This is a genomic window from Kaistia nematophila, from assembly GCF_026343855.1.
Taxonomy (GTDB): domain Bacteria; phylum Pseudomonadota; class Alphaproteobacteria; order Rhizobiales; family Kaistiaceae; genus Kaistia; species Kaistia nematophila.
This window is the reverse complement of the sequence record NZ_JAPKNK010000011.1, coordinates 1-115,343: the sequence shown is the minus strand read 5'-3', so window position 1 is coordinate 115,343 and position 115,343 is coordinate 1. Positions and strand designations below refer to the sequence as shown.

The 115,343-nt window shown below is 66.6% G+C and carries 96 protein-coding genes and 1 pseudogene; 47 read left to right on the top strand and 50 right to left on the bottom strand.

Translation table 11 applies throughout. The features are described from left to right. Positions 1-49 precede the first annotated feature (49 nt). Positions 50-184, top strand: a pseudogene (locus OSH07_RS21015) (IS5/IS1182 family transposase); the annotation flags it as partial. 40 nt (positions 185-224) lie between these two features. On the opposite strand, the gene OSH07_RS21010 reads toward OSH07_RS21015, so the two are convergent. The 5 genes from OSH07_RS21010 to OSH07_RS20990 form a co-directional block, all read right to left on the bottom strand. Beyond that, positions 225-776: a DUF1345 domain-containing protein gene (locus OSH07_RS21010; RefSeq protein ID WP_266340696.1), complete on the bottom strand. Its 552-nt coding sequence runs from the start codon at positions 774-776 to the stop codon at positions 225-227. Positions 777-908: 132 nt separating this feature from the next. Next, a complete protein-coding gene (gene pbpC / locus OSH07_RS21005) occupies positions 909-3,077 on the bottom strand; it encodes a penicillin-binding protein 1C (protein WP_266340657.1) in 2,169 nt (722 codons plus the stop codon). Positions 3,078-3,224: 147 nt separating this feature from the next. Beyond that, a complete protein-coding gene (locus OSH07_RS21000; protein WP_266340656.1) occupies positions 3,225-8,747 on the bottom strand; it encodes an alpha-2-macroglobulin family protein in 5,523 nt (1,840 codons plus the stop codon). Between the two features lie 177 nt (positions 8,748-8,924). Beyond that, a complete protein-coding gene (locus OSH07_RS20995) occupies positions 8,925-9,848 on the bottom strand; it encodes a response regulator transcription factor (RefSeq protein WP_266340655.1) in 924 nt (307 codons plus the stop codon). After that, positions 9,841-13,197 (bottom strand): hybrid sensor histidine kinase/response regulator, encoded by a 3,357-nt coding sequence (locus OSH07_RS20990; RefSeq protein ID WP_266340654.1) that lies wholly within the window; start codon positions 13,195-13,197, stop codon positions 9,841-9,843. Before OSH07_RS20990 ends, OSH07_RS20995 begins: the two co-directional genes overlap by 8 nt. A 514-nt stretch (positions 13,198-13,711) precedes the next feature. Here OSH07_RS20990 and urtA point away from each other — a divergent pair. The 6 genes from urtA (at position 13,712) to urtE (ending at position 19,793) form a co-directional block, all read left to right on the top strand. Then, the gene (gene urtA, locus OSH07_RS20985) at positions 13,712-15,001 is read left to right on the top strand and encodes an urea ABC transporter substrate-binding protein (protein ID WP_420909665.1); all 1,290 of its coding nucleotides are present in this window, start codon (positions 13,712-13,714) and stop codon (positions 14,999-15,001) included. Between the two features lie 185 nt (positions 15,002-15,186). Beyond that, entirely contained in the window at positions 15,187-16,812 is a 1,626-nt protein-coding gene (urtB, locus tag OSH07_RS20980; RefSeq protein ID WP_266340652.1) for an urea ABC transporter permease subunit UrtB, read from the top strand. A gap of 172 nt (positions 16,813-16,984) precedes the next feature. Further along, the gene (urtC, locus tag OSH07_RS20975) at positions 16,985-18,145 is read left to right on the top strand and encodes an urea ABC transporter permease subunit UrtC (RefSeq protein ID WP_266340651.1); all 1,161 of its coding nucleotides are present in this window, start codon (positions 16,985-16,987) and stop codon (positions 18,143-18,145) included. A 4-nt stretch (positions 18,146-18,149) separates the two neighbouring features. Then, entirely contained in the window at positions 18,150-18,932 is a 783-nt protein-coding gene (urtD, locus tag OSH07_RS20970) for an urea ABC transporter ATP-binding protein UrtD (protein ID WP_266340650.1), read from the top strand. A gap of 3 nt (positions 18,933-18,935) precedes the next feature. Then, positions 18,936-19,094, top strand: coding sequence for a hypothetical protein (locus OSH07_RS20965; RefSeq protein ID WP_266340649.1), 159 nt, complete (start codon positions 18,936-18,938; stop codon positions 19,092-19,094). Positions 19,095-19,097: 3 nt separating this feature from the next. After that, the gene (gene urtE / locus OSH07_RS20960) at positions 19,098-19,793 is read left to right on the top strand and encodes an urea ABC transporter ATP-binding subunit UrtE (RefSeq protein ID WP_266340648.1); all 696 of its coding nucleotides are present in this window, start codon (positions 19,098-19,100) and stop codon (positions 19,791-19,793) included. On the opposite strand, the gene OSH07_RS20955 is transcribed toward urtE, so the two are convergent. The 6 genes from OSH07_RS20955 to OSH07_RS20930 all read right to left on the bottom strand — a co-directional run bounded on the left by OSH07_RS20955 (position 19,783) and on the right by OSH07_RS20930 (position 25,626). Then, complete coding sequence (locus tag OSH07_RS20955; protein WP_266340647.1) at positions 19,783-19,986, bottom strand: hypothetical protein; 204 nt, start codon at positions 19,984-19,986, stop codon at positions 19,783-19,785. The genes urtE and OSH07_RS20955 overlap by 11 nt on opposite strands. A 140-nt stretch (positions 19,987-20,126) precedes the next feature. Then, positions 20,127-22,313: a right-handed parallel beta-helix repeat-containing protein gene (locus OSH07_RS20950; protein WP_266340646.1), complete on the bottom strand. Its 2,187-nt coding sequence runs from the start codon at positions 22,311-22,313 to the stop codon at positions 20,127-20,129. 140 nt (positions 22,314-22,453) lie between these two features. Next, positions 22,454-23,086, bottom strand: coding sequence for a 2-dehydro-3-deoxy-6-phosphogalactonate aldolase (locus OSH07_RS20945; protein ID WP_266340645.1), 633 nt, complete (start codon positions 23,084-23,086; stop codon positions 22,454-22,456). A 10-nt stretch (positions 23,087-23,096) separates the two neighbouring features. Continuing rightward, a complete protein-coding gene (locus tag OSH07_RS20940; RefSeq protein WP_266340644.1) occupies positions 23,097-24,032 on the bottom strand; it encodes a 2-dehydro-3-deoxygalactonokinase in 936 nt (311 codons plus the stop codon). A gap of 84 nt (positions 24,033-24,116) precedes the next feature. Then, positions 24,117-24,536, bottom strand: a complete 420-nt coding sequence (locus OSH07_RS20935; RefSeq protein WP_266340643.1) for a hypothetical protein — start codon at positions 24,534-24,536, stop codon at positions 24,117-24,119. Positions 24,537-24,600: 64 nt separating this feature from the next. Further along, positions 24,601-25,626: a substrate-binding domain-containing protein gene (locus OSH07_RS20930; protein ID WP_266340642.1), complete on the bottom strand. Its 1,026-nt coding sequence runs from the start codon at positions 25,624-25,626 to the stop codon at positions 24,601-24,603. Positions 25,627-26,047: 421 nt separating this feature from the next. Between OSH07_RS20930 and OSH07_RS20925 the strand changes: the two genes are divergently transcribed. The 6 genes from OSH07_RS20925 to OSH07_RS20900 all read left to right on the top strand — a co-directional run bounded on the left by OSH07_RS20925 (position 26,048) and on the right by OSH07_RS20900 (position 32,846). After that, a complete protein-coding gene (locus OSH07_RS20925) occupies positions 26,048-27,295 on the top strand; it encodes an ABC transporter substrate-binding protein (RefSeq protein ID WP_420909664.1) in 1,248 nt (415 codons plus the stop codon). Between the two features lie 136 nt (positions 27,296-27,431). Then, positions 27,432-28,400: a carbohydrate ABC transporter permease gene (locus tag OSH07_RS20920; RefSeq protein WP_266340640.1), complete on the top strand. Its 969-nt coding sequence runs from the start codon at positions 27,432-27,434 to the stop codon at positions 28,398-28,400. After that, positions 28,400-29,230, top strand: a complete 831-nt coding sequence (locus OSH07_RS20915) for a carbohydrate ABC transporter permease (protein ID WP_266340639.1) — start codon at positions 28,400-28,402, stop codon at positions 29,228-29,230. The genes OSH07_RS20920 and OSH07_RS20915 overlap by 1 nt, the downstream gene beginning before the upstream one ends. Positions 29,231-29,234: 4 nt before the next feature. Beyond that, on the top strand, positions 29,235-30,899 hold the full coding sequence (bglA, locus tag OSH07_RS20910) for a beta-galactosidase BglA (RefSeq protein WP_266340638.1): 1,665 nt from the start codon (positions 29,235-29,237) through the stop codon (positions 30,897-30,899). A gap of 30 nt (positions 30,900-30,929) precedes the next feature. Then, entirely contained in the window at positions 30,930-32,018 is a 1,089-nt protein-coding gene (locus OSH07_RS20905; RefSeq protein WP_266340637.1) for an ABC transporter ATP-binding protein, read from the top strand. A gap of 180 nt (positions 32,019-32,198) precedes the next feature. Beyond that, on the top strand, positions 32,199-32,846 hold the full coding sequence (locus OSH07_RS20900) for a glutathione S-transferase family protein (protein ID WP_266340636.1): 648 nt from the start codon (positions 32,199-32,201) through the stop codon (positions 32,844-32,846). Positions 32,847-32,919: 73 nt separating this feature from the next. Here the strand turns inward: OSH07_RS20900 and OSH07_RS20895 are convergent, their stop codons facing one another. After that, positions 32,920-33,474: a cysteine rich repeat-containing protein gene (locus OSH07_RS20895; RefSeq protein ID WP_266340635.1), complete on the bottom strand. Its 555-nt coding sequence runs from the start codon at positions 33,472-33,474 to the stop codon at positions 32,920-32,922. Positions 33,475-33,586: 112 nt separating this feature from the next. Then, on the bottom strand, positions 33,587-34,483 hold the full coding sequence (locus tag OSH07_RS20890; protein WP_266340634.1) for an SMP-30/gluconolactonase/LRE family protein: 897 nt from the start codon (positions 34,481-34,483) through the stop codon (positions 33,587-33,589). 205 nt (positions 34,484-34,688) lie between these two features. Here OSH07_RS20890 and zwf point away from each other — a divergent pair, with 205 nt between their 5' ends. From zwf to OSH07_RS20850, 8 genes are all read left to right on the top strand, one after another. Next, positions 34,689-36,170 carry a glucose-6-phosphate dehydrogenase gene (gene zwf, locus OSH07_RS20885; RefSeq protein ID WP_266340633.1) on the top strand — a complete coding sequence of 494 codons (1,482 nt, stop codon included), beginning with the start codon at positions 34,689-34,691 and terminating at the stop codon, positions 36,168-36,170. 161 nt (positions 36,171-36,331) lie between these two features. Next, positions 36,332-38,146: a phosphogluconate dehydratase gene (gene edd / locus OSH07_RS20880; RefSeq protein WP_266340632.1), complete on the top strand. Its 1,815-nt coding sequence runs from the start codon at positions 36,332-36,334 to the stop codon at positions 38,144-38,146. A gap of 300 nt (positions 38,147-38,446) precedes the next feature. Next, entirely contained in the window at positions 38,447-39,883 is a 1,437-nt protein-coding gene (cysG, locus tag OSH07_RS20875; RefSeq protein ID WP_266340631.1) for a siroheme synthase CysG, read from the top strand. Between the two features lie 22 nt (positions 39,884-39,905). Beyond that, positions 39,906-40,226 (top strand): DUF2849 domain-containing protein, encoded by a 321-nt coding sequence (locus OSH07_RS20870; protein ID WP_266340630.1) that lies wholly within the window; start codon positions 39,906-39,908, stop codon positions 40,224-40,226. Positions 40,227-40,229: 3 nt separating this feature from the next. Further along, positions 40,230-41,888 (top strand): nitrite/sulfite reductase, encoded by a 1,659-nt coding sequence (locus OSH07_RS20865; RefSeq protein WP_266340629.1) that lies wholly within the window; start codon positions 40,230-40,232, stop codon positions 41,886-41,888. Beyond that, positions 41,875-42,627: a phosphoadenylyl-sulfate reductase gene (locus OSH07_RS20860; protein WP_266340628.1), complete on the top strand. Its 753-nt coding sequence runs from the start codon at positions 41,875-41,877 to the stop codon at positions 42,625-42,627. The genes OSH07_RS20865 and OSH07_RS20860 overlap by 14 nt, the downstream gene beginning before the upstream one ends. A gap of 1 nt (position 42,628) precedes the next feature. Next, entirely contained in the window at positions 42,629-43,150 is a 522-nt protein-coding gene (locus tag OSH07_RS20855) for a DUF934 domain-containing protein (protein WP_266340627.1), read from the top strand. An 11-nt stretch (positions 43,151-43,161) separates the two neighbouring features. Then, positions 43,162-43,494, top strand: coding sequence for a 2Fe-2S iron-sulfur cluster-binding protein (locus OSH07_RS20850; RefSeq protein ID WP_266340626.1), 333 nt, complete (start codon positions 43,162-43,164; stop codon positions 43,492-43,494). A 19-nt stretch (positions 43,495-43,513) separates the two neighbouring features. Here the strand turns inward: OSH07_RS20850 and OSH07_RS20845 are convergent, their stop codons facing one another. The 11 genes from OSH07_RS20845 to OSH07_RS20795 all read right to left on the bottom strand — a co-directional run bounded on the left by OSH07_RS20845 (position 43,514) and on the right by OSH07_RS20795 (position 56,129). Beyond that, positions 43,514-44,650: an ABC transporter permease gene (locus tag OSH07_RS20845; protein WP_266340625.1), complete on the bottom strand. Its 1,137-nt coding sequence runs from the start codon at positions 44,648-44,650 to the stop codon at positions 43,514-43,516. Then, positions 44,647-45,612, bottom strand: a complete 966-nt coding sequence (locus OSH07_RS20840) for an ABC transporter ATP-binding protein (RefSeq protein WP_266340624.1) — start codon at positions 45,610-45,612, stop codon at positions 44,647-44,649. The genes OSH07_RS20845 and OSH07_RS20840 overlap by 4 nt, the downstream gene beginning before the upstream one ends. 2 nt (positions 45,613-45,614) lie before the next feature. Next, positions 45,615-46,574 (bottom strand): HlyD family secretion protein, encoded by a 960-nt coding sequence (locus tag OSH07_RS20835; protein WP_266340623.1) that lies wholly within the window; start codon positions 46,572-46,574, stop codon positions 45,615-45,617. Between the two features lies 1 nt (position 46,575). Then, positions 46,576-47,355 (bottom strand): CerR family C-terminal domain-containing protein, encoded by a 780-nt coding sequence (locus OSH07_RS20830; protein WP_266340622.1) that lies wholly within the window; start codon positions 47,353-47,355, stop codon positions 46,576-46,578. Positions 47,356-47,621: 266 nt separating this feature from the next. Further along, a complete protein-coding gene (locus tag OSH07_RS20825; protein ID WP_266340621.1) occupies positions 47,622-48,581 on the bottom strand; it encodes an NAD-dependent epimerase/dehydratase family protein in 960 nt (319 codons plus the stop codon). A 346-nt stretch (positions 48,582-48,927) separates the two neighbouring features. After that, positions 48,928-49,710 (bottom strand): ATP-binding cassette domain-containing protein, encoded by a 783-nt coding sequence (locus OSH07_RS20820; protein ID WP_266340620.1) that lies wholly within the window; start codon positions 49,708-49,710, stop codon positions 48,928-48,930. A 2-nt stretch (positions 49,711-49,712) separates the two neighbouring features. Next, a complete protein-coding gene (locus OSH07_RS20815) occupies positions 49,713-50,699 on the bottom strand; it encodes an ABC transporter permease (protein ID WP_266340619.1) in 987 nt (328 codons plus the stop codon). 113 nt (positions 50,700-50,812) lie between these two features. After that, entirely contained in the window at positions 50,813-51,745 is a 933-nt protein-coding gene (locus tag OSH07_RS20810; RefSeq protein WP_266340618.1) for a substrate-binding domain-containing protein, read from the bottom strand. A gap of 233 nt (positions 51,746-51,978) precedes the next feature. Continuing rightward, positions 51,979-53,253, bottom strand: a complete 1,275-nt coding sequence (locus tag OSH07_RS20805) for an NAD(P)/FAD-dependent oxidoreductase (RefSeq protein WP_266340617.1) — start codon at positions 53,251-53,253, stop codon at positions 51,979-51,981. An 8-nt stretch (positions 53,254-53,261) separates the two neighbouring features. After that, positions 53,262-54,644, bottom strand: coding sequence for an aspartate aminotransferase family protein (locus OSH07_RS20800; protein ID WP_266340616.1), 1,383 nt, complete (start codon positions 54,642-54,644; stop codon positions 53,262-53,264). 84 nt (positions 54,645-54,728) lie between these two features. Further along, entirely contained in the window at positions 54,729-56,129 is a 1,401-nt protein-coding gene (locus OSH07_RS20795) for a glutamine synthetase family protein (RefSeq protein WP_266340615.1), read from the bottom strand. Positions 56,130-56,379: 250 nt separating this feature from the next. Between OSH07_RS20795 and OSH07_RS20790 the strand changes: the two genes are divergently transcribed. The 6 genes from OSH07_RS20790 (at position 56,380) to OSH07_RS20765 (ending at position 62,531) form a co-directional block, all read left to right on the top strand. Continuing rightward, entirely contained in the window at positions 56,380-57,441 is a 1,062-nt protein-coding gene (locus tag OSH07_RS20790) for a polyamine ABC transporter substrate-binding protein (RefSeq protein ID WP_277614356.1), read from the top strand. 73 nt (positions 57,442-57,514) lie between these two features. Next, positions 57,515-58,684 carry an ABC transporter ATP-binding protein gene (locus OSH07_RS20785; protein WP_266340613.1) on the top strand — a complete coding sequence of 390 codons (1,170 nt, stop codon included), beginning with the start codon at positions 57,515-57,517 and terminating at the stop codon, positions 58,682-58,684. Positions 58,685-58,688: 4 nt separating this feature from the next. Then, complete coding sequence (locus OSH07_RS20780) at positions 58,689-59,597, top strand: ABC transporter permease subunit (RefSeq protein WP_266340612.1); 909 nt, start codon at positions 58,689-58,691, stop codon at positions 59,595-59,597. A 63-nt stretch (positions 59,598-59,660) separates the two neighbouring features. After that, the gene (locus tag OSH07_RS20775; RefSeq protein ID WP_266340611.1) at positions 59,661-60,482 is read left to right on the top strand and encodes an ABC transporter permease; all 822 of its coding nucleotides are present in this window, start codon (positions 59,661-59,663) and stop codon (positions 60,480-60,482) included. An 81-nt stretch (positions 60,483-60,563) separates the two neighbouring features. Continuing rightward, complete coding sequence (locus tag OSH07_RS20770; RefSeq protein WP_266340610.1) at positions 60,564-61,166, top strand: DUF2239 family protein; 603 nt, start codon at positions 60,564-60,566, stop codon at positions 61,164-61,166. A gap of 6 nt (positions 61,167-61,172) precedes the next feature. Then, positions 61,173-62,531 carry an MATE family efflux transporter gene (locus tag OSH07_RS20765; RefSeq protein WP_266340609.1) on the top strand — a complete coding sequence of 453 codons (1,359 nt, stop codon included), beginning with the start codon at positions 61,173-61,175 and terminating at the stop codon, positions 62,529-62,531. Positions 62,532-62,570: 39 nt separating this feature from the next. Here the strand turns inward: OSH07_RS20765 and OSH07_RS20760 are convergent, their stop codons facing one another. Then, complete coding sequence (locus tag OSH07_RS20760) at positions 62,571-64,391, bottom strand: AsmA family protein (protein ID WP_266340608.1); 1,821 nt, start codon at positions 64,389-64,391, stop codon at positions 62,571-62,573. Positions 64,392-64,596: 205 nt separating this feature from the next. Here OSH07_RS20760 and OSH07_RS20755 point away from each other — a divergent pair, with 205 nt between their 5' ends. Beyond that, positions 64,597-66,573 carry an acetoacetate--CoA ligase gene (locus tag OSH07_RS20755; RefSeq protein ID WP_266340607.1) on the top strand — a complete coding sequence of 659 codons (1,977 nt, stop codon included), beginning with the start codon at positions 64,597-64,599 and terminating at the stop codon, positions 66,571-66,573. Positions 66,574-66,796: 223 nt separating this feature from the next. Here OSH07_RS20755 and xseA read toward each other — a convergent pair whose 3' ends face one another. Further along, positions 66,797-68,347 (bottom strand): exodeoxyribonuclease VII large subunit, encoded by a 1,551-nt coding sequence (gene xseA, locus OSH07_RS20750; protein WP_266340606.1) that lies wholly within the window; start codon positions 68,345-68,347, stop codon positions 66,797-66,799. 135 nt (positions 68,348-68,482) lie between these two features. Here xseA and OSH07_RS20745 point away from each other — a divergent pair, with 135 nt between their 5' ends. The 3 genes from OSH07_RS20745 (at position 68,483) to OSH07_RS20735 (ending at position 72,287) form a co-directional block, all read left to right on the top strand. Beyond that, positions 68,483-69,256: a 16S rRNA (uracil(1498)-N(3))-methyltransferase gene (locus OSH07_RS20745; RefSeq protein ID WP_266340605.1), complete on the top strand. Its 774-nt coding sequence runs from the start codon at positions 68,483-68,485 to the stop codon at positions 69,254-69,256. A 246-nt stretch (positions 69,257-69,502) separates the two neighbouring features. Beyond that, positions 69,503-70,537: a Fe(3+) ABC transporter substrate-binding protein gene (locus OSH07_RS20740; RefSeq protein WP_266340604.1), complete on the top strand. Its 1,035-nt coding sequence runs from the start codon at positions 69,503-69,505 to the stop codon at positions 70,535-70,537. Positions 70,538-70,601: 64 nt separating this feature from the next. Beyond that, entirely contained in the window at positions 70,602-72,287 is a 1,686-nt protein-coding gene (locus OSH07_RS20735; RefSeq protein WP_266340603.1) for an ABC transporter permease, read from the top strand. A 14-nt stretch (positions 72,288-72,301) separates the two neighbouring features. Here OSH07_RS20735 and OSH07_RS20730 read toward each other — a convergent pair whose 3' ends face one another. Next, positions 72,302-73,978 (bottom strand): thiamine pyrophosphate-binding protein, encoded by a 1,677-nt coding sequence (locus OSH07_RS20730; protein ID WP_266340602.1) that lies wholly within the window; start codon positions 73,976-73,978, stop codon positions 72,302-72,304. 191 nt (positions 73,979-74,169) lie between these two features. Here OSH07_RS20730 and OSH07_RS20725 point away from each other — a divergent pair, with 191 nt between their 5' ends. Next, a complete protein-coding gene (locus OSH07_RS20725) occupies positions 74,170-75,057 on the top strand; it encodes a hypothetical protein (RefSeq protein ID WP_266340601.1) in 888 nt (295 codons plus the stop codon). A 126-nt stretch (positions 75,058-75,183) separates the two neighbouring features. Further along, positions 75,184-75,486 (top strand): hypothetical protein, encoded by a 303-nt coding sequence (locus tag OSH07_RS20720; RefSeq protein WP_266340600.1) that lies wholly within the window; start codon positions 75,184-75,186, stop codon positions 75,484-75,486. Between the two features lie 68 nt (positions 75,487-75,554). Here OSH07_RS20720 and OSH07_RS20715 read toward each other — a convergent pair whose 3' ends face one another. Next, the gene (locus OSH07_RS20715) at positions 75,555-77,993 is read right to left on the bottom strand and encodes a beta-mannosidase (RefSeq protein ID WP_266340599.1); all 2,439 of its coding nucleotides are present in this window, start codon (positions 77,991-77,993) and stop codon (positions 75,555-75,557) included. Positions 77,994-78,198: 205 nt separating this feature from the next. Here OSH07_RS20715 and tal point away from each other — a divergent pair, with 205 nt between their 5' ends. The 5 genes from tal to OSH07_RS20690 all read left to right on the top strand — a co-directional run bounded on the left by tal (position 78,199) and on the right by OSH07_RS20690 (position 84,828). Next, positions 78,199-79,170 carry a transaldolase gene (gene tal / locus OSH07_RS20710; RefSeq protein ID WP_266340598.1) on the top strand — a complete coding sequence of 324 codons (972 nt, stop codon included), beginning with the start codon at positions 78,199-78,201 and terminating at the stop codon, positions 79,168-79,170. 222 nt (positions 79,171-79,392) lie between these two features. After that, complete coding sequence (locus tag OSH07_RS20705) at positions 79,393-81,318, top strand: glycoside hydrolase family 127 protein (RefSeq protein ID WP_266340597.1); 1,926 nt, start codon at positions 79,393-79,395, stop codon at positions 81,316-81,318. 112 nt (positions 81,319-81,430) lie between these two features. Then, on the top strand, positions 81,431-82,669 hold the full coding sequence (locus OSH07_RS20700) for an NAD(P)/FAD-dependent oxidoreductase (RefSeq protein ID WP_266340596.1): 1,239 nt from the start codon (positions 81,431-81,433) through the stop codon (positions 82,667-82,669). 2 nt (positions 82,670-82,671) lie between these two features. Next, positions 82,672-83,688 carry a 4-hydroxyproline epimerase gene (locus OSH07_RS20695; RefSeq protein WP_266340595.1) on the top strand — a complete coding sequence of 339 codons (1,017 nt, stop codon included), beginning with the start codon at positions 82,672-82,674 and terminating at the stop codon, positions 83,686-83,688. A gap of 108 nt (positions 83,689-83,796) precedes the next feature. Then, positions 83,797-84,828, top strand: coding sequence for an NAD(P)-dependent alcohol dehydrogenase (locus tag OSH07_RS20690; protein WP_266340594.1), 1,032 nt, complete (start codon positions 83,797-83,799; stop codon positions 84,826-84,828). Positions 84,829-84,912: 84 nt separating this feature from the next. Here the strand turns inward: OSH07_RS20690 and OSH07_RS20685 are convergent, their stop codons facing one another. The 8 genes from OSH07_RS20685 to OSH07_RS20650 form a co-directional block, all read right to left on the bottom strand. Further along, positions 84,913-85,281 carry a PRC-barrel domain-containing protein gene (locus OSH07_RS20685; protein WP_266340593.1) on the bottom strand — a complete coding sequence of 123 codons (369 nt, stop codon included), beginning with the start codon at positions 85,279-85,281 and terminating at the stop codon, positions 84,913-84,915. An 81-nt stretch (positions 85,282-85,362) separates the two neighbouring features. Further along, the gene (locus OSH07_RS20680; RefSeq protein WP_266340592.1) at positions 85,363-85,815 is read right to left on the bottom strand and encodes a MaoC family dehydratase; all 453 of its coding nucleotides are present in this window, start codon (positions 85,813-85,815) and stop codon (positions 85,363-85,365) included. A 156-nt stretch (positions 85,816-85,971) separates the two neighbouring features. After that, positions 85,972-86,706, bottom strand: a complete 735-nt coding sequence (locus tag OSH07_RS20675) for an SDR family oxidoreductase (RefSeq protein ID WP_266340591.1) — start codon at positions 86,704-86,706, stop codon at positions 85,972-85,974. A 30-nt stretch (positions 86,707-86,736) separates the two neighbouring features. Further along, positions 86,737-87,843, bottom strand: a complete 1,107-nt coding sequence (locus OSH07_RS20670) for a mandelate racemase/muconate lactonizing enzyme family protein (protein WP_266340590.1) — start codon at positions 87,841-87,843, stop codon at positions 86,737-86,739. A gap of 22 nt (positions 87,844-87,865) precedes the next feature. Beyond that, a complete protein-coding gene (locus tag OSH07_RS20665) occupies positions 87,866-88,969 on the bottom strand; it encodes an ABC transporter ATP-binding protein (RefSeq protein ID WP_266340589.1) in 1,104 nt (367 codons plus the stop codon). A 6-nt stretch (positions 88,970-88,975) separates the two neighbouring features. Further along, positions 88,976-89,821 carry a carbohydrate ABC transporter permease gene (locus tag OSH07_RS20660; RefSeq protein WP_266340588.1) on the bottom strand — a complete coding sequence of 282 codons (846 nt, stop codon included), beginning with the start codon at positions 89,819-89,821 and terminating at the stop codon, positions 88,976-88,978. 1 nt (position 89,822) lies between these two features. Further along, positions 89,823-90,725, bottom strand: a complete 903-nt coding sequence (locus tag OSH07_RS20655; protein WP_266340587.1) for a carbohydrate ABC transporter permease — start codon at positions 90,723-90,725, stop codon at positions 89,823-89,825. 164 nt (positions 90,726-90,889) lie between these two features. After that, positions 90,890-92,218, bottom strand: coding sequence for an extracellular solute-binding protein (locus OSH07_RS20650; protein ID WP_266340695.1), 1,329 nt, complete (start codon positions 92,216-92,218; stop codon positions 90,890-90,892). Between the two features lie 168 nt (positions 92,219-92,386). Between OSH07_RS20650 and OSH07_RS20645 the strand changes: the two genes are divergently transcribed. The 8 genes from OSH07_RS20645 to OSH07_RS20610 all read left to right on the top strand — a co-directional run bounded on the left by OSH07_RS20645 (position 92,387) and on the right by OSH07_RS20610 (position 100,107). After that, the gene (locus OSH07_RS20645) at positions 92,387-93,178 is read left to right on the top strand and encodes an IclR family transcriptional regulator (protein WP_266340586.1); all 792 of its coding nucleotides are present in this window, start codon (positions 92,387-92,389) and stop codon (positions 93,176-93,178) included. Positions 93,179-93,279: 101 nt separating this feature from the next. Continuing rightward, positions 93,280-94,110: an amidohydrolase family protein gene (locus tag OSH07_RS20640; RefSeq protein WP_266340585.1), complete on the top strand. Its 831-nt coding sequence runs from the start codon at positions 93,280-93,282 to the stop codon at positions 94,108-94,110. 161 nt (positions 94,111-94,271) lie between these two features. Further along, entirely contained in the window at positions 94,272-94,601 is a 330-nt protein-coding gene (locus OSH07_RS20635; RefSeq protein ID WP_266340584.1) for an L-rhamnose mutarotase, read from the top strand. Positions 94,602-94,682: 81 nt separating this feature from the next. Continuing rightward, positions 94,683-95,762, top strand: a complete 1,080-nt coding sequence (locus OSH07_RS20630; RefSeq protein WP_266340583.1) for a Gfo/Idh/MocA family protein — start codon at positions 94,683-94,685, stop codon at positions 95,760-95,762. Between the two features lie 102 nt (positions 95,763-95,864). Further along, positions 95,865-96,425 (top strand): MaoC family dehydratase, encoded by a 561-nt coding sequence (locus tag OSH07_RS20625; RefSeq protein ID WP_266340582.1) that lies wholly within the window; start codon positions 95,865-95,867, stop codon positions 96,423-96,425. Positions 96,426-96,432: 7 nt separating this feature from the next. After that, the gene (locus tag OSH07_RS20620) at positions 96,433-97,590 is read left to right on the top strand and encodes a CaiB/BaiF CoA transferase family protein (RefSeq protein WP_266340581.1); all 1,158 of its coding nucleotides are present in this window, start codon (positions 96,433-96,435) and stop codon (positions 97,588-97,590) included. Between the two features lie 143 nt (positions 97,591-97,733). After that, on the top strand, positions 97,734-98,873 hold the full coding sequence (locus OSH07_RS20615; RefSeq protein WP_266340580.1) for an extracellular solute-binding protein: 1,140 nt from the start codon (positions 97,734-97,736) through the stop codon (positions 98,871-98,873). Between the two features lie 196 nt (positions 98,874-99,069). Continuing rightward, positions 99,070-100,107 carry a substrate-binding domain-containing protein gene (locus OSH07_RS20610; protein WP_266340579.1) on the top strand — a complete coding sequence of 346 codons (1,038 nt, stop codon included), beginning with the start codon at positions 99,070-99,072 and terminating at the stop codon, positions 100,105-100,107. Positions 100,108-100,111: 4 nt separating this feature from the next. On the opposite strand, the gene OSH07_RS20605 is transcribed toward OSH07_RS20610, so the two are convergent. The 14 genes from OSH07_RS20605 to OSH07_RS20540 form a co-directional block, all read right to left on the bottom strand. Next, positions 100,112-100,786 carry an amino acid ABC transporter permease gene (locus OSH07_RS20605; protein ID WP_266340578.1) on the bottom strand — a complete coding sequence of 225 codons (675 nt, stop codon included), beginning with the start codon at positions 100,784-100,786 and terminating at the stop codon, positions 100,112-100,114. Between the two features lie 13 nt (positions 100,787-100,799). Then, entirely contained in the window at positions 100,800-101,468 is a 669-nt protein-coding gene (locus OSH07_RS20600) for an amino acid ABC transporter permease (protein WP_266340577.1), read from the bottom strand. 67 nt (positions 101,469-101,535) lie between these two features. Further along, on the bottom strand, positions 101,536-102,354 hold the full coding sequence (locus tag OSH07_RS20595; RefSeq protein WP_266340576.1) for a transporter substrate-binding domain-containing protein: 819 nt from the start codon (positions 102,352-102,354) through the stop codon (positions 101,536-101,538). Between the two features lie 166 nt (positions 102,355-102,520). Beyond that, positions 102,521-103,693 (bottom strand): mandelate racemase/muconate lactonizing enzyme family protein, encoded by a 1,173-nt coding sequence (locus OSH07_RS20590; RefSeq protein ID WP_266340575.1) that lies wholly within the window; start codon positions 103,691-103,693, stop codon positions 102,521-102,523. Next, positions 103,690-104,670, bottom strand: coding sequence for a transketolase family protein (locus tag OSH07_RS20585; RefSeq protein ID WP_266340574.1), 981 nt, complete (start codon positions 104,668-104,670; stop codon positions 103,690-103,692). Before OSH07_RS20585 ends, OSH07_RS20590 begins: the two co-directional genes overlap by 4 nt. Continuing rightward, entirely contained in the window at positions 104,663-105,514 is an 852-nt protein-coding gene (locus OSH07_RS20580; protein WP_266340573.1) for a transketolase, read from the bottom strand. The genes OSH07_RS20585 and OSH07_RS20580 overlap by 8 nt, the downstream gene beginning before the upstream one ends. A gap of 2 nt (positions 105,515-105,516) precedes the next feature. Next, entirely contained in the window at positions 105,517-106,296 is a 780-nt protein-coding gene (locus OSH07_RS20575) for an SDR family NAD(P)-dependent oxidoreductase (RefSeq protein WP_266340572.1), read from the bottom strand. A gap of 340 nt (positions 106,297-106,636) precedes the next feature. Continuing rightward, complete coding sequence (locus OSH07_RS20570; RefSeq protein WP_266340571.1) at positions 106,637-107,431, bottom strand: HpcH/HpaI aldolase family protein; 795 nt, start codon at positions 107,429-107,431, stop codon at positions 106,637-106,639. Next, positions 107,428-108,546 (bottom strand): NAD(P)-dependent oxidoreductase, encoded by a 1,119-nt coding sequence (locus tag OSH07_RS20565; protein WP_266340570.1) that lies wholly within the window; start codon positions 108,544-108,546, stop codon positions 107,428-107,430. Before OSH07_RS20565 ends, OSH07_RS20570 begins: the two co-directional genes overlap by 4 nt. After that, entirely contained in the window at positions 108,540-109,811 is a 1,272-nt protein-coding gene (locus OSH07_RS20560) for a mandelate racemase/muconate lactonizing enzyme family protein (RefSeq protein ID WP_266340569.1), read from the bottom strand. The genes OSH07_RS20565 and OSH07_RS20560 overlap by 7 nt, the downstream gene beginning before the upstream one ends. A 29-nt stretch (positions 109,812-109,840) precedes the next feature. Continuing rightward, positions 109,841-110,680: a carbohydrate ABC transporter permease gene (locus OSH07_RS20555; protein WP_266340568.1), complete on the bottom strand. Its 840-nt coding sequence runs from the start codon at positions 110,678-110,680 to the stop codon at positions 109,841-109,843. Beyond that, on the bottom strand, positions 110,677-111,597 hold the full coding sequence (locus tag OSH07_RS20550; RefSeq protein WP_266340567.1) for a carbohydrate ABC transporter permease: 921 nt from the start codon (positions 111,595-111,597) through the stop codon (positions 110,677-110,679). Before OSH07_RS20550 ends, OSH07_RS20555 begins: the two co-directional genes overlap by 4 nt. A 319-nt stretch (positions 111,598-111,916) precedes the next feature. After that, positions 111,917-113,230: an ABC transporter substrate-binding protein gene (locus OSH07_RS20545; RefSeq protein WP_266340566.1), complete on the bottom strand. Its 1,314-nt coding sequence runs from the start codon at positions 113,228-113,230 to the stop codon at positions 111,917-111,919. Between the two features lie 133 nt (positions 113,231-113,363). Further along, a complete protein-coding gene (locus tag OSH07_RS20540) occupies positions 113,364-114,053 on the bottom strand; it encodes a GntR family transcriptional regulator (RefSeq protein WP_266340565.1) in 690 nt (229 codons plus the stop codon). Between the two features lie 84 nt (positions 114,054-114,137). Between OSH07_RS20540 and OSH07_RS20535 the strand changes: the two genes are divergently transcribed. Then, positions 114,138-115,175 carry a C-terminal binding protein gene (locus tag OSH07_RS20535; protein ID WP_266340564.1) on the top strand — a complete coding sequence of 346 codons (1,038 nt, stop codon included), beginning with the start codon at positions 114,138-114,140 and terminating at the stop codon, positions 115,173-115,175. The last annotated feature ends 168 nt before the right edge of the window (positions 115,176-115,343 follow it).

Here is a 115,343-nt window from a genome sequence, read left to right as displayed (position 1 = left end):
GCTGAGGTCTCATTGGTCCGTTCCAGCGATCGGCCTCTAGCTGCTTTGGGAACGTTATGGGCCGCGCACGACCTGTGTGAACCGCTTCAACCGGCGGCGAAAGGCCGGCTTATGGGATCGGCTTCTGACGGCGGTCTCGAAGGCCCACGGTGGCGGTATCCTGATGATCGACCGTTCCAGCGTGCTCCGCATCTGGATGCGTCTTAATGAGTCTGTGACCTAGTCTAGGTCAGCACGCTGGCGCCGAGATTGATCGCGAGCGCCAGCAGCGTCGTGTTGAACACGAACGACGCGATCGAGTGGAACATCATCACCATCCGGAAATCCGTCGTGCGGACGTTCACGTCGGAAGTCTGGAAGGTCGCGCCGAGGCAGAACGAGAAATAGAAGAAGTCCCAGATCACCGGCTCCGGCGTGTCCGGGAAGATCAGCCCGCCCTTGTCGTCTTCCTTGCCGTCGGCATTGCTGTCGGTCCCGGCCGGCGCGTAGTAGAGCCGGGCATAGTGGAACGCGAACAGGGTGTTGAAGACGATCCAGCCGAGCGGAATGCTGATGATGGCGGTGGCGAGGTGGGTGGCCGTGGTGTTGGCGCCGTTCAGGATCGAGAAGATCGAATAGAACGAGAAGGCGATGGCGCCGACCGTCAGGCACATGATGAGGACAATGCCCTCATCCGCGCTGCGTGCGCGCCGGCGCAGCGTGTCGAGATTGGCCTTTGCCGCCAGCCGGAACAAGAAGAAGAGGTAGACGACGAAGAAGATGTCGCCGGCCGCGATCAGCGCGAATTCGGCGAAGACCAGCCGGATGAGGAAATAGGCGACGACCGCGACGAGGATGGACTCGTAGAAGTGCCGGTGCTGGTTCCAGTGGCGCCCGATGAGAGAAATCGCCTTGCTCCGCCTTGCGGGCTATTCCACGAATACCGTGACCCGGTCTGACCGCCCGGCCGAATCGACGACCGATAGAGTAACAAACCCTGGTCCGTCCGGCGCCCAGCTTTCAGCGCGCGCGAACGGCGTTTGCGCGATTGGCACGCCGTTGGCGAACCAGGTGAAGGGCGGCTGGCCGTTGCGGATCTTGATCATCAGCGGCATCGGATCGCCGGCGCGGATGCCGAGATCGACCTGGACGCCATCCGGCGGGAAGGCGATCTCCGGCGTGTCGGGCGCTTTGTTGGCGAGGATGTCGCTGCCGCGAAAACGCTTCAGCGGCGCCGGCAGGTCGCCGTTCGAGGCGATCAGGGCGCCGCGCGGGGCGGGCGGCAGCGGCGCGCGGTCGCCGCCGAGCTTGTCGAAGGCCTCGAACAGCACCGGCGCCGCCGTGCCGATGCCGGAAAGGCCGGAGACCGGCGCGCCATCGGCGCGTCCCGCCCAGACGCCGATCACGGTGCGGCCGTCGAAGCCGATCGACCAGGCGTCGCGATAGCCGTAGGAGGTGCCGGTCTTGTAGGCGATGCGGCCGCGCGCGCCGATGGTGGGCGGCGGCACGTCGGCGAGGATATCCGAGACATACCAGGCGGCGAGCGGCTCGAGCACGGGCGCGGTATCGGCCGAGGCGAGGACCGGCAGGGGTTCGGGATGCAGCGCCACCGGCCGGCCGCCGCGCGCGATCGCGGCATAGACCGAGACGAGGTCCTTGAGCGAGATGCCGACGCCGCCGAGCCCGACCGCGAGGCCGGCCGCCGACATGTCCGGCAGGCGCGGGCTGGCGGCGGCGCGCTTCAGCCGCGCGATCAGCCGCGCCGGTCCGACCGCGTCCAGCACCTGCACCGCCGGCACGTTGAGCGATTGCGTCAGCGCGTCGTGGATGGTCACCGTGCCGCGATAGAAACCGTCGAAATTGACCGGCGCATAGCCGGCGAAGGCCGAGGGCTTGTCCTCGATCAGGCTCTGCGGATGGGCGAGGCCCTGTTCGAAGGCGAGGCCGTAGATCAGCGGCTTCAGCGTCGAGCCGGGCGAGCGCACCGCCTCGGTCATGTCGACATAGCCGTTGCGGCCGTCATCCATGAATCCGGCCGAACCGACCGAGGCGAGGATGTCGCCGGTGACCTGGTCGGCGACGAGGATGGCGACCGACGCCTTCGCCCCGACTTTTGCCGCGCGGATGCCGGCCAAGGCTTCCAGCTTCGCCTGCAGGCGGCCGTCGACGGTGAGGCGGATGACGGGATCGGTCGGATGCCGCTTGCGCGCCTGGTCGCCGAGATGGGCGGCGAGCATCGGGAACGGCTTCCTGGCTTCCGGAATGCGCTCGGTCTTGGCCGAGGCGGCGGTCTCCTCGTCGAGTACGCCGGCCGTCACCAGCCGGTCGAGCACGCGGTCGCGCGCCGCCTTCGCCGCCTTCGGGTCGCGGTCGGGCCGCCGCGCCTCGGGCGATTGCGGCAGCGCGACGAGCAGGGCGGCCTCGGCGATGGTCAGCCGGCGCGGCTCCTTGCCGAAATAGGCGAGCGTCGCGGCGCGGACGCCTTCGAGATTGCCGCCATACGGCGCGAGCGCGAGGTAGAGAGACAGGATCTGGTTCTTGTCGAGCTTCTGCTCCAGCGCCCGCGCGTGGACGATCTGCTTCAGCTTGCTTTCGGCCTGCCGGGTCGAGCCGCCCTGGACGAGGCGCGCCACCTGCATGGTGAGCGTCGAGCCGCCGGAAACGACATGGCCGTTGCGCAGGATCTGCCCGGCGGCGCGTCCGAGCGCCCGCCAGTCGACGCCGTGATGCTCGTCGAAACGGCGATCCTCATAGCCCTTCAGCATGGTGAGGAACATCGGATCGACGTCGGCAAGCGTCACCGGCAGCCGCCAGCGGCCCTCGGCGATGGTGTAGGGTCGCAGCAGCGTGTCGCTGCGGTCGACGACGATCTGCGAGGTCGGCACCTTGGCGGGATCGGGCACCGGCGGCAGGGACCTGTCGATCTCGGCCAGCACGCCGCCGAGCCAGGCATAGGCGAAGAAGGCGGCAAGGCCGAGCGAGAGGCCGGCAATGGTCCCCCGTCGCCGCCATCTCGAGGGCGGCCGCGGCGCGTCGTCTCCCTCGCCCGCAAGCGGGCGAGGGCTTCCATTCGAGTCCGCATCCGGCTTGCCGTTCATCGCAGCCGCCTCTCGTGGCTCCGCGCGACTCCGACCCTCTCCGTCATCCCTGCGGAAGCAGGGATCCATTCAGCCTGAGGTTTCGGCTGCATGGATCCCGGGTCTTCGCCCGGGATGACGGCGAGCTTGGTCATGCGCATCGCCCGCTCACTTCGTCGTCGTTGGGCCGACGATCTCGACCGAGCCGGTGTCGGTGTGGGCCTGGCGGTCGGGGTCGTACATGTCTTCCACCGTCGCGGCCGGATGCACGAACTGGCCCGGCGACACGGCGCGAACGCCATAGGCGACCGAGAACTCGACCGGATCGCCGGCCGAGCGGGTCACCGCCGCGACGAAGCGGTCGGTGCGGGCCTCGGTATGGACGACATTGGTCTCGACCTTCAGCCAGTCATACGAGGCGGTGTCGCCGGAGCGCGAGATGTTGGGGTTCTCGATCTCGAAGCCTGCCGGCAGCGGGTCGACCACCATCAGGCGGCCGAAGCGGGCCTGGTCCGCCGTCACCGTCAGCACCACCACCAGGCGGTCGTTCTGGCCGACCGTCGTTGGGTCCGCCTCGCTGCCGTCGGTGTTGAAGTAGCTGCGCGTGATGGTGAAGCCTTCGCCGCCGGCCGGTTCCGGCGAGGCGGGGATGCCGGTCAGCGTCAGCGCCGCGTCGAGCGGGATGTCGCTGGTGTTCTCGACCACCAGCGGCCGCGGCGACACGTCGGAGCCGAGCAGCTTGCGGTAGAGCGGCACCTCGGCCTTGTTGCCGTCGACGTCGATCGCGGCCTGCTTCAGGTCCGACATCATCGCGGCGGCCGCCATCAGCATCCAGCCCTGCTCCTGGGTGGAGAGAGTGCGGCGGGTCTCGCGCGTCGTGACGACGTCGTCGACCAGCTTCTTGACGTTGGCGTCCTTGTCGCCGCTCTCGGCGACGAGGGTTAGCACCGCCGCCTGGTCGCGCAGGGCCGAGCCATAGTCCTCGCGGCCGGCCAGTTGCGGGGCTACCGCGCTGCGGAGATTGTCGATCGCCACCTTGAGCACCGAGCCGGAACGGGCCTTGTCGCCATATAGCGCGAGCGCCGCGCCGATCTGCGCCTGCGCCAGCGGGGTTGCGAAGTTGTTCAGCTTCGATTCCGCGTAGTAGCGCAGGTCGCCGATCGCCGCCTTGCCGTTGCGCGCGAGCACGTAGAGCGAATAGGCGATCGCCTCGCCACCCCTGTCGAAGTCGGAGGCGTAGCCGACCTTGTTGGAGAGGTTGTCGAGCGCGTTGTTGAACGCCACCTCCGGCACCAGATAGCCGGCCGCCTTGGCGCGGGTCAGGAAGTCGGTGACATAGGCATCGAGCCAGAGATCCTCATAGCCCGGGCCCCAGAGGCCGAACGAGCCGGCCGAAGACTGGTTGTCGAGCACCTTGCCGATCGCATCCTGGATCCGCTTGCGCAGCTCGCTGTCCTGCGCGATGCCGATCGTCGCCGCCACCTGGTTCAGGTAGAGCAGCGGCATCGCCTTGGAGGTGATCTGCTCGGTGCAGCCATAGGGGTAGCGGTCGAGCGAGGCGAGGATCGCCGCCACGTCGAGCTTGGCCGAGCCGCCGATGGCGATCGTGGCGCTCGTCGTGCCGGGCACGAACTCCGCGAAGGCGTATTCGTCGACGGTCAGCTTGTTGCCGGGAGCCAGCGAGATCAGCGAGCGGCGCGAAACCGGCTGGCCGGCAGGGCGGATGCCCAGCATGTAGGTCCGGTCGAAGGTCTGGCCGTTCTCCGGGCTCGCCAGGCTGACGGTGATCTGGTGGTCGCCGATGTCGACCGCCTTGATCGGCAGCGCGATCGTGGTGCGGCCGGCCTTTTCCAGGCGGATCTGCTTGTCGGCATCGCCGGGATCCATCGCCACGCCGGGAGCGTCGACCGTCAGCTGGTAGTCGCCGGCAGGGCCCTCGACATTGTTGATCTCGACGAGGATGCGGCTCTGGTCGTCCGGGGTCATGAAGCGCGGCAGGCTGCCCATCACCACGACGGGATCGCGGATAATGACTTCCTTCTCGGCATGGCCGATACCTTCCTTCGACCAGGCCATGGCCATGACGCGGACCGAGCCGTTGAAGTCGGGCACGTCGAAGGTGATCGTCGCCTTGCCGTTCTCGTCGACCTTCACCACTCCCGAATAGAAGGCGATCAGCTTTTCGGTCGGCGGCACCGACTTCAGGCCGGGCGCGCCGCCATCGCCGCCGGAGCGGAGACGGCCGGGAACGCCCTGCATGCGGTCGATCAGCAGGCCGTAGAGGTCGCGGATCTCCATGCCGAGCCGGCGCTGGCTGAAATACCAGCCATCCGGATCCGGCGTCTTGAACTGGGTCAGGTTGAGGATGCCGATATCGACGGCCGCGACCGTGACATAGGCTTCCTCGCCCTTCTTCAAATTGGCGAGCGTGACGGGGATGGTGAGGGCGCCACGCGGACGAATCTGGTCCTCGGTATCGAGCTGGACGTCGATGCGACGATCGGCCGGGTCGACCGGCACCCAGGCGAGGCCGAGCGCGCGCGTCGGCATCCGCTTGGCCTCGACGTCCATCGGCCGGAACAGGGTGGCCGTCACATAGGCGCCGGGACCCCAGTTCGCCGTCACCGGCAGGTCGACCGTGGTGCCGCCTTCCGGCACCTCCACCGTCTTCATGTCGATGACGCGGTCGTCGATCACCATGATCTGGGCGATGCCAGGGAAGCGCGGGTCGAGCCTGAGCTTGGCGGTGTCGCCGGGCTTGTAGTTCTTCTGGTCGAGCGAGACGGTCAGCATGTCCGGCGTCTCGGAGGCGACGCTGGCGTCGACATACCAGCCGGCGTCGAAATTGGTGCTGGCCGAGGTCGGCGCGTCGCCGGCGAGCGCCACCGTCAGGCGGAACCGGCCCCAGTCGACCTTGCCTTCGATGCTGGCGGGCTTGCCGGCGTCGAGGTCGACCGTGCCGTTGGCGACGCGCGTCGCCGTGGTGATCGCCTCGTATTTCCAGGCGCCGTCGCGGCGATACCACTGGTAGTTCGTGTCGAGCTTCTCGATCTGCCAGGTCGCGCCCTTGGCGTCGATGCGCTTGCCGTCCGGGCCGATGGCGATCAGCTCGAAGCCGGCCGTCGCGCCTTCCGAGACGCTGCCCTCGAAGTTCGGCTTGATGCCGATATGCGGCTTGCTGCCGTCCGCCGGCAGCGACATCCGGCGCTCGACGGCGCGGCCATTGGTGTCGGTGACGCGCACGACGATCTCGGCGTTGAAGAGCCGGGTCGTCTCCGGCAGCGTCGGCACCGTGGCGTCGAAATTGGCCTGGCCTTCGTCATCGGTGATGGCGCTGGCGCCGAGGGAATCCCTGACGCTCTCGACCGGGTCGTCGGCGAGGCCGAAGGAGAAGCCGGGATAATCGGGGCTGGTGCTGGTCGGAGTGGCGATGATGTCGCCATCGACGCCGAGGCCGATCGCCTTGGCGCCATAGAGATACTTTGCGGTGAGTTCGATCGGGAAGGTGCCGCCCGAGGTGAGCCGCTCGGCCGAGGTCTTGAGCTCGAAGGCGATCCGCTCCGGCTCGAAATCGTCGATCAGCGCCGAGATCTCCGTCAGCGCCGCGCCGTCGGGATCGGCATAGAGCTGGAAGCGCCAGGCGCCGCGCTGGGCGCCGTCCGGGATCGCGACGTCATGGCTGTAGCCGCCCTGGCCCTCTTCGGTGAGCTTGGTGCGCAGGAACTCGACGCCGTCCGGGCGGTCGACGACCAGCGTCAGCGGCAGGCCGTTGACGGCCTTCGCCTGCGCGTCGCGCAGCAGCGCCGTCAGGTGCACCGTCTCGCCGGGGCGATAGATGCCGCGTTCGGAGGTGAAGAAGGTGTCGAGCGGGCCGGGGGCGGGGCGTCCGTCGACGCCGCGGTCGGTCAGGTCGAAGGCGGTCTTCTTCATGTCGAGAAAGGCATAATCGCCGGCTGCGGTCTGGGCGACGAGCAACTGGGGCGCCATGCCGCCCGTGCCGCGCGCCAGGCCAGGCTCGAAATGGACGTAGCCGTCGGCGTTGGTGGTCGCTTCGCCCAGCACCTCGTCGTTGGTGGCGACGAGCTTGACCTTCACGCCGGCGAGCGCCTGCGCCGTGTTGAGCGAGCGGATGACGGCATGGACGCCGTCATTGCCGGACAGCGCTGACAGACCGAGGTCGGAGACGATGAACCACTGCGTGGCGAGCGAGGAATCGTAGCCGCCATCGTTGTTGGAGCCCTTGGTCGCCGCCTTGGCGGTGATGACGTAGACGCCCGGCTCGATCGTCTTGACCGCGTCGCCGATCGGGATCGCGGTGGTGATGTTCTCGTTCAGCTTGTTGGCGCCGACCTCGATCTGGCCCTTCCAGACAGAGACGCCCGACTGGCTGGCGATCTGGCTGGCCGAATAGCTGTCGAGCTGGCGCAGGAAATTGCCGTCGCGCACGGCGATGGCGATCGAGCGGTCGCCGATGCGGTAGACCTCGGCGTCGATCAGGTCGGTGTTGATCGAGTCGATCGGGATCGAGGCGCCCTGGCCGGCGGGCAGCACATAGGCGTTGCCGGCGAAGCCGACCCAGGGGGCGCGGTCACGGATATAGCTGGAGACGGAGGCCGTCTGCGCCAGCTTCTCGCCATCGGCGGAGGGCAGGCCGGCGCGGAAGCGCAGCGTGTAGCGCTGGCCGTGCTTCAGCCCGTCGATACAGATCTGGTTGTCCTGCGGCTCGATGGCGAGGCCCTTGCCGCCCTCGACGACCACGTAGTCGGAGAGCGTCGCATCGGCGACCGGCAGCGAATCGGAGAAGACGACGCACATGCGCGGCGAGGCGGCATCGGCGTCGACCGTGTTGGAGACGATGCGGAAGCCGCGCTCGGCGAGCAGCTTTTCATAGGCGGTGCGGATGGCCGAATCCGCCTTGTATTCGAGGCTGAGGCGATAGGTCTTGATCGCCGCCTTCCACATCTCGCGCTTTTCCAGCGCCTGTCCGAGCAGGGCGAGGGAAAGCGCCTGCTCGGCCGCGCCGTCGGCGCGCAGATAGGCGTTGAGGGCGGCCGAGGAGGCGGCGGTCAGCGCGTCCTGGCGCTCGCTGTAGTCGTTGGGATTGCGCTGCATCTGGGCCAGCGCGAACTGGCGCCAGATCGACGAATCCTCCGGCGCGATCGCCAGCATCGCGCCGAGGTCGCGCGACAGCTCCTTGGCGTCGCCGCTCTCTCGCGCGCGCTCGGCGCCCTGGCGGATGGTGTCATGGCCGATGCCGTTCGACGGATAGAGCGTCGAGAGCGATCCGAGCTGGCGCTTCGCCTCGTCGAAGGGCGAGGGCCCGAGGAAGGCGAGCTCCTCGATGCGGGTCTCCTGGGTGCTCTTGTCGATCGCCTTGGCGACGACGACACGGCCGGCATTGGCGCCCGGGGCGACGGCGAGGCTGCCGAAATCGCTCTTCAGGAAGCACCACTTCGCCTTGGTGTTGTAGGTGAAGGCCTTGCAGGCCTGGTCGTCGACGCAGGCGCTCGCGCAGGCCTTCTGGTCGACGTCCTTCAGCGTCTGCAGGTCGAAGCCGGGATAGTCGGCATCGCGGCTGACGATGACGCGGCGGGCGCCGCTGTCCTCGGCCTGCACCGGCGCGCTCATGCCGCCGGCAAGGAGCGCCGCGCCGAGGACCACGCCCGAGATCACGTTCGTGACGCGTCCCATGATTCCGCCAATGCCGCGCATGTGTTCCCTCCGCCAAGGTCTTGTCAGGCGCCGCATTTTACGGGGCCGGAGGCGGGAGGTAAAGCTGGCGCGGTCGTTTGGTTGTGCAGCTAAGTATTTTGGAACAAATGCAAATTCGTCGTATGGCCTGGCTCTGTGACAGCCATCACAGTCACGCTAGCGCTCGCCGAGCGCCGCGAGCGCGGTGATCGCGGCCGAGGCGCGGTTCTCGACGCCGAGCTTCTGGTAGACCTGCTCGAGGTGCTTGTTCACCGTGCGCGGTGACAGGCCCAGGATCTCGGCGATGTCGCGGTTCGACTTTCCGCGCGCGATCCAGAGCAGCACTTCCGCCTCGCGCTGGGTGACGGTGAACTGCTTGCGCAGCAGCGCCTCCTGGCCGCTGTCGTCATCGCTCGACAGGCGGAACAGGAACTCGTCCTCGCCGGTCTTGCCGACGAAGGCGAGCTGCAGCTGCCGGCCGCCCTCGACGGTGATCGGGCCCGGCGAGGCGCCGCCGCCGCGCTGGCCGGCCGAGATGCGGAGCCAGAGCTTGACGCTCTCCGGCAGGTGGATGGCGCCGTCTCGGCCGGGCAGCGTCGCCTCCAGCAGCTTCACCGCCTGCGGCGTGCACCAGCGGATTTCGCCGTCGCGATTGGCGGCGAGCAGGTAGCGCCCGGCGGTATCGAGCGCCATGCGGGCGCTCTGCGCCGTGCGGGCATTGGCGAGGTGGACGCGGATGCGCGCGAGCAGCACGTCGAGCACGATCGGCTTGGTGACGTAGTCGACGCCGCCTGCCTCCAGGCCCTCGAGGATATGCTCGGTCTCGGAGAGGCCGGTCATGAAGATGACGGGCACATGCGCGAGCGCCGTGTTCGCCTTCAGCCTTCGGCAGGCCTCGAAGCCGTCCATGCCTGGCATGACCGCGTCCATCAGCACGATGTCGGGCGTGATTCGCTCGACGAGCGCCAGCGCCCGCGCGCCGGAGGTCGCCACCAGCACGGTGGCGCCGGAACGCTCCAGCGCCTCGGTGAGAAAGCTCAGCGTCTCGGGCGAATCGTCGACGACGAGGACGATGTCGCGGGCATGCGCCGTCTCAGTCATGCTCGCCCACCCCCTCGAGCGTCGATTGATAGAGGTCGAAGTCGAAATTGCGCAGATGCGTCCGCAGCGCCGCGACCAGCGGCTGGTTGCCGCTTTCCGCCGCCAGTTCGTCGAGCTTCGCCTCGATGCCGCGGACATAGCCGATCTGGCCGAGGTCGAGAAGCTCGCGCACATGCTCGGCGCCGGGGTTCTTCAGCGGCGCGGAAGGCTCGGCCGGCGGCGGCGCGTTCGGCTCGTCGTTCCAGTCGAGCTCGAGCAGCGCCTGGATGCGGTCGAGCAGCTGCCGCATGTCGAACGGCTTCGGCAGCGCCGCGTCGTGGGCGGCGTCCTCGGCCGGCTCCGGCTGCATTTCGCCGAGGCTCGCAGACAGCATGACGATCGGCGCCGCATGGCCGCCTTCACGCAGGCGCCGCGCCAGTTCGAAGCCGGTCATGCCGGGCATGGAGATGTCGAGCAGGAAGAGGTCTGGACGGATGTCGGTGGTCAGCGCCAGGCATGCCGTGCCGTCCGGCACGGCGAGCACGACGAAGCCGAGCGGCTCCAGGATCTGGCGCACCAGCTCGCGATGGTCCTGGTCGTCGTCGGCGACGAGGATGGTGCGCCGCGCTCCCTGGTAGCCGAAGATGCGCCGCGCGGGCGGCGGCGGCGCCGGCCGCTCGATCGCTGCCAGCATCACGCGCACCTCGAAGGTGCTGCCGACGCCCGGCGTGCTGCGCAGGCGGATGTCGCCGCCCATCAGCTGCGCCAGCATCTTGGTGATGGTCAGCCCGAGGCCGGTGCCCGGCACGGCGTTTACCTGCGGCCCGGCGCCCCGCTCGAAAGGCTCGAAGATGCGCTCGACGTCCTCGGCCGCGATGCCGGGCCCGGTGTCCTCGACCCAGAGCGTGGCGATCTGGCTTCGATAGCCTACGCGCAGCGTCACGCCGCCGCGCTCGGTGAATTTGATGGCGTTGGAGAGCAGATTGACGAGGATCTGGCGCAGTCGCTTCTCGTCGGTCGCCACCATCTCGGGCAGCTTATCCGGCCGCTCGAAGCGGAACGCCAGCCCCTTTGCTTCGGCCTGGAAACGGAACATCTCCACCACCTGGTCGAGGAAATCGCCGAGCCGGATCTCGTTGCGCTGTAACCGCAGCCGGCCCGTCTCGATGCGCGAGATTTCCAGCAGGCCGTCGATCAGGCCGGAGAGATGCTCGGCGCTGCGGCGGATGACGCTGATATTGTTCTGTCGCGCCGGGGGAATGCTATCGTCGCGCTCGAGGATCTGCGCATAGCCGAATACGGCATTGAGCGGCGTGCGCAATTCGTGGCTCAAGCCGACGAGATAGCGGCTCTTGGCCTGGTTGGCGGATTCGGCCGCTTCCTTGGCGCGCTGCAGTTCGGCGTCGGTCTTCCGGTGCGCCTCGATTTCGCGGAGCAGCAGTGTCGTCTGTCGCGCCGATTCCTCCTGCGCCACGTGCCTGCTCTCATTCGCCAGCACCAGGAACCAGGCGGCGATGCCGGAAACGATGAGAAGGATGAAGAAGGCCGCCCAGAGCGTCTGGCGGATGACGTCGCCATGCGGCCCGCCATAGGCCGTCGCCTGGACGTGGATCAGCAGCAGCACCAGGCTGATCACCGCCATGAACAGGGTCAGGATCCCCGCATATTGCACGATGCGCGGGCTGATCCGCGCGGCGATCCCCGCCGGCAGCAGCGTCGAGGCGGCCTCGCTCACCTGCGCCTGCAGCCGCGCGTGCGGCTTGCAGAGGTCGTGGCAGCGGGCGTCGAGCGAGCAGCAGAGCGAGCAGATCGGGCCGGAATAGGCCGGGCAATAGGCGCTGTCCTCCGGCTCGAAATAATGCTCGCAGACCGTGCACTGGATCTCCTTCATCTGGTGCCAGTGGGCGCGCGGCTTGCGGGCGAGATAGTAGCGCCCGCCGGTCGCCCAGGCGATGGCGGGAGCGGCGACGAGCGCGACGCCGAGCGCAATGAAGGGGGCGAAGGCCCTGGCGATCTCTCCGAACAGGCCGACGGCGCCGATCAGTCCCAGCATGGCGGCGATCGCCATCGAGCCGACGCCAACCGGGTTGATGTCGTAGAGATGGGCGCGCTTGAACTCGATGCCGGGCGGCGACAGGCCGAGCGGCTTGTTGATGGCGAGGTCGGCGACGATGGTGCCGAGCCAGGCGACGGCGACGACGGAGAACAGCCCCAGCGTCTGCTCCAGCGCCTTGTAGATGCCGAGCTCCATCAGGAGCAGCGCGATCGCCACGTTGAAGACGAGCCAGACGACGCGGCCGGGGTGGCTGTGGGTCAGGCGCGAGAAGAAGTTCGACCAGGCGAGCGAGCCCGCATAGGCGTTCATCACGTTGATCTTCAGCTGCGAGACGACGACGAAGGCGGCGGTCAGGAACAGCGCCGCGTCCTGCCAGGGCAGCACGTAGCCGAAGGCGACGACATACATCCGGGCCGGCTCGGCGGCGTGCTCGGCCGGCACGCCATGGCGCAACGCCAGCACGGCGAGGAACGAGCCGAACAGCAGCTTCGGCGCGCCGACGAGGATCCAGCCGGCGCCGGCCAGCAGCGTCGCGATGCGGCCGCGCCGCCCTTCGAGGCCGGAGGCCGGCAGGAAGCGCAATATGTCGACCTGCTCGCCGATCTGCGGCATCAGGCCGAGGATGACCGAGCTGGCGGCGCCGAGCGAGACGAGGTCGAGCCCGTGATGGCCGGGCGCCGGCGCCAGGCCCTCGAAGGCGAACCAGTCGGCGATCGAGCCGGAATCCTGCCAGAGGATGAAGCCGACCGGCAGGATGTTCAAAATGATCCAGAGCGGCTGGGTGAAGATCTGGAAGCGGCTGATCCAGGTGATGCCGTGCGTCACCAGCGGGATCACGGCCGCCGCGCTCAGGATGTAGCCGAGCCAGGGCGGGATGCCGAAGGCGATCTCCAGCGCCGTGGTCATGATCGAGGCTTCGATCGCGAACAGGATGAAGGTGAAGGTGGCGTAGATCAGCGACGTCACCGTCGAGCCGATATAGCCGAAGCCGGCGCCGCGGGTGAGCAGGTCGATGTCGACGCCGTAGCGCGAGGCGTAGCGGGCGATCGGCAGTCCGGTCAGGAGCAGCACGAGGCCGACGACGAGCGTCGCCGCGAAGGTGTTGGCGGTGCCGTGCGACAGGGTGATGGCGCCGCCGATCGCCTCCAGCGCCAGGAAGGAGATGGCGCCGATCGCGGTCTGCGCGACGCGCGGTGTCGTCCAGCGCCGGGCGCTCTTGGCGGTGAAGCGCAGCGCATAGTCTTCCAGCGTCTGGTTGGCGACCCAGCGGTTATAGTCCCGGCGGACGGGAAGGATCCGCTGTCGTCCCGTCATCGCGCGTCTGCTTATCTTCTGGGCTTGCCTAGGACTTGAGCGATGATGCGGGATCGGGCCCGGTCGCGCAAGGGGCTTTGACGGCTCCGGGCATTCGGAGGAACGGGCGAGACAGGCTTGTCCCGGGCTCGGTCGTCATCCCGTCCCCCGAGACGGGATCCATGGCGCGGCGTGGTTCGTCGCCGGAGCCTGAGGCTCTTCGGCCGGCTAACATGGATTCCTGCTTTCGCAGGAATGACGGAGCTCTTCCCTGCCCGAGAGTGACGGGCTTCCTCGAGCCTCCGCTCCCGTCCCGCTCCGGCAGTCGTGATCCACATACGTCAATCGACGTATATGCTGCACTGCCACAACTGTCCGACAGTTCCCCCACGAACGAGCCGGGTCGCCGGTCCGGATCCCAAGCCGGAAGCGCCCGGGGAGCCGGTTTCGTCTCGCGCAGTCGCAAACCAACCGCTCCGCTCCGGCCCTGGCCGGAGAAGGGGCAGAGCAGGGGGAATTGAGACCGATGAGCTATATGAGCCGCATGTTCGGCGCGATCGCGACGGCAGCCATGATTGGCGCCGGAACGGTCGGCGCCATCGCCGCGGAGGACACGATCAAGGTCGGCGTCCTCCATTCGCTGTCGGGCACGATGGCGATTTCCGAGACCACGCTGAAGGACACCGTCCTCTTCCTGATCGACGAGCAGAACAAGAAGGGCGGCGTGCTCGGCAAGAAGCTCGAGGCCGTCGTCGTCGACCCGGCGTCGAACTGGCCGCTCTTCGCCGAGAAGGCGCGCGAGCTGATCAGCCAGGACAAGGTCTCGGTCGTGTTCGGCTGCTGGACCTCGGTTTCCCGCAAGTCGGTGCTGCCGGTCTTCAAGGAACTTGACTCGATCCTGTTCTACCCCGTCCAGTACGAGGGCGAGGAGAGCGAGCGCAACGTCTTCTACACCGGCGCCGCGCCGAACCAGCAGGCGATCCCGGCCGTCGACTACCTGATGAGCGAGGAAGGCGGCGCCGTGAAGCGCTGGGTGCTGGAAGGCACCGACTACGTCTACCCGCGCACCACCAACAAGATCCTCGAGGCGTACCTGAAGTCGAAGGGCGTCGCCGAGGAAGACATCCTGGTCAACTACACGCCGTTCGGCTTCTCCGACTGGCAGACCGAAGTCGCCGCGATCAAGAAGTTCGGCTCGGCCGGCAAGAAGACCGCCGTCGTCTCGACCGTCAACGGCGACGCCAACGTGCCGTTCTACAAGGAACTCGGCAACCAGGGCATCAAGGCGACCGACATCCCGGTCGTGGCCTTCTCGGTCGGCGAAGAAGAGCTGGCTGGCATCGACACCAAGCCGCTCGTCGGCCATCTCGCCGCCTGGAACTACTTCCAGTCGATCGATACGCCGGAGAACGAGGAGTTCATCAAGAAGTGGCGCGCGTTCATCAAGAACGACAAGCGCACCACCAACGACCCGATGGAAGCGACCGTCATCGGCTTCAACGCCTGGGTTAAGGCGGTCGAGAAGGCCGGCACAACCTCGCCGGATAGCGTCATCGACGCCCTGATCGGCGTCTCGGTGCCGAACCTGACCGGCGGCTTCTCCACCATCATGCCGAACCACCACATCACCAAGCCCGTCTATATCGGCGAGATCCAGGACGACGGCCAGATCGACGTCGTGTGGCAGACCCCGGGCCTGGTCGTTGGCGACGAATGGTCCGACTACCTGCCGGACTCGAAGGACCTGATCTCCGATTGGCGGGCCCCGATGTCCTGCGGCAACTTCAATGTCGCGACCGGCAAGTGTGGCGGCAAGGGTTCCTGACCTCCTCTGCCCACCCAGACCCGGTAGCGGGAGGCGGCGCGTCCGCCTCCCGTCTTCGATCGGGGCGGAGGCCGCCAGGCTCTCCCGGAACGCCCCGTCTTTGAGAAAGAGGAGCCCGCCCGGCGGGCGCCTCGCACCACGCACCGTTTCAAGACAACTGAGGCTTCGAGCCTGAGGATAGACCCGTGGTCGACATCATTTCCCACTGCAAGGCCCTTCTCGCCATCCTGGCTCTCGTCGTTCTCGCCGCCATTCCGGCGGCCCGCGCCGACGATCTGAAGCCGCTGGTAGACGGGCTCGGCAAGCCCGGTTACGCCGCCCTGAAGGACGCCGTCGGCGCGCTCGCCGCGACGGGCGATCCGGCGGTGGCGCCCGTCCTGCAATCGCTCACGGCCGGCGACCTCTATGTCCGCAAGTCGGACCGCGCCGTATTCGCCGCCAGCAAGGCTGACGGCGGCTTCAAGCTCGCCGATCCCGCGACCGGCGCGGACGCCGGCACCGCATCCTCCGGCGAGGTCGAGAAGATCAAGGTCAACAACGCCGTTCGCGAGGCGGTGACGGCGGCGCTCGGCTCGCTGACGCTGATGAGCCCGGATCCGGCCCGGCGCCTGGCCTCAGCCGCCGACCTGTTCAAGAGCGCCGACCCGGCGCAGATCCCGCTGATCGACCAGGCGATATCAAAGGAAAGCGACCCGCGCGTCGCCACCACGCTGCAGCTCGCGCGCGCCGCGGCGGTGCTGAAGTCGGACGAACCCGATGCCGACAAGATCGCCGCGATCAACGTGCTGCAGGCGAAGGGTGGTCGCGACGTGCTGGCGCAATTGACGGCGATCGAGGCTTCGTCGCCGGACGGCGCGGTCAAGGCGGCGGCGACGAGCGCGCTCACCTCGATCCGCGGCACGCTGGCGCTCTGGGACGGCGCGCAGAACATCCTCTATGGCGTCTCGCTCGGCTCGGTGCTGCTGCTCGCCGCGATCGGCCTTGCCATCACCTTCGGCGTCATGGGCGTCATCAACATGGCGCATGGCGAGATGGTGATGCTCGGCGCCTACACCACCTTCGTCGTGCAGGAACTGATCCGCAACAATGCGCCCTTCCTGTTCGACTGGTCGCTGGCGATTGCGCTGCCGCTCGCCTTCCTCGTCGCCGGCCTCGTCGGCGTGCTGATCGAGCGCCTGGTGATCCGCTATCTCTACGGCCGGCCGCTGGAAACGTTGCTCGCCACCTGGGGCGTGTCGCTGATCCTGCAGCAGGCGGTGCGCACCTGGTTCGGCCCCAACAACCGCGAGGTCGGCAATCCGTCCTGGATGTCGGGCGCCTTCGAGCTCGGCAACCTCACCATCACCTATAACCGCATGTGGATCGTTGTCTTCGCGCTGGTCGTGTTCGCGGCGCTGATGCTGGTCTTGAAGCGGACCGCCTTCGGCCTGCAGACCCGCGCCGTGACGCAGAACCGGCCGATGGCGTCGTCGATGGGCATCCGCACGCCCTGGGTCGACGCGCTCACCTTCGGCCTCGGTTCGGGTATCGCGGGCATCGCCGGCGTCGCGCTCTCGCAGATCGACAATGTCAGCCCCAATCTTGGCCAAGGCTACATCATCGACTCGTTCATGGTGGTGGTGTTCGGCGGCGTCGGCAATCTCTGGGGCACGCTGGTCGGCGCCTTCACGCTCGGCATCGCCAACAAGTTCCTCGAGCCCTATGCCGGCGCGGTGCTCGGCAAGATCCTGGTCCTCGTCTTCATCATCCTGTTTATCCAGAAGCGCCCGCGCGGCCTGTTCGCGCTGAAGGGCCGGGCGGTGGAAGCGTGATCGCCCGGATGATGGCGACGGCGGAAGTCCTTCGCTCCGCCTCGCAGGGGAACTCGGCGGCGAACGGCCGGCGGGCGAGGCGCAGGAGCCTCGCCGGATGGTTCCGGAAACTCTCATCCGGCCTGCTCGGCCGGCTTCTCCCTCCGGGAGAGGCGAAGAAAGGGCTTGCCCCATGCTGACCGCCTTCGTCCTGCGCGCGCTCGACCGCCGCACCTCGATCGTCCTGCTCGTCATCCTCGGCGTCGGCATCCTTCTGCCGGTGCTGAACCTCGCGACGGACCCGTCGAGCCCGTTCCATGTGCCCACCTATGTCCTGACCCTGCTCGGCAAGTACCTGACCTATGCGCTGTTGGCGCTGTCGGTCGATCTGGTCTGGGGCTTCTGCGGCATCCTCTCGCTCGGCCACGGCGCCTTCTTCGCCCTCGGCGGCTATGCCATGGGTATGTATCTGATGCGCCAGATCGGCGACCGCGGCGTCTACGGCAATCCGGTGCTGCCGGATTTCATGGTGTTTCTGAACTGGAAGGAGCTGCCCTGGTTCTGGACCGGCTTCGAGCATTTCTGGGTCGCCGCGATCATGGTGCTGCTGGTGCCCGGCCTGCTCGCCTTCGTGTTCGGCTGGTTCGCCTTCCGCTCCCGCGTCACCGGCGTCTATCTGTCGATCATCACCCAGGCGATGACCTATGCGCTGCTGCTCGCCTTCTTCCGCAACGACATGGGCTTCGGGGGTAACAACGGGTTAACGGATTTCAAGGACATCCTGGGCTTCGACATCCAGGCCGACGCCACGCGCGGCGCGCTGTTCTTCGCCTCGGCGCTAGCGCTCGCCATCGGCTTCTGGATCTGTCGCGCGGTGATCGCCTCGAAGTTCGGCAAGGTGCTGGTCGCCGTCCGCGACGCCGAGAGCCGCACCCGCTTCATCGGCTACCGGGTCGAGGGCTACAAGCTCGTCGTCTGGACGCTGTCGGCCATGATGGCGGGCGTCGCCGGCGCGCTCTACGTGCCGCAGATCGGCATCATCAATCCCGGCGAATTCGCCCCGGCCAATTCGATCGAGGCGGTGATCTGGGTGGCGGTCGGCGGCCGCGGCACGCTGATCGGCCCGATCGTCGGCGCGCTGCTCGTCAATTTCGGCAAGACCTGGTTCACCTCCGGCATTCTCGCCGAATACTGGCTGTTCGTGCTCGGCGGCCTGTTCGTCCTCGTCACGCTGTTCCTGCCCAGGGGCGTCGTCGGCTCGCTGCTGGCGATGGGCGCGAAGAAGAAGCCGGTTGAAAAGCCGATCGAGGATGTGGTGGCGCCGGGCGTCGCCGCTGGCCAGGCAGCGGAGTGAAGCCATGACCGTGACCACCGAACCTTCCCGCGTCGCGCATGCGAAAGCCAAGGATTCGCTGCTCTATCTCGACGGCGTCAGCGTCTCCTTCGACGGCTTCAAGGCCCTGCGCGGTCTGTCGCTGGTGATCGAGCCGGGCGAGATGCGGGCCATCATCGGCCCGAACGGCGCCGGCAAGACGACGATGATGGATGTCATCACCGGCAAGACCAAGCCGGATTCCGGCGACGTCTATTTCTCCGGCGATGCCGACCTGACCCGCATGGACGAGGCGTCGATCGCCTCGCTCGGCATCGGTCGCAAGTTTCAGAAGCCGACGGTGTTCGAGAGCCACACGGTCTGGGACAATATCGACCTAGCGCTCGCCGGTGTCCGCAAGCCCTTCGCCACCCTGTTCCACCGCACTTCGAAGGCCGAGATCGCGCGGGTGGAGGAGATCCTCGAGATCATCCGCCTGACCGACAAGCGCCATTGGTTCGCCGCCAATCTCTCGCATGGCCAGAAGCAGTGGCTGGAGATCGGCATGCTGCTGGCGCAGGAGCCGAAGCTGCTGCTCGTCGACGAGCCGGCGGCCGGCATGACCGATGCCGAGACGGCGCAGACGGCGATCCTGCTGAAGGAGATCGCCAGGACCAAATCGGTCGTCGTGGTCGAGCACGACATGACCTTCGTGCGCGATCTCGGCGTCAAGGTGACGGTTCTGCACGAGGGATCGGTGCTTTCCGAGGGTTCGCTCGACGCGGTCTCGGCCGATCCGAAGGTGATCGAGGTCTATCTGGGGCGCTAGGCGATGGCTGACGATCCGCGCGGCGACGGCGACAAGGCGGGGCCGGACAAGCGGCCGCCGAAGCGCGAGCGCGCGGCGAAGCTGAGCCGCTCGGCGGCGTGGAAGCTCGCCTCGGCGAGTGGGATGAAAGCGACAAGTCTGCCGGATGGCGGGAAGGGCTGAGCGATGCTCGAAGCGAAGAATGTCGATCTTTTTTATGGCGCCGCCCAGGCGCTGCGCCATGTCTCGCTCTCGGCCGAGACCGGCAAGGTGACATGCCTGATGGGGCGTAACGGCGTCGGCAAGACGAGCCTGCTCCGCGCCATCGTCGGCCAGAAGCCGATCGCCGGCGGCGAGATCCTGTGGGAGGGCAAGCCGCTCGGCCGCATGGCGCCGCATGAGCGGGCCAAGGCCGGCATCGCCTATGTACCGCAGGGGCGGGAGATCTTCCCGCTCCTGTCGGTAAAGGAGAATCTGGAGACGGGCTATGCGCCGCTCGCGCGTCGCGAACGCAACATTCCCGACTATGTGTTCGATCTGTTTCCGGTGCTGAAGGATATGCTTCGCCGTCGAGGCGGCGATTTGTCAGGCGGCCAGCAGCAGCAGCTCGCCATCGGGCGTGCGCTTGTGATGCGGCCGCGACTGCTCGTCCTCGATGAGCCGACGGAGGGCATCCAGCCGTCGATCATCAAGGATATCGGCCGCGCGATCCAATGGCTCCGCCAGCAAGGCACGATGGCCATTCTGCTGGTGGAGCAATATTTTGATTTCGCACATGAGCTCGCCGATGATTTTGCCGTGATGGACCGCGGGGAGATCGTCGTCTCGGGTCCGCAATCCGAAATGGGCTCGGAACTGGTCCGCGCCCATCTTACCGTATGAAGCAGCGCTCCATGGCGCCCAGATCGCGGGCGCGCTGACGCTTTGCCTCGTTGCGGCGCTCCAGCTTGTTGTAGAGCGCGCGAATGTCCTCTGAACGCACGCCGTCGCTGGCCATGACGAGCCCGATGATCGGATCGTGCAGCAGTTCGTTGAGGGAAGCCTCCCGTGGGAAGCAGGCGGTGGAAACGTCCATGACGGTTCTCCTGATCTCGCTTCGGTGTTCGGATACTAACCAGAACCATGTGCGGTTTTTATGACGGATGTCACACGCTGGGTTCACAATCGCTTGAGGCTCCAGCGCGTGAACCCAGCTTTTTGTTTTGCCGCCGTAGCTTAGCGGCAGCCGGCCGGCAGCGTGCCCGGCAGGATGACGGTGCCGCCGACCGAGAAGGTCTCGCCATTGTTCTGCGATAGCGTGGTCGACGTCCACGTGCCGGTGTCCGCCACGCAACTCGCCGGCGCCTGGCCGACCGCGATGCTGCCGGACAAGTTGCTGAGTTCGCCCGCGAGGTGAACCGCTTCGTCGGTCGAGCTGACGACCTTCACATTGGTGAAGCTGACATCGCTGAGGGCGCCGCCGAAGAAGGACGGGCCGTACAGGTAGACGCCATGCGTTCCGGCGTTGGTGATCTCGATGTTCGAGAAGGCCACGTTGGAGGACCCCATGTTCATCATGATGCCGGCGCGGCTGGTGTCGCGGATAGTGACGTTGGACACCGTGATGTCGCTGGCCGGGTCCGCGAAGGACGACGGGCCGATGAACTGCAGCGCGTTGACGCCGCCGGCCAGCGTCAGGCCGTCCATGCTGATGCCGGAGCTCGACATGATCACGATCAGGTCCATCGTCCGGTCCATGGCCGTATTGTCGATGGAAAGGTTGCGGATCGCGATGTCGGAGGCGCCGACGAGCTGCAGGGCTTCGCGGCGGGTATTGGTGATGGAGACGTTCTCGATCGTCAGGCCGGTCGTCGGGTTCGGCGCGCGCAGGCCGTAGATGTCGTTCTCCCAGTCGTCGATCTCGTCGAAGGCCGCGTTGGCGAAGATGCCGTAGGTGACGTCCCGGATCTCGACGTCGCGGATGGTGACGTCCTTGGCCGAGAACAGCGAGATCGCCGTGTTGGGGACGCTGCGTTCCGGATCGTAGATCGAGAACTCGCACTCGGTGTTATCGGTGCAGATCGTCAGGTCGTGGATCTTGCTGCCTTCGATCAGCGCGCCGTCGACTTCGCTCAGCAGGATGCCGTTGCCCGCCGTCTCGGCAATGTCGAGATTGCGCAGGAAGATGGTCTCGACGCCGTCCGCGAGGATGCCGTCGCGGCCGCCGCGGATCGACAGCCCGACCGCGCCGCTCTCGTCGGCCATGGCCAGCACATCCGCCGTCGCGCTGGTGCCGACCAGCTTCGTCTCGGCGCCGGAGCGCGTGAAGGTCGCCTTGCCGCCGCTGCGGGCGCCGATGATTTCCAGGCCGCCCTGGCCGCCGACGATGAACTGGCCGGAGGAGAGCAGCAGCGTCTGGTCGAGCTGGATCACGCCGTCGGCGAGGATCAGGGCGTTCTCGCCCGCAGCCGTGATGGCGGCATTGATCGCCGCCGCGTCGCCGGTGGCGGCGGAAACGGTACGGACATTGCCGACGATATTGCCGGTATCGGCATAGATCGCCGCTTCCGCGTCGCCGGTGGCGCCGACGGCGGTGCGGATGAAATTGGCGCGCTCGACGCGCTGCATCAGCGGATCGCGGTCGGCGAGCGCCGGGCCTGCCTTGCCGAGCGGGATGCGCAGGCGGGCGAGGAACAGGCCCTCGGCCTTGTCCTCGTTGTCATAGGTGAAGCCGGCCGACAGGCTGAAGGTCGAGCCCTGGGTGAAGCCGGGCAGGTCGGAGAAGGACAGTTCCGCGCGCGCGCTGACGCCGGTGATATCGTCGAGGCGGTCGCCGTCATACCAGTAGCCGCCGCCATAGAGCATCATCTGCGCCGACGACTTGGCGTCGAACATCGGCAGGCGGAAGCCTGCCTCGCCATCGATGCCGCGCATCGCCTGTTCCTGGCCGGCGCGGAAGACCAGCCGGCCCGCCTCGATCAGCGCGGCATTGGCGTCTGCGGCCGAGCCGTACTTGTCGCCGAAGGGCAGGTAGCCGTTCAGGCGGAACACCATGTCGCGCGAGATCAGCTCGGCGCCGGCGGAGATCTGGTGGAACTCGTTCTTCCGGTCGGTGCGGAGATAGTCGTAGTAGCCATAGGCGCCGACGGTCCAGACGCCGTCCAGCTTCATCCGCCAGCCGAGGCCGGCGGAGAGCTGGTCCATCTGGTCGTTGTTCATGTGGCCGCGGATGTCGCCGAAGCCGATGGAGCGATCGCCGAAGCCGAACGGCAGGAAGATATCGAAGCCGCCGATGGCGCCATTTTCCTGGCCGCCGCCCAGCGTGACTTCGACGGTCGGTCCAACCGCGTCGGCCTTGGCGGAGGCCGTGATGGCAAGGGTCGAGGCGGCGCAGAGCAGCGCGGCGATGGCGGAGGATCGCATGGTTGCAGGTCCCGGTTCTGGAATGCGCCGGGATTTGAAACAAAACGCCCGGCAAGTGACTGCCGGGCGGTATAGGGTTGAATCAAGTTATTGAAAACATTTATGTTTTCGATCTTGACTAATGTAAAAGTAGCGTTCCGTTACGCAATGCCCGCGGCCGCCTTGAAGGCGGCGACCAGCTTGCCCGCTCGCTCGCCGATATCGGCCGCCGTCATGCCCGGCTTGTATATGTTCGAGCCGATGCCGAAGCCGGCGCAGCCGGCCTGCAGGTAATCGCCGAAATTGTTCTCGTTGGCTCCGCCGACCGCGAGCACCGGCACATGCTTGGGCAGCACCGCCTTCATGGCCTTGATGCCGGACGCGCCGATCAGCTCGGCCGGGAAGAACTTCAGCGCGTCGGCGCCGGCCGCAAGCGCCGCGAAGGCCTCGGTCGGGGTGAAGACGCCCGGATAGGAGTCCATCCGGAGCGCCTTGGTCTTGCGGATCACGGCGGCGTCGGCATTGGGCGAGACGATGATCTCGCCGCCGACATCCTTGACCGCCGCGACCTGCTCCTCGGTCAGCACCGTGCCGGCGCCGACCTTGGCGAGGCCGGCCGAACGCTTCGCCATCTTCTCGATCGAGACGAACGGATCGGGCGAATTGAGCGGCACCTCGATCAGCGTGATCCCGGCCGAGGTCAGCGCGTCGAAGGCCGCGTCCGCCTCGGCAGGCGTGATGCCGCGCAGGATGGCGACGATGGGAAGATGGGAGCCGAACAGGGGATGGGTCATGATCCGAATCTCAAAGGAGGCCGTTGGCGCGGGCGAGGCGGACGAGGCCGCGGCGGACGAGGGCGGAGCCGTCGCGCGTGTCGGCCGGGTGGCCGGCGACCGCGAAGGCGGCGTGATAGGAGCGGGCGAGCGTACGCGAGCCGATGATGCGGATCGGCCGGTCGGCGTCGAGCAGGCCGATCTGGCGGGCGGCAGCGATCTCGCCGCCGATGACCAGGCCCGACAGATAGGCGAGGTTGTCGTCGCCGGAAACGCCGTCCAGCAGCTGCCGGACGCGGACGGAGAAGATGGCGCCGAGGAAGGGCAGACCCTCCGCGATAGTGCGCTTCACGGCGAGGGCGAAATGCGGCGAGCCGGCGATGTCGTCGGCATTCTCCGCCACCGAGTGGCGCAGGAACGACTTGCGCGCCAGCAGGTCGAACATCTCGCCGGTCAGGAAGGTCTGGAAGGTGGTGATCTCGCCGTTCGAAATCGCGGCCCATTTGGAATGGGTGCCGGGCAGGATGGCGATGCCCTCGAAATCGGGCTCCTCTTCCATCAGGCCGATCAGCTGGGTTTCTTCGCCGCGGATGACGTCGCCGTCGCGCGCTTCCGACCGGAGCACCAGGCCCGGCACGATCGCGACGGGGCGATGGTCGGACGTTTCGAACTTCAGCAGTCCTTCGGCCAGCGCATCCGGTGAAGTGGGGACGCCGACATAGGCGGCCTCGTGCCAGCCCTGTCGGCTTCCTACCATGCCGGCCATGATCGCCGGCAGCTTCGGCCAGCTGGCGACGAGCGTCTCGAAGGCTTCCTCGTGGCCGGCGCCGCCGAGCGCGCCGATGCCGTCCGCGCTGTCGGCCTCGGCCAGCAGGGCGCCGTCGCGATCGAGCAGCATGGCGCGGCAGCGCGTCGTGCCCCAGTCAACGGCGATGAGAGCGGCGTCGGCAAAGCGATCGGAGGGCATCTTTCGGTCCGTAGGTTCTAAATCGGGTGAGAATGGAACGGTTGTTCGCGGATCGGGGCGTCGTGTCAAGGCGACAGCAGGCCGCTAGCCGTCCGATCGGTAGCTGCGCAGGGTGAGGGCGCGTGCCTTGAACAGGTCGGCGTCCTGCGCGGCGAGGCTCGCCGCGAGGTTGGCGCCCTGCGCCCGGGTCCGGGATGTCGCCTGGAAGCGGCGTTCGGCCGCGACATAGGCTTCCCGCTGCTTTTGCGCGCCGCGCAGGATGCCGCGCGAGCGGGCGTCGAGGGTCGCCGCCAGCGCGAAATAGGCGCTCGTCATTTCTTTTTCCCAGGCGCCGCGAGCGCTGGTGAAGCAGGCGGCCTTGCCGACCGTTTCGCCGGCTTCCGGCGTAGCGAGGCACGAGGCAAGCGCCGCGTCGATCGGGTCGGCGGCGCTTTCCAGTGCCACGGCCGGGGTCGAAAGGATGCCTGCCGCCATCAGCAGCAGGCCAGCCAGACTCGGACGCATGCGTTCCGCTCCATTCCACCAGGCAAATCAACCAACCGGATTTCGTCCCGAACCGGTGGCGCGGTCAATCCCGCGGGGCCGGTCCCGTGGATGCGCGGACGACGAGGTCGACCGGCCAGAGTTCGTGGATGCTGGCAGGCGAGCGGCCTTCGACGATGAGTTCCATCAGGAGTTCCGCCACCCGCGTTCCGGCGGCGCGGATCGACGAGCGTGTCGTCGACATGGTCGGCACCATGGCGTCCGGGTTGAGGAAGGGGATCACGTCGTCATGCGCGATCATCGAGATGTCACGGCCGAGCTCGAGCCCTGCCGAACGGATGGCGCGCAGGGCACCGAGCGACATCATCATCGAGGAGACGAGCAGGGCGGTCGGCCGCGGCCGCTGCGCCAGGAAGCGCGCCGTGATGCGGTAGCCGGTCTCGTCCGACATGATGCCTTCCGCCACCAGGTTCTCGTCGACCTCGACGCCATGGGCGGCGAGCGCCCGACGGAAGCCGCGGTCGCGGTCGAGCGCGAAATTGTGGCGGGTCTCGCCGTTGATCAGGCCGATGCGGCGATGGCCGAGGTCGAGCAGGTGCTTGGCCGCGTGCCGGAAGGCGCCTTCGTTGTCGATGTCGAGCCAGGCATAGTCGAGCGGGCTGTTCGTCCGGCCATGCACGACGAAGGGCAGGCCGAGCTCGTTCAGCAGCGCGACGCGCGGATCGTCGACGGTCGGGCTGGACACGATGACGGCGTCGACGCGCGAGCTGATCGCCATGCGCCGGTAGGTCGCCATCTCGTCGCCGGCCTTGGACGGCGACAGCACGATATCGATCTCGTCCTTCATCAGCCTTTCGCCGAGGCCGGCCTGGAATTCGATATAGTGCGGATCGAGCAGCATGTTGCGGTCGGTCGGCAGCACGATGCCGATGGCGCCGGCCCGGCCGGTGGCGAGACGGCGGGCGCTGGCGTTGGGGCGGTAGTCATAGCGGCGCGCCGCGTCGAGCACGCGTTGCCGCGTCTCCTCGTTGACCTCGGGATAGCCGTTCAGCGCGCGACTCACGGTCGTCTGCGACAGGCCGAGATGCAGCGCCAGTTCCTTAAGTCTCATCAGAAAAATCATCCTCCCCGAAGGGCATTCAAAGCGCTTTCAATCCACGGCGCAAGCGGGCTGGCGGGTTGCGGAGAGCGTTCGTGTTCGATGATGCAATGCACCATCGGCGTCCTATTCCAGAAAACTGCAATAAATCAACTAAGTGCTATGTTTTATCATATGAATTTTGAACCGATTTCTGTTGCGGCGCACGGTGGCAGGCGGCCGTCGCGGGGTTGACAGGGGCGTTTGTTGCCGCTTTGAATGACCTCAAAGCGCTTTGAGGAAAGCGGGGTCGTCGGCCTTTGCCGAGGCGCTTAGGGGGAGAAGGGGTGGCGCGCCGGGGGTGATGGACACCTGCGGTCGCGACGGCTTCGAGGCTCCTGTCACGGAATGTCTCTCAGGGAGGTTCTTACAAATGAAGTTGCGCTCCGCGCTTATGGCTTTCGGCGCCGGCATCGTCCTCATGGGCAATGTCGCCAACGCCGCCAATCTGTCGATCGTGTCGGGTGACACCGGCAACGGCCTCGCCGTGCTGCGCGAGCAGCTCGACATCTTCGAGAAGAACACCGGCAACAAGGTCACGATCGTGCCGATGCCGTCCTCGACGAGCGACCAGTTCGGTCAGTACAAGCTGTGGCTTGCGGCTGGCAACTCGGACATCGACGTCTACCAGACCGACGTCATCTGGGCGCCGCAGCTGTCGGACCAGCTGCTCGACCTGACCGACGCCACCAAGGACGTGGTCGGCGCGCATTTCCCGTCGATCATCGAATCGCAGACCGTGAACGGCAAGCTCGTCGCGCTGCCAATCTTCACCGACGCGCCGGCGCTCTATTACCGCAAGGACCTGCTTGAGAAGTACGGCAAGCAGCCGCCGAAGACCTGGGACGAGCTCGCGGCGACCGCGAAGGAGATTCAGGACAAGGAGCGCGAGGCCGGCAACAAGGACATTTGGGGCTTTGTCTGGCAGGGCAACTCCTATGAGGGCCTGACCTGCAACGCGCTCGAGTGGGTCAAGTCGAACGGCGGCGGCCAGATCATCGAGGCCGACGGCGAGATCTCGATCAACAACCCGCAGGCAGCGGCTGCCATCGACCGCGCCAAGGGCTGGGTCAACACCATCTCCCCGCCGGGCGTGCTCGCCTACCAGGAAGAGGAAGCCCGCGGCGTCTGGCAAACCGGCAATGCCGTCTTCATGCGCAACTGGCCCTACGCCTACGGTCTCGGCAATGGCGCCGACTCGGCCGTGAAGGACAAGTTCGACGTCGTGCCGCTGCCGGCCGGCTCGGGTGAGGGCGCCAAGTCCGCCGCCACGCTGGGCGGCTGGAACCTGGCCGTCTCGAAGTACACGAAGAACCCGAAGGAAGCGATCGAGCTGGTCAAGTTCATCGCCTCGCCGGAAATGCAGAAGCTGAAGGCCCTGAAGGCTTCCAACCTGCCGACGATCCAGGCCCTCTATGACGATGCCGACATCGCCAAGGAGCAGTCGATCATCCCGCGCTGGAAGGAAGTGTTCCAGAACGCCGTGCCGCGTCCGTCGGCTCCGGCCAAGGTCAAGTACAACGAAGTGTCGTCCAACTTCTGGACCGCCACGCATGACACGCTGAGCGGCAACGGTTCGGCGGCTGACAACCTCGAACAGCTCGAGGCCAAGCTGACCAAGCTCAAGGGCGGCGGCTGGTAGTCCAGCCCCTGCATGCCGGCATTCACGCGAATGCCGGCATCGCCCGTTGACCCAATCGGCGTGGCGGATACCCTCGGGTTCGCCACGCCGTTCCGTTCATGCCGAGCTATCGGCCCCAACAGCGAAAGCCGAGAACATGGCGGTAGCCGAGACCATTGCTGCGCCCGTCGCGGGCATGCGCTCCGACCTGATGCGCCAGAGGGTGCGTTCGGCCTGGATATTCCTGGCCCCGATGCTCGCGGTGCTGGCCCTCGTCGCCGGCTGGCCGCTGGTGCGAAGCATCTATTTCTCGTTCACCGATGCGTCGCTTTCCAATATCAGCGCGGCGCAGTGGATCGGTTTCGAGAACTATTTCTCGGCCACCACGCTGAAGAGCGGCAAGGTGATCTATGACGGCCTGCTCGTCGACCCGATCTGGTGGCGCGCCGTCTGGAACACGGTCAAGTTCACCATCGTCTCGGTGACGCTGGAGACGATCTTCGGCACCATCGTCGCGCTCGTGCTCAACGCCGAATTCCGCGGCCGTGGCATCGTCCGCGCCGCCATCCTCGTGCCGTGGGCGATCCCCACCGTCGTCTCCGCCAAGATGTGGAGCTGGATGCTCAACGACCAGTTCGGCATCATCAACGACGCGCTGATGCATCTCGGCATCATCTCGAGCAAGATCGCCTGGACCGCCAATCCCGACACGGCGATGTTCGCGGTCCTGCTCGTCGACATCTGGAAGACGACGCCGTTCATGGCGCTCTTGATCCTCGCGGGCCTGCAGATGGTCCCGGGCGACATCTACGAGGCCGCCAAGATCGACGGCGTGCATCCGGTCAAGGTCTTCTTCAAGGTCACCCTGCCGCTGATCCGGCCGGCCCTGATGGTCGCGGTGATCTTCCGCATGCTCGACGCGCTCAGGATCTTCGACCTGATCTACGTGCTGACGCCGAACAATTCCCAGACCAAGACGATGTCGGTCTATGCCCGAGAGAACCTGTTCGATTTCGACAAGTTCGCCTATGGCTCGGCCGCCGCGACCTTCCTGTTCCTGATCCTTGCGGTCATCACGGTGGTCTACATCGTTGTCGGACGCGTCAACTTCGATGGAGGCCGATAATGCTCTGGACCCTGGCCAAGCGGACGGCCTTCTACGCGCTGGTCGTCCTCATCGTCTTCATTTCGGTCTTCCCGTTCTATTACGCGGTGCTGACCTCGTTCAAATCGGGCACGGACCTGTTCCGGGTCGACTACTGGCCGACCTCCTTCGCGCTCGACAACTACGTCTCGGTGCTGACCACTGGCAGCTTCGTCCGCAACCTCGGCAATTCGCTGCTGGTTTCGACCGTGGTGGTGGCGATCTCGCTGTTGCTGGCGGTGACGGCATCGTTCGCGCTCGCTCGCGTCCGTTTCCGCGGCCGCTCGCTGTTGCTCTTCACCATCCTGTCGGTGTCGATGTTCCCGCAGATCGCCGTGCTCGCCGGCCTGTTCGAGATCGTCCGCTTCTTCGGCATCTTCAACACGCCGCTGGCGCTGATCTTCGCCTACATGATCTTCACCCTGCCGTTCACCGTCTGGGTGCTCACCACATTCATGCGTGATCTGCCGATCGAGATCGAGGAAGCGGCGATCGTCGACGGCGCCTCGCCCTGGGTGATCATCACCAAGGTGTTCATGCCGCTGATGTGGCCGGCGCTGGTGACGACGGGCCTGCTCGCCTTCATCGCCGCCTGGAACGAATTCCTGTTCGCGCTGACCTTCACCTCGTCGAACGCAACCCGCACGGTGCCGGTGGCGATCGCGCTGCTCTCGGGCAGCAGCCAGTACGAGATCCCCTGGGGCAACATCATGGCCGCGTCGGTGATCGTCACGGTGCCGCTCATCGTCCTGGTGCTCATCTTCCAACGCAAGATCATTTCCGGCCTGACCGCCGGCGGCGTAAAGGGCTGATCCGATGAATGACGTTGTTTCCGGTGGCGTGATCGCCTCGCGCGCCGCCGATGCCGACTGGTGGCGCGGCGCGGTCCTCTACCAGATCTATCCGCGCTCGTTCCAGGACACGGATGGCGACGGCGTTGGCGATCTGAAAGGCATCACCGCCCGGCTCGACCATATCGCCTCGCTCGGCGTCGATGCGATCTGGATCTCGCCCTTCTTCAAGTCGCCGATGAAGGATTTCGGCTACGACGTCTCGGACTATTGCGCCGTCGATCCCCTGTTCGGCACGCTCGCGGACTTCGATGACCTGATCGCGGAGGCGCATGCGCGCAACATCAAGGTCACGATCGACCAGGTGCTGTCGCACACCTCCGACCAGCACGCCTGGTTCAAGGAAAGCCGCTCTTCGAAGACCAACCCGAAGGCAGACTGGTTCGTCTGGGCCGACGCCAAGCCGGACGGCAACCCGCCCAACAACTGGCTGTCGATCTTCGGCGGCTCGGCGTGGGAGTGGGACACGACCCGCTGCCAGTACTACCTGCACAACTTCCTGACCTCGCAGCCGGATATCAATTTCCACTGCATGGCGGCGCAGGATGCGCTGCTCGACAGCGTCGAGTTCTGGCTGAAGCGCGGCGTCGACGGCTTCCGCCTCGACACGGTGAATTTCTACGTCCACTCGCAGGGCCTCGAAAACAACCCGCCCTCGAAGCCGGAGGACCGCAATTCGCCCGAGGCGCCGGCGGTCAATCCGTATAACTGGCAGGACCATATCCACGACAAGAGCCAGCCGGAGAACCTCGAGTTCCTGAAGCGGCTGCGCGCGCTGCTCGACCGCTATCCCGGCCAGACCACGGTCGGCGAGATTGGCGATGGTCCGCGGTCGCTGAAGACGATGGCGGCCTATACCGCCGGCGGCGACAAGCTGCACATGTGCTACACCTTCGACTTCCTGAGCCCGATCTTCACGAAGGAGCACTTCGTCAACCGGATCAAGGCGTTCGAGGCGATCGTCGGCGATGGCTGGCCGTGCTGGGCCTTCTCCAATCACGACATCGTCCGCCATGTCTCGCGCTGGACCCATGACGGCGATTTCGACGGCGTGGCCAAGCTCGCCGCCGGCATCCTGCTGTCGCTGCGCGGTTCTGTCTGCCTGTACCAGGGCGAGGAACTCGGCCTGACCGAGGCCGACATCGCCTTCGAAGACCTCCAGGATCCCTACGGCATCCGCTTCTGGCCGGAATACAAGGGTCGCGACGGCTGCCGCACGCCGATGGTGTGGGAATCGAACGGCGCCAATGCCGGCTTCTCGTCCGCGAAGCCGTGGCTGCCGGTCTCGCCCGATCACATCGCCCGCGCGGTCAATCGCGAGACCACCGACCGTGCGTCGGTGCTGGCGCATTACCGCAAGCTGATCGCGTTCCGCCACGCCCATCCGGCGCTGCGCGACGGTTCGATCGCCTTCGTCGATTCGCCGGACGATGTGCTGGCGTTCGTCCGCGAGGGTGGCGGCGAGAAGATCCTCTGCGTCTTCAACCTCGCGGCCAAGGGCGCCAGCTTCAAGCTGCCGTCCGACCTGAAGGTGACCCCGCTCGAAGGGCACGGCTTCGCCGCCACGCTCGATGCGGCCGGCACCGTCGGCCTTGGCGGCCGCGACGCATTCTTCGGCAAGATCGCCTGAACAAGAAACGGGCACGGGAAGGAAACAGACATGGCCGGCTTGCTGCTACGCGACATCAAGAAAGCCTATGGCACCGTCAAGGTCCTGCACGGCATCGATCTCGACATCAAGTCGGGCGAGTTCATCGTGTTCGTCGGGCCGTCCGGCTGCGGCAAGTCCACGCTTCTGCGTCTGATCGCGGGGCTGGAGGACATCACGTCCGGCACGCTGCAGATCGACGGCAAGGTGGTGAACCAGCTCGCGCCCTCGAAGCGCGGCATCGCCATGGTGTTCCAGAGCTACGCGCTCTATCCGCACATGACCGTCTACGACAACATGGCCTTCGGCATGAAGCTCGGCGGCGGCGGCAAGGAAGAGATCGACCGGCGCGTGCGCGAGGCGGCCGATATCCTGCAGATCACGCCCTATCTCGACCGCCTGCCGAAGCAGCTTTCGGGCGGCCAGCGCCAGCGCGTCGCCATTGGCCGCGCCATTGTGCGCGATCCGAAGGTGTTCCTGTTCGACGAGCCGCTTTCCAACCTCGACGCGGCGCTGCGCGTGCAGACCCGCATCGAGATCAACAAGCTGCATGAGCGCATGTCGGGCGTCACGATGATCTACGTCACGCACGACCAGGTCGAGGCGATGACGCTCGCCGACCGCATCGTCGTGCTGAACGCGGGCCGGGTCGAGCAGGTCGGCGCGCCGATGGAGCTCTACCACCATCCGGACAATCTTTTCGTGGCGAAGTTCCTCGGCTCGCCGTCGATGAATACCATTCCTTGCGTGATCGAATCGGGCGGCGCCAACGCCGCCGTCCGCCCGAATGGCTGCGAGGCGATCCGCGTGCAGGCGGCAATTCCCGAGGGAGCCAAGGGCGCCAAGGCCACCTTCGGCGTGCGTCCGGAGGATCTCGAGATTACCACCGGCGACGACGCCATCTTCCGCGGCACCATCGATATCGTCGAGCAACTCGGCGAAGTGACGCTGGTCTATGTCGATATTGGCACCGACGAACCGATCGTCGCCAAGCTCGAAAACGACATTCCGTTCGCCAAGGGCGAGCAGATCGCGCTGACCTCGCCGTTGAAGCACCTGCAGGTCTTCGACGAAAAGGGCGTCGCCTATCGCCGTACCTGAGTAGCCGCGCGGAAGCACGACGGCGCTGGTTCGTCACGCTGGATCTTGCGGGATAGCGAGGCCTTTGCTGATCTATCCCGCGGCGCAGCCGCCAGGCTGCGTCCGCCGTCCTGTTCGCGCGTCCGGCCATGCCGTCGCCGGGCTGGGCGGACCGGGAAGTGTCGAAAAGCGAGGCCGGCCATGACGCTCACGCTCTATACGCATCCGCTTGCGTCCTTCTGCCAGAAGGCGCTGATCGCATTCTACGAGAACGACACGCCGTTCAAGGCGCATTTCCTCGACCTCGGTGATCCGACCGTGCGGGCCGAGTTCAACACGCTCTGGCCGATCGGCAAGATGCCGCTGCTGCTGGACCAGGCGCGCGGCCAGCAGGTGGCCGAGTCGACGATCATCATCGAATATCTGGCGACCTATTATCCGGGGCCGACGCGCTTCATTCCGGACGAGGCCGAACTGGCGTGGCAGACCCGGCTCGCCGACCGCTTCTACGACAACTACGTGCACGTCCCGATGCAGAAGATCGTCGTCGACAAGCTCCGCCCGGAAGGGCAGGGCGACCCGTATGGGGTGGAGGAGGCGCGGGCGACGCTCCGCACATCCTATGACATGCTGGAAAGCGAGATGGGCTCGCGCTTCTGGGCGATGGGCGAGGTCTTTACGCTCGCCGATTGTGCGGCGGCGCCGGCGCTCTTCTATGCCAATGAGGTGCAGCCCTTCGGTGAGACGCATCCGGCGCTCGCCGGCTATTTCGGCCGGCTGATGGACCGGCCGTCCTTTGCCCGCGTTCTCGCCGAGGCGCAGCCCTATTTCGACATGTTCCCGGGCTAGCCGCCTGTCAGATCGCGCATCCCGCGCGACCTGTTGATGTCTGGCTGCCAATCATGGGATCGCGGGTTCCCGCTTACTGCATAAGCGGGGCGAGGGCGCTCTTGCAGCCCGGCGACAGCGAGGCCGCGTTCTCGCGCAGGCAGGCGATGACGTTGCCGCCGCCGATCGGCACGCCGCGGCAATGGGTGCGGAAATCGCGGCGGCAGGCCTGGCGGATCAGCCCGGCCTCGCGCGGCGCCATGTCGCCAGCGGGCGGCGCTGCCGCTGCCGGCGCCTTGTTCGTGGTGGCTGCGCCTGTTGTCTTGCCCGTACCGGTCGTGGCCGCTCCTGATTTTCCGCTGGCGGCAGGCGGCGTGGCCGCCGTGCTGCCACCGACCGCCTGAACCGCCGTGCGGCAGGCGTCGGAGAGCTTGGCGGCATTCTGCTGCAGGCAATTCAGCGCCGGCATTCCGCCCGGCGGAACGCTGGCGCAATAGGTCTTGTAGTCGCTTGGACAGGCGGAGCGGATGGCCGATTGCTGCGCTTTGCTCGGCGCCTGCGCCATGGCGGGCGGGATGGCGAAGACGAGGATGACAGCGACCGCCGCCGAAGCGGCGATCTCAAGGAAATGGAGAATTGGCCGGCTCATGACGTCCTCCCGAAAAGGGGGATTTCTTATCATGAGCCTTCCGCAACGGCAATTTGGCGGCGCGCTGCTCCCGGGAGTGCATCCGGGATGCGCCATGCAGCCCGGATCTCTTTCAGGCCCCCAACTTGAACACGTTCTCGGCGATGCCGGCGACGTCGAGCTCGATGGCGTACAGGCCGCCGGCCAGCCGCTCGAGCGGGCCGTTCCCGCCCTGCGCCGTGGTGATGTAGAGCGTCTTCAGGTCGGCGCCGCCGAAGGTGCAGTTGGTGATGTTCGAGACCGGCATGTCGAGAACGCCCGAGACCTTGCCTTCCGGCGAGACACGGACGATGCAGCCGCCGTGATAGCGGCAGTTCCAGACATGGCCTTCGCCGTCGATCTGCGAGCCGTCGGGCGAACCGCGCTCGAAGCCCGAGAACCAGGTCGAGGGGTTGGAGACGGCGCCTGTCGTCGGATCATAGTCGAAGGCCCAGATCTCGTTCTTGAGCGTGTCGCCGGTATAGAAGCGGCGGCGGCCGACATCCCAGCACATGGTGTTGGAAATGCCGATCTCGGAGCGGATCGTCTCGCTGCCGCCGCCCTGGTTCACGCGATAGAGGCCGCCGAGAGCCGGGCCGGTGATGTCGACGCCCGAGCCGTCGGGAGCGACATTGTTGAACATCGAGCCGACGACCAGATTGCCGAACGGATCCGGCCGGCCGTCATTCAGACGGGCCTTGGGCGTGTTCTTCTCGGGACGGGCGAAGTCGGTGCGCGCGTCGGTTCCGGGCTGCCAGAGGATCACCTTGGAGCCGAGCGCCAGAATCAGCGTTCCGGGCCGGTCGGTCAGGCCGATGGTGGTGACGGGCTCGTCGAACCGCCAGTTCCGCGTCGACTTCGTCGCGGGGTCGTATCGATGCACGAGGAAGCGGTTGATGTCCGTCCAGTACACGGCCTGCTCGGCGGCGTGCCACACCACGCCTTCGCCGCAACGATCGCCCGCAGGCACAACGCAAACCGGATCCGCCATTGATTTTTCCCCTTTGCCCGCAGGATGCGGGTATCGTCCACGCTTCCAAAATCGCATAGCGTGACGCCGCAGCCATCACACGCAATTCTTGTCGCAAGGATTTTATTTCGGTGCTCTAATTTTTTCGCTCAACATATGAAGCGGATTTGATTAGGACACTCAGCGGACCAGGGAAGCTCCGGCTGACACCGGAAAGAGGGATTTCATGACCAGTCGCATCATCGCCGTCGACCCCTTCGATCTCGTCGTCTTCGGCGCTACCGGCGATCTCGCCTATCGCAAGCTTCTGCCGGCGCTCTATCATCGCCATCGCGACGGTCAGATCCCCGAGGTTGCCCGCATCATCGGCTGCTCGCGTCGCCCGATGAGCGACGAGGCCTACCAGAAGCTGACCGAGGCGGCGCTGGAGAAGTTCGTGCCCGCCGACGAGCGCGAGCCGGAGCAGGTCGCCTCGTTCCTGAAGCGCATTTCCTATGTCGCCATCGACGCGACCGCCGAGAAGGCCGGCTGGCCCGAACTCGCCAAGGCGCTGGAAGGCGGCAAGGATCGCATCCGCGCCTTCTATCTCGCCGTTGCGCCGGACCTCTTCGGCATCATCTGCGAGGGCCTGGGCGCGCATCATCTCGTGACGCCGAAGACCCGCGTCATCATCGAGAAGCCGATCGGCAAGAGCCTCGCCTCCGCCAACGCGCTGAACGATTCGATCGGCAAGGTGTTCAAGGAAAGCCAGATCTACCGCATCGACCATTACCTCGGTAAGGAGACGGTGCAGAACCTGATGGCGCTGCGCTTCGCCAACGCGCTGTTCGAGCCGGTCTGGAACGCCAATCACATCGACCATGTGCAGATCACCGTCGCCGAGAGCCTCGGCGTCGAAGGTCGCGCCGGCTACTACGACACGGCCGGCGCGCTGCGCGACATGGTGCAGAACCACATCTTGCAGCTCGTCTGCCTCGTCGCGATGGAGCCGCCCGGCCGCTTCGACGCCGACGCGCTGCGCGACGAGAAGCTCAAGGTGCTGCGCGCGCTGAAGCCGATCGTCGATGGCGACGTCGACAGCGTCACGGTGCGCGGCCAGTACAAGGCCGGCGCTTCGGCCGGCGGTCCGGTGCCGGGCTATCTCGAGGAACTCGGCAACGACGAATCCAACACCGAGACCTTCGTCGCCGTGAAGGCGGAGATCGAGAACTGGCGCTGGGCCGGCGTTCCCTTCTACATCCGCACCGGCAAGCGCCTGCCGTCGCGCCTCTCCGAGATCGTGGTCAACTTCAAGGCGGTTCCGCACTCGATCTTCGAGGGCGCAGCCGGCCAGCTCGCGTCCAACCAGCTCATCATGCGGCTGCAGCCGGACGAGGGCGTCCGGCTCTGGCTGATGATCAAGGACCCGGGCCCGGGCGGCATGCGCCTGCGCCACGTGCCGCTCGACATGAGCTTCGCCCAGACCTTCAAGGTCCGCAGCCCCGAAGCCTATGAGCGGCTGATCATGGACGTCATCCGTGGCAACGCCACGCTGTTCATGCGTCGCGACGAGGTCGAGGCGGCCTGGAAGTGGATCGACCCGATCCTCGAGGGCTGGGCGAATTCGCGCGAGGCGCCCAAGGCCTATACGGCCGGCACCTGGGGGCCGTCCTCCTCGATCGCCCTGATCGAGCGCGACGGCCGCACCTGGCACGAAGAAGGCGCCTGAGGATCAACCTCGCCGCCTTCGACGAAGGCGAGGGGCGCGTGCCGAAAATCGACCGGGCGGGATACCCTCTCCCGCCCACGGAGGGGTCTGGGTGAGGGGTATTGTGCGGGCAGGCGCCACCCTGCTCCTCGCCCAGCTCCGGACGTCCAGGAGACACAGTCATGTCCATTCACCCCAAGGTCCTCGAAGTGACCGATCGGATCCGGGCCCGCAGCGCCAAGACGCGCGGCCTCTATCTCGATCGCCTCGCGGCCGCCAAGGATGCCGGGCCGCGCCGCGCGTCACTCGCCTGCGGTAACCAGGCCCATGGCTTCGCCGCCTGCGGGCCGGCCGACAAGGCCGTGCTGAAGGGCGACATCGCGCCCAATCTCGGCATCATCACCGCCTACAACGACATGCTGTCGGCGCATCAGCCCTACGAGACCTATCCCGAACTGATCCGCCAGGCGGCGCGCGAAGTGGGCGGCGTGGCGCAGGTCGCCGGCGGCGTGCCCGCCATGTGCGACGGCGTCACCCAGGGCCAGACCGGCATGGAGCTGTCGCTGTTCTCGCGCGACGCCATCGCCATGGCCGCCGCGATCGGCCTCTCGCACAACACCTATGACGCGGCGGTCTATCTCGGCATCTGCGACAAGATCGTCCCCGGCCTGCTGATCGCGGCGCTGACCTTCGGCCATCTGCCGGCGGTGTTCGTGCCGGCCGGTCCGATGACCTCCGGCCTGCCGAACAGCGAGAAGGCGCGCGTCCGCCAGCTCTATGCCGAAGGCAAGGCGAGCCGCGCCGACCTGCTCGAGGCGGAGAGCGCCTCCTATCACGGCCCCGGCACCTGCACCTTCTACGGCACCGCCAATACCAACCAGATGCTGATGGAGATCATGGGCCTGCATCTGCCCGGCGCCTCCTTCGTCAATCCGAACACGCCGCTGCGCGACGCCTTGACCAAGGCCGCCGCCAAGCGGGCGCTGGCGATCACCGCGCTCGGCAACGAGTTCACGCCGATTGGCGAGATCATCGACGAGAAGGCGGTGGTGAACGGCGTCGTCGGCCTCAATGCCACGGGTGGCTCGACCAACCATACGCTGCACCTCGTCGCCATGGCCAAGGCGGCCGGCATCCAGCTGACCTGGGACGATTTCTCGGATCTTTCCGACGTCGTGCCGCTGCTGACGCGCGTCTATCCGAACGGCCTCGCCGACGTGAATCATTTCCATGCCGCCGGCGGCATGAGCTTCCTGATCCGCGAGCTGCTGCAGGCCGGCCTGCTGCACGAGGACGTCAAGACGGTCTGGGGCGCCGGTCTCTCCGGCTACACCGTCGAGCCCGAGATCGACGAAGCGGGCGCCATCCGCTGGAAGGAAGGCGCGAAGACCAGCCTCGACGAGAAGGTGCTGGCCCCGGTGTCGCAGCCGTTCCAGGCGACCGGCGGCCTCAAGGTGCTGGAGGGCAATCTCGGCCGCTCCGTCATCAAGGTCTCGGCCGTGAAGGCCGATCGCCACGTCATCGAGGCGCCGGCCCGCGTGTTCCACACCCAGGACGCCCTGCTGGCCGCCTTCAAGGCGGGCGAACTGACCGAGGACTTCATTGCCGTCATCCGCTTCCAGGGCCCGCGCGCCAACGGCATGCCGGAACTGCACAAGCTGACGCCGACGCTGGCGGTGCTGCAGGATCGCGGCCTCAAGGTGGCGCTCGTCACCGACGGCCGCATGTCCGGCGCCTCCGGCAAGGTTCCGGCGGCGATCCACGTCACGCCGGAAGCCGCCGCCGGCGGAGCCATCGGCAAGGTCCGCGACGGCGATCGTGTTCGCCTCGACGCCGTGACGGGGACGCTCGAAGTGCTGGTCGACGCCGCCACCTTCGCGGCGCGGGAACAGGCGGAAGCCGATCTCGCCGGTAATGAATTCGGCCTCGGCCGCGAGCTCTTCGCCATGTTCCGCGCCAATGCGGCGCCGGCCGAACTGGGCGCCGGCGTGTTCTGATAGCTTACTCGCTAAAGGCTACAAGGTAAGTCGTGTATTTAGGATTGATGTCTTGATCTCGGTGTGGCGGGGTCAAGACATCAATCGCTAGACTTCAGGCGAAACCAGAACAACTCCGGGGCGCGTGCTGGAAATACGCGGCGTCTCGTCGTGGCTTCGGCCAGATGTGGAATGTTTTTCCAAGCCTCTTCCTGAGTTTGGAACGGCCGTCGTCGTCTTCCCTGCGCCAACTCTCTACAAAGTCTGCAATCGTTCCAGACTTCGCGCGATCCGGTTCGGGTGGCGTTCAGGGAGAGACGGATGGCCCCGGTCCATCGCACGGTTCAGCGCCAGCTCGGCACGTTCCCCGCCTTTCACAAGGTCGAGGGTCGCCGCGTCGTGATCGTCGGCGGCGGAGACGAGGCGGCCGCCAAGATCCGCCTGCTCGCCGAGACGAGCGCCCACCTGGTCGTGTTCGCCACCGAGCTGGAAGAAGGAGCGCGCCGCGATCTCGAAGCGGCCGGCTCGACGTTCGAGCCGCGGGCTCCGGATGCCGCGGATCTCGCCGATGCGGCGCTGGTCTTCGCTGCGACCGGCGAGTTCGAGGCCGATCGCGCGGTGCGCGATCTTGCGAGGTCGGCAGGCGTGCCGGTCAATGTCGTCGACCGTCCCGAGCTCTGCGACTTCTTCACCCCTGCGCTCGTCAACCGCGCGCCGCTCTCGATCGCCATCTCGACCGAGGGTGCCGCGCCGGTGCTGGCGCGCCACGTTCGCGCGCGCATCGAGGCGATGCTGTCGCCGCGCCTCGGCGATCTCGCCGACCTTGCCGAGCGGCTCCGTGCGCGCGTCGCCGAGACGATCGTAACGGGCGAGGGCCGCCGCCGTTTCTGGGCGCATTTCTTCACCGGCCCGACCGCAGCCAAGGTGCTGGCCGGCCAGCTTGAGGCGGGCGAGACGGCTGCCGTCGCCGATATCGAGCAGGCGGCCGGGAACGGCGCCGCCGTCGGCCATGTCAGCCTGGTCGGTGCCGGTCCGGGCGCCGAGGACCTGCTGACGCTCCGCGCCCAGCGGCTGCTGCAGGAAGCCGACGTCATCGTTTACGACAAGCTGGTGCCGGAGGCGATCGTCGCCATGGGCCGGCGCGACGCGCTGCGCATCTATGTCGGCAAGGCCAAGGGCGCGCATGCCGCCAGCCAGGACGAGATCAACGCCATTCTCGTGCGCGAGGCGCGCGATGGACGCCGCGTCGTGCGGCTGAAGTCGGGCGATCCGCTGATCTTCGGACGGGCGGGCGAGGAGATGGCGGCGCTGCGCGAAGCCGGCATCCCGTTCGACATCGTGCCGGGCATCACCGCGGCCTTCGCCGCCGCCGCCGAGAATGAGATCCCGTTGACGCTCCGCGACGTGGCTTCGAGCCTCGTCGTCGCCACGGGCCATGACATGCGCGGCGACACGCTGCCGGACTGGGCCGGCCTCGCGCTCTCCGGCGCCACCGTCGCCGTCTATATGGGCCGCAGCGTCGCCACCAAGGTCGCCGGCAAGCTGATCGAGAACGGCCTGGCGCCGTCGACGCCGGTCGCCGTCATCGAAAACGCCTCGCGTCCCGAGCGGCGCGCCTATGCCGGAAGGCTCGACGAACTGGCCGGCATCGCCGACCGGCCCGAGCTCGACGGTCCCGTCGTCATCATCGTTGGCCGCGTCGTCGCCGAGAGCGCGCTCGGCGCCACGCCGCTGCCGCTCGTGGCATTGGCCGCCTGAAGTTGGAAATCCGGATCCTCGCATGACCGCCAAGCTCATCACCGCCAATCATCTCGCCGACGGGCTCGTCGTGTTCCTCACCGCCGATGGCGGCTGGTCCTACCGCCTGGCCGATGCTCGCGTCATCTCCGACGCCGAGCTCGAGGCGGCGCTCCGCCATGCCAAGGCCCAGCACGAGGCGCTGATCGTCGTCGATCCCTATGAAATCGAGGCGACCGTCGAGGATGGCGTGCCGGTGCCGGTTCGCCTGCGCGAGCGGATCCGCGCCGCCGGCGGCCCGACCGTCACCTATGGCGAAGCCGAGCTGGCCGAGCGCGCCGCCCTTCTGAATCAGGCAGGTTGAGTGATGTATCGCTACGACGAGTTCGACCATGAGTTCGTGACCGCCCGCGTCGCGCAGTTTCGCGATCAGGTCGGCCGCCGCGTCTCCGGCGAATTGACCGAGGACCAGTTCAAGCCGCTCCGGTTGATGAACGGCGTCTACCTGCAACTGCATGCCTACATGCTGCGTGTCGCCGTGCCCTATGGCACGATGAACAGCGCCCAGATGCGGATGCTGGCGCATGTCGCCCGCAAGTATGACCGCGGCTACGGCCACTTCACCACGCGGCAGAACATCCAGTTCAACTGGCCGAAGCTCTCCGAGATCCCGGATGCGCTGGCCGATCTCGCCTCGGTCGAGATGCATGCGATCCAGACCTCGGGCAATTGCATCCGCAATGTCACGGCCGATCATTTCGCCGGCGCCGCCGAGGACGAGGTCGCCGATCCGCGCCCCTATGCCGAGATCCTGCGGCAGTGGTCGTCGCTGCACCCGGAATTCGTCTTCCTGCCGCGCAAGTTCAAGGTCGCCGTCACCGGCGCCGAGCGCGACCGCGCCGCGATCCAGGTGCACGACATCGGCCTGCACCTGAAGCAGGACGAGAACGGCCGGCTCGGCTTCGCCGTCTATATCGGCGGCGGCCAGGGCCGCACGCCGATGGTGGCGAAGAAGATCCGCGACTTCCTGCCCGAAGAGGACCTGCTCTCCTATTCGGAGGCGATCCTGCGCGTCTACAATCTGAACGGCCGTCGTGACAACAAGTACAAGGCCCGCATCAAGATCCTCGTCCACGAGACCGGCGCCGACGAAATCTCGCGCCAGGTCGAAGAAGAGTGGGAGCGCATCCGCCACGGCGCGCTCAAGCTGCCGCAGGGCGAGGTCGAGCGCATCCGCGAATATTTCGCCGCGCCGGACAGCCTGAAGGCTTTGCCGCCGAGCCCGGCGCTCGCGATCGAGCGGGCGCGGGATCCGGAGTTCGACGCCTGGGTCGAGCGCAACACCCATCCGCACCGCGTTCCCGGCCATGTCTCGGTGACGATCTCGCTGAAGCCGATCGGCGGCACGCCGGGCGACGCGACGGCCGAGCAGATGGACATCGTCGCCGACCTGGCCGAGCGGCTCGCCTTCGACGAAATCCGCGTCAGCCATGAGCAGAACCTGATCCTGCCGCATGTCGAGGTCGCCAATCTGAAGGCGGTCTACGACACGCTTCTGGCCTCGGGTCTCGCCACGGCGAATGCCGGCCTCGTCACCGACATCATCGCCTGCCCGGGCCTCGACTATTGCGCGCTCGCCAATGCCCGCTCCATTCCGGTGGCCCAGCGCATCTCGCAGCGCTTCGGCGACACCGCGCGCCAGCGCGACATCGGCGATCTGAAGATCAAGATCTCGGGCTGCATCAATGCCTGCGGCCATCACCATGTCGGCCACATCGGCATCCTGGGCGTCGAGAAGAAGGGCGAGGAATTCTACCAGATCTCGCTCGGCGGCTCGGGCGACGAGAATTCCTCGATCGGCGAGATCATCGGCCGCGGCTTCTCGACGGAAGAGATCGTCGACGCCGTCGAGACGCTGGTCGATACCTATATCGCGCGGCGCGAGAGCCCGGACGAAACCTTCCTTGCCGCCTATCGCCGCCTTGGCCAGGCACCCTTCAAGGAAGCACTCTATGGGACGGCTTGAACCGATCGCATCCGGCTTCGACCATGAGAGCGCCGGCCTGCAGGAGCCCGCGATCCTCAATGCGCGCTTCTCCGGCCTGACGGCGGAGCGGCTGATCGAGCGAGCGCTGACGGAGATCTTCCCGGGCCGCATCGCGCTCGTCTCCAGCTTCGGCGCCGAATCGTCAGTGCTGCTGCATCTGGTCGCCTCGATCGATCGCGGCGTGCCGGTCGTGTTCATGGATACGCTGCGCCTCTTCCCCGAGACGCTGGCCTACCGGGACACGCTGGTCGAGCGGCTGGGGCTCACCGACGTCCGCACCATCACGCCGGAGCCGGCGGTGCTCGCCAAGGCCGACCCTTACAAGGCGCTCTGGATGACCGACGCCGACGCCTGCTGCCGCATTCGCAAGACCGAGCCGCTGGCGCGCGCCATGGAAGGCTTTGAGGCCTGGTTCACCGGACGCAAGCGGTTCCAGGCGGCGACGCGCGCGGCGATCCAGGCCTTTGAGCAGGACGGCGCGCGCATCAAGGTCAATCCGCTGGCGAGCTGGTCGGCGGAGGACCTGAAGGCCTATATCGTCCGACATGAATTGCCGCCGCATCCGCTGGTCGCGCAGGGCTATCCTTCGATCGGCTGCCAGCCCTGCACGTCGAAGGTCAAGCCGGGCGAAGACGCGCGGGCCGGCCGCTGGCGGGGTCTGGACAAGACCGAATGCGGCATCCATCTAGGTCTCGAGAACGACGGAAGCGGCATCTGACATGAGCCTCTGGAAGAATGGATCCTTCGTCGCCGATGCGTTTCGGCGCGTGGCGGATGACGAGGCGATTGGCGCCGAGGACGCCGTGATCGTCTCGCTGGCGCGGTTCCGCGCCGAGCGGGATGGGTTGCTGGCGCGCTCCGCACCGCTCGGCGTGGTGATCGAGCCGGGCGCGGACTGGTCGGATATCGTCGCGGACCTGCCGCGTCTCGCGGTGGTCGCGGCGGATTTGCCGAAGTTTGCCGATGGACGCGCCTTTTCGATCGGCCGCCTGCTGCGCGATCGCGACGGCTTCGAGGGCGAGTTGCGCGCCGTCGGCGCCTTCTTCCTCGATCAGATCCCGTTCCTGAAGCGGGTCGGCTTCGATGCGTTTTCGACCGAGGACCCGATTGTGATAAAGGGTCTTCGCGAGGGCCGCTGGCCCGAAGTGACCGAATATTTGCAGCCCGTCGCCGATCGTGGCGAGGTGCCGGCCGGAACGCGCCCCTGGGCGCGCAGGCCCACGGCAAGGGCAGTCGAGTAAGGATAGGGTTTATGAAGATCTTCGTCACCGACCACGCCGGCGAGGAGCATGAGCTGGAAGCCCTGGAGGGCTGGCGGGTGATGGAAGTCATCCGCGACTGGAACATCGGCATCAAGGCCGAGTGCGGCGGAGCCTGCGCCTGCGCGACCTGCCATGTCTATGTCGATCCGGAATGGGTCGACCGGCTGATCCCGATGACGGACGAAGAGGAAGAGCGCCTGGACGATGCCATGGCGGTTAAGTCGAACTCGCGCCTGTCGTGCCAGCTCCTGATGTCGGACGAGCTCGACGGTCTGCGCGTCCGTCTCGCCCCGGGCAGCGAACCCGAAGAGCTGGCGGCCTGAGCGCCGGCCTCGACGACCGTCAGTCCAGCGTCCGGCGATAGCGGAACAGCGCCAGGGCGCCGACGGCGAGCCAGAAGGTGACGAGCGGCCAGATCTCGTTGACGAGGTCGGAAGGGCCGCTGCCCTTCAGCATGATGCCGCGCACCGAGCGGATGTAGTGGGTGATCGGCAGCGCGCTGCCGATGACCTGCGCCCAGTCCGGCATGCCGCGAAACGGGAACATGAAGCCCGAAAGCAGGATCGACGGCAGGAACCAGAAGAAGGTCATCTGCATCGCCTGCATCTGGTTGCGGGCGATCGTCGAGAACGTGTAGCCGAGCGTCACGTTGCAGCCGATGAACAGGAAGGTGACGCCGAGCAGCACGACGAACGAGCCCATCATCGGCACGTGGAACAGGATCTGCGCGCAGACCAGGATCACCGCCACCTGGACGAGCCCGAAGCCGATATAGGGCACGATCTTGCCGATCATGATCTCGAACGGCGTCGCCGGCATCGCCATCAGGTTTTCCATCGTGCCGCGCTCGATCTCGCGGGTCAGCGCCAGCGCGGTCATCAGGATCGTCGTCATCGTCAGGATGGTGCCGAGCAGGCCGGGCACGATGTTGTAGGCGGTGATCCCCTCCGGATTGTAGCGGCGCTGGATCACGAGATCGACGGCCGTGGCGCGGCTCGCCTGCGTCGACAGCGGCCCGGTCAACTCGCGGGCGAGCGCGCTCGACAGGATCTGGGGCAGGGCACCCAGCGCGTTCGACGTGGCCGCCGGATCGGTGGCATCGGCCTCGACCAGCAATTGCGGGCGGGTGCCGCGCACGAGGTCGCGCTCGAAGCCGGGCGGGATGGTGATGACATAGCTGGCGGAGCCGTCGACCAGTGCCTCGTTCGCCTGCGCCTCGCTCGCGAGGCCGGGCGCGACGCTGAAATAGCCCGATGCCTCCATCGCCGCGACGATCGTGCGCGTGGCGGGGCCGCTATCGGCGGAGACGATCAGCGTCGGCAGGCGCTTCGGGTCGAGATTGATGGCATAGCCGAACAGGACCAGCTGGATGATCGGGATGCCGATGATCATGGCGAAGGTCAGCCGGTCACGCCGCATCTGGATGAATTCCTTCATCATCAGGGCGAGGATGCGGGACAGCGAGAATCCGGCGCTCATGATGCCTTGCCGTTCGTCGAGCGGTCGCGCGCCTGCGCCTGCTGCATCAGGCGGATGAACACGTCCTCGAGGCTCGTCTCGCCGGGCTCGGCGACGGCGTCGGATCCGGTCTCGGCGAGGGCCGCGTCGACGGCGCGCTTCAGCGCGGCCGGGTCCGGGCCGACGACATGCAGGTCGTTGCCGAACGGCGCCGCCTGCTCGACGCCCGGCATTTCCCGCACGGTCTTGGCGATCGCGCCGACGTCCTTGCCGCTGACCACGATGGTCGAGAGGCCGGAGCTCTCGATCACTTCGGCCACCGTGCCGCGGGCGACGATCTTGCCATAGGCGATGTAGATGATGCGGTGGCAGCGTTCGGCTTCGTCCATGTAGTGGGTCGAGACCAGCACGGTCAGCCCGTCGCTGGCGAGGTCGTGGATCTCGTCCCAGAATTCGCGCCGCGCCTGCGGATCGACACCGGCGGTCGGCTCGTCGAGCAGCAGCAGCTTCGGCTGGTGCATCACGGAGGCGGCGAGCGCCAGGCGTTGCTTCCAGCCGCCGGACAGCGAGCCGGCGAGTTGGTCGCGCCGCTCGTACAGGCCAAGCCGCTGCAGCGTCGCCTTCACGGTCTCCGCCCGGTTCTTGAGATCGTAGATACGCGCGACGAAATCGAGGTTCTCGCGGATCGTCAGGTCTTCGTAATAGGAGAAGCGCTGCGTCATGTAGCCGACCTGGCGCTTGATGCGATCGGCATCCCTAAGGATGTCCAGGCCGAGGCAGGTGCCGCTGCCATCGTCCGGACGCAGCAGGCCGCAGATCATGCGGATCGTCGTGGTCTTGCCGGAGCCGTTCGGGCCGAGGAAACCGACGATCTCGCCGCGGCGGACATCAAGCGAGACGTGATCGACGACGGTCTTCTCGCCGAAGCGCTTGGTCAGGCCATGAATGTCGATGACGACTTCCTCGGGCCTGTCCGCCGCCATGCCTATTGCTCCGTCCCGAGCCGGATGTCGACAGGCTGGCCGGGATCGAGCTTCCGGGCGTCGCCTTCCGGCCTGGCCTCGACGCGGAACACCAGCTTGGCGCGGCTCTCCTTCGAATAGATCACCGGCGGCGTGAATTCCGCATCGGTCGCGATGCTGGCGATGGTCGCCGTCAGGCCGCTGGCGCAGCCATCGCAGAGGATCGACGCGCGCTGGCCGGGCCGGACCGTGGAGCGCATCGCCTCCGGCACGAAGAACAGGATCTTGCGCGCCCCCTCCGGCAGCAGCGACGTGACGGCCTGCCCTGCCGGGACGATCTCGCCGACCTGGTAGAACACCTCCTCGATGCGGCCGGGGGCGACGGCGCTTTGGGTGCGCCGCGCGAGCTTCGTCTCGGCCGCGGTGACGGCGGCGGCGAGCGCGGAGACCTGCTGTTGCGCCGCCGCGATCTGGTCGGGTCGCGCCGGCAGGTTGGCGACGGCGCGGTTCTCCCGCGCCGCCTGGACGCGGGCCGCGGCTGAATCGAGATCCGCCTTCGACTGGTCGAGCGTCGCAACCGCGACGACGGCGCGGGTCGAGAGGTCGCGATTGCGGTCATAGGTCTTCTGCGCCACCGTCAGCGCCGCCTCGGCATCCGCGAGCTGGGCGTCGAGTACGCGGATTTCCTCCGGCCGCTTGCCGGTCAGGAGGTCGGCGAGGCTGGCCTTCGCCTGCGCCAGCTGGGCCTGGGCCTGCGCGAGTGCCGCCGTCTCGTCGCGGTCGTCTAGGGTGAAGAGCACGGCGCCGGCCTTGACCGGATCGCCGCGCTTCACATTGAGGGTGGCGAGCCGGCCGGTGACTTCCGCCCCGACCAGCACGTAGTCGGCGTCGACATAGCCGTGCAGGAGCGGATCGCGCGCGCTGTCGCCGCAACCCGCCAGAAGAAGCAGTAGGACCAGCGAAAGCGCACGGCCCGTCCGCATGCTACCCCTCGTCTGCCAGTGTCTCTCCGACCAACAGGTCGATCTGTTCGGCAACGATGCGCCGGATCTCGTCGCGGTCCTTGTTGCTCAGCGTATCGCGGCCGAGCTTCTTCAGCACCATCGGACGGCCGACGCAGAAGATGACGAACTGGCCGGAGATGGCGAAGGAGCGCAACGTCGCTTCTTCCGAGCGCGGATCAAGGTTGAGCAGGATCGCCACCAGCGTCGTCGTCGTGGTCTGGCAGGACATCATGTAGTCGTAGATGACGTCGAAGGCGGACGAAGGCTCCATCTGTTCGCGCATGATGAAGCGGCCCCAGAGTTCGGCCTCGGCCTCGCCGAGCATGCAATCGATATGGACGTCGATGATGTTCTGCAGCAGGCGACGGGCCGTCGGCCGGTCGACATCGCCGGTCAAGGCCCGGGCAGCGGCGTTGATGCTGTCGCCGATCCGCATCTGCATCTGCTCGACGACATATTCGGCGACGGCGCGGTGTAGCGAGTCCTTGCTGCCAAAATGGTAGACGATCGCCGCCAGATTGGCGCCGGCGCGCTTGGCAATGTCGCGCGTCGCCGCGCCCTCGAAGCCATAGCGCCCGAAGACGTCGAGGGCGGCGAGCAGCAGCTTCTGGCGAGTTTCCGCACCGCGATCCTGGCGGGCGCGGCGATAGTGGCGGGAGGCCGGAAGCGCGTCCTGCGCCTCGACCGTCTCGACGTCGTCGGCCCTTTCGAAGGCCATGTCGAAATCAGCCCGCCCGACCGAGGTTGCTTCCGAATTCATCCAGCGTCACTCCGATTCGCTCCGCCCCGCCCGCCAAGATTGTGCAATTGCGAAACGAGGTCAATCGAATGATTGAATTTATGCGACGCTATAAATTTCTACGAAGCCCTTGCAAGGCGCGTGTCGAATTCCCATGACGGTTCATGCCGTTACGGCAGATTTGCGCCATTGGCGGGTGACAGAGTCTGGGCGGAATCCAAGGGAAACGACAACCGAGATCGCCCGCGCCGGTCGTCCGGCGCCGGGGCGAGCGGAGCGCGAATGCCTTAGCCGGTTGCGACGATCCCCTGAGCGACGAGCCAGTCGACCGCCTCGCGCACCGCTTCGAACGATGAGTAACGCGGCTGGTAGTCGAGATGTCGCCTGGCCTTGTCGATGCTGCAGTTCGGGCTGCGGGCGATGTGGTCGAGCGTCTGTTCGACGATCTCGGGGCTGTGCTGCTGCTTCCACTGCTCCCACGGCAGGTAGGAGAGCTTCGCCTCCTGTCCGAACCAGGATGACACGGCCTCGGCATAGCCGCGCAGCGACACCGCCTGGGCGGAGACGGTGTGGAAGGCCTCGCCGACCGCCATGCTCCAGTTGCCGATCGCCTTCATGAACATCTGCGCGACGTCGTCGGCATGGACGTGATGCACGGTCTCGAGGCCGAAATTCGGCAGCACCAGTTCCTTGCCCTGCGCCAGCGTCGAGAACACGGAGGGATCGAAATGGCCGGCCGGATTGAGCGGCGCCCAGCCGGGCCCGACGATATGGCCGGGATGCACGATGGTCGCGGGGAAGGCGTTCCGCTGCGCTTCGTGCATCAGATAGGCTTCGATCGCCGCCTTCTGGGTGCCGTACTCGCCGAAGGGGCGGCGCGCCACGGTTTCCGGTGTCGGCACGGCGACGCTCGGGCCATGCACCCAGATCGTGCCGGTGTGAAGGAAATGCTCGACCCGGCCGCGTAGCGCATCGACCAGGAGCTGCGCGCTCGGGAGCGTGAAGCAGATCATGTCGATGACGATGTCGGGCCGCAGATCGCTGATCTTGGCGCCGAAGGTGCCGGCCCTGTCTTCCGCCTCACGGTCGAGCACCACCGTCTCGACCTTCGACCAGGCCGCATGCGGCTGGTAGGCGCTGCGCTGGCCGCGCGCGACGTTGACGACCTCGAAGCCCGCCTCCACCAGTCTCGGCACCAGATAGGTACCGACATGGCCACTTCCACCGATCACGATCACACGTGTCATGGTGCCGTCCTCCCGTTCCGCATCACGATAATGTTATCGTAAGCCATGCGCTTCGCCAGAGGGCCGGCAAGCCCCGGAACAGTTGCGAGCATCTTTATGTTGCGGCGACGCAAAATCGTCGAAACCGTTCGGCGAACGGGCGACCCGAACGCCGAAATGTCCCGTCCATGGATGCCATGGCGCTCATGTTCGGCCGGCTGCCGCGCGGACTATCGGGAGGCACGCTGCCGCATCCGCCAAGCGCCCCCTGGTTGCGGAGAATGAAATCCGCCGCCCCTGCGTCGCCGTCTCGGCAGGAAGGGGCGGCGATTTCGCCAGGCGCGCGGAACCGTTGGCGCTTGCCCCCTCAGTGGCTGTTCGGGCCGAGGGCGTGCTCCAGTTCCTCGTCCGACATGCCGGTGATGATGCGCTCGACATCCTCGACGCTGGACTGCTTCGGGTTGATGTCGTCGGCGACAACCCGGCCGCCGCGCATCACCACGATCCGGTCGACCACCTGGAACACATGGTGGATGTTGTGGGCGATGAAGATGCAGGAGTGGCCGGACTTGCGCGCATTGCGCACGAAGCGCAGCACGCCCTGAGTCTCGGCGACGCCGAGATTGTTGGTCGGCTCGTCGAGGATGATCAGGTCGCTCTCGAAATACATGGCGCGGGCAATCGCGACCGCCTGGCGCTCGCCGCCGGAAAGTGCGCCGACCGGCGTCGAGGGCGGGATGTTCTTGCTGATGCCGACGCGCTTCAGCAGGTCGCGGGCGACCGCGTCCATGGCCTGGTGATCGAGCCGGTTCATGAAGCGCGGGCCCTTCACCGGCTCGCGACCGAGGAAGAGGTTGCGCGCGATCGAGAGCTGGGTGACCAGCGCCGAGTCCTGGTAGATCGTCTCTATGCCGTTGGCGATCGCGTCCGTCGTCGAACGGATACTCACCTTCTTGCCGCGCACATAGATGTCGCCGCTGGTCGAGGGCACGGCGCCGGAGAGCACCTTGATCAGCGTCGACTTGCCGGCGCCATTGTCGCCGAGCAGTCCGACGATCTCGTTTTCGCGGACGCTGAAATCGACGTCCTTGAGCGCCTGCACCTTGCCGTAGGCCTTGGAGACGCGCTCCATCCGGATCAAATCGGTCATGGTCAGGTACCCGCCTGGTGCCGGCGCTCGAGGACGGAGTGCAGCGTCATCATGCCGAGGATGATCGCGCCGATGAAGATGTTGTAGGCGAGGCCGGGCACGCCGATCAGCACGATGCCGTTGCGCATGACGCGCAGGATGAACACGCCGAGCACGGTGCCGATGATCGTGCCGCGGCCGCCCATCAGCGCGGTGCCGCCGATCACCACCATGGCGATGACCTCGAGCTCGTAGCCGGCGCCGCTGTTCGGATTGGCGGCGGAGGTCCGGATCGAGCTGATCACGCCGGCGAAGGAGGCCATCGTCGCCGACAGCATGAAGAGCAGCACCTTGGTGCGGTTGACGTTGACGCCGCGCGCCCGTGCCGCGCCGGGATTGCCGCCGGTCGCCTGGATCCAGTTGCCGGCCTTTGTCTGGGTCAGCACATAGCCGAGCAGCAGCGCGAAGCCGATGAACCAGAACAGCGACATGTAGATGCGGAAGGGGCCGACATAGAAATCGCCGACCAGCACATGCGCCAGCCAGTGCTGTCCCGCGCTCCAGGTCCGCTGCGGGAAGCCGTCGGAGATGAACAGCGCGACGCCGCGCACGACGAGCAGCATGCCGAGCGTGACCAGGAAAGACGAGATCTTGATCCGCGTCACGAACAGGCCGTTGGCGAGCCCGATCAGAGCCGCGACGGCGAGCGCGATCAGGAACGCGACCTCGAGCGAGGTGATGCCGGAGTTGAAGAGGGTCCACATCAGCACCGGCGCGAAGCCGAACACCGAGCCGACCGAGAGGTCGAACTCGCCGGCCGTCATCAGGAGCGTCATGGCGAGAGCGATCAGGCCGAGCTCGACGGTGAAGGACAGGGTGTTGGAGATGTTGAGCGGCGACAGGAAGTCCGGATTGATCGACCAGAAGATCGCGATTTCCACGATCAGCAGAACGAGCGGGCCGAACTCCGGCTTCGCGATGAAGCGCTGGATGAAGGAGCGGTTTTCCACGGGCAGACCGAATGGCGTGAGGGCAGGCAGGTCGCCGCCGCGAGGACGCGGTCATGCGGCCGTCGATCGACGGGGCATCCGCGACGCCGTCGCGGATGCCCGCTCCTGCGGGACTACTTGCCCGAGAGGATGTTGTCGTAGAGCTGCGCCGTGTCCTTCTCGTACAGGGCGCCGGTGATCACGTTGAAGCCCGGAGGAATGCCGCTGGCCGCCATGTTGGCGAGCGACAGGGCGACGTAGCTGGTCGCCTGCGGGTCCTGCCACTGCGCGGCGTTGACATAGCCGTTCAGCACTTCCTGCGTGGTGTCGAGCGAGTTGCCCCAGCCGACGACCGGGATTTCGCCCGGCTTGACGCCAACCTGGTCGAAGACGCGCTTGATCGAACCGGTGACGAGATCGCCGAGGCCGATGATCGCTTTCACCTTGGTCCGGTTGGCGGTGAGGTAATCGACCATGCGGGTGATCACCTCGGCCTGGTCGAGCGTCGCCTCGGTCACCTCATAGGTGATGCCGAGCGGCTCGAACACGCTCTTGATGCCTTCCTCTTCCTGCACGCCATAGGTGGCGCCCGGGATCTCGACCGGCATCCAGACGAAATCGCCCTTCTTCACCAGGCCCTTGTCGACCAGATACTGCGCCCAGCCACGGCCGAACACGACGTTGTTGCCGCCGACATAGGCGTTGAACGACGCCTTCGGGTCGGGGGTGTTGAAGTTGATGATCGGGATCTTGGCGGCGTTGGCTTCCTTCGCGACCTCGACCAGGCTGCCGGGATCCGGGCTGGTCGTGACGATGCCGTCGGCCTTGGCGGCGATGGCGGCGCGTACGGCCTCCTGGTGCGAGGCGACGTTGCCCTGGTGGAACGAGGTGTTGACCGTGTTGCCGGTATCCTTCGCCCACTGCTGGGCACCGGCAAGGAAGTAGGTCCAGACCGGGTCGGCCGACGTGCCGTGCGAGATCCAGTAGAAGGTCTTGGCCTGGGCCGCGACCGGCATTGCCAGCGCTATCATTGCGCCGGACAAGAGTACCGCGAGCTTCTTGAACATTGGCATCCTCCCATTGAACGTTTCGTTCATGCGACCACGGCTATGGCTGCCGCTTCGCCGCTTTTCGCGGCGCGCTTGCTGCCCGGTCGAGAGGTGCCTCTACGCCGTTGGCAGCAGCGGTCTCGGGGGGAGACTGACACAATTGCCGCGTGCGTCAACTGACGCTGCGACAGATTGTCCAAAAAAATGACACCGCTGTCATTGGCGCAACGCCTCGGCTCTGCCGGATGGCATCAGAGCCGGTCGCGCAGCGCGTACCAGCTCATGCCGGCGACGAGCGCCGGCCAGCGCAGCAGCTTGCCGCCGGGGAAGCGGGGGCAGGGGAGCGCGGCAAAGGCGTCGAGCTTGCCGGGATTGCCGAGGATGGCCTCGGCCAGGATCTTGCCGCCGAAGGGGGCGAGCGCCACGCCCTGGCCGGAATAGCCGGAGGCGGCAAAGACGCCGCTGCGAAGCTTGCGCAGGAAGGGCAGGCGGTTGACCGTGACCGCGAGCGTGCCGCCCCATGCGTAGTCGATCCTCGTGCCATCGAGCCCAGGATAGATCTTCAGGAGATGGCGCCGCACGAAGGCGAATATGTCGGCGGGGTCGCTGCGCGAATAGGTCTCGCCGCCGCCGAACAGGATGCGTCCGTCCGGCGTCGGCCGCCAGTAATAGACGACGAAGCGCGAATCGGAGACCGCCTCGCCGCCAGGGATCAGGCCGCCAGGACCACCGGCGCCGATCGGCTCCGTCGTCAGAATGAAGTTCTTGATCGGCATGGCGCGGGTTTCGGTTTCCGGGTCGATGCCGTCGAGCAGGCCGTTGCCGGCGAGCACGACGATATCCGCCTTGATCCGGCCACGTAGCGTCTCGATCATCGGCGTCTCGCCGTCGACGAGCTTCCTGGCTGCCGTGCCCTCATGGATCCGCGCCCCGGCCTTCTGGGCGGCGCGCGCCAGTCCCTGCGCGAATTTCAACGGATGCAGGTGGCCGGCGGTGCGATCGAGCCGGCCGCCGAAATAGCTGTGGCTGCCGATCATCGGCGCCAGCCGGTCGCGGTCGATCCATTCGGCCGGTGTGTAGCCATAGTCGCGGTTCAGCACCTCGACATAGTGGCGCTCCTCTGCGACGAGGCGCTCCTTGTGCACGGCCTCGATCAGGCCGGGTCGCCACTCGGCGTCGATCTGGTGCTTGTCGATCAAGTGGTGGACGAGCGCCTTGGCTTCCTCGGCCAGACGGAACAGTTCCAGGGCGGCCGGCTTGCCGAGCCGCTTTTCCAGCCATTCCTGGTCGCGGCGCTGGCCTGTATGGAGTTGGCCGCCATTGCGCCCGGAAGCGCCCCAGCCGACCTTCTCCGCCTCGATCAGCACCACGTCGATGCCGGCTTCGGCGAGGTGCAGCGCCGCCGACAACCCGGTGTAGCCGCCGCCGACGATGACGACGTCGGCGCGCGTATCGCCGTCGAGCGGGGCGAAGGCGAGGTCCTTGTCGGCTGTCGCGGCATACCAGGAAGGGGCGTGCGGCTTCATCGCGCGCCTCACAGGAGGCCGAGCCGCTTCAGCTCGGCCTGGGTGTCGTCGAGCGTCTTGCGGGCGGAGGCGATCAGCTGGTCGGCCTCGTCATGGCTGAGCGTCAGCGGCGGCGCGATGATCAGGCTGTCGCGCACGGCGCGCATGACGAGGTTGTTCCGCAGCGAGATGTCGCGTGCGATCGTGCCGACCTTGCCGGTATCGGCGAACTTCTCCGTCCGCGACGGCTTGTTCGGCACCAGTTCAATGGCGCCCATCAGGCCAGTCATGCGTGCCTCGCCGACCAGCGGATGGTCGGCGAGAGCGCGCCAGCGCGCCTGCAGATAGGGGCCGATATCGTCGCGTACCCGCTCGACCAGCTTTTCGGATTCGAGAATGCGCAGGTTCTCGACCGCCGCGGCGGCGGCGACGGGATGGGCCGAATAGGTGAAGCCGTGATGGAATTCGCCCGCGCCGTAGAGGACGTCGGCGACCTTGTCGGAAACCATGACGCCGCCGATCGGCAGATAGCCGGAGGAGACGCCCTTGGCGAAGGCCATCAGGTCGGGCTCGATTTCAAAGGTCTCGGAACCGAACCAGTTGCCGGTGCGGCCGAAGCCGGTGATGACCTCGTCGGCGACCAGCAGGATGTCGCGCTCGGCGAGGATGCGCTTTACTTCCGGCCAGTAGGTGGCGGGCGGGATGATGACGCCGCCGGCGCCCTGGATCGGCTCGGCGACGAAGGCGGCGATCCTGTCCTCGCCGATCTCGTCGATCGCCTTTTCCAGTTCGCGCGCGGCGAAGACGCCGAATTCGTCGGGGCTCATCTCTCCGCCCTCGCCGAACCAGTAGGGCTGGGCGATGTGGTGGATGCCGGGGATCGGCAGGCCGCCCTGGCTGTGGATCGATGTCATGCCGCCGAGGCTGCCGCCGCCAAGCGTCGAGCCGTGATAGGCGTTCTTGCGCGCGATCAGGACCGACTTTTCCGGCTTGCCGAGGCTCGCCCAGTAGTGGCGCACCATGCGGATGACGGTGTCGTTCGCCTCCGAGCCCGAGCCGGCGAAGAAGACGCGGTTGAACTGCGGCGGCGTCAGCCGCGCGAGCGTCTCGGCCAGTTCGATCGCCGGCGGATGGGTCGACTTGAAGAAGGTGTTGTAGAAGGAGAGATCCGCCATCTGCCGCTGCACGGCCTCGGCGATCTCCTTGCGGCCATGGCCGATATTGACGCACCAAAGGCCCGACATGCCGTCGAGGATGCGGTTGCCCTCGGAATCCCAGATCCACGAGCCCTCGGCCCGGACGACGACGCGGCTGCCCTCCGCGTTCAGGCTCTTCATGTCGGAGAAGGCATGGATGTGGTGCGCCGCGTCGCGGGCGCGATAGTCGGCGGTGACGTTGGATGGCTTCGTCATGGGCAGGTCCGGTTGCGGTCTTGCATGGATCCTCGCCGGGCCGCGGGCCCGACGAGAATGCGCCTTATAGGGTCGGCCGGCGGCCTAGACGTTCAGCAGCAGGAATTCCCGCTCCCACGGGCTGATCACCTGCATGAACGTCTCGTATTCGGCTCGCTTGATGGCGCCATAGGTGGCGACGAAGCGCTCGCCGAAGATTTCGGCCAGTTCTTCCTGTTCCTCGAACAGCGCGACGGCTTCCAGCAGCCCGCGCGGCAGGTCGATCTCGTTCGAATTGGCCGAGCCGGAGACGGGGTCGCCGACCTTCAGTCCCTCCATCAGGCCAAGATAGCCGCAGGCGAGCGACGCGGCCATGGCGAGATAGGGGTTGGCGTCGGAGGAGGGCAGTCGGTTTTCCAGCCGCCGCCCGGCCGGATTGGAGTTCGGTACGCGCAGGCCGACCGTGCGGTTGTCGTAGCCCCACTGCGTGTTGACTGGCGCCGAGGACGAGCGCACCAGCCGGCGATAGGAGTTCACATAGGGGGCCAGCATGCAGAGTACGGCGGGCAGGTATTTCTGCGAGCCGCCGATGAAGGCGAAGAACTTCGAGGTCGGGTCGCCGTCCTCGTCGGAGAAGATGTTCCTGCCAGTCTCGACGTCGACGACCGACTGGTGGATGTGCATGGCCGAGCCCGGCTCGCGCGACATCGGCTTCGCCATGAAGGTGGCGTACATGTCGTGCCGCAGCGCCGCCTCGCGGATGGTGCGCTTGAACAAGAACACCTGATCGGCGAGCGCCAGCGGGTCGCCGTGCAGCAGGTTGATCTCCATCTGCGCGGCGCCTTCCTCGTGGATCAGCGTGTCGATCTCGAGGCCCTGCTGCTCGGAAAAGTCGTAGATGTCGTCGAACAGGTCGTCGAACTCGTTGATCGCCGCGATCGAATAGGACTGGCGCGCCGCCTCCGGGCGGCCGGAGCGCCCGGTGGGCGGCTCCAGCTGGTAGTCGGGATCGGTGTTCGGCTTGACCAGGTAGAACTCGAGCTCGGGCGCCACCACGGGCTGCCAGCCCTGGTGCGAATAGAGCTCGATGACGCGGCGCAGCACCTGGCGCGGCGCGGTTTCCACCGAGCGCCCGTCGCGGTGATAGGCGTCGTGGATGACCTGCGCGGTCGGGTCTGCTTCCCACGGCACGACGCAGAGCGTCGACAGGTCGGGCTCGAACATCACGTCCTGGTCGGCGGCGTCGCTGACGAAGCGGGCGTCGTCGTCGGGATAGTCGCCCGTGATGGTCTGGGTCAGGATCGAACCGGGCATCGACATGGTCGGTCCCGCGAGGAATTTCTGCACCGGCATCATCTTGCCGCGGGCGACGCCGGCCTGGTCTGGCACGACGCATTCGATGTCCTCGATGCCGCGCGCCTTCAGCCAGTCCCTGGCCTCATCCAGCGACTTGACGCCACGGACATCACCCTCGATGGCCTTGGCGCCCTTCTTCCGTTTTGCCACGATTTCCCCTCGGCTTTCACGCGACTGTCCTGAAGTGTCGCCACGGCTGGACCGAAGTCAACTTGGATGCGTTGTCCATGCGGCGTCGGGTCCCTGCCAGTGGTCGCAGGAAACGGTTGAGGTAGGCCAAAAAGCCTTCTAACGTCTAAATTCGGGAACAGAATTGTGGCCGGCCCGCGAGGGTCGATGCGGCTGTATCTAGGGGAACTATATGATCAAGCATATCTTCAGCGGCGTTGCGCTCGGCGCGATGCTGGCCGTCGGTTCGATCAGCGGCGCCGCCGCCGCCGACAAGGAACTGCACATCTTCAACTGGTCGGACTACATCGATACCTCGATCATCGAGGACTTCACCAAGCAGACCGGCATCAAGGTCGTTTATGACGTCTACGATTCCATGGAAATCCTGGAAACGAAGATGCTGGCCGGTGGGTCGGGCTACGACATCGTCGTGCCGACGGACCGCAATCTGAAGCGCATGATCGACGTTGGCGTGTTCCAGGACCTCGACAAGTCGAAGATCCCGAACCTCTCCCATATGTGGGACGAGATCACGACCCGTCTCGCCACCTATGATCCCGGCAACAAGATCGCCGTGAACTACATGTGGGGCACCACCGGCATCGGCTACAATGTCGAGAAGATCAAGGCGGCCATGCCGGACGCGCCGGTCGACTCGATGGACATGTTCTTCAAGCCGGAAGTCGTGTCGAAGTTCAAGGACTGCGGCGTTTACATGCTGGATTCGCCGGATGACGTGATCCCGGCCGCGCTCAACTATCTCGGCCTGCCGCCGGATTCCAAGAACCCGGACGAGATCGCCAAGGCGGGCGAGTTGCTCGAGAAGATCCGTCCGTATATCCGCAAGTTCCATTCGTCGGAATATATCCAGGCGCTGGCCAATGGCGACATCTGCCTGGCCTTCGGCTATTCGGGTGATGTGATCCAGGCCCGCACGCGCGCCACGGAAGCCAACAACAAGGTCGAAGTCGGCTACGCGATCCCGAAGGAAGGCGCGTTGCTGTGGATGGATTCGATGGCGATTCCGAAGGACGCGCCGAACCCGGAGGCAGCGCTCGCCTTCATCAACTACATCCAGCAGCCGGAAGTGATCGCCAAGGCGACCGACTATGTCGCCTACGCCAACGGCAACAAGGATTCGCAGGCCTTCATCAACAAGGAGATCCTTGACGATCCGACGATCTACCCGCCGGCGGACGTGATGAAGAAGCTCTACACGACGACGCCGAACGACCCGAAGGTTCAGCGCGTCGTGACGCGGCTCTGGACGAAGATCAAGAGCGGCACCTGATCCGATGGACAAAAGAGGCCCGGTCTAGTACCGGGCCTCTTCACGACGGGCATGGAACGCGGGTGGAGGCCCCATGGCAGGTAAGTCGCTTTCAGCGGGCAAATCGCTCGGACCGATCCGCAGGGCCTTCGCGCCCTGGAACGATCCGGCCGCGAAGCCCTTTATCCAGTTCCAGAACGTCACCAAGACGTTCGGCGATTTCACCGCCGTCGACGATCTCTCTTTGAACATCTACGAGCGCGAGTTCTTCGCCCTGCTCGGTCCGTCCGGCTGCGGCAAGACCACGCTGATGCGCATGATCGCCGGCTTCGAGGAGCCGACCAGCGGCCATGTCATGCTCGACGGGCAGGATCTCGTCGGCGTGCCGCCCTACCGGCGCCCGACGAACATGATGTTCCAGTCCTATGCGCTGTTTCCGCACATGTCGGTCTGGGATAACATTGCCTTCGGCCTGAAGCAGGACGGCATGCCGAAGCCGGAAATCGCCACCCGCGTCGACGAGATGCTGGCGCTGGTCAAGCTCGAGAAATTCTCCAAACGCAAGCCGCACCAGCTTTCCGGCGGCCAGCGGCAGCGCGTCGCGCTGGCCCGCTCGCTCGCCAAGAAGCCGAAAGTGCTGCTGCTCGACGAACCTCTCGGTGCGCTCGACAAGAAGCTGCGCGAGGAAACCCAGTTCGAGCTGATCGACCTGCAGGTCAAGCTCGGCATGACCTTCGTCATCGTCACGCACGACCAGGAGGAGGCGATGACGGTCGCCGACCGGATCGCCGTGATGGACCAGGGCAAGATCGTCCAGATCGCGACTCCGGCGGAAATCTACGAGCAGCCGAATTCGCGCTATGTCGCGGACTTCATCGGCGACATCAACCTGCTCGAAGGCCACGTATCCTCCGTCGAGGGTGGTGTGGCGACGCTCGATTGCGACGGCACCGGCGCGAAGGTGCAGGTCAGCCAGGACGGCGGCGCCAAGCTCGGTGACAAGGCCTGGTTCGCGGTCCGGCCGGAAAAGGTCGCGATCTCGCTGACGCCTCCCGCGGATCCGGGCGTCAATGCCGTCTCCGGCGAGGTCTGGGACATCGCCTATCTCGGCGACGTCTCGATCTACCATGTGCGGCTCGCCACCGGCGCCACCGTCAAGGCCACCATCACCAACACCACCCGACTCGTCGAGCGGCCGATCACCTGGGACGACAAGGTCTGGCTGACCTGGTCGCGGGACGGCGGCGTCGTGCTCACGAGGTAGTCCGATGGCCAATCGTTCCTCCGGACATTCGCCCCTTCGATGGCTGGTCGTCGCGATCCCCTATCTGTGGCTGATCGTGCTGTTTTTGGTCCCGTTCCTGATCGTGGTGAAGATCTCGCTGTCGACGACGGCGATCTCCATGCCGCCCTATACGCCGGCGTTGGATGTCTCCGGCGGCATCGGCGCGCTCTGGGAGCAGATCAAGGAATTCAGCTTCGACAACTACGTCTTCCTGACCGAGGACGCGCTCTACTGGGAATCCTACCTGTCGAGCCTGAAGATCGCGGTGATCTCGACCTTCCTGATCCTTTTGATCGGCTATCCGATCGCCTATGGCATGGCGCGCTCCCGCAAGGAGTGGCGGACAACGCTCCTGATGCTGGTGATCCTGCCGTTCTGGACGTCGTTCCTGATCCGCGTTTACGCCTGGATCGGCATCCTGAAGCCCGAAGGGCTGCTCAACCAGCTGCTGCTCAGCCTCGGCGTGATCAGCGAGCCGCTCAACATCCTGCCGTCGACGCTCGCCGTCTATATCGGCATCGTCTATTCCTACCTGCCCTTCATGATCCTGCCGCTCTACGCGACGCTGGAGAAGCTCGACGAGACGCTGCTCGAGGCGGCCGCCGATCTCGGCTGCCCGCCGATCCAGGCGTTCTGGAAGATCACCTTCCCGCTGTCGATCCCCGGCGTCATCGCCGGCTGCTTCCTCGTCTTCATTCCGGCGGTCGGCGAGTTCGTGATCCCCGATCTTCTCGGTGGTTCCGACACGCTGATGATCGGCAAGACGCTGTGGGCCGAGTTCTTCTCGAACCGTGACTGGCCGGTCTCGTCGGCGGTCGCCGTCGTGCTGCTGGCGATCCTGGTGATCCCCATCATGCTGTTCCAGAATGCCCAAAAGAAAGCGTCGGAGTAGGCCCATGCGGACAGGTTCGCTTTCTTCGCGCGATATCGCGGCGGTCCGATGGGGAGGGGCACGATGAGACGCGGCGCTTCCTGGTTCAACGTCACTTCGATCACGGTCGGCTTCGCCTTCCTCTATCTGCCGATTGTCCTGCTCGTCGTCTATTCGTTCAACGCCTCCAAGCTTGTGACGGTATGGGGCGGCTTCTCGACCAAATGGTATGTGTCGCTCCTGAGCAATCAGGGCCTGCTCGACGCTGCCTGGGTGACTATCCGCGTCGCGCTGCTGTCGGCGACCTTCGCCACCATTCTCGGCACGCTGGCGGCGATCGCACTGGTGCGCTTTGGACGCTTCCCGGGTGGCACGCTGTTTTCCGGCATGGTCTACGCGCCGCTCGTCATGCCTGAGGTCATCACCGGCCTCGCGATGCTGCTGCTCTTCGTCGCTATCGGCTTCGCGCGCGGCTTCTGGACCCTGACGCTGGCCCATATCACCTTCTCGATGTGCTTCGTTGCGGTAGTGGTGCAGTCGCGGCTGATCACCTTCGACCGCAGCCTGGAGGAGGCGGCGCTGGATCTTGGCTGCCCGCCGCTCCGCACCTTCTTCACCATCACGCTGCCGCTGATCCTGCCGGCGGTGGTGGCGGGCTGGATGCTGGCCTTCACCCTGTCGCTCGACGATCTCGTCATTTCGAGCTTCACCACCGGCCCCGGCGCAACCACTCTGCCGATGAAGATCTACAGCCAGGTCCGCCTTGGCGTGACGCCGGAAATTAACGCCATCTGCTCGATCCTGATTGCCATTGTGGCGACGGGCGTCATCATTGCTTCGGTCGTGACCAAGCGCCGCGAGGTTGAGCGGCAGCGCGCGGAGCGGCTGGCGATTCAGGGCGTTTGAGAACAGGCTCAGGAATTACCCGGGTAATATTGACGTTTTGATTTTGCCCGGGTAAAACGCCGTCTGTTCAGGAAGGGCGTGATGATGAGCATTCCACAGCAGGTCTACTGCACGGCGTTTCAGGGCCTCCGGCGCATTGCGTCGGGGCTGCTGCCCGACGTGGCGCTGAAGAGCAAGGAGGCTGTCGACCAGGGCGGCGAGCCGGTGTTGCTCTTCGACGATGACACCAGCCGGCTGATCGAGGTCGATTTTCGCGGCTCGGCCGGCGAAGTCCTCGCCCGGCTGACCGATGACCGGCCGGTGGCTCCGAAGGCGCCGGTGGAAACGGCGCCGCCGCGCGGTCCCGGCCGTCCGAAGCTCGGCGTCGTCGCGCGCGAGGTGACGCTGCTGCCGCGCCATTGGGAGTGGCTCGGCAGCCAGCCCGGCGGCGCCTCGGTGGCGCTGCGCAAGCTGGTCGACGAGGCGCGCCGCAGCGGCGAGGGGCGCGATCGGGCCCGGCGCGCGCAGGAGGCGACGCAGCGCTTCATGACGGCGATGGCGGGCGACCAGCCCGGATATGAGGAGGCGAGCCGGGCGCTGTTCGCCGGCGACCGTGAGCGCTTCCGCCAGATGACGGCCGCCTGGCCGGTCGACATCCGCGACCATGCCGGCAAGCTGGCCGGCCCGGCCTTCGAAGACGCCTGATCCGAAATGAGGCTTTCGCTGTCGCTGCCGCCGCTCTGGAAGACCTTTCTCGTCTTCCTCGGGCCGATGATCCTGAGCAACATCCTGCAGGCCCTGTCGGGCACGCTCAACAACATCTATCTCGGGCAGATGCTGGGCGTCGGCGCGCTCGCCGCCGTCGCCGCCTTCTTCCCGATCCTGTTCCTGTTCATCTCCTTCACCATAGGCCTCGGCGCCGGCGCCTCGGTGATGATCGGCCAGGCGTATGGCGCGCAGAAGCTGGAGACGGTGAAGGCGGTCGCCGGCACGACGCTGACGGTGGCGATTCTGTTCGGCGTGGTTGTGGCGATCTTCGGCGGCGCGTTCACGGGTCCGATCCTGCAGGCGGTCGGTACGCCGGCCGACATCCTGCCCGACGCCACCCGATATGCGCGTATCATGCTGATCGCGATGCCGGGGCTGTTCGTCTTCCTGCTGATGACCTCGATGATGCGCGGAGTCGGCGACACGGTAACGCCACTCTATGCGCTGACGGTTTCGACGGTGACTGGCCTGCTGGTGACGCCGGCGCTGATCCGCGGCTGGTTTGGCCTGCCGCAGTTCGGCATCGCCAGCGGCGCTTATGCGTCGATCGTGTCGTTTCTGGTCGCGCTCGCCTGGCTGTTCTTCCACATGCGCCGGCGCAAGCATCCGCTCGCCCCGGATGCGGTGCTGATCCGCCACCTGCGCATTGACGGCAAGCTGCTGCTCGCCGTGCTCAGGATCGGCATTCCCTCCGGCGTGCAGCTCGTTCTCGTCTCGCTGGCGGAAATCGCCGTGCTGGCGCTGGTGAATTCGTTCGGCTCGGATGCGACGGCCGCCTATGGCACCGTCAACATGGTGATCAACTACGTGCAATTCCCGGCGATCTCGATCGCCATCACCGTGTCGATCCTGGGCGCGCAGGCGATCGGCGCCGGCCGTGCCGCGGCCCTCGGCGTCATCACCCGCACCGGCATCCTGCTGAGCCTCATTATCACGGGCGGTCTGGTAACCCTCTGTTACCTGTTCTCGCGCACGCTGATCGGATTCTTCATCACTTCCGAGCCGGTGATCGAACTCGCCCAGACGCTGCTGCACATCGTGCTCTGGGGCTACATTATCTTCGGCATGTCGAGCGTGCTGGCCGGCGTCATGCGGGCGAGCGGCACGGTGCTGGTGCCGACCTTGATCTCGATCGTCGCGATCGTCGGCATCGAGGTGCCGGTCGCCTATGGCCTGTCCGGCCATTTCGGCATCAACGGCGTCTGGGCCGCTTATCCGATCGCCTATATCGCCATGCTGGCCATGCAGGCGAGCTATTACCAGTTCGTCTGGCGCAGGAAGTCGATCCAGAGGATGGTCTGAGGCGGCGTCGCCGCCTCGGTCGCCGCGCCGGCGTCCGTCCTAGCGCATCGCCGGAAGCAGGGCGCGGGCGAAGCGACGGACCGGCCCGACCGGGGGCTCGGCGCCGTTGTCGCTGCGGCGGGAAAGGCCGCTGAAGTCCGGCACCAGCGTCGGGTGCCCCCAATTGCCGCCGATGACGAAGGGAACGCGGACCGGGCCGCTGGCGGCGCCGCCGGTGGCGCGCTGGATGGTGAGGTCGCCGCGGGCGCTGAGCGAGGTCGCCTGCAGCGGCGCCTCGCCGGTGAGGTTGATCTGGTAGCCGCTTCCCGTCACCTGGATCCCCGGCGTCGCCACCTGGTCGGCGTCGATGGTGAAGGTCCCCTCGGCTTCGGTGAACTTGGTCGAGCCGCCGAGCAGGTTGCCGCTCATCGTGCCGTCGGCGGTGATCTGCTGCGACAGCGCCGAGACGTTCACGCCATCGAAGCTGCCGTCGGCGACGGTCGCCTTGCCGCTGCCGGTGAGCGAGGTCATCAGGCCGTTCCAGTTGGTGCCGTGCGCCGAAAGGCTGAGCGTGCCGGAGCCGATGCCGTCGAGATGGCCGATGCCGAACAGGTCGGAGAGCGCGGCGCGGACCGGCAGGCCGTCGATGCGCGCCTGCAGCGAGCCCGAGGCGGCCTGGTCCTGCAGCGAGGCCGAGAGGCTGGCGGAGAGTCGGCCGCCATAGAGCAGCGCCTCGCCGATCGAGAGGTTCAGCCGGTCGTCGCGGATCGTAGCCGAGGCGGCGGTGCGGCCGAGCCGGGCGCTGCCGAGCAGCACCTGCGCCGCGGAGATCCGGAGGTCGAGGTCGTTGCTGTCGAGCGCGGCGAGCGGCAGCGGCTCGTCGGGCGTCGCCCGCGCCGAGGCCACCAGGCTCGAGAGCGCCTCGGCATAGGCGGAAAGGTCAAGGCTCTCGAATGCCAGCGTGCCCTGCACGGAAGGCCGGGAGCGGGCGAAGTCGATCGAAAGCGCGCCCTCGCTGTCATTGCCGTCGACGCTGATCTTGGCGTTGGCGAAGGTCAGCGTGCGGGCCGCCAGGCTGGCATGGGATTCGATCGAGGCGCTGCCGAGCGTCGAACCCTCGCCCATTGGCATGTTGAAGATGCCCGCAAGGCGGCGGATCGACGGCGTGGTGACCGAAAGCTCGCCCTCGCCCTCGGGGTCGGCGAGATTGGCGACCGTGCCGGTGAAATTGGCGCGCAGCGGCGTTGAGGCGATGGCGAAGCGGAGCGCCGTCTGGCGGCCGCTGACGAGGTCGAGCGGCGTGCCGATCGACCCGTTGAAGTCGAACGCCTCGTTCTTCCAGGTGGCGCTGCCCTTGAGGCTGGCGGTCGCGGCGGGGTCAGGCCAGTCGATCCGGGCGTCGACGCCGGTCAGCAGCAGTTCCTTCTTGTCGCTGCCGACATAGTGCAGCGTGCCGCCATGGATGACGAGGCGGCCGAGCTCGGAATCACCGCGCAGCGCCCGCGGCAGGTTCCAGTTCGGCAGGCCCTTGTCGTCGACGCCGAAGCGGAACACCGGATTGTCGAGTTCCAGCACGGACGGGCGAACGCGGCCGATCAGGAGCGGCAGGAAGCTCAGCTCGGCCGAAAGCGAATCCATCTCGACCAGCGGCTTCGGATCGCGGTCCGAGCTGATCCGCACCTTTGCGAAGGTGACGGTCGGATAGGGATTGAAGGCGACGGTCGGCGCGCCCTCATAGGTGAGCGCACGGCCGCTCCACCCCGCGACTTCGCGCGTCAGGGAACGACGGACGGCTTCGATCGTGACCAGCTTGGGCGCCAGAAGGACGAATGCGCCGCAAAGAATCAGAATCGCTGCGAGGGCGAATAGGATTTTTTTCATGTCACCCGGTGACGATTGCCCCTAACGTTTCGGTAGGTGCCACGACCGAATGGCACCCGGATAGGCAGAATTCCGTGATTTCGCAAGGCTTTTCTCGCCTGTCCCGGCTTGGTTTCTGACGTGACTTGGCGGCAGGCTGCGGATATCCATGGCAGGACAGCGAATTTTTGCCGCACTGCAACCTAGCCGGATAGGATTCCTCCCCATGACGTCCGCGAATATCCCGGCCAGTTCCGAACAGCCCCTGTGGGTGCCATCGGCGGCGCGCCTCGCCGACCATCCGATGACGCATTTTCGCGCCGCGGCGGCGGAGTGGACCGGCCTGCCGCTGCCCGATCATGACGCGCTGCACCAGTGGTCGATCGACGACCGTGCGGCGTTCTGGGACCTCGTCTGGGACTTCTGCGGCGTCGAGGGCGACAAGGGCGAGCGGCTGTTGGTCGATGGCGACCGCATGCCCGGCGCGCGCTTCTTCCCCGATGCGACACTGAACTTCGCCGAGAACCTGCTCAGGATATCGGGCGATGACGACGCGCTCGTCTTCTGGGGCGAGGACCGGGTGAAGCGGCGGCTATCCTGGGACGATCTGCATGCGCTGGTGTCGCGGCTGCAGCAGGCGCTTGTCGCCGCCGGCGTCAAGGTCGGCGATCGCGTCGCCGCCATGATGCCGAACATGCCGGAAACGATCGCCGCCATGCTGGCGACCGCCTCGATCGGCGCCGTTTGGTCGTCCTGCTCGCCGGATTTCGGCCCGCGCGGCGTGCTCGATCGCTTTGGCCAGATCGAGCCGACCGTCTTCATCGCCTGCGACGGCTACTACTATGCCGGCAAGACCATCGACATCGCGCCGAAGCTGGCCGAGATCGTGCCGAGCCTGCCGACCGTGCGAAAGACCGTCGTCGTTCCCTATATCGGCACGGCGGAGGCGAGCGCCGCCACCCTGGCGAACGGTGTCACGCTCGACGCCTTCCTGGCGCCGTTCCCGGTCGCGCCGGTCGCCTTCGCCGCCATGCCCTTTGCCCATCCGCTCTACATCATGTTTTCGTCCGGCACGACCGGCGTGCCGAAATGCATTGTCCATTCGGCCGGCGGCACGCTGCTGCAGCACCTGAAGGAGATCCATCTCCATTCGGGCGTCGGTGACGGCGACCGGATGTTCTATTTCACCACCTGCGGCTGGATGATGTGGAACTGGCTCGTATCCGGCCTCGCCGCGGGCGCGACGTTGCTGCTTTATGACGGCTCGCCGTTCCATCCCGGCCCCGAGATCCTGTTCGATTATGCCGATGCCGAGCAGATGACCTTCTTCGGCACCTCGGCCAAGTTCATCGATGCGGTCCACAAATCCGGCGCGCGGCCGATTGAGACGCATGATCTCTCGACCCTGAAGACGATGACCTCGACCGGGTCGCCATTGGCGCCGGAGAGCTTTTCCTTCGTCTATGAGGGCATCAAGAAGGACATCCAGCTCGCGTCGATCTCGGGCGGCACCGACATCGTTTCCTGCTTCGTGCTCGGCATTCCCGAAAAGCCGGTCTGGAAGGGCGAGATCCAGGGGCCGGGCCTCGGCCTCGCCGTCGACGTCTGGGACGAGGACGGTACGCCGCTGGCGCGCGGCAAGGGCGAACTGGTCTGCCGCAAGGCGTTTCCCTCCATGCCGATCGGCTTCTGGAACGATGCCGATGGCAGCCGCTATCACGCCGCCTATTTCGACCGCTTTGACAATGTCTGGTGCCATGGCGACTTCGCCGAATGGACGGCGCATGGCGGGCTGATCATCCATGGCCGATCGGACGCGACGCTCAATCCCGGCGGCGTGCGCATCGGCACGGCAGAGATCTATAACCAGGTCGAGCAGATCCCCGAGGTGCAGGAAGCGCTGGCGATCGGCCAGGATTGGGACAACGACGTTCGCGTCGTGCTGTTCGTGCGCCTGCGCGACGGCGCCGTGCTCGACGAGGCGCTTGCCAGGACGATCCGCGACAGGATCCGCACCGGCGCCTCGCCGCGCCACGTACCGGCCAAGATCATCGCCGTCGCCGACATTCCCCGCACCAAGTCCGGCAAGATCGTCGAGCTCGCCGTGCGCGAGATCGTGCATGGCCGGCCGGTCAAGAACCAGGAAGCCCTCGCCAATCCCGAGGCGCTGGCGCTCTATCGCGATCTGCCGGAACTGGCCTGAGTCGGCGGCAGGCGGTAGGGACGGGGTGAAGGATAGCAAGGCCCTCACCCCACCCTCTCCCGCGAGCGGGCGAGGGCTTTGCGGCCGGCGATCCCCATCGATTGCGAATGCTATACAAGCACGATCGGACTCCCTCGCCCGCTCGCGGGAGAGGGTGGGGGTGAGGGGCTTTCTTGGCGCTTTCCAGAACTGGAGCCTGAGAGTGCGACGGGGGCGCTGCTTTCTAGAACAGGCTCTCCTGCGTCGGCGGCTTCGGCTTGGCGGCCTTCTTCGGACGGGGCTCGGCGGCCCCACCGGCGGCCACGGCGCCGATCTTGCCGTCCTGGAACTCGATCGTCAGCGCCTCGCCGCTCGTGACCTTCGACGCCATGCGCACCGTCCTGCCCTCGGCATCGGTCACCAGCGCGAAGCCGCGCGCCAGCACGCTGCGATAGGAGAGTGTCTCGGCCAGTCGCCAGGCGCGGTCGAGACGGTCGCGGTTCTTCTCGACGATGCGGATGAAGGCGCGATTGCCGCGCTGGTCGAGCTCGGCGATCTGCACGGCGCCGCGCGCCAGGCGCTGCGACAGAGGCTCGACGCGGAGGCGTCCGGCGATGCGGGCGAAGCCGGCGCGCTTGCGCTCGGCATGGACTTCCAGCGCGCGGCCCTGCCGCTCGCCGAGCGACGTCAGCCGGTCGCGGGCGCGGATCGTCAGGCGATCGAGCGAGGCGGCCGAAAGCCGCCCGGCGGTGCGTTCCAGCCGGCCGCGATGGGCGAGCGTGTTGGCGCCGAGCGCGCGGCCGATGCGGGCGGCGAGCTCGTCGAAGGCGCGGCGCGGAATGGCGAGCAGGTCGTCGAGCCGGGGCAGGGAGCGGGTCGCGGCCCGCAGTTCCCGCTTTCTGCCCTCGATCAGGCGGAGCATGGCGCCATCGAGCCGGCGGTCGAGATCGCCGACCGTTCCGACCAGTTCCGAACGCACCGGCACGGCCATTTCGGCGGCGCCCGTCGGCGTCGGGGCGCGCAGGTCGGAGGCGAAATCGATCAGTGTCGTGTCGGTCTCGTGGCCGACGGCGGAGATCAGCGGGATCTGCGAGGCCGCCGCCGCGCGCACCACGATCTCTTCGTTGAAGCCCCAGAGGTCCTCGAGGCTGCCGCCGCCGCGCGCGACGATCAGCACGTCCGGCCGGGGGATCGCGCCGCCCGGCGCCAGCGCGTTGAAGCCGGCGATGGCGGCTGCCACTTCCGCCGCCGAGGTCTCGCCCTGCACCCGCACCGGCCAGACCAGCACCCGGACGGGGAAGCGGTCGGCGAGGCGATGCAGGATGTCGCGGATGACCGCGCCGGTCGGCGAGGTCACGACGCCGATCACGCGCGGCAGATAGGGGATCGGCTTCTTGCGCCCGGAATCGAACAGGCCCTCGGCGGCGAGCTTGCGCCGGCGCTCCTCGAGCAGCGCCATCAGCGCGCCGACGCCGGCCGGCTCCAGCGACTCGATGACGATCTGGTATTTCGACGAGCCGGGGAAGGTGGTCAGCTTGCCGGTGGCGATGACCTCCATGCCTTCTTCCGGGCGGAAGCGCAGCTTGCCGAAATTGCCCTTCCAGATCACCGCCTCGATCTTGGCGCGGTCGTCCTTCAGGGCGAAATAGGCATGGCCCGAGGAGTGCGGCCCGCGATAGCCCGAGATCTCGCCGCGCACGCGCACGAAGCCGAAGGCGTCCTCGACGGTGCGCTTCAGCGCCATCGAGATTTCGGAGACGGAATACTCGCCGGCGTTATGGACGGGATCGGGCAAGTCGGTCGCGGCCTTCCATGATTCCCGCAGGGACGGCGGGTAGCTGTCGGCCCTGAATGCCTCCGCCGTCCGCCCCGGTCAAGCCGGCAGCCGCGCCACCTTGCGGCGCGGCGGGGCATTGCGTAATCGAAGCGTATGTCGCGCTATGATTTCACCACCCAACGCCTGTTCCTTGATGCGCCGCTCGACGCTGGCGCCCGCGTCGTGCTGGACAAGGGCCAGACCAATTATCTCGTCAATGTGCTCCGCATGCGCGAGGGCGACCCGGTCCTGATCTTCAACGGTCGCGACGGCGAATGGCGCGCGACGCTGGCCGAGGCCGGCCGCAAGGGCGCCGTGCTGCGGGCGGACGAACAGGCGCGCGAACAGACGCCCGCCTCTTCGCTCCACTACCTCTTCGCGCCGATCAAGCAGGCGCGGCTCGACTACATGGTGCAGAAGGCGGTCGAGATGGGGGCGGGACTGATCCGCCCCGTCATCACCCGCCGCACTCAGGTGACCCGTCTGAACGATGACAGGCTCGTCGCCAACGCGATCGAGGCGGCGGAGCAATGCGGCGTGCTGTCGATCCCCGAGATCGCCGCCCCGGAGCCGTTGAGCGCCTTGCTGGCGCGCTGGCCGAAGGACGAGCCCGAGCGGCGGATCATCTTTTGCGACGAGGACGAGACCGGCGCCGATCCGGTCTCCATCCTGCGCGCGCTGCCAAAGGGGCCACTCGCCGTGCTGATCGGTCCCGAGGGCGGATTCTCGCCGGAAGAGCGCGAGACGCTGCACGCGCTCCCCTTCGTCACCGCGATCCCGCTTGGGCCGCGCATCCTCAGGGCCGACACGGCCGCCGTCGCCGCGCTGGCGCTGGTCCAGGCCGTCGCCGGCGACTGGGTCGAGGGCGGATCGGGTCCCGCTGTATAAGTCGCAATACACAGCTCACGAAATCGTGACCGCGATGCTTTTCGGCAGTGCATCGAAGCGTCGTCTTGCTCCGCCAAGAGAAACGCGCGCCGTCTGGATTCATTCCATATTAGAACTCATCTAAACTGAAGAACAAAAGCGATACGGCCGGTTGACCTCTATTCGCGATGATGAGATGCAGCCGGCAGAAGTCGCCGAACAACGACGGCGACCAGGGTTCCGCCCCCTCAATGAACGGAGTTCACTATGCCTAGCCTGAACCGCCTGATCCAGGGCGCCGCCGCCGCCGCGCTGCTTGCGACGACCACGCTTTCCGCCCATGCGGCCGGCGAAGTGAACGTCTACACCACCCGCGAGCCGGGCCTGATCCAGCCGCTGCTGGACAGCTTCAGCAAAGAGACCGGCATCAAGGCGAATGTGATCTTCGTCAAGGAAGGCCTCGCCGAGCGCGTCGCCACCGAAGGCGAGAACTCTCCGGCCGACCTGCTCTCCGTCGTCGATTTCGGCAACCTGATCGAGCTCAGCGACCGCGGCCTGACGCAGCCGGTCAAGTCGACCGTGCTGGAGGAGGCGATCCCCGCCAATCTGCGCGATGCCGACGGTCAATGGTACGGCCTGTCGATGCGCGCCCGCGTGATCTATGCCTCGAAGGACCGCGTCCAGGACGAGACGCTGACCTATGAGGATCTCGCCGACCCGCGCTTCAAGGGCAAGGTCTGCATCCGTTCGGGCCAGCACCCCTACAACACCTCGCTGATCGCCGCCGTGATCGCGAAGGACGGCGCCGACACCGCCAAGGAATGGCTCACCGGTGTCAAGGACAACCTCGCCCGCAAGGCCGGCGGCGGCGACCGCGACGTCGCCCGCGACATCCTCGCCAATCTCTGCGACGTCGGCGTGGCCAATTCCTACTATGTCGGCCTGATGCGCTCCGGCAAGGGCGGCCCCGAGCAGGTCGAGTGGGGCAACGCCATCCGCGTCATCCTGCCGACCTTCAAGGACAAGGCCGGCACGCATGTGAACGTCTCCGGCGCCGCGGTCGCCAAGAACGCGCCGAACAAGGAAAACGCCGTCAAGCTGCTGGAATACCTCGTCTCGCCGGCGGCGCAGGAGATCTACGCCAAGGCGAATTTCGAATATCCGGTTCGCGCCGGCGTCGCGCCCGATCCGATCATCGCCGAGCTCGGCACGCTGACCGTCGATCCGCTGCCGCTGACGGCGGTCGCCAAGGACCGCAAGCAGGCGAGCGAGCTGGTCGACGTGGTCGGCTTCGACGGCTGATCCCCTGCATGCGCCGAAATATCGGCCTCTGCCGCGATACCTCATGCCCCGGAACCCCCGGGGCATGAGCGATTCCGCCATCGCGATGCAGCCGCCGCGGCCAGCGCCGGCCCGGTCGGACCGGCCCTGGCGGATCGGCTCCGCCATCCTCGTCCTGCTGGCGCTGGCGCCGATCGGCGGCCTCGCCTTCTTCGCCTCGCGCGGCTCGGGCGAGCTCTGGCCGCACCTGATCGCCAACGTCCTGCCGGTCGCGGCGCGCACGACGGCGCTGCTCCTCCTCGGCGTGGGCATCCTGGTCACCGTCCTCGGCATTGGTACGGCATGGCTGGTCACGGCCTATCGCTTTCCCGGCCGACGCCTGTTCGAATGGGCGCTGCTCCTGCCGCTCTCGGTGCCAAGCTACGTCATGGCCTTCGCCTATCTCGACGTGGTGCATCCGGTCGGGCCGCTGCAGACCGGGCTGCGCCATCTCTTCGGCATCGCGGATCCGCGCGGCCTGCGGTTTCCCGAGATCCGCTCGCTGGGCGGCGCCATCCTGCTGCTCGGCCTGATCCTCTATCCCTATGTCTACCTGCCGGTGCGGGCGCTGTTCGTCATGCAGTCGGCCTCGCTGCTGGAAGCCTCGCGCACGCTCGGCGCCGGGCGCTTCCGCGCCTTCCGCACCGTAGCGCTGCCGCTGGCCCGTCCCGCCGTCGCCGTCGGCGTCAGCCTGGCGCTGATGGAGGCGTTGAACGACATCGGCGCGTCGGAATTCCTCGGCGTCCGCACGCTGACGGTCGCGATCTACACGACCTGGGTCACCCGTTCGTCGATCGAGGGCGCGGCGCAGATCGCGCTGGTCATGCTGGCGATCGTCTTCGCCCTCGGGCTGCTCGAACGCCTCGGCCGGCGCGGCATGAATTATTCCGCCCCGCGCGGCAACGCCCAGCCGATGGCGCAGCCGCTCTCGGGCGGCGCGGCGCTCCTTGCCGTCGTCGCCTGCGCGCTGCCGATCCTGCTCGGCTTCATCGTGCCGGCGAGCTATCTCGTCGTCTCGGCGGCGCGGCGCATCGCGCTCGGCGGCCTGCCGGCCGATCTCTGGATCTGGACCGGCAACAGCGTCCTCTTCGCCGCCATCGCCGCGGCGCTCACCATCGCCATCGGCCTGTTCCTTGCCACGGCGGGGCGGATGTCGCGGCGGAAGTCGCTGCACGGCATGATCCGCCTCGCCGGCATCGGCTATGCCATTCCCGGCACGGTGCTCGCCGTCGGCCTGCTGGTGCCGATCGCCGGCCTCGACAACTGGATCGCCAATGCGGTGAAGGGTGTCTGGGGCCGATCGCCGGGCCTGATCCTGATGAGTTCCGGCGCGGCGCTGGTGCTGGCCTATTGCCTGCGCTTCCAGGCGATCACGATCGGCGGCATCGAATCGGGCTTCAGCCGCATCAGCCCGTCGATCGACATGGCGGCGCGCAGCCTCGGCGCCGGCACGGCGAGGCTTTCCGGCGGCATCCACATGCCGCTGCTGTCACCGGCGATCGCCGCCGCCGGCCTGCTCGTCTTCGTCGACTGCATGAAGGAACTGCCGGCGACGCTGCTGCTCCGGCCGTTCAATTTCGAGACGCTCGCCACCTACGTCTATGGTGAGGCGGCGCGCGGCACCTATGAGGACGGCGCGATCGCGGCGCTGGTCATCGTCTTCGCCGGCATGCTGCCAGTGGCGCTGCTGGCCCGCGCCGGCACGCGCGAGCGGCGAAGGCCGCTCGCCTGAGTCGCCGGAACTGGCTAGCCTTTCAGGCTTTTGCCCCGGATCTCGTCGATCGTCGCCGAGGGCGAAATCGCCTGCGGGTCGACCTTCACATGCAGGATGGCGGGCTTGCCGCTCGCGGCGGCGCGCTCGAACGCCGGCAGGAATTCCTCCGTCGTCTCCACCGTCTCGCCATGGCCGCCATAGGCGCGGGCCAGCGCGGCGAAATCCGGATTGACGAGCTTCGTCGCCTCGATCCGGTCCGGATAGCTGCGCTCCTGGTGGGCGCGGATGGTGCCGTACATGCTGTTGTCGACGACGATCACGAGGATGGCGGCGCCCTCCTGCGCGGCGGTGCCGAATTCGTTGTTCGTCATCTGGAAGCAGCCGTCGCCGGCAAAGGCGATCACCGTGCGCTCGGGATAGCGCAGCTTGGCGGCGACCGCGGCCGGCACGCCATAGCCCATCGAGCCTGAGGTCGGCGCCAGCTGCGTATTGGGGCCGCGGAAGCGGTGATAGCGGTGCACCCAGTTGGCATAGTTGCCGGCGCCGTTGGTGAGGATGGCGTCCTTGCCGAGCCTTTCGCGCAGCGTCCGCATGACCGCGCCCATCTCGACGCCGCCGACATTGCGCGGCTTCGGGTCCGACCAGTCGCGATAGGCCTTGTTGGCGGCGCGCGTCTCGGCGCTCCAGGGAATGGTCGCGGGCGGATGCACCGCCTCGAGCTGGGCTGCGAAGCCGTTCGGCGTGGCGTTGATGGCGAGCGTCGGCCGGTAGACGCGGCCGAGCTCGTCCGAGCCGCCATGCACATGCACCAGCGTCTGCTTCGGCTGCGGGATGTCGAGCAGCGTATAGCCGGAGGAAGGCATCTCGCTCATCCGCCCGCCGACCAGAATCAGCAGGTCGGCCTCCCTGACCCTTTTGGCGAGCGCCGGGTTGATGGCGATGCCGACCTCGCCGGCGAAATTCGGATGCTCGTGGTCGAACAGGCCCTGGCGGCGCAGCGAGACGCCGACCGGCAGGTCGAAGCGTTCGGCGAAGCGCTGCATCGAGGCGATGGCCGCGTCGCTCCAGCGCGAGCCGCCGAGCACCAGCAGCGGCCGCTCGGCCTTCCAGAGCAGCTTCTGCAATTGCGCCGTCTGGGTCAGGCCGGGATAGGTCTCGATCGGCTCCGAGGCGCCGACGGAGGCGACGGCGGTCTTCTCGCGCAGCATGTCCTCCGGCAGCGCCAGCACGACGGGGCCGGGCCGGCCCGACGTCGCCACCTGGAAGGCGCGCGACAGGAATTCGGGGATCCGCGCCGCCTCGTCGATCTCCGCCACCCATTTGACGACGTCGCCGAACATGCGGCGATAGTCGATCTCCTGGAACGCCTCGCGCTCGCGCATCGAACGGCCGACCTGGCCGACGAACAGGATCATCGGCGTCGAATCCTGCATCGCCACATGCAGGCCGGCGGCGGCGTTGGTCGCTCCCGGTCCGCGCGTGACAAAACAGATGCCGGGCTTGCCGGCGAGCTTGCCCCACGCCTCGGCCATCATCGCCGCACCGCCCTCGTGCCGCGCCACCGTCACGGGGATCGCCGAATCATGCAGCGCGTCGAGCACGGCCAGATAGCTCTCGCCGGGCACGCAGAAGACGCGCTCGACGCCATTGGCCTCCAGCGCCTCGACGATGAGGCGGCCGCCGGTACGGGAGGGGATGACGTCGGGCATGAAGGAGATCCTTGCGAGAGGCGGGTTTATCCGACCCCCAGGCTCGAACCGGGGGATCGCTTAGAAGGGGATGGTGGCATCAACTTCTGTTCGGCGAAAGCCGGTGTCGCTAGACTGGCCGGCACGGGGCCAGACGAGGGACGTCGAAAGTGCGTAGCGGATCATTTCTCCGGCGGAGCAGCCTGGCAGGCATGGCCATGGCGGCGCTGATGATGGCGTCGTTTCCTGCCCCGGCGGCCTCGGCGGAAGATGCCGAAGAGGACAAGCCGGCCTATCCGACCGCCGAATTCGCGGAGGGCGCCAAGGAGGCGACCGTGACCGATTCCGGCATCACCGCGCGGGTGTTCCAGGAGCGTCGGCCGCAGATTGATCCGGATGACGACGTGCCGGTGCTGCAGGTCATCGTGAACGGCAAGATGGTGCTGGAGCATGTCGGCACCGCGTCGGGAATGTCCTTGCCGTCGATGAGCGCCTCGATCGTCGATATCGACCCGACCAACAAGAGCAAGGAAGTCTATTTCAGCAGCTATACCGGCGGCGCCCATTGCTGCTCCGAGGTCGTGGTGGCGACCGAGACCGACAAGGGCTGGGTGGCCGTTCCGGTCGGCGCCTTCGACGGCGACGGCGACTACCTGCAGGACCTGAACGACGACGGCGAGGCCGAGATCGTCACGGTCGACAACAACTTCCTCTACACCTTCGATTGCTATGCCTGCAGCGCGGCGCCGCTCGTCATCAAGTCGGTGCGCGACGGCAAGCTGGTCGACATCACGACGGATCCGCGTTTCGCCAAGGCGCATCGCGATTGGCTGCGGCAGCTCGAAGACGATTCCGATCCGGTCGAGCGCTGGAAGTCGCCCGGCTTCCTCGCCGGGTGGGTCGCCGCCAGCATTCGCGCCGGCGAGGGCGAGCAGGCCTTCAAGCAGCTGCAGAAGCACTGGAACCTCGCCACCGACCCCGGCGAGGAGACCTGCGTCACCGGCGGCGACATCGATACCTGCGCCGCCAAGGACCGCAAGACACTGAAGTTTCCCGAGCGTCTGAAGCTATTTCTCGACCATAACGGCTACCGCTTCTGATTTTTTCGCCGGCGAGGCAACGGAAAGCGGGGTCTCGCGCGTTGAAGCCTATGCGGGTGGCTTTGGACGCGTACGCGCGTCCCCTATCGTATGGGATGGAAGATCATGCTTTCTCGACGTTCTCTGTTGACCGGGCTTCTGGCCGCGGCCGTTGCGGCGCCTCTGGCGACGATGGCCCCAGGCGATGCAGAGGCGCAGCAGTGGGGCCCGGGCCCCGACCGCCGGCCGCCGCCGCCGCGCCGTGAACGCGTCCCGCCGCCGCGCCGTGGCTATTACTGGCGTCCGGGTCACTGGGAATGGCGCCGCGGTCGCTATGTGTGGATGAGCGGCGGCTGGATCCCGGCGCGGCCGGGCTATCGCTATCGCCGGTCGGACTGGGTCTGGCGCAATGGTCGCTGGGTCTATGCGCCGGGCGGCTGGTACCGCTGATCTCGGCGGGTTGAATTGGAAACGGCGCGGAATTTCCGCGCCGTTTCTGTTTTTGCGGGTGGCGGCCGTCAGCGATAGGTTGCGCCCAGATGATGCACCGTCAGCTCGGCGGCCGTCGGGACGGAATGGCCCGCCTCCGCCTTGAAGGTCACGATCCGCGGTTCGCCGGGCAGGAGCAGGAAGCTCGCATCGTCGAAATGGCCGGGAATGCCTTCAGCCTCGGCGCGGACATGGAAGGCCGGCGCATCGGCCGATAGCTGGAAGCGACCGGGGCCGAGCTCGCGCACCGAGACCGTCGCCTCCGGCAGCTCGAAGCGCTTCGGCACGTCGGGGAAGACGACGACCTGGTGTTCCGGCGAGGCGACGCCGTCGACCTTGGCGTCGATCACATAGAACCGGTCCTGCGCCACCGGCGCGCCGATCGCCATGATCTCGACGGCGCGGTCGGGCGGAACGCTGCCCTTGGCATGGCGTTCGTCGATCAGCGTTCCCTGGAGGTCGAAGCTGCGCAGCCGCGTCTCCAGCACCACCGGAGCATGCCGGTCGTTGATGGCGCGGACGACGAGCTTGCCGTCGAGCATGCGGGCGGCGAGCGCCACCGGCGCGAAAAAGCGCTTGGCGTGATAGTGCAGCGTCTTCCAGGCCAGCGAATGGTCGATCGACGACCAGGACACCGCCGGCCAGACATCGTTCAGCTGCCAGTACAGCGCGCCCATCGAATGCGGCTTCAGGCTGCGCCAGTAGCGCACCGCCGTCTCGATCGCCATCGCCTGCTGCAATTGCGATAGATAGACGAAGCTCTCGAAGCCGGAAGGCACGCGGAAATAGCGCGCCATCGTGTCGATGATGCGCGAATTGCCGGCGCCGTCGCGCTGGTGGAACTCCATCACCGGCGAGGTCGCGTTCCAGTTCTGCGGGGCGCCGGCGAAGGCGCGGATGCCGGTCATCGACGGGAAGGACTGGAAGCCGAACTCGGAGCAGAAGCGCGGCTGCACGGTGTAGTAGTGCTCGAAGTTCTTGTTCGAGTGCCAGACGTCCCAGAAATGCAGATCGCCCGAACGGTCGTCGTGCCAGGCGTCGCCGTAGTCCATGTCGCCGTTGCAAGGGCTGGACGGCCAGAAGCGGCGGTCGGGATCGCTGTCCTGCACCGCCTTGTCGATCACCCGGTTCAGCCGGTCGTAGTTGACCAGGTAGCGGTCGCGGTTGTTGCGCGAGATCTCGAACCAGGTGAGCGAGCCGATCACCTCGTTGTCGCCGCACCAGATCGCGATCGACGGCCGGCTGGACAGGCGCTTGATCTGGTAGCGCAGCTCGGCGTCGACCTCGGTGAGGAATTCGGGCGTCGAGGGATATTGCGAGCAGGAGAACATCATGTCCTGCCAGATCAGCAGGCCGAGCCGGTCGCAGGCGTCGTAGAAGGCGTCGAACTCGTAGAAGCCGCCGCCCCAGAGCCGGACCATGTTCATGTTGGCCTCGACGGCGGCGGAGAGCAGCGCGTCGATGCGCTCCGGCGTGATCGCGGCAGGCAGCGAGTCGGCCGGGATCCAGTTGGCGCCCTTGGCGAAGATGTCGATGCCGTTGACGCGGAAGAACATCGAGGCGCCGACCTCGTCCTTCTCGGTGACGACCTCCAGCGTGCGGAAGCCGATGTTGCGGCGAACCGTGTCGCCGGGGATCGAGACGGCCGCCGGATAGAGCGGCTGCGCCCCGTGGCCGGCCGGCCACCAGAGGTCTGGCTTGCCGACGTCGAGCGACAGCGTTGCCTTGCCGCCGCGCTCCGCCGAGACCTTCACGTCGGCGCGCGCCGTCTTGCCGGCCAGTTCCACGGTGACCGGAACCGTGACGTCGGCCTGCGCCAGCAGCTCGATCTCGGCGATCGCCGTCACCGTGCCGTCGGCGTGGTGGCGCTGGCGGATCTGCACCGCCTCGATCCGCGCCGTGTCGTAGAGATGCAGGATCGGCTCGGCGTAGATGCCGGTCACCATCAGGCAGGGCCCCCAGTCCCAGCCGCCATGGCACTGCGCCTTGCGGATCATGTTGAGGTCGGGAACCCGGTTGTTCGAGACGCTCCACGGAATCGGGAAGGGCTGCTTCTTCGCGCGCGCGATCGCCTCGGCGCCGGCCGGCGAGAAGCGGACGCGAAGCGCGTTGGCGCCTGGCCGGAGCGCGTCGGTCACGTCGATCCGGTGGCGGATGAAGCTGGAGCCGAGCGTCGCCACCGGCCGGTCGTTCAGGAAGACCTCGGCGAAGGTGTCGACGAACTCAAGCTCGAGCACGGCCCAGCTTCCGGCAAGGTCGGATGCGGCGACGTCGAACTGGCGGGCGATCTCCCAGCTCGCCTCGCCGACCCACTGCATGGCGGCCTCGTTGGTGCCGACATAGGGGGAGGGGATCCGCCCCTGCGCCACCAGCGCCGAATGGACGTCGCCGGGGATCGGGCAGGGGCCGAGCGCTTCGCCAGCGGAGTTGAAAAGCTGCCAAGGGCCGGCCAGGGAGAGTTTCGACATCAACGCGTTTCCTCAATGCGGTGCTGTTTCATTGGCGGCTCGTCCGGCAACCGGCGGCGATTGCGCGACGGACCGCGGATAACTGGTTACCGCGTTTGTTTTCGAGTGGCGAAGAAATTTTCGAGCTTCCATTTGTCCGGCGGGATGCTCATATGCCAAACAAATACGTGCGCATGCGCGCATGCCAGCCTTGGAGGAGCGTCCGATGACCTCGAAACTTGATCAGCTCAAAGCCATGACCGTTGTCGTCGCAGACACCGGCGATCTCGAGGCCATCAAGACCTATCGTCCGGTCGACTGCACGACCAACCCCTCGCTCGTCCTCAAGGCAGCCGAACTGCCCGCCTACCAGGACGTCATCGAGAACGCGATTTCCTGGGGCCGCAAGCAGGGCGGCACCAAGGACGCGGTCGCCGCGCATGTCGCCGACCGTCTCGCCGTCGCCTTCGGCGCCGAGATGTCGAAGCTGGTGCCTGGCCGCATCTCGACCGAGGTCGACGCCGACCTCTCCTTCGACACCGAGGCTTCGGTAAAGCGCGCCCGCGACATCATCGCGACCTATGAGACCATGGGCGTCCCGCGCGAGAAGATCCTCGTCAAGCTCGCCTCGACCTGGGAAGGCATCCGCGCCGCTGCGATCCTCCAGAAGGAAGGCATCGACTGCAACCTGACGCTTCTGTTCTCGCTCGCCCAGGCCGTCGCCTGCGCCGATGCCGGCGTGTTCCTGATCTCGCCCTTCGTCGGCCGCATCCTCGACTGGCACGTCAAGGCCTCCGGCAAGACGTTCGAGCCGGAAGAGGATCCGGGCGTCCTCTCGGTCCGCCAGATCTACAGCTACTACAAGCAGCACGGCATCTCGACCGTCGTCATGGGCGCGTCGTTCCGCTCGACCGGCGAGATCGAGGCGCTGGCCGGCTGTGACCGCCTGACCATCGCGCCGGCTCTGCTCGAGAAGCTCGCCGCCGACAACGGCACGCTGGTGCGCAAGCTCGACCCGAGCAACACCGGCGAGAAGATCGCCACCGTCGCCGCCGACGAGAAGAGCTTCCGCTGGGCGATGAACGAGGACCAGATGGCGACCGAGAAGCTCTCGGAAGGCATTCGCCTGTTCGCCAAGGACCTGCGCGCGCTGCGCGCCTTGATCGCCAAGCGCCTGGAGGCCGGCGTCCCCGCCTGATCGTCTTCGGCTCAATTGGAAAGGCCGGTGCCCTCCGGGGCGCCGGCCTTTCTTTTGGCCCGCCTTCCGGGCCGCCTCGAATATTTTCTGCGTGCAGAATGTCGACAAATCGGCCAGATTGCCTGCGACAGGATTGCGCAAAGGTTTTCTCAAATGGCTGCGGCTCGCCGACAAGGGCCGACGCGATCCATCGATCCCGCCAAGCGCGCATGGAAACGCCCGATGCAGACGACCGAAACCACCCATTTCCGCCGCCTCAAGCCCGTTCCGCACACGAGCGTCGCCTTCACGGACGGCTTCTGGGCCGAGCGCACGCGGATCAACCGCGAGACGACGATCCCGACCCAGTTCCAGCGCCTGGAGGAGGAGGGCTTCATCGAGGTGCTCGACGTCGACCAGCCGCCGAAGCCATTGGTCCGGCCGATCAACGAATACGGCCTGTCGATGCAGATGTTCTTCGATTCCGATTTCGGCAAATGGATCGAGGCGGCGAGCTACAGCCTCGCCACCCATCCCGATCCCGAAATCGAGGCGAAGATCGATTTCCTCGTCGACAAGCTCGACCACGCCCAACTGGCGGATGGCTACCTGAACACCTGGTTCATCCGCCGCGATCCCGAAAAGCGCTGGACCAATCTGCGCGACTGGCACGAGATGTACTCGATGGGCCATCTCCTCGAGGGTGCCGTCGCCTACTATCAGGCGACGGGCAAGCGCCGCTTTCTCGACGTGATGATCCGCTGCGTCGACCACATCGCCACCGTCTTCGGCCGCGAGCCGGGCAAGCGCCGCGGCTATGACGCGCATGAGGAGATCGAGCTGGCGCTGGTGAAGCTTTTTCGCGCCACGGGAGAGAGCCGTTTCCTCGACCTCGCCCGCTATTTCATCGACGAGCGCGGTGCGCAGAACCCGCACTACTTCGACGAGGAAGCGAAGGAGTTTCCGGGCGGCAAACCGTTCAACTTCGGCACGTACGAATACAGCCAGTCGCACAAGCCGGTACGCGAGCAGGACGAGGTCGTCGGCCACGCCGTGCGCGCAATGTATCTCTACAGCGCCATGGCCGATCTCGCCGCCGAGGACGATGATGCGAGCCTCAAGGCGGCCCTCGACAAGCTCTGGCGCCACCTGACCAGTCGCCAGCTCTACGTCACCGGCGGCATGGGGCCGGCGGTCGAGAACGAGGGTTTTACCCGCTCGTTCGACCTGCCGAACGAGACGGCCTATGCCGAGACCTGCGCCGCCGTCTCGCTGGTGTTCTGGGGCCATCGCATGGCCGGGATCGATCTCGACGCGCGCTTCGCCGACCATATGGAACTGGTGCTGCACAATGGCGCGCTGTCGGGCGTGTCGCTGGCGGGCGATGCCTATTTCTACGAGAACCCTCTGGAGAGCCACGGCCAGCATCGCCGCTGGCGCTGGCATTATTGCCCCTGCTGCCCGACCAATCTCGCCCGCCTCGTCGCCTCGCTCGGCGGCTATGTGGCGAGCCATGACGACGAGAACGTCGCCATCCACCTCTACGCCGCCTCGACCATCGACCTCGAGGTGGCGGGGAGGGCACTGCGGCTGACCCAGCAGACCGCCTATCCCTGGGACGGCGACATCCGCATCACGGTGGAGGCCGACGCGCCGGTGCCGGCGACGCTCTGGCTGCGCATTCCCGGCTGGTGCCGCGACGCGACGGCAAGCGTCAACGGCGCTCCGGTCGATGTCGCCGCCCTGACCCGGAAGGGCTATCTCGGCATCCGTCGCGACTGGGCGGCGGACGACGAGATCCGCCTGCATCTCGCCATGCCGGTCGAGGCGCTGCATGCCCACCCCGATGTCGGCATGGATGCCGACCGGGTCGCGCTCAAGCGCGGGCCCGTGCTCTATTGCGTCGAGGAGGCCGACAACGCCGCGCCGCCGCAGCATATGCGGCTCGCCGCCGGCGAAGCGAAGGCCGCCTTCGACGCCGGCAAGCTCGGCGGCGTGGTGACCCTCGCTGTTCCCGCGACGATCGACCGGACGGCCGACTGGCAGGATACGCTCTACCGACCGAGGCCGGCCGAGACGGTAGCGGGCACCATCACCGCCATTCCCTATTTCGCCTGGGCCAATCGCGAACCGGGCGCGATGCTGGTCTGGCTGCGCGACGGGCGCTGACATCGTCGGCCGCCCTCTGCCGCGGGCAGGAGAGGGCGAGCCGCGGGCCTTGCCTCGGCTTTGCCCGGCGGGGCATGAAGGATCGTTGCGGACTGGAAAGGGCGGGGAGCGCATGCGGGTTGGAATTGTCGGGGCGGGGATCGTCGGGGTCGCCACCGCCCATGCGCTGCTCGACGACGGCCATGTCGTCGACCTGATCGACCGCGAGGGCATCGCGGCGGGCACCTCGGCCGGCAATGCCGGCTGGATCGCGCATCTCGACATCCTGCCGCTCGCCTCGCCCAAGGCCTGGCGCCATTTGCCGCGCTGGGCGCTCGACCCGCTCGGGCCGCTGGCGATCCGGCCGTCCTACCTGCCGGCGCTGACGCCCTGGCTCGCCCGCTTCGTCAGCGCGAGCCGCCCGTCCCGCATCGAGGCCTCGACCCAGGCGATCGCCACCCTGAACGGCCTGGCCCTGCCGGCCTGGCGGAAGCGGTTGCAGGCGGTCGGCCTCGGCCATCATCTGCGCGAAAGGGGGCTGCTCTCGGTCTGGGCCGATGCCGGCGGCTATCGCGCGGCGCAGCCCCTCTTCGAGCGCCAGCGCGGCCTCGGCATCGCGGTCGAGACGCTCGACGCGGCAGACCTGCGCAGGCTGGAGCCGGCGCTCGGACCGCGCGCCGTCGCCGGAGCGCTCTATCCGACCGGCTGCCATGTCTCCGATCCGCTCGATTTCACCCGCGCACTGGCGCAGGCGGCGCTGGATCGCGGCGCCGAATTGCGCAGGTTCGAGGTCGTCGATGTGCGCGCCGGCGGCGACAAAGTCGCCCTCCGTACCTCTTTCGACACGCTGGCGGAGTATGATCGCATCGTCGTCGCGACCGGCGCCTGGTCGAAGCCGCTGGCCGCCTCGCTCGGCGACAGCGTCCCGCTCGACACGGAGCGCGGCTACAACGTCACGCTGCCCTCGGGACGGTTCGGCCTGACCCGGCCGGTAATGTTCGAGGGCGAGGGCTTCGTCACCACGCCGCTCGACACCGGCGACCGCGTCGGTGGCAGCGTCGAGTTCGCGGGGCTCGCGGCGGCGCCCAATTTCAGGCGCGTCGATGCCATTCTCGGCCGGTTGCGGCGCTTCCTGCCGGAGGCGGATCTTTCCGGCGGCACCCGCTGGATGGGGTTTCGGCCGTCGACCCCGGATTCACTGCCGGTCATCGGCCGCGCGCCGCGCGATCCTCGCATCGTCTACGCCTTCGGCCACGCCCATCATGGCCTGACCCAGGCGACGGCCGAACTGGTCGCCGCTCTCCTGGCCGATCGGCGGCCGGATATCGACCTCACTCCCTATTCACCCGAGCGCTTCGCCAAGAGGTTCTGAGCATGGCTCGCCATACCTTCGTCTGCATCGACGGCCACACCTGCGGCAATCCCGTCCGCGTCGTCACTGGCGGCTCGATCCCGGTGCTCAAGGGCGCCACCATGTTCGACAAGCGCCAGCATTTCCTGGCCGAGTTCGACTGGATCCGGAAGTCGCTCTGCTTCGAACCGCGCGGCCACGACATGATGTCGGGCTCGATCCTCTATCCGCCGTCGAGCGACGATTACGACGTCGCGATCCTGTTCATCGAGACCTCGGGCTGCCTGCCCATGTGCGGCCATGGCACGATCGGCACGGTGACGACGATCATCGAGCATGGGCTCGTGACGCCGAAGACGCCCGGCCTGCTTCGGCTCGAGACGCCGGCCGGCCTGGTCGAGGCGCGTTATGTCCAGAACGGTCCCTATGTCGACAGCGTGACGCTGACCAATGTTCCGTCCTTCCTGCTTGGCCGCGGCTATGAGGTCAATGTCGAGGGCATCGGCGCGTTGACCGTCGACGTCGCCTATGGCGGCAATTTCTATGCGATCGTCGAGGCGCAATCGAACTACGCCGACCTGTCCGATCTCGAACCCTCCGACATCGTGCGGTTGTCGCCGAAGCTTCGCGCCGCATTCAATGCGCGGCACCAGATCGTGCATCCGGAAAACCCGGCGCTGAACAGGCTCACGCACGTGCTCTGGACGGGCAAGCCGAAGAGCCCGGGCTCATCGGCGCGCAACGCCGTCTTCTATGGCGATAAGGCGATCGACCGCTCGCCCTGCGGCACCGGCACGTCGGCGAGGGTCGCACAACTCTTCGCGACCGGCCGGCTGCAGGAGGGCGAGGCCTTCGTGCATGAGAGCATCATCGGGTCGACCTTCACCGGCCGCGTTGCCCGCCAGACCACCGTCGGCGGCAAGCCGGCGATCATTCCGACGATCGAGGGCTGGGCGCGCGTCACCGGCTACAACACCATCTTCGTCGACGACCGCGATCCGTTCTGGGCCGGTTTTCAGGTGGTGGACGGAGAGGGCTAGGCGCGGCCGGCCTGCAAAGAAGTGTGATGTCCGCGACATCGGACTCGTAGCGTGAGGGGCGCCCCTCGGCTAAAACGACAATCCCGACGCCAATCTGGATCCGCCGCCATGCGTGCCCTCGTTCTTGAAGAAAAGCTGAAGCTCTCGCTCCGCGACATCGACCTGCCGCTCGAGGTCGGTCCGCGCGACGTTCGCATCGCCATCCACACGGTCGGCGTCTGCGGCTCGGACGTGCACTATTATACCCATGGCGCGATCGGCCCGTTCATCGTCAAGGAGCCGATGGTGCTCGGCCACGAGGCCTCCGGCACGGTGCTCGAGATCGGCTCCGAGGTGAAGAACCTTAAGGTCGGCGACCGCGTCTGCATGGAGCCCGGCATTCCCGACCTGACGTCGAAGGCCTCGAAGCTCGGCATTTACAATGTCGATCCGAGCGTCACCTTCTGGGCGACGCCGCCGGTGCATGGCTGCCTGACGCCGGAAGTCGTCTTCCCCGCCGCCTTCACCTACAAGCTGCCGGACAATGTCTCGTTTGCGGAAGGGGCCATGGTCGAGCCGTTCGCCATCGGCATGCAGGCGGCGACCAAGGCCAAGATCGTTCCCGGCGACACGGCGCTGGTGATCGGCGCCGGTCCGATCGGCATCATGGCAGCGCTCGCCGCCCTCGCGGGCGGCTGCAGCCGCGTCTACATCTCTGACCTGGTGAACGAGAAGCTCGCCATCGCCGGCCAGTATGACGGCGTCATCCCGGTCAACATCCGCGAGACGGACCTGAAGGCTAAGATCGCCGAGGAGACGGAGAACTGGGGCGTCGACATCGTGTTCGAGGCCTCGGGCAGCCCGCGCGCCTATGACGGCATCTTCAACTATGTCCGTCCCGGCGGCACCATCGTCTTCGTCGGCCTGCCGGTCGAGCCGATCGCGCTCGACATCGTCTCGGCCTCGGCCAAGGAAGTGAAGATGGAGACAGTGTTCCGCTATGCCAATGTCTTCGACCGTGCCTTGGCGCTGATCGCGTCGGGCAAGGTCAACCTGGTGCCGCTGATCACTGGCACCTATGACTTCGAGCAGTCGATCGCTGCCTTCGAGCGCGCCGCCTCGGCCAACCCGAACGACGTGAAGCTGCAGATCACGCTCTGAGGCTTCGCGCCTCATCGAAGGTGTAGGCAAAAAAAGGCCCCGGAGCGATCCGGGGCCTTTCCTATTCCGGCTAAGGAAGGCCGGTCACATCATCCAGTAGGGCGGGATGCCGTAATAGTCGTGGACCCGCTTTTCATAGTCGCGGTCGCCCCAGGCCGGCTCGTCGCCTTCGTCATAGGCGGGGCCGCCCTCCAGCTGTTCCTTGGTCAGGCCGACGACATAGCCGCCCTGTCGCGTATCGTATTTCAGCGTATTCCACGGCAGCGGATGGTATTTCTCGCCCAGGCCGAGGAACCCGCCAAAGGACATGATCGCATAGGCGACCCGTCCGGTCTGCTTGTCGATCATGATGTCATGAATATCGCCGAGACGATCGCCGGCGGTATTGTAGACGGCGGTGCCATCAACCTTGGCGGCGCCGATCAGCGAGCTGCTAACGTGGGTATGTTCCATCGTCTTCCTCCATGATCTCGAATTGATGGAGGGTCAACGTGGTGAGCGGACTCTGGTTCCCAAAGGGATCGTCGGTTTGTGTCAGGCCGTCATGGTCTTGCGGGCGACGAGATAGATGTGCTCGCAGGCAAGAACCGTCTCGCCGGTCTGCTTGGTGACGGTGACGAGCTCGGAGACGATGCCGTGGCTGGCGCGCTTCGGATGGTCGCGCCTGTCGACGATCTTCGCCTCGACGGTGATGGTGTCGTTGATGAAGACGGGCTTCACGAACCGCACCTTGTCATAGCCATAGGACATGGCGTGCGGGTTGATCGTCGTCGCCGTCATGCCGACCGCCACCGACAGGATCAGCGTGCCATGGGCGACGCGCTGCTTGAAGTCCTGCGTCGCGCACCACTCCGCGTCCATGTGGTGCGGGAAGAAATCGCCCGTCTGGCCGGCGTGGATGACGATATCGGCCTCGGTGATCGTGCGGCCCATGGTGCGGCGGGTAAAGCCGATTTCGTAGTCTTCGAAGTACTGCTCGACGATCATGATGATCCTGCGCATCGCGGGTTGAGGAAGACCCTCACCCAACCCTCTCCCGCAAGCGGGCGAGGGCTTTTCGGCCGGCGTATCAACGGACCGCAGTGCTGGTCGATAGCGTCCCTCTCCCGCTTGCGGGAGAGGGTAGGGTGAGGGACTTGGGTCTTAGTTGACCCAGCCGCCGTCGATGATGTGCATCTGGCCGGTGGTGTAGGTCGCCGTCGCCAGGTAGATGGCGAGGTCGGCGATCTCGCTCGGCTGGCCGATGCGGCCGATCGGCTGGCGGGCGATGAAGGCGGCGCGGGCGGCCTCGTAGTCGCCCTGGTCGCGCAGGCGCTGCTGCAGCGACGGGCTCTCGACCGTGCCGGGGCAGATGCCGTTGCAGCGGATGCCCTTGGTGACGTAGTCGGCGGCGATCGACTTGGTCAGGCCGACGGTGGCCGCCTTGGTGACGCCATAGGCGAAGCGGTTCGGCACGCCCTTGATCGAGCCGGCGACCGAGCAGATGTTGACGATCGAGCCGTCCTTCTGCGCCAGCATGCCGGGCAGGGCGGCCGAGATGGTGCGCCACATCGACTTGACGTTGAGGTCGTAGGCGAAGTCGAGATCGGCTTCCGTCGCCTGCTCCAGCGCGCCCGCATGCACGATGCCGGCGCAGTTGAACAGCACGTCGATGGTGCCGATCTCGGCGATCAGCGCCTTGACGTCGTCGTTCGACAGCACGTTCAGCTTGCGCGTGGTGATGCCGTCGACGCCGTTCAGTTCCGCCAGCGCCGTCTCGTTGATATCGGTGGCCCAGACGGTGGCGCCTTCGGCCGCAGCCTGTTCCGCGATCGCGCGTCCGATACCCTGTGCCGCTGCCGTGACCAGCGCGACCTTGCCTGCGAGCTTGCCGCCCATTGTCGTCCGTCCCTTTGGTTCGTCTTCAGATCAGGTGGTCTGGAAATTCGATCCTTCGACCGTCTGGCGGCCGATGGCGTCGAAATCCCAGGCGATGCCGAGACCGGCCTCGGCGCTCGGAATGGCATATCCGTCCGCGATCGTCATGCCCTTTGTCGTCAGGCTGTCCAATTGCGGGATGTATTCGACCCAGCGCGCATTCGGCACGGCGGCGCAGAGCGCAACATGCAGTTCCATAAGGAAGTGCGGGCAGACGACGACGTTGAACGTCTCCGCCAGGTGCGCGACCTTGAGCCAGGGCGTGATGCCGCCGATGCGGGCGACGTCGACCTGGACGACCGAGCAGGCGCGGCGCTGCAGGTAGTCGCGGAAATGCAGGCTCGAATAGAGGCTCTCGCCGACCGCGATCGGGATCGAGGTCGATTCCGACAGGCGGATATGGCCGTCGACGTCGTCGGCGGTCAGCGGCTCCTCGAGCCAGCCGATGTCGGCCGCCTCGTAGTGGCGCGCGCGGCGGATCGCCTCGTCGACCGAGAAGGCCTGGTTGGCGTCGGTGAAGAGCTCGAAGCCGGGGCCGACGGCCTCGCGCACGGCGTTCAAGCGGGCGACGTCCTCATGGATCGGCCGGCCGACCTTCATCTTGGCGCCGCCGAAGCCGTTCGCCTTGGCGCGCAGCGTGTCCTCGATGATCGACTCGACCGGCAGATGCAGCCAGCCGCCTTCGGTGGTGTAGAGGCGGATCTTCTCCTGCGCGCCGCCGGCGAGGATATGCACCGGCAGGTCGGCCTTGCGCGCCTTCAGGTCCCAGAGCGCCGTGTCGATGGCGGCGAGCGCCAGCGAGGTGATGGCGCCGACGGAGGTGGCGTGCGTGAGGAACAGCAGGTCGCGCCAGATCTGCTCGATCATGCCGGCCTCGCGGCCGATCAGGGCAGGAGCCAGCGTCTTCTCGATCAGCGACATGATCGCCGGGCCGCCGGTGCCGATCGTGTAGCTGTAGCCGGTGCCGACCGCGCCATCGGCATCGGTGATGCGGATGATCGGCGTTTCCTGGCTGACGAAGGACTGGATCGCATCGACCCGCTTCACCTTCGGCTTCAGGTCGACCATCAGTCCTTCGACGCGAACGATCTTTGCCATTGTCTCCCCCTGAACTCTCTTTTCAGACCAGCACGCTCTTGCCCGATGCCTTGTCGAAGACATGCAGGCGCGAGAGGTCGAGATTGAAGGTCAGCTGCTCGCCCGGCTTGACGAAGCGGGGATTGAGCATCTTGCCCTGAACTTCCTTGCCGCCGAGTTCGGTGTAAAGCAAGGTTTCGGTGCCGAGCGGCTCCGGCAGGATGACCGTGCGCTCGATCGTCGCCACTTCATTGTCGCCATAAAGGCCGTAGCCGACCGGCGAGAACGCCTCGGCGCGGAAGCCGACGGTGATCGCCTGGCCGTCCGTGACCTTCGCCGCGGCGGCGGCGGGCAGGGCCAGCGTCACGCCGTCGGAGAGCTTCGCCACCTTGCGGCCGCCTTCGGTCGCGGTGGTCGCGTCGAGCAGGTTCATCGGCGGCGAGCCGATGAAGGAGGCGACGAAGGTGTTCTTCGGCTGCTCGAACACCTCGGCCGGCGTGCCGACCTGCTCGATGTGGCCATCCTTCATGATGACGATGCGGTCGGCCAGCGTCATCGCCTCGACCTGGTCGTGCGTGACGTAGACGATGGTCGTCTTGACCTTCTGGTGCAGCTTCTTGATCTCGACGCGCATCTGGCCGCGCAGCTTGGCGTCGAGGTTGGAAAGCGGCTCGTCGAACAGGAAGACGTCCGGGTGGCGCACGATGGCGCGGCCCATGGCGACTCGCTGGCGCTGGCCGCCCGAGAGCTCGCCCGGCGTGCGCGCCAGCAGCGGCGTCAGGCCGAGGATCTCGGCGGCTTCCGCCACGCGCTGCTCGATCGTCGCCGGATCCTGCTTGGCGATCTTCAGCGAGAACCCGAGGTTCTCCTTGACCGTCATGTGCGGATAGAGCGCGTAGTTCTGGAACACCATCGAGATGTTGCGCGCGCGCGGCGGCAGGTCGTTCACGACGCGGTCGCCGATCGAGATCGTGCCGCCGGAGATGTCCTCCAGGCCGGCGATCATGCGCAGCGTGGTCGACTTGCCGCAGCCGGACGGGCCGACCAGCACGACGAACTCATTGTGGGCGATCGTCAGGTCAATGCCGTGCACGACGCCGACATTGCCGTATTTCTTGACGAGCTTCTGAAGCTTGACCTCGGCCATATCAAATTATCCCTTGACGCCGCCGAAGGTGAGACCGGCGATCAGATGTTTCTGCACGATGAAGGTCAGCAGGAGCGCCGGCACGATGATGATCACGGCCATGGCGCACATGCCGGTCCAGTCGACCGTGAACTGTGCGGTGAAATCCATCAGCCCGACCGGCAGCGTCTTCGACGCCGTGGTCCGGGTGAGCTGGGAAGCGAGGGCGAACTCGTTCCAGGAGGTGAGGAAGGCGAAGATGCCGGCCGAGGCGATGCCCGACTTGGCGAGCGGGAACTCGATCTTCCAGAACGCCTGCCAGCGGGTGCAGCCGTCAACCTGGGCGGCCTCCGAGAGAGACAGCGGGATCTGCCGGAAGAAGCCGTCGATCAGCCAGATCGTGAACGGGATGTTGAGCGCCAGATAGACCAGGATGACGCCGAAATCGGTGTCGATCAGGCCGACGCGGCTCCAGATCATGAAGACCGGCAGCGACAGCGAGATGCCCGGCACCGTGCGCGACAGCATCAGCCACAGGAAGGCGACGTTCTTGCCCTTGAAGCGGTAGCGGGCGAAGGCGTAGCCGCCCATCATGCCGATCAGCACGGCGAGCACGGTGCTCGTCACCGAGATGATGACCGAGTTCAGGAAGTAGCGGGCGACGGGAATGCCCTGCTGGTTCTCGGACAGGCCGAGGATCGCGCGGAAATTGTCGAGCGTCCAGCGTTCGGGGATCCAGACCGGGGGACGGGCCATCACCTCGACGTTGTCGCGGAAGGCCGTCATCACGATCCAGAGACCGGGGATGCAGATGATCGCCATGACGATGAACACGGCGAAACGGATCAGCCAGCGCTGCCAGGAGCGTTCCATATCAAGCCACCCCGCCCATGGTGCGTCGCGCGGCGGCGAGCTTGCGGAAGAAATAGACGGTGAAATAGACCGACAGCAGGATTGAGGCGTAGGACATGGCGTTGGCCATGCCCATGCGGGCGTCCTGGTAGCCGGTGCGGGCGATCAGCGTCCACAGCAGCTCCGTGCGTCCGGCCGGGCCGCCATTGGTCATGATCTTGACCATGTCATAGGCGCGCGCCACGTCGAGCGAGCGGATGGCCATGGCGATGTAGACGAAGGGCATCAGGTAGGGCAGCGTGATGTGGCGGAAGACCTGCCACGGATTGCAGCCGTCCACCTTGGCCGCCTCGATCGGATCGCGCGGCATGGCCATCAGGCCCGCCAGCAGCAGGATCGCGAAAATTGGCGTCGACATCCAGACCTCGGCCATCAGGATGGCGAGGTTGGCGGTGACCGGATTGACCAGCCACGGGATCGTCACGTCCGACCAGCCGAGCGACTGGATGGCGTTGTTCACCAGGCCGACATTGTCGTTGAAGATGTACTTGAACTGGAAGCCGACGAGGATCGGCGAGAACATCATCGGGAACATCATGATGGTCCGGATGATGCGCTGGCCGGCGGTCAGCTTGTCGATCAGGAGAGCGATGCCGAGGCCGATCACCAGTTCCAGATTGAGCGCGACCGTCAGGAACACCACCGTGCGGCCGAAGGCCCACCAGAAGTCGACGTCGGTGAGCAGGCGCTGGTAGTTGCGCCAGCCGACCCACTGCCAGAGCGAGGCGGGCTGCACCAGGCGGTAGCCCGTGAAGCTCGTATAGAGCGAGAACAGGAGCGGCAGCGCCACCACCAGCGCGATGATGACGAAGGCCGGCATCAACAGCAGGAGAGGAGGCGAGAGCCGGCTTCGGAAGAAACGCATGGAAGGATTCCGTGAGCCGTTGAACGGGCGGGACCGCGAGGTCCGGGTCTTCTGTGCCCGCTCTCCGCTCGGGGAGTTCTGGGCGGCGGGAGCAGCCACGACGGCGCGCCCTGAAACAAAACCTCGCCCGCGAGCGGGCGAGGTTCATTTGGGTCAGTCAGGGTCTACTGGAGGACGCCGGCGTCTTCCATGATCTGCGTCGCCTTCTTGGCGGCGGTATCGAGCGCCTCCTGGGCGGTCTTCTGGCCGACGATGGCGGCCTGCAGTTCCGGCCAGATCACGTTCGACACTTCGATCCACTGGGGGATCAGCGGCGGCGTGCGGGCTTCGGCGAGGGACTTTTCCCAGACCGCGAACATCTCGGCCATGTAAGGCGTGTCGCCCTTCTTGAACTCCTCGACGACGTCGGTGAACGCCTTGGTCCGGGTCGGCAGGTTGCCGGCGCGGGCTTCGAGCATTTCCGAATCGTAGTCGGTCAGGAAGGTGATCAGGCTGGCCGCGGCTTCCTTGTTGTCGCAGGCCTGGGTGATCGAGAAGGAGTGCGAGCCGGACCAGCCGCCGCGCTTGCCGGCGGTGCCGACCGGCGACAGGGCGAAGCCGACCTTGCCGGCGACCTTGGACTTGGCCGGGTCGTTGTAGAAGGCGGCGAAGCCGGGCCAGTCGAGGTCGACGGCGAGGGTGCCGGCGGCGAAGGCCTGGCCGATGTCGTCCCAGGTATAGTTCACCGTGCCGGCCGGGACGGCCTTGGCGTTGTAGATGTCGATGAACCACTGCAGGGCGTCGACGCCGGCCTGCGAGTTGAAGATCGGCTTCCAGTTCTCGTCGAACATGTCGCCGCCATTGGCGCGCACGATCTCCATGAAGCGGCCGGTCATGCCCTCGTCCTTGCCGGCGAAAGCGGTGCCGTAGAGGTTCGGCGGGCTGGCGAAGAAGATGATCTGCTGCTTCAACTCGTCGAAGGTCTTCGGCGGAGCGAGCTCGGTGCCGAACTTCTCCTTGTACTTCGCCTTGTTGTCGGCGTTCTCGTACAGCTCTTTCTGGTAGTAGAGGTTCGAGACGTCGGTGACGCGGGGCAGCTGCACGAGGCGGCCGTCGACCATCGAGGCAGCCAGCGTGCCGGGGACGTATTCGTCCAGCGTCGCCTGCGGGATCAGCGTCTTCAGGTCGACGTAGAGATCACCGTACTGCGGCGCGAAGCTGGTGTGGTTGGAGCCGACGCACCAGGTGATCGTGCCGGAAGCGATGTCCTGCTTGATCTCGCGGTCGAGCTCGAAATGGTTCTTCGACGAGACGATCTCGACCTTGGCGCCGGTCGCCTTCTCCCATTCGGGAATGCGCGTGTAGAGCTTCTCGTACTGCGTGCCGCCGACGAGCTTCACCTTCAGCGTATAGCCGGGGAAGGAGCCCCAATTGGCAGCGTCTTCAGCCGAAGCGACTGCGGTCAGCGCGCCAAGAGCCGCGCACGAAAAAAGAGCGGCCTTGATGCCGCGCATAAAATTCATGTGTCGAATTCCTCCCAGAAGGCGCCCGAACCGCTTTGGTTTGAGGCCTGTCGCATTCTCCACTACTGAATGGAGCATTCGTATATAAGCGAAATTGACTGGATCGAGTCAATGTCTAACTTGTCGGGGCCGGGCCGCTGGCCCATGGGGAGGCGAACCATGCTCGACGACGCGAACGACCGATATCGCGCACCCGCCCTCGACAAGGGGCTCGACATTCTTGAACTGCTCGCGGCCACCGACGAGAGCATGACGCAGGCCGAAATCGCCAAGGCGTTGAACCGTTCGCCGAACGAGATTTACCGCATGCTCGACCGTCTCGTGCGGCGCAGCTACGTCGCGCGCGTGCATGGCGACCGCTATGAACTGACGCTGCGGCTGTTCGCGCTCGCCCATCAGCATGCCCCCGTGCGCCGGCTCGTCAGCCAGGCGCTGCCGGTGATGCGGCAGTTCTCGCGCGATTCGGAGCAGGCCTGCCACCTCGCCATCTACGACCGCGGCCGGGTCGTCGTCGTCGCCCAGATGGATGCGCCAAGCTATTGGAGTTATTCGATTCGCGTCGGCGCGCGGGTCAGTCTCTACAACACCGGCTCCGGCCATGTTCTGCTCGCCTTCGCGACGCCCGAGGAGCGGACGATGATGGAGGCCGAGCGCGAGGAGCAGGCCGAGGACAAGGGGCGGCCGGACAATCTCGACGAGCGGCTGGCGCAGATCCGCCGGCGCGGCTTCGAATCGACGCCGAGCGCCCAGTCGCAGTCGGTCTACAACCTGTCGGTGCCCGTGCTCGGCGCCAACGACACCGCACTGGCGGCGCTGACCTGTCCGTTCCTGCCCCGGATCGATCGGCCGAACGCGCCGAACATGCAGGAGGCCATGGATATCCTGCTCGCCGCCAGCCGCGACCTGTCGCATGTGCTGGGGCGCGGCGCCGTCGAGGCAGGATCGCCGTAGCGGGACCGGCAGGCGAGCTTGCCACGCGCCGGCTTGGCGTGAATGATAAGCCCACATATGAATGGACCGGAATCCGAGAAATCCGGCCGGAGGAGATGCGCATGCGGATGATCGATACCCACCTGCACCTGGTCTACCAGGAGCGGTTTTCCTACCCCTGGCTTGGCGGCGCACCGAAGCTCAACCGCAATTTCACCATCGAGGACTACCTGCCGCAGGCGAAGGCCGCCGGCATCACCGACATGATCCACATGGAGGTCGACGTCGCCGAGGCGGATATCGAGCCGGAGACTGCATTCGTGACCGGCCTCGGCCAGGGCGTGATCGGCGCGATCGCCGCCTGCCGCCCAGAGAGCGCTGAGTTCGCCGCCCAGCTGGAGCGCCTTGCCGCCAACCCTAAGGTCAAGGGCTTGCGCCGCATCCTGCACCAGTCGCCGGACGAACTGGGTCAGCGCCCGATCTTCGCCGACAACATCAAGCGGCTCGCCGCGCACCAGCTGACCTTCGATTTCTGTGTGCTGCCGCACCAGATCCCGATCGCGATCGCCATCGCCAAAGCGGCGCCGGACGTGCAGTTCGTCGTCGATCATTGCGGCGTGCCCAACGTCAAGGACAAGGCGTTCGAGCCCTGGCGCACGAACATGTCGGCGATCGCGGATCTGCCGAACGTCGCCGCCAAGATCTCCGGCGTCATCGCCTATGGCGACCCGGTCAACTGGACCGTGGACGACCTGCGTCCCTTCGTCGAGCACACGATCGGCGCCTTCGGCTGGGACCGCGTGGTCTGGGGCTCGGACTGGCCGGTCTGCACGCTGACGGGCGATCTCGGCCGCTGGGTCGCCGCAACGCATGAGATCATCAAGGGCGCCAGCGACGACGAGAAAGCCGGCCTGCTGCACCGCAACGCCGAGCGGATCTATCGGCTGGATTGACTTCGAGCCCTCCGCCGTCATCCCGGGTGAAGCGAAGCGTAGATCTGGGATCCATGCAGCCGCCGTCTGCCGGGGCTGCAACGGATCCCCGCTTGCGCAGGGATGACGATCGGAGAAGCTTGGCAGCCGAGCTTAAAACAACGGACAGGGGAGAAGATCACATGCAGCGCATGGGAAATGTCATCGGCCTGCAGGACGGGGCGATCGAGGAATACAAGCGCCTGCACGCCGCCGTCTGGCCGGGCGTGCTCGCCAAGATCGCCGACTGCAACATCAGGAACTATTCGATCTACCTGAAGGAGCCGGAAAACCTGCTCTTCGCCTATTTCGAATATCACGGCACCGACTTCGCCGCCGACAGCGCCAAGATGGCCGAGGATCCGACGACGCAGGAATGGTGGTCGGTCTGCATGCCGCTGCAGAAGCCGCTCGAGACCCGCAAGGAAGGCGAGTGGTGGGCCGGCATGGAAGAAGTCTTCCATATCGATTGAGGAACACCCTCACCCCGACCCTCTCCCGCCAGCGGGAGGGGGGCAGAACGGCGCGCCGCCGCGCCCATCGAGGATCCATCCATGACGTCGTTCGACCCCGCATCGCTCGTTCAGGCCTGGCCGCTGCCGACGGCGCCCCGGCCCATCGTGATCATCGGTGCCGGTGGCATCGTCAATGACGCCCATCTGCCGGCCTATGCGCTGGCGGGCTTTCCCGTCGCCGGCATCTTCGACCGCGACGTCGGCCGCGCCAAGGCGCTGGCCGAGCAGTGGGGCGTGCCGTTCTTCCGCACGCTCGACGAGGCGGTGGCGGCGCGCGACGCGATCTTCGATCTCGCCACGCCGCCGGCGGCGCATCTCGAGATCATGCGCCGCCTGCCCAAGGGCGCGACGGTCCTGATCCAGAAGCCGATGGGACGCGACCTCGACGAGGCAACGGCGATCCTCAATCTCTGCCGCGAGCGCCAGTTCAAGGCCGCCGTCAATTTCCAGCTCCGCTTCTCGCCGATGATGCTGGCGGTGCGCGACGCGCTGCAGCGCGGCCTGCTCGGCCGGCTGGTCGATGTCGAGATGCATCTGAACCTCGTCACGCCCTGGCACCTGTTCCCGTTCCTGAAGGGGATGTCGCGCGTTGAGATCGCCGTGCACTCGATCCACTACCTCGACCTGATCCGCGGCATGCTCGGCAATCCGACCGGCATCCATGCGCGCACGCTCGGCCATCCCGGCAACGAACTGGCGCAGACGCGCACCTCGGCCATGCTCGATTTCGGTCCCGATGTCCGCTGCACGCTGTCGATCAACCACGACCATGATTTCGGCCGCAAGTTCCAGGACGCGACCTTCCGCTTCGAGGGCGACCAGGGCGCGGCGTCGGTCAAGCTCGGCCTGCTCCTGAACTATCCGGCGGGGGAGCCGGACGAACTCTGGATCACGGCCGCGCGCGGAGCCGACGCCGACTGGCGGCAGGTGCCGCTCGCCGGCGGCTGGTTCCCGAATGCCTTCGCCGGCGTGATGTCGAACCTGCAGCGCTTCTCGGCCGGCGAGGACGACAGCCTCGTCACCTCGGTCGAGGATGCCTGGCACACCATGGCGCTGGTCGAGGCGGCGTTCCGCTCGGCTGCCGAGCCGGCGACGCCGGTGCCGCAGCAGCCCGGATAGGGCGGCGCGCGATCAAATCAATCAATCCATCTGCGGGCGGAAACTTTATTTGCAGATGAGCGATCGATTGATATATGAAGTGACTGAGGGACGGAGACGACTATGACATCAGAGGAATTCGCGCCGACCGTCGGCGTGAGTTCGACGCATCCCAAGGACATGCCGAAGGATCACGCCGACCTTCCGGTCTGGAATGCGGAGAACTGGCTCTATGAGGATTGGCCGGTAGGCCAGAAGATCCGCTCGCTGCGCCGCACGATCGGCGAGGGCGAGTCGCATCTCTTCAACACGCTGGTCACGGACATCCATCCCTACGTCCAGGACCAGATGTTCGCCGAGACTGAGGGCGTGTTCGGCCGCCGGCTGGTCGCCGGCGCCTTCGTCTTCTCGGCCGGCCTCGGCCTCGTCGCGACGAACTGCGTCAACGCCTTTTCCTATGGCTACGACAAGCTCCGCTTCATCAAGCCGGTGTTCATCGGCGACACGATCTACACGATCCGCACCAATCTGGATAAGCGCCCGAAATACCAGGAAATGGGCCTGATCCGCGCTTCCTATGAAGTGTTCAAGGGCGAGGGCGAGCTGGTGCTCTATTGCGAGCATCTGCAGACCGTTCGCTACCGTGACGCAACCGCCTTCGCCGATCAGGTCGAGAAGAAATAGGCCAAGAATGTCCAAGTCCGATTTGCCGCTCGACGGCCTGCTCGTCGTCGATCTCAGCCAGTTCCTGTCCGGTCCCTATTGCGCGCTGCGGCTGCTCGATCTCGGCGCCCGCGTCATCAAGATCGAGCGCCCGGACGGCGGCGATCTCTGCCGTCGCCTGTATCTGACCGACACCGAGATCGGCGGCGACTCCACGCTCTTCCATGCGATCAACCGCAACAAGGAGAGCTATGCCGTCGACATGAAGAACCCGGTCGAGCTGGAGAGCCTGAAGAAGCTGCTCGCGAAGGCCGACGTCGTCATGCAGAATTTCCGCCCCGGCGTGATCAACCGCCTCGGCCTCGGCTACGAGACGATCAAGGAGATCAATCCCGACGTCGTCTATGGCTCGATCACCGGCTATGGCGACGAGGGGCCGTGGGTGACCCGCCCCGGCCAGGACCTGCTGGCGCAGGCGCGTTCCGGCGTCACCTGGCTGAACGGCGACGAAGGGCAGGGGCCCGTACCGTTCGGTCTCGCCATCGCCGACATGCTGGCGGGCGCCGCGCTGTGCCAGGGCATCCTGGCGGCGCTGGTCCGGCGCGGCATTTCCGGCCAGGGCTCGCATGTCGAGACCAGCCTGATCGAGGCGCTGGTCGACTTCCAGTTCGAGGTGCTGACGACGCACCTGAATGACGGCGGCCGCAAGCCGACCCGCGCCAGCTTCCGCAGCGCCCATGCCTATCTTTCGGCGCCCTACGGCATCTATCCGACCCAGAACGGCTTCCTCGCCGTCGCCATGACGCCGATCCCCAAGCTCGCCGACCTGCTCGAGATGCCGGAACTCGATCTCTATCGCGACACGCCGAAGAGCTGGTTCTCGGAACGCGATGCGATCAAGCGGCTGATCGCCAACCGCCTCGCCACCGAAACGACCGAGCACTGGCTGTCGATCCTGGAGCCGGCCGACATCTGGTGCGCCAAGGTATTGGAGTGGCCGGAACTGCTGCAGAGCGAGGGCTTCACCTCGCTCGACATGCTGCAGACGGTCGAGCGCGCCGACAATGTCCGTGTCGTCACCACGCGCTCGCCGATCCGCGTCGACGGCAAGCGCCCGCCGCTGTCGCGCGCCGCGCCGCGCATCGGCGAGCACACCGAGGAGATCCGGGCCGAATTCGGCCTGTGACGGAAGATTGGCGGCCTTCCGAGCCTGAGGGATCGAAGGCCGCCGCAGGAATTTGAGGAAGACGGGCCGGTTCGCCGGCCGCCATTTCAATGCCAGCCGCGATCCCGCGCCACGCCGCCGGTCCGGTTCGAGGGGGAAGAGATATGACCAAGCCGATCACGCTCAAGGGCATGACCTGGAGCCATCCGCGCGGCTACGACCCGGTCGTCGCCTGCGCCGAGCTGTATCTGAAGGAAACGGGCGTCCAGGTCGAATGGGACAAGCGCTCGCTGCAGGATTTCGAGAGCTTCCCGGTCGAGGAGCTGGCGCGTGCCTATGACCTGATCGTCATCGATCATCCGCATGTCGGCCAGATCACCAAGGAAGGCTGCCTGGCGCCGCTCGACGTCGCCGGCCGCGAGGCCGAGCGCGAGGCGCTCGCCGCCGGTTCCGTCGGCGCGTCCTATCGCAGCTACACCTGGCAGGGCCATCAGTGGGCGTTCCCGATCGATGCCGCGACGCCGGTGCTCGCCTATCGCCCCGACCTGATCGACACGCCGCCGACGACCTGGGACGAGGTCCTGGCGCTCGGCGCCGGCAAGGTGCTGGTGCCGTTCCGCGCGCCGCACTCGCTGATGAGCTTCTATTCGCTCGCCGCCAATCTCGGCCATCCCTGCGACGTCAGCGGCGAGGGCGACCTGATCGACCCGGCAACCGGCGTCCGCGTCTACGAGCTGTTGCAGAGCCTTGCCGCCAACGGCATGGCCGATTTCGACAGCGATCCGATCCAGGTGTTCGAGAAGCTGGCGGCGGAAGGCTCTGAAATCGCCGTGGCGCCGCTGCTCTATGGCTATGTCAGCTACGCGACCGACGGCTTCCGTCCCAACCGGCTCGCCTTCGCCGACATGCCGGTGCTGGGTACGAACGGCCCGGTCGGCTCGGCGCTCGGCGGCACCGGCATCGCCGTCTCCGCCTATTCGCAGAACCGTGACGCCGCGATCGATCTCGCCTACTGGCTCGCCAGCGCCGACGTGCAGCGCGGTCCCTATGCGTCGAATGGCGGCCAGCCCGGCCATGCCACGGCCTGGGAGGCCCCGGAGGTCAACGCCCCGACGCACGGCTTCTACGAGAACACCCGGCCGACGCTGGAGGGCGCCTGGCTGCGTCCGCGCCACAATGGCTACATGGCGTTCCAGGACGCGGCGTCGAAGCGCATCAATGTCGCGCTCCAGGCCGGCGAGCCCGGCGCCGCGCTGATCGCCGAGCTCAACCTGCTGTTCCGCCAGAGCTTCGCCAACGCCTGATATCGAATGGCGGGGCCGGCCCTGGCCGGGCCCGCCATCGACGGTCCAGGGATATCGGGAGGTGGCAACGCCTCTCGATGGCCGTCTCGCCGACCCTCGCGGCCGATTGCTAAGTCATCCGATTCCGAAACGCCGTAAAACGCTTTAAGATCGAAACTTGTGCCGAGTCTGCGGGCGGCGAGGGGAGCGAGTTTCGATGGCGGATTCCAGCAGGCGCAATCCCAGCAAGCCGCGCATCAGCATGAAGGAAATCGCCCGCCGGGCCGGCGTCGCGCCAATGACCGTTTCGCGGGCGCTGGCCGATCCCGACAAGGTGTCGCCCGATACGCGCGCCCGCGTGCTGGCGGTGATCGAGCGCGAGGGCTTCATCCGCAACCAGATCGCCTCGGCCATGTCGTCGACGCCGAGCCGCCGCCGCATGCTGGGCACCATGGTGCCGCCGCTGATCAATTCCGGCATCGCCGAGCAGGTCCAGGGCATGTCGGACGCCTGCCACGAGGCGGGCTACCAGCTTTTGCTGATCCAGGGCGCCTTCGATCCCGAGGCCGAGGAGAAGGCGATCCGCGCGCTGCTCGGCTGGCAGCCGGCCGGACTGATCCTGCAGGCCTTCGTCACCTCGGATTCCGCCCGCCACCTGCTCGCCGCCGGCGAGGTGGCCGTGGTCGAGATCAGCGAGATTCGCGGCCACGAGCCGATCGACATGGCGGTCGGCGTCTCGAATTTCGACACCGCCTATGCCATGACCCGCCATCTGATCGGCAAGGGCTATCGCCGCATCGGCTTCGCCTCGACGCCGGTGCACGGCAATGACCGCCTGCAGCAGCGCCGCATCGGCTATCGCCAGGCGCTGGTCGATCACGGCCATGTCTATCCCGGCGGCCTGGAGATCGAGGTGCCGATCACCGCGCAGGGCGGCGCCGCGGCGCTCGTCGCCTTGTCGGCCCGCGATCCGGAACTGGATGTGCTGTTCTGTTCGTCGGACACGCTCGCCATCGGCGCCGTGCAGGAGTGCCACCGGCGCGGCTGGAAGATACCCGGGCGGATGGCGATCGCCGGCTATGGCGACATGGACCTTGCGGCCGAGCTCTATCCGCGCCTCACCACGCTCCGGATCCCGCGCTACCAGATGGGGCGGCGCGCCGTCGAGCAGATGCTGCGCCGGTTGAAGGGGGAGCCGGAGCTGCCGCGCATCGTTCCGATGGAATTCGAGATCGTCGAGCGCGAGAGCGCCTGAGCGCTCAGGCGAGCGCCGCGCGGCCCCGTCCTTCCACCTCGAGCCGCCGTTCGAGGCGGCGCGCGATCAGCGACATCGGCCAGCAGAGCGCGAAGTAGATCAGCGCCACCGAACCGAACACCAGCATCGGCTCGAAGGTGACGGTGTTGATCATCGTCGCCGTGCGGGCGAGCTCGGTCAGGCCGATCAGCGACGCGACCGAGGTGGTCTTCACGATCTGCACCATGAAGCCGACCGTCGGCGGCAGCATCAGCTTCAGCGCCTGCGGCAGGATGACGAGGCGCAGGGTCGCCAGATGGCGCAGGCTGAGCGCCTTCGCCGCCTCCCACTGGCCGCGCGGGATCGCCTCGATTGAGCCGCGGAAGATATCGCCGAAAAAGGCGGCCGCGTTGAGCGAGAAGGTAATCGCCGCCGCCGTCCAGGGATCGGGGCTGAGGCCGATGAAGGCGGTGCCGTAATAGGCCATGAACAATTGGATCAGGATCGGCGTGCTCTGGAAGAAGCGGATATAGCCCGCCGCCAGCATCCGCACCGGCCGCCTCGCGCTGATGCGAAGCGCCGCGACGACGAGGCCGAGCGCGCCGCCGCCGGCAAAGGCGATCAGCGACAGCAGGATGGTCCAGCGGGCCGAGAACAGCAGGAAGCTGAATTCGCCGAAGCCGAATTCGCGCAGGTTCATCGCCCGGCCCTCCCTAGATCTTCCAGCGGAAGAAGATGCGCGAGAAACCCTGGAAAAGCAGGCCGAACGCCTGCACCAGGACGAAGTAGATGATGGCGACGGCGATATAGACCTCGAAGGAGCGGAAGGTCTGCATCACCATGTTGTTCGCGATCGCCGTCAGTTCCTCGGCAGCGATCGCCGAGATGATGCTGGTGCCGAGCAGTTGCAGGATGAACTGGCCGCACAGCGCGGGATAGACGGCGCGCAGCGCCTGCAGCAGCACGACGCGGCGGATGATCTGGATCGGCCTGAGGCCGAGCGACTTCGCCGCCTCGATCTGCCCGGCCGGGATCGACTGGATGCCGGCGCGCAGGATCTCGGTCGCATAGGCGCCGAGATGGATCGACAGCGCCAGGATGGCCGCCTGGCTGCTGGAGAGCTTCAATCCCAGGAAGGGCAGGGTGAAGAAGACGAAATAGAGCTGGATCAGCAGCGGCGTGTTGCGGATCAGCTCGACATAGGTGGCGACCACGGCGGAGAGCCAGCGCGGCCCGAAGCTGCGCGCCACCGCGCCGAGCAGCCCGATGGCGAGGCCGAGAACCATCGAGGTCGCGGCGAACCAGACGGTCAGCCAGGCGCCGTGGATCAACTCCTCCGAGCGGATCAGGATCGGGCCGAACTGGAAGACGTAGCTCTGCATGAGGGCCGTCCGATCGCATGCCGGTAGATCCGGACGGGAGCCGCGAACGGTCCCGCCCGGAAGGGAGCTAGAATACCGGCAGCGGCGGCAACGGGGTGTTGCGGTACTTCTGCGACAGCTGTTCCAGCGTGCCGTCCTGCTTCAGCGTGAAGATGAAGGTGTTGAGCCAGCGCAGAAGGTCGGGATTGTCGCGCCGGACGCCGACGCCGAAATAGAACGTCTTCAGGATGTACTTCATCTCGAAGTCGTCGCCCTTGGCGCTCTTCTTCAGGTAGATGTCGCCATAGTCGCCGCCGCCCATGGCGTCGATCTGGCCCGAGACCATGGCCTGCAGCAGCGAAGCATAATCGTCGAAGCGCAGGATCTCGATGCCGGGATTGGCCTTGGCCGCCTCGGTCAGCAATCCGTCCTCGCCGGTGCCGCGCGTCAGCCCGACCTTCTTGCCGACGAGGTCGGCCGCGCTCTTGATCGGGGTCGATTTCGGCGCGATCACCACCGCCGATTGTCCGGCATAGGGGATCGAGAAGGCGACCTGCAGGGCGCGCGGCGCGGTGATCGAGAAGATCGACACCACCATATCGGCGCGGTTGGTCAAGAGCGCCGGGATGCGGCCGGGCGAGGTGACGGTGACGAACTCGACCGGCACGCCGAGCCCTTCGCCGATCTTCTTGGCGAATTCGATGTCGAAGCCGGCCGGCTGAAACTGCTCGTCGATCATGCCATAGGGCGGCGTCGTCGTGTCGATGGCGATTACCACCTTGCCGCGCGAGATGATGTCGTCGATCGTCTCGGCGGCGGCCTCGCGCGGCGCCGTGGCGAGAAGCAGCGTGGACAGGACCATCGCGGCGCAGCCGGCGATGACCGTCTTCAAGCGAGCCTTGAGCATCGATTCCCTCCCTGATGCGCGGACGAGGTCCGCGGATGCGCGTCGCCGCGCCGACATTTCCTCTCGGTAGCTTCTGGATGGCCCGTCTTCCGGTCGATCAGACCGCGCGCGCCTTGGCCGTCAGTGTGAACATACTATTATAATCATATCAAGGTGCAGATCAGGCCTACGCGCCCGTTTCCTTGCGCTGGCCGAGCCGCTTCTCCCAGCCCTCGGCGTGGATGTTGAGGAACGCCTTGGGATCGTAGGGATGGGCCTTCGCCACCTCGTCGTTGAGCTCGATGCCGAGGCCCGGTGCGTCCGGCAGCGACAGATGCCCGGTTTCCGGGGTGATCGTCGGGTGCCAGGTGACGAGATCGCGCGTCCACGGCTCGTTGAAAGCGTCGAAATGCTCCTGGATCAGGAAATTCTCCACGCAAGCGGCAAGCTGCAGGCAGACGGCGGTGGCGACCGGGCCACCGCTCTGGTGCGGGGCGATGTAGCTGCCATGTGCCTGCGCAAGATGGGCGACGGCCATCGAATTGCCGATGCCGCCGAGCGACATCGGCTCGGGCTGGAAGATGTTGACGCCGCCACCTTCGGCGAGCGTGAAGAACTGGCCGACCGTGTCGTACATCTCGCCGGTGGCGACGCGGATCGGGCTCGCATGTCCGACCGCATGCACGGTCTCCTGCCGGTCGCGGGTCGTCGGCTCCTCCCACCAATAGAGGTCGAGATGCGCCAGCCGGTTGGCGGCGCGGATCGCCTCGGCCTCGGTGAAGCGGGCATGTACGTCGATCAGGAGCAGCGTGTGCGCCGGCAGGCCCTCGCGCATCGCGGCGAGGATGTCATGGGCCAGATCCAGCTCGGGCTCGGAGATGAAGCCCTGCGCCGTGCCGAACGGATCGAGTTTCATCGCCTTGAAGCCCTTGGCGATCACGGCCTTCGCCGCTTCGAGGAAGGCCTCCGGCGTGCGCTCGGCGCGATACCAGCCATTGGCGTAGCCGAGCACGCTGTCGCGCACTCGCCCGCCAAGCAGCTGGTGCACCGGCACGCCGAGCGATTTGCCCAGAATGTCCCAGCAGGCGACCTCGATCGCGGCGATCGCCGTGCGGTGGATGTGGCCGCCATCGAGCGAGACGCTGTCGAGCATCTTGCGGGCGAGCGCCGTCACGCGGCGCGGATCCGCGCCGATGACGAAATGCTCGAGCTCACGGATCGCCGCCTCGGTGGTGCGGATGAAGCCGTTCAGCGTGCCCTCGCCGAGACCGGTGATGCCGGCGTCGGTGTGGACGCGGACGAACAGCCAGTTCTTCCAGCCGGCGCCGACGGCGAAGGTCTCGATCTCCGTGATCTTCATGCTCTCTCCCCCGCGGCTGCGGCGACCAGATCGTCGATCATCAGCCCGTAGCGCTTCTGCAGCGTCGGCACGGAGCCGCATTCGATATAGCGGTCGGGCAGGCCGATACGTGTCAGTCGCCTGGTCATGCCGGCGTCGAACAGGGTTTCCGCCACCAGCGAGGCGAGGCCGCCCCAGACGACGTGGTTCTCGGCCGTCACCAGATGCTCGACGCTTCCCGCAAACTGGATCACCGCCTCGCTATCGAAGGGTTTCAGCGTCGGCACATGCAGCACGCCGGCGGAAATCCCGCGTCTCTCCAGCGCCGCCGCCGCGTCGAGCGCCCGCTCGGTCATGAAGCCGGTGGAGACGAAGCCGACATCCGTGCCCTTGCGCGCCAGCCGCGCCTTGCCGATCGTGAATTCGAAGCCATCCGGCTCGAACACGACCGGCACCTTGCCGCGCAAGAGCCGCATGTAGACGGGGCCGGGATGGGCGGCGGCGGCGCGGGTGGCGGCGGCGATCTCGGTCGCGTCGCAGGGGTCGATGACGACCAGATCGGGGATCAGCCGCATCAGCCCGGTATCCTCGATCGCCTGATGCGTGCCGCCATAGCCGGTGGTGAGCCCCGGCAGGCCGGCGACGATCTTCACCGGCAGGTTCGAATGGGCGCAGGCAATGGCGATGAAATCGAACGCCCGGCGCGAGGCGAAGACGCCATAGGTGGTCGCGAACGGCACGAGGCCGGTGCGCGCCAGCCCGGCCGCGACGGCGACGAGGTTCTGCTCGGCCATGCCGACATTGAAGAAGCGGTCCGGATGGGCGTCGCGGAACGGCAGGATGTCGGTGTATTTGCCGAGATCGGCCGTCAGGCCGACAATGTCGTCGCGAGACTTGGCGATCTCGACGAGCGCATGGCCGAAGGGCGCATCGACCGTGGCGCGGCCGCCCGTTGCCTCATCGCGTCCCATGGCCTGCGTAAAGGCGCGCTCAGCCATGATCCGTCTCCGTCCGTTCCAGCTCTGCGATCAGTGCATCCCACTCGTCCGGTTCTACGCGGACGAAATGCGCCTTCTCGCGCGCGACGAGGGTGGGTACGCCCTGGCCCGGCCGGGTGCGCAGCACGATCGCGTGCGGCTTGCCGCCTGTGGCGCGCGCCTCTTTCAACGCCGAGACCACCGCCGCCATGTCGTTGCCGTCGATTTCCTGCGTGGCAAAACCGAAGGCGCGCCACTTGTCGGCGACGGGCTCCATGTCGAGCACCACCGGGCCGTCCGCCTGGATGCCGTTGCAGTCGATCAGCGCGACGAGGTTGTCGAGGGAGAAATGGCCGGCCGCCATCGCCGCTTCCCAGGTCGAGCCCTCCTGCATCTCGCCGTCGGAAAGCTCGCAGAAGATCCGCGCCGGCGATTTTGCCAGTCGGAGCCCCAGCGCCATGCCGATTGCCTGGCCGAGGCCATGGCCGAGCGAGCCGCCGATCATCTCGACGCCTGGCGTGGTGTCGAGCGTCGACATCTCCAGCCGGCTGTCGTCGGCGCCATAGGTGACGAGTTCGTCGAGCGGGATGACGCCGGTCTCGGCCAGCGCCGCCCAGAGCGCGATGGAATAGTGCCCGGTCGAGAGCAGGAAGCGGTCGCGGTCGGCCGCCTTGAGGTCCGCCGGGTCCCAGCGCATCTCGTGGAAATAGAGCGCGGCGAGCACGTCGCTGATGCCGAGCCCCTGGCCGACATAGCCCTGGCCGGGCCCGCGCGCCATGGTGAGCACATGCCGGCGCATCGATTTCGCCCGCGCTCTCAACGCGGCGATGTCGGCCGTTGCGGGTGGGTGGTTGGCGAGTGCCATGGCTAGTCCCTGTCGAGGCCGCCGGAGGCGTTGAGGCGCTCGGCGGTGATGTAGGAGGGGGCGTCGAGGGCGAGCCAGATCACGGCGGCGGCGACCTCGGCGATCTCGGCGCGGCGGCCGATCGGGACGCGCCTGGTGCGCTCGTCGAGAAAGGCCTGCACGTCGGGACGGCCCTCGATTCGGGCGAGATCGGCCTCGGTCGAGCGCTGCATCTCGGTGTCCATCATGCCGGGGGCGACGCTGTTGACGCGCACGCCGAAGGGCGCGAGCGCGATCGCCGCCGCGCGGGTGATGGAATCGACGCCGGCCTTCGAGGCGGCATAGGCGGCGTAGTTCGGCAGCGCCATGCGCGAGGCCGGCGAGGTCAGGTTGACGATCCGGCCTTCGCCCTGGCGTTTCATCAGCTCGCCGGCGGCGATCGTCATCATCGCCACGGCCGTGACGTTGACGGCGAGCGTCTTCTGCCAGGTAGCGGCCTTCATCTCTAGGAAGGGCTCGATGCGGCCGAAGCCGGCATTGTTGATCAGGATGTCGAGCCCGCCCCATTCGCGCTCGATCTGGCCGATGATCGCGGCCGGTGCGTCCGGCGCGGTCAGGTCGGCGGCGATGACGAGCGGCGCGGCCGGCGCGTCGCCGACGAGCGCACGCGTCTGTTCGAGCCCCTTGGCGTCGATGTCGATCAGCGCGACGGCGACGCCGCGGCGCGCCAGTTCGACGGCGAGTTCACGGCCGAGCCCGGCCGCGGCGCCGGTGACGGCGGCACGTTTTCCCTCAAGGGCCAATTGGATCTCCTCCCCAATTTGCAATTTATGGTAACGCTACCATTTGAAGTGTCAATCAGGATCGGGCGGGATTTCGAGTGGCGGATGGCCGCTTGTCTGCGTGTGTCGGGGGCGATGACTTGTCGACCACGGCGATTCAAGCGCTGACCCGACTGACACGCTGAGGCGTCATCCCTGCGAAAGCAGGGATCCAGCTTCCTTTCGACGACAGATATCGCTGAAGGCCCGGCCTGGATCCCTGCTTTAGCAGGGATGACGGCGGCGGCTAGGGTCTCGCGGGCTGGCCTCTGTAGGCGGAAATCGAGAGGCAAGCCCGCGAAGCGGGACCTGGCGGCGAAACCTACTCCGCCGCCACCCTTGTCTTTGCGGCGTAGGCCTGCCAGTCGCGGAACTGGGCTTCGGCGGCGACGCGGAAATAATAGAGGTCGCTGCCGGCGGCGACGAACAGGAAGCCGTCGTCGAAAGCCTGCTGCCAGGTCTTGCCGCGGCGCGGCACGGTGGCCAGCGGCTTGCCGGTCGGCTCGACCGCGGCGATACACTCGGCAATCAGCGCCTCGACTTCCGGCGCGCCGGTCTGGCCCGGCATGCCGATGCTGCCGGAGAGGTCGGTCGGGCCGATGAACACCACGTCGACGCCGTCGACATCGGCGATGGCGCGGGCGTTCTTCACCCCCAGCTCGGTCTCGATCTGCACGACGATGAGCAGTTCGTCATGCACGCGCTCCATGTAGTCCTTGGCGATGCCGTAGCCGGCGGCGCGGGTGATGTCCCAGGCGTTGCCGCGCTTGCCGAGCGGCGGGAAGCGGCAGGCGTCGACGATCCTCTTCGCCTCTTCTGCCGTCTCGACCATCGGCACGAGCAGCGCCTCGGCGCCGGCATCGGCGATGCGGCGCAGCGTGATCGGATCGGATGACGGTACGCGGATCATCGCGGTCGAATTCGTGCAGGCGGCCGCTCGCATGACGTCGACGGCCGTCAGCACGTCGCCGGTGCCGTGCTCGAGATCGAGGATGAAGAAGTCGAAGCCGGTCAGCGCCGTGATCTCGGCGAAGGTCGGGTCGGGGCTCTGCAGCCACATGCCGAAGGATTTTTGGCCGGCTTTCAGATTGGCCTTCAGACGGTTCTTGCGGATCATGTTGGTCTCGGTTCTGCGGGATCTGCGGATGGAGCGAAGCGGGCGAGCTTGGCCTGGAAGCCGGGGCGCTCGAGAACGGCGGGATTGACGATGGTCGCGGGAACACGCCCCTCCGCCACGCCGATCATGCCGTCGGAGATCAGCGTCATGGTGAGCCGGGCTGCGTCGCGGGTAGAAGGCAGCCAGTGCGGCGTCAGGATGACGTTTGGAAGCGCGGTGAGCGGATCGTCCTTGGGCAGCGGCTCGTGCTCGAACACGTCGAGTCCCGCGCCGGCGATCCAGCCATCGCGCAGCGCCGTGACGAGCGCGGCCTGGTCGACGATCTCGCCGCGCGCGACATTGACGAAATAGGCGGTCGGCTTCATGCGGCGGAAATGCGCCGCCGTGACCAGCCCGCGCGTATGGGCGTCGAGGCGGTTGTGCAGCGAGACGAAATCGGCTGCTGCGAACAGTTCGTCGAGGCTGTCGACGAGGGTGACGCCGAGATGCGCCGCCTCGATCTCGGAGGCGTGCGGCGAAAAGGCGAGGATGGTCATGCCCCAGGGCGCGGCGAGGCGGGCGAGCTCGCGGCCGGAGGCGCCGAGGCCGACGATGCCGAGTACCTTGCCCGGCAGGTCGAGGCCCATGGTGACGGGCTGGAGGTCCCAGCGTCCGTCGCGAACCATGCGCTCCTGCTCCGGCAACCGCTTCGCCAGCGCCAGCATCAGCAGGAAGGCGGAAGAGGCGGTGGCGTGGGTCAGCGTGTCCGGCGCGTTGTAGACGGCGACGTCATTCTGCGTGCAGGCGTCGAGGTCGATCTTGTCGATGCCGGCGCCGGCGCGGCCGATCACCGTCAGCCGCTCGGCGCCCTCGGCAAAGGCCGACGCCTTCACCCAGGGCCGGAAGATGACGATGCCGTCGGCGCTGGCGACATGCCGGGGCGTGATCTCAAGCGAGTAGAGCCGGTCCTGATAGGTCGGGTCGCCCGGGCTCGGCGACTGATCGCGCAGGAAATCGACCGTGATCGCGGGATGGCCGACATAGCGGTCGAGCGCGATGTCGGGGATGGCGAGCTGGCCATCCGGGCCGAGATAATCGCCCGTATAGGCGATGGTGAAACGAGGGGTGTCTACCATCGCTTCAGGCTTTCCTCGGTGGTGGTCTCGATCCGCGCGCCCGGGCGGGTGAACAGATCCTCGCGCAGCTTCGTGCCGAGGCCCGGCCGGTCGGGCAGGTGCAGATGGCCGTCGCGCACCTCGATCCGGTCGGTGACGACGTCGTCGTACCAGCCGTCGATATAGCCGCGCACCGTCTCCATGATCAGCCCGTTCGGGATGTGGTGCATCAGATGCGTCGCCGCCCAGAGCGCCACCGGGCCGATGGTGTCGTGGCAGGTGACAGGCAGCATGTAGGTGTCGGCCATGGCGGCGATCTTGCGGCCCTCCGTCAGGCCGCCGCCCCAGGAGAGGTCGGGCATGATGATGTCGGCGGCGCCGCGCTCGATCCAGGGCCGGTAGCCGAAGCGCGTGAACACGCGCTCGCTCTGGCAGATCGGGATGGTGGTGGCCTGCTTCAGCCGGACATAGCTCTCGACATTGTCGGGCGGCATGATCTCTTCCAGCCACAGGATGTCATAAGGTTCTAGGGCGCGGGCGATCTTCGTCGAGGCGGGCAGGTCCCAGCGCGCATGGCCCTCGATCGCGATCGCCATCCTGTCGCCGACGGCGGCGCGGATGTCGGCGACGATCTTTATTCCCGCCGCGAGGTCGTCGTTGGAGATGTTGTGGCCGAGCGGGCCGGCGGCGGTCTCGGCGCCCCAGATCACCATCGGCTTCCGCGTGTCGACCGGGCCGGAGAGGGTGGGGCCGAACTGGTCGAACGGCCAGATCTTCATCGCCGTGATGCCCTGGTCGACGAGGCTCTGCGCCAGTTCGCCGGCGCGTCCCTTCAGCCAGGCGTTCAGGTCGTCGTATTTCCCGTAGCCGACGCAGGTGTTGTAGACCTTGATGCGGTCGCGGCTGCGACCGCCGAGCATGGTGTAGATCGGCTCGCCCGCGTTCTGGCCGGCGAGGTCCCAGAGCGCCACGTCGATGGCCGAGATCGCCCGCATCTCTGCGCCGTTCGCGCCGCAGAAATTCACCAGCGCGGCCATGTTCGACCAGTGGTTCTCGATGTCGCGCGCGTCGCGGCCGATCAGCAGCGGCGCGAAGATGTCGTGGACGATCGCGGCGACGGCGCGGGGCAGGTAGTAGGTCTCGCCGAGGCCGATCAGGCCCTTGTCGGTGTGGATGCGGACCCAGAGATTGTTGGGCAGCGCCTGCCGCGCCTTCGGATTAAGCTTGGCCCATTCGGCCTGCGGCAGCGCCTCGAACCAGACCGTCTCGATCTTCGTGATCTTCATCGCATGCCCCCTGAAGGCCGTGGTTGTCGTTATCCCTTGACCGCTCCGGCGGTGAGGCCGCGCAGCAGGTGGCGCTGGATCGCCATGTAGAAGAGCACCGGCAGCACCGAGAATGTGACGCCCGCCGCCATCAGCACGAAGAGCGGCGTGTCGAGCTGGGTCATCAGCGTCGCGAGGCCGAGCGAGGCGGTGTAGAGCTCGTTGCGGGTGATCAGCGTCGAGGCGAACAGATATTCGTTCCAGCTGGCGAAGAAGGCGATGACGCTGACGGCGACGAGGCCGGGCCGGGTCAGCGGCAGCACCACCAGCCACAGCACCTTCCAGCGGTCGCAGCCATCGATCAGCGCCGCCTCGACGATCTCCTTCGGCACGGCGTCGAACGACGCCTTCAGCACCCAGGCGCAGAGCGGCACGACGAAGGCGGTGTGGAGGAGCGCGAGCGCCCAGAGATTGTCGGTCCAGCCGAGATTCCGGTAGAGCGCCAACACCGGCGCGACGATCACGGCCGCCGGCATCATCTGGGTGAAGAGCAGCAGCAACCCGAAGGCCGAGCGGCCCGGCCAGTAGAGCCGCGACAGCGCATAGGCGCCTGGAATCACCAGGATCAGCGTGCCGATCACCGTCAACGAGGCGACCAGCGTCGAGAGCATCAGCCAGCGGGCGATCGGCTTGTCGGTGAAGAGCTGCCAGTAGGAGGAGATGTCGATGCTGCCGGGCAGGAGCGGCGGCGGGAAGGAGAGCGATTCCGCCGAGGGCCGAATCGACGAGACGATCATCCAGTAGACCGGGAAGAAGATGATCGCGGAGACGAGGAGGATCGCCGCGCCGCGCAGCAGATCTTCGAGCGAGGGGAGGCGGGAGGCTCTCATGCGTCTCCCTCCAGCCGGCGCTGCAGGACGACGAAGCAGGTCGTCGCGATCGCCGAGATCAGGAAGCCGACCACGGCGATCGCGCCGGCATAGCTGAAATTATAGAAGCGGAAGGCCTGCATGTAGATCGCCGGCGCCAGCGTCGTCGTGGCGTCGACCGGGCCGCCGCCGGTGATCAGCCAGATCAGCGTGAATTGCTGCGTCGAATAGATGAAGGCGAGCACGGCGAGCAGCGCGACGGTGCCGCGAATGCCGGGAAGGGTGATGTAGCGGAACTGGGCGAAGCGGCCGGCGCGGTCGATCTTCGCCGCCTCATAAAGCTCGGCCGGTACGTTCTGCAGCGCCGAGAGCAGCACCAGCGAATAGAACGGAAAGCCCTTCCAGACCGTCGCGCCGATCACCACCAGCATGGCGAGCGTCGGGTCGAGCAGCCATTGCGGGTTCTCGGTGACGCCAGGAACGAGCCGCAGGAAGGCGTTGAACACGCCGAAGCTCGGATCGAGCATCAGCACGAAGGTGATGGCGACGGGCACCTCGGGAATGGCCCAGGGCACGGTCAGGAGGCTTCGCACCACGCCGCGGCCGCGAAAGCTCCAGTTCATCAGCAGGGACAGGGCGAGCCCGATCGCAAGGATGATGACGACGACGGAAAAGGTGAAGACCAGCGTATGCTGGATCATCCGCCAGAAGTCGGGATCGACGAGCATATAGCGGTAATTGTCGAGCCCGAGGCCGGCCGGCGTATCGAGGCTGAACAGGGCGCCGCGGATGATCGGATAGATCACCAGCGCCCCTTCGAGCGCCAGCATCGGCAGGATCAGGAGATAGGGGAAGGCGCGGCTGCCGACCACGCCGGCGCGTCGCGCGGGCTTGGTCCGGCTTGGGCGATCCGTCGTCTGGGTGAGCACCGAAGCCATTGCCGATACGCGATCCTTGTATGCGATGCGCGCCCGATACCGGGGCGAAGTGCGGTCCGCTCGCCGTCATCCCGGGCCGGGCCCGGGATCCATCCCGCCAGGAACGGGAGGGACGGCATGGATCCCCGCTTGCGCGGAGATGACGGGGGAGGCGGAACAGTTCTTTACCTCTCCCTTAGGGAGGGGTCGGAACGAAGCTCCGGGTGAGGGGGTAAGGAACCATCCGGAGAGGCCGTAGAACCCTCACCCGCCGGTCTTCGGCCATCGACCTCTCCCTCAGGGAGAGGTGAAGAGGCCTCGGCCTTCATCCGGATGGCGGCTAAAGCCTTGTCGCCAGCGCTTCGAGCTGGCGCTGGGCGCCGTCCATCGCCGTCTTCACCGAACCGCCGGGGCGCAGCGCGCTCTGGAAGTTCTGCATGATGATGCGGCCGAACTGATCGTCGGCGAAGGCGAAATCGCCCATCACGTCGATCGGAGAGACCTGCTTGGCCTCGTTGAAGCCGGTCACCCACGGCTTGTCGGCGAGGAAGGCGCGGAACTTCTCCGATTTCGCGGCGAGGTCGTAGGGCGGCATGACGTAGAGGTTGGTGATCATCAGATCGGCCATGACGTCGGGCGTCATGACGAACTGGATGAACTCCTTGGCGCCTTCCGAATTCTTGCCCTTGAGCGCGATCAGCGGATGGATGCGGTCGAGCGAGCGGCGGCTTGCCCAGGGCGGTGCGGCCGAAAGCAGGTCCGGGTAGATGTCCGGGTTTGTGGCGCGCAGCACGACGACGGTCGGGTTGACGCCGAACGCCTGGGCGACACGGCCGTCGGCGGCGAGCTTCATGATCGCGCTCTGCGCCGTTCCCTGCGGCACGCCGGCCTCGTAGAGGCTCTTCCAGAGTTCGAGGCCCTTGACCACCTCGGGCGAGTTGGCGAGCGGCGTTTTGCCCTCCGCCCATTTGCCGTCGAACGGCAGGCAGAAATTCTGCAGCTGGAACCACCACTCGCCGGAATCGGCGATGACGTTGGTGAGCGCGATGCCGAACTGGTCGGGCCGCTTGGTCAGCTTGGCCGTCGTCTCGATCCACTCTTCCGGCGTCGTTGCCGGCTTTGCGCCAGCTTTCTCGAACAGCGCCTTGTTGTAGACGAGGGCGAAGTTCACATCGATGGCCGAGAGGCCGTAGAGCTTGCCGTCCTTGCGCAGGAATTCGTGGCCGCCGGAGGGCGTGATGCCGAGCGCCTTGACGACGTCGTCGAGCGGCTCGGCGAGCTGGAACTTGCGGATCACCTGGGCGGAGAGGTCGGGCATCGCCATCAGGATGTCCGCGTCGATGCCGCCGGCCTGGGCCTGGATGACGACGTTCGACACATACTGGCTGGCGGGCCAGCCGGTCCATTCGACCTGGTACTTGTCCTGCGACTGGTTGAACTTCTCGATGACGGCGTTCCAGCCGTCCTTCTCGCCCGGCTGGAACTGCTCCCAGCTCATCAGCTTGAGCTTGGTGCGGTCCGCCGCGCGCGCCGGCCGGCTGATGAGGGGCGTGGTGGCGATCGCGCCGCCCATCGCGGCCGCGCCCGCCAGCAGCTGGCGTCGCGTCGGGCGGATGCCCGACAGCGTGGAAGACGGCCTGTACAGCTTCGTCATGCTCGTTCTCCTCCCTCGGCATGCGGCGGGACGCGCGCACGCAGCAAGGCGGCTTTATCCGCCATTGTTAATTGTTAACAATGAGACGATAGCATGAGGGGGCGGGCTGTCAAGGCGAGGCGCCATGCCTGTGTCAGTCGGCCGGGGTCGGCTCTGTCGCCAAGAGATGTTCTTTCAGGCGGCCATAGGCGGCGTCGAGATGCTCTTCGATGCATGCAAGAGCCGCGGCCGCGTCGCGGCTGCGCACGACCTGAAGCAGGCCGGCATGGGCGTGGTACCACGAGGTCAGATAATCTTCCGGCAGGCCGTCCCGAAGCAGCAGGAAGACGAAGATCTGCGAGCGCAGCGCCTCCCAGGCGCGATAGAGGCGGGCGTGATGGGCCGCGCGGAACAGTGCGTCATGAAAGTCGATATCGAGCTCCGCGACCCGGCGGCGCGTCATCGTAGAGCGCGGAATTGATTGAAATAACAGAAGAATTGCTTCGAGCGGCGCGAGGTCGCTTTCCGTCGCATGGGTGCAGGCTTCCGTGACCGCGAGTTTCTCCAGCGCTTTGCGCAGGCTGTAGATCTCGTTGGCGTCATGCAGCGAGATCTGCGCCACGGTGGCGCCGCGATGCGTCTCATGCACCACCAGCCCTTCCTGCTGCAGGCGGAAGATTGCCTGGCGGATCGGACCGCGGCTGACATTCAGGCTCTCCGCCAGTTCGTCCTCGATCAGGCGCTCGCCGCGCTTGAAGCGGCCACTGAGGATCGCCTCGCGGAGTGCGTCGGCGACGTCGTCGGTCAGCACGCGCCGTTCGCGGCGCTGCAGGGGTGGGGTCATTGGGCTCTTGCTCATCGATACAGTCTACTGTTAACAATCTGAATAGCGCCAGCACGAAAGTGGCGAGGAACGGCAGGAAACACTATGCGCATTCTGAAGGCCAATTGGTATCCGCCCGAGAATCCGGAGCTTCTCGAGCTCTTCGGTTCGAAGGCGGAATTCGACATCGATCCCATTCCTGCCGACCCGGCCTATCGCCTGGCGCGGGCGCGCAGCGCCGCTGCCGACGCCGTGATCAACTGCTCGGCCACCCATCTGCTGCCGGCCGATCTCGACGACTTCGAGAAGGTCAAGATCGTCGTGCGCGAGGGCGTCGGTTACGACAATCTCGACCTCGAGGGCTGGGGCGCGCGCGGCGTGCCCGTCTGCAACGTGCCGGACTACGGCACGACGGAGGTGGCGGATCACGCCATCGCGCTGATGCTGGCGCTGACGCGCGGCACCGATACCTATGACCGTCTGCTCAACAGCGATCCCGTCAATGGCTGGAGCTTTTCGCGGGCGCCGCTGGTTCGCCGCCTGCGTGGCGCCACCTTCGGCATTGTCGGCCTTGGCCGGATCGGCCTTGCCGCCGCCCGTCGCGCCGCCGCCTTCGACATGCGCGTCGTCTTCTACGATCCGCATCTTTCCAACGGCGTCGAACTGTCGACCGGCTATGAGCGGGTGCACAGCCTCAAGGAGCTAATGTCCATCAGCGACGTGCTCAGCCTGCACGCGCCGCGCAGCGCCGAGACGACTGGCATGATCAACGCCGACGCTCTCGCTGCGGCCAAGCCAGGCCTTGTCCTGGTCAACACGGCGCGCGGGCCGATCGTCGACATCGACGCGCTTTACGACGCGATGAAGGATGGGCGCGTCGCCGGCGCCGGACTCGACGTGCTGCCGCAGGAGCCGGCCGATCGCAGCCAGAAGCTGATCGCCGCCTGGGCCGCCAACGAGCCCTGGATCCAGGGTCGCCTGGTGCTTTCTCCGCACGCCGCCTTCTACAGCCCGGCGGCGATGAAGGACATGCAGCGCAAGGCGGTCGAGTGCATCCTCACCTATCTGAACGAGGGTCGCCTCACCAACTGCGTCAATCGCGAGTTCCTGGTGACGCCGGCCAAGGTGCGCAAGGCTTCCTGAGCGCCTCCGTCGTCATCCCGGACGCAGCGGAGCGGAGATCCGGGATCCATCCAGCCGGGACATCGGGAGGTGCGCGCGGCGGCATGGATCCTTGCCTTCGCAAGGATGACGGAGAGCGTGGGCTTGCCAGAAGCCCGATAGGGCAAAGTCCGGCCGGAACAGGACAAA

Bases quoted from the DNA above. Each gene is read 5' to 3' on its own strand.
- pbpC (WP_266340657.1), bottom strand. From the start codon at position 3,077: ATGAACGGCAAGCCGGATGCGGACTCGAATGGAAGCCCTCGCCCGCTT.
- OSH07_RS21000 (WP_266340656.1), bottom strand. From the start codon at position 8,747: ATGGGACGCGTCACGAACGTGATCTCGGGCGTGGTCCTCGGCGCGGCG.
- OSH07_RS20995 (WP_266340655.1), bottom strand. From the start codon at position 9,848: ATGACTGAGACGGCGCATGCCCGCGACATCGTCCTCGTCGTCGACGAT.
- OSH07_RS20990 (WP_266340654.1), bottom strand. From the start codon at position 13,197: ATGACGGGACGACAGCGGATCCTTCCCGTCCGCCGGGACTATAACCGC.
- urtA (WP_420909665.1), top strand. From the start codon at position 13,712: ATGAGCCGCATGTTCGGCGCGATCGCGACGGCAGCCATGATTGGCGCC.
- urtC (WP_266340651.1), top strand. From the start codon at position 16,985: ATGCTGACCGCCTTCGTCCTGCGCGCGCTCGACCGCCGCACCTCGATC.
- urtD (WP_266340650.1), top strand. From the start codon at position 18,150: ATGACCGTGACCACCGAACCTTCCCGCGTCGCGCATGCGAAAGCCAAG.
- OSH07_RS20965 (WP_266340649.1), top strand. From the start codon at position 18,936: ATGGCTGACGATCCGCGCGGCGACGGCGACAAGGCGGGGCCGGACAAG.
- urtE (WP_266340648.1), top strand. From the start codon at position 19,098: ATGCTCGAAGCGAAGAATGTCGATCTTTTTTATGGCGCCGCCCAGGCG.
- OSH07_RS20955 (WP_266340647.1), bottom strand. From the start codon at position 19,986: ATGGACGTTTCCACCGCCTGCTTCCCACGGGAGGCTTCCCTCAACGAA.
- OSH07_RS20950 (WP_266340646.1), bottom strand. From the start codon at position 22,313: ATGCGATCCTCCGCCATCGCCGCGCTGCTCTGCGCCGCCTCGACCCTT.
- OSH07_RS20945 (WP_266340645.1), bottom strand. From the start codon at position 23,086: ATGACCCATCCCCTGTTCGGCTCCCATCTTCCCATCGTCGCCATCCTG.
- OSH07_RS20940 (WP_266340644.1), bottom strand. From the start codon at position 24,032: ATGCCCTCCGATCGCTTTGCCGACGCCGCTCTCATCGCCGTTGACTGG.
- OSH07_RS20935 (WP_266340643.1), bottom strand. From the start codon at position 24,536: ATGCGTCCGAGTCTGGCTGGCCTGCTGCTGATGGCGGCAGGCATCCTT.
- OSH07_RS20930 (WP_266340642.1), bottom strand. From the start codon at position 25,626: ATGAGACTTAAGGAACTGGCGCTGCATCTCGGCCTGTCGCAGACGACC.
- OSH07_RS20925 (WP_420909664.1), top strand. From the start codon at position 26,048: ATGGCTTTCGGCGCCGGCATCGTCCTCATGGGCAATGTCGCCAACGCC.
- OSH07_RS20920 (WP_266340640.1), top strand. From the start codon at position 27,432: ATGGCGGTAGCCGAGACCATTGCTGCGCCCGTCGCGGGCATGCGCTCC.
- OSH07_RS20915 (WP_266340639.1), top strand. From the start codon at position 28,400: ATGCTCTGGACCCTGGCCAAGCGGACGGCCTTCTACGCGCTGGTCGTC.
- bglA (WP_266340638.1), top strand. From the start codon at position 29,235: ATGAATGACGTTGTTTCCGGTGGCGTGATCGCCTCGCGCGCCGCCGAT.
- OSH07_RS20905 (WP_266340637.1), top strand. From the start codon at position 30,930: ATGGCCGGCTTGCTGCTACGCGACATCAAGAAAGCCTATGGCACCGTC.
- OSH07_RS20900 (WP_266340636.1), top strand. From the start codon at position 32,199: ATGACGCTCACGCTCTATACGCATCCGCTTGCGTCCTTCTGCCAGAAG.
- OSH07_RS20895 (WP_266340635.1), bottom strand. From the start codon at position 33,474: ATGAGCCGGCCAATTCTCCATTTCCTTGAGATCGCCGCTTCGGCGGCG.
- OSH07_RS20890 (WP_266340634.1), bottom strand. From the start codon at position 34,483: ATGGCGGATCCGGTTTGCGTTGTGCCTGCGGGCGATCGTTGCGGCGAA.
- zwf (WP_266340633.1), top strand. From the start codon at position 34,689: ATGACCAGTCGCATCATCGCCGTCGACCCCTTCGATCTCGTCGTCTTC.
- edd (WP_266340632.1), top strand. From the start codon at position 36,332: ATGTCCATTCACCCCAAGGTCCTCGAAGTGACCGATCGGATCCGGGCC.
- cysG (WP_266340631.1), top strand. From the start codon at position 38,447: ATGGCCCCGGTCCATCGCACGGTTCAGCGCCAGCTCGGCACGTTCCCC.
- OSH07_RS20870 (WP_266340630.1), top strand. From the start codon at position 39,906: ATGACCGCCAAGCTCATCACCGCCAATCATCTCGCCGACGGGCTCGTC.
- OSH07_RS20865 (WP_266340629.1), top strand. From the start codon at position 40,230: ATGTATCGCTACGACGAGTTCGACCATGAGTTCGTGACCGCCCGCGTC.
- OSH07_RS20860 (WP_266340628.1), top strand. From the start codon at position 41,875: ATGGGACGGCTTGAACCGATCGCATCCGGCTTCGACCATGAGAGCGCC.
- OSH07_RS20855 (WP_266340627.1), top strand. From the start codon at position 42,629: ATGAGCCTCTGGAAGAATGGATCCTTCGTCGCCGATGCGTTTCGGCGC.
- OSH07_RS20850 (WP_266340626.1), top strand. From the start codon at position 43,162: ATGAAGATCTTCGTCACCGACCACGCCGGCGAGGAGCATGAGCTGGAA.
- OSH07_RS20845 (WP_266340625.1), bottom strand. From the start codon at position 44,650: ATGAGCGCCGGATTCTCGCTGTCCCGCATCCTCGCCCTGATGATGAAG.
- OSH07_RS20840 (WP_266340624.1), bottom strand. From the start codon at position 45,612: ATGGCGGCGGACAGGCCCGAGGAAGTCGTCATCGACATTCATGGCCTG.
- OSH07_RS20835 (WP_266340623.1), bottom strand. From the start codon at position 46,574: ATGCGGACGGGCCGTGCGCTTTCGCTGGTCCTACTGCTTCTTCTGGCG.
- OSH07_RS20830 (WP_266340622.1), bottom strand. From the start codon at position 47,355: ATGAATTCGGAAGCAACCTCGGTCGGGCGGGCTGATTTCGACATGGCC.
- OSH07_RS20825 (WP_266340621.1), bottom strand. From the start codon at position 48,581: ATGACACGTGTGATCGTGATCGGTGGAAGTGGCCATGTCGGTACCTAT.
- OSH07_RS20820 (WP_266340620.1), bottom strand. From the start codon at position 49,710: ATGACCGATTTGATCCGGATGGAGCGCGTCTCCAAGGCCTACGGCAAG.
- OSH07_RS20810 (WP_266340618.1), bottom strand. From the start codon at position 51,745: ATGTTCAAGAAGCTCGCGGTACTCTTGTCCGGCGCAATGATAGCGCTG.
- OSH07_RS20805 (WP_266340617.1), bottom strand. From the start codon at position 53,253: ATGAAGCCGCACGCCCCTTCCTGGTATGCCGCGACAGCCGACAAGGAC.
- OSH07_RS20800 (WP_266340616.1), bottom strand. From the start codon at position 54,644: ATGACGAAGCCATCCAACGTCACCGCCGACTATCGCGCCCGCGACGCG.
- OSH07_RS20790 (WP_277614356.1), top strand. From the start codon at position 56,380: ATGCTGGCCGTCGGTTCGATCAGCGGCGCCGCCGCCGCCGACAAGGAA.
- OSH07_RS20785 (WP_266340613.1), top strand. From the start codon at position 57,515: ATGGCAGGTAAGTCGCTTTCAGCGGGCAAATCGCTCGGACCGATCCGC.
- OSH07_RS20780 (WP_266340612.1), top strand. From the start codon at position 58,689: ATGGCCAATCGTTCCTCCGGACATTCGCCCCTTCGATGGCTGGTCGTC.
- OSH07_RS20775 (WP_266340611.1), top strand. From the start codon at position 59,661: ATGAGACGCGGCGCTTCCTGGTTCAACGTCACTTCGATCACGGTCGGC.
- OSH07_RS20770 (WP_266340610.1), top strand. From the start codon at position 60,564: ATGATGAGCATTCCACAGCAGGTCTACTGCACGGCGTTTCAGGGCCTC.
- OSH07_RS20765 (WP_266340609.1), top strand. From the start codon at position 61,173: ATGAGGCTTTCGCTGTCGCTGCCGCCGCTCTGGAAGACCTTTCTCGTC.
- OSH07_RS20760 (WP_266340608.1), bottom strand. From the start codon at position 64,391: ATGAAAAAAATCCTATTCGCCCTCGCAGCGATTCTGATTCTTTGCGGC.
- OSH07_RS20755 (WP_266340607.1), top strand. From the start codon at position 64,597: ATGACGTCCGCGAATATCCCGGCCAGTTCCGAACAGCCCCTGTGGGTG.
- OSH07_RS20745 (WP_266340605.1), top strand. From the start codon at position 68,483: ATGTCGCGCTATGATTTCACCACCCAACGCCTGTTCCTTGATGCGCCG.
- OSH07_RS20740 (WP_266340604.1), top strand. From the start codon at position 69,503: ATGCCTAGCCTGAACCGCCTGATCCAGGGCGCCGCCGCCGCCGCGCTG.
- OSH07_RS20735 (WP_266340603.1), top strand. From the start codon at position 70,602: ATGAGCGATTCCGCCATCGCGATGCAGCCGCCGCGGCCAGCGCCGGCC.
- OSH07_RS20730 (WP_266340602.1), bottom strand. From the start codon at position 73,978: ATGCCCGACGTCATCCCCTCCCGTACCGGCGGCCGCCTCATCGTCGAG.
- OSH07_RS20725 (WP_266340601.1), top strand. From the start codon at position 74,170: ATGGCCATGGCGGCGCTGATGATGGCGTCGTTTCCTGCCCCGGCGGCC.
- OSH07_RS20715 (WP_266340599.1), bottom strand. From the start codon at position 77,993: ATGTCGAAACTCTCCCTGGCCGGCCCTTGGCAGCTTTTCAACTCCGCT.
- tal (WP_266340598.1), top strand. From the start codon at position 78,199: ATGACCTCGAAACTTGATCAGCTCAAAGCCATGACCGTTGTCGTCGCA.
- OSH07_RS20705 (WP_266340597.1), top strand. From the start codon at position 79,393: ATGCAGACGACCGAAACCACCCATTTCCGCCGCCTCAAGCCCGTTCCG.
- OSH07_RS20700 (WP_266340596.1), top strand. From the start codon at position 81,431: ATGCGGGTTGGAATTGTCGGGGCGGGGATCGTCGGGGTCGCCACCGCC.
- OSH07_RS20695 (WP_266340595.1), top strand. From the start codon at position 82,672: ATGGCTCGCCATACCTTCGTCTGCATCGACGGCCACACCTGCGGCAAT.
- OSH07_RS20690 (WP_266340594.1), top strand. From the start codon at position 83,797: ATGCGTGCCCTCGTTCTTGAAGAAAAGCTGAAGCTCTCGCTCCGCGAC.
- OSH07_RS20685 (WP_266340593.1), bottom strand. From the start codon at position 85,281: ATGGAACATACCCACGTTAGCAGCTCGCTGATCGGCGCCGCCAAGGTT.
- OSH07_RS20680 (WP_266340592.1), bottom strand. From the start codon at position 85,815: ATGATCGTCGAGCAGTACTTCGAAGACTACGAAATCGGCTTTACCCGC.
- OSH07_RS20675 (WP_266340591.1), bottom strand. From the start codon at position 86,706: ATGGGCGGCAAGCTCGCAGGCAAGGTCGCGCTGGTCACGGCAGCGGCA.
- OSH07_RS20670 (WP_266340590.1), bottom strand. From the start codon at position 87,843: ATGGCAAAGATCGTTCGCGTCGAAGGACTGATGGTCGACCTGAAGCCG.
- OSH07_RS20665 (WP_266340589.1), bottom strand. From the start codon at position 88,969: ATGGCCGAGGTCAAGCTTCAGAAGCTCGTCAAGAAATACGGCAATGTC.
- OSH07_RS20660 (WP_266340588.1), bottom strand. From the start codon at position 89,821: ATGGAACGCTCCTGGCAGCGCTGGCTGATCCGTTTCGCCGTGTTCATC.
- OSH07_RS20655 (WP_266340587.1), bottom strand. From the start codon at position 90,725: ATGCGTTTCTTCCGAAGCCGGCTCTCGCCTCCTCTCCTGCTGTTGATG.
- OSH07_RS20650 (WP_266340695.1), bottom strand. From the start codon at position 92,218: ATGCGCGGCATCAAGGCCGCTCTTTTTTCGTGCGCGGCTCTTGGCGCG.
- OSH07_RS20645 (WP_266340586.1), top strand. From the start codon at position 92,387: ATGCTCGACGACGCGAACGACCGATATCGCGCACCCGCCCTCGACAAG.
- OSH07_RS20640 (WP_266340585.1), top strand. From the start codon at position 93,280: ATGCGGATGATCGATACCCACCTGCACCTGGTCTACCAGGAGCGGTTT.
- OSH07_RS20635 (WP_266340584.1), top strand. From the start codon at position 94,272: ATGCAGCGCATGGGAAATGTCATCGGCCTGCAGGACGGGGCGATCGAG.
- OSH07_RS20630 (WP_266340583.1), top strand. From the start codon at position 94,683: ATGACGTCGTTCGACCCCGCATCGCTCGTTCAGGCCTGGCCGCTGCCG.
- OSH07_RS20625 (WP_266340582.1), top strand. From the start codon at position 95,865: ATGACATCAGAGGAATTCGCGCCGACCGTCGGCGTGAGTTCGACGCAT.
- OSH07_RS20620 (WP_266340581.1), top strand. From the start codon at position 96,433: ATGTCCAAGTCCGATTTGCCGCTCGACGGCCTGCTCGTCGTCGATCTC.
- OSH07_RS20615 (WP_266340580.1), top strand. From the start codon at position 97,734: ATGACCAAGCCGATCACGCTCAAGGGCATGACCTGGAGCCATCCGCGC.
- OSH07_RS20610 (WP_266340579.1), top strand. From the start codon at position 99,070: ATGGCGGATTCCAGCAGGCGCAATCCCAGCAAGCCGCGCATCAGCATG.
- OSH07_RS20605 (WP_266340578.1), bottom strand. From the start codon at position 100,786: ATGAACCTGCGCGAATTCGGCTTCGGCGAATTCAGCTTCCTGCTGTTC.
- OSH07_RS20600 (WP_266340577.1), bottom strand. From the start codon at position 101,468: ATGCAGAGCTACGTCTTCCAGTTCGGCCCGATCCTGATCCGCTCGGAG.
- OSH07_RS20595 (WP_266340576.1), bottom strand. From the start codon at position 102,354: ATGCTCAAGGCTCGCTTGAAGACGGTCATCGCCGGCTGCGCCGCGATG.
- OSH07_RS20590 (WP_266340575.1), bottom strand. From the start codon at position 103,693: ATGAAGATCACGGAGATCGAGACCTTCGCCGTCGGCGCCGGCTGGAAG.
- OSH07_RS20585 (WP_266340574.1), bottom strand. From the start codon at position 104,670: ATGGCTGAGCGCGCCTTTACGCAGGCCATGGGACGCGATGAGGCAACG.
- OSH07_RS20580 (WP_266340573.1), bottom strand. From the start codon at position 105,514: ATGGCACTCGCCAACCACCCACCCGCAACGGCCGACATCGCCGCGTTG.
- OSH07_RS20570 (WP_266340571.1), bottom strand. From the start codon at position 107,431: ATGATCCGCAAGAACCGTCTGAAGGCCAATCTGAAAGCCGGCCAAAAA.
- OSH07_RS20565 (WP_266340570.1), bottom strand. From the start codon at position 108,546: ATGGTAGACACCCCTCGTTTCACCATCGCCTATACGGGCGATTATCTC.
- OSH07_RS20560 (WP_266340569.1), bottom strand. From the start codon at position 109,811: ATGAAGATCACGAAGATCGAGACGGTCTGGTTCGAGGCGCTGCCGCAG.
- OSH07_RS20555 (WP_266340568.1), bottom strand. From the start codon at position 110,680: ATGAGAGCCTCCCGCCTCCCCTCGCTCGAAGATCTGCTGCGCGGCGCG.
- OSH07_RS20550 (WP_266340567.1), bottom strand. From the start codon at position 111,597: ATGGCTTCGGTGCTCACCCAGACGACGGATCGCCCAAGCCGGACCAAG.
- OSH07_RS20545 (WP_266340566.1), bottom strand. From the start codon at position 113,230: ATGACGAAGCTGTACAGGCCGTCTTCCACGCTGTCGGGCATCCGCCCG.
- OSH07_RS20540 (WP_266340565.1), bottom strand. From the start codon at position 114,053: ATGACCCCACCCCTGCAGCGCCGCGAACGGCGCGTGCTGACCGACGAC.
- OSH07_RS20535 (WP_266340564.1), top strand. From the start codon at position 114,138: ATGCGCATTCTGAAGGCCAATTGGTATCCGCCCGAGAATCCGGAGCTT.